The organism is Mesorhizobium sp. M1399 (genome assembly GCF_040317735.1).
Taxonomy (GTDB): domain Bacteria; phylum Pseudomonadota; class Alphaproteobacteria; order Rhizobiales; family Rhizobiaceae; genus Mesorhizobium.
Map to the genome: position 1 here is coordinate 1 of NZ_JAMYKZ010000006.1, position 111,290 is coordinate 111,290.

Annotated in this window: 111 protein-coding genes, 1 tRNA gene and 3 pseudogenes; 66 read left to right on the forward strand and 49 right to left on the reverse strand. The window is 62.6% G+C overall.

Translation table 11 applies throughout. The annotated features are described in order from the left end of the window. Positions 1-96: 96 nt before the first annotated feature. The 3 genes from hemF (at position 97) to NKH05_RS11500 (ending at position 1,999) form a co-directional block, all read left to right on the forward strand. Positions 97-1,011, forward strand: coding sequence for an oxygen-dependent coproporphyrinogen oxidase (gene hemF / locus NKH05_RS11490; RefSeq protein WP_353025409.1), 915 nt, complete (start codon positions 97-99; stop codon positions 1,009-1,011). Between the two features lie 258 nt (positions 1,012-1,269). Next, complete coding sequence (locus NKH05_RS11495; protein WP_023679489.1) at positions 1,270-1,530, forward strand: DUF1344 domain-containing protein; 261 nt, start codon at positions 1,270-1,272, stop codon at positions 1,528-1,530. 283 nt (positions 1,531-1,813) lie between these two features. Next, positions 1,814-1,999 (forward strand): DUF1059 domain-containing protein, encoded by a 186-nt coding sequence (locus NKH05_RS11500; RefSeq protein WP_023679490.1) that lies wholly within the window; start codon positions 1,814-1,816, stop codon positions 1,997-1,999. A 3-nt stretch (positions 2,000-2,002) separates the two neighbouring features. Here the strand turns inward: NKH05_RS11500 and NKH05_RS11505 are convergent, their stop codons facing one another. From NKH05_RS11505 to NKH05_RS11515, 3 genes are read right to left on the reverse strand one after another with little or no spacing between them, the layout of a single operon-like run. Further along, positions 2,003-3,271 carry a CCA tRNA nucleotidyltransferase gene (locus tag NKH05_RS11505; RefSeq protein ID WP_352963740.1) on the reverse strand — a complete coding sequence of 423 codons (1,269 nt, stop codon included), beginning with the start codon at positions 3,269-3,271 and terminating at the stop codon, positions 2,003-2,005. Beyond that, complete coding sequence (locus NKH05_RS11510; RefSeq protein ID WP_023719217.1) at positions 3,268-3,900, reverse strand: CoA pyrophosphatase; 633 nt, start codon at positions 3,898-3,900, stop codon at positions 3,268-3,270. Before NKH05_RS11510 ends, NKH05_RS11505 begins: the two co-directional genes overlap by 4 nt. 13 nt (positions 3,901-3,913) lie before the next feature. Continuing rightward, entirely contained in the window at positions 3,914-4,543 is a 630-nt protein-coding gene (locus NKH05_RS11515; protein WP_353025511.1) for a DUF1285 domain-containing protein, read from the reverse strand. Between the two features lie 145 nt (positions 4,544-4,688). On the opposite strand from NKH05_RS11515, the gene NKH05_RS11520 reads away from it, so the two are divergent. The 4 genes from NKH05_RS11520 to NKH05_RS11535 are packed head-to-tail and all read left to right on the forward strand — an operon-like array spanning position 4,689 to position 11,517. Then, positions 4,689-5,693 carry an AAA family ATPase gene (locus NKH05_RS11520; RefSeq protein WP_023719219.1) on the forward strand — a complete coding sequence of 335 codons (1,005 nt, stop codon included), beginning with the start codon at positions 4,689-4,691 and terminating at the stop codon, positions 5,691-5,693. Beyond that, entirely contained in the window at positions 5,693-6,607 is a 915-nt protein-coding gene (locus tag NKH05_RS11525; RefSeq protein ID WP_353025410.1) for a DUF58 domain-containing protein, read from the forward strand. The genes NKH05_RS11520 and NKH05_RS11525 overlap by 1 nt, the downstream gene beginning before the upstream one ends. Beyond that, positions 6,604-9,426 carry a DUF4159 domain-containing protein gene (locus NKH05_RS11530; RefSeq protein ID WP_353025411.1) on the forward strand — a complete coding sequence of 941 codons (2,823 nt, stop codon included), beginning with the start codon at positions 6,604-6,606 and terminating at the stop codon, positions 9,424-9,426. The genes NKH05_RS11525 and NKH05_RS11530 overlap by 4 nt, the downstream gene beginning before the upstream one ends. 3 nt (positions 9,427-9,429) lie before the next feature. After that, positions 9,430-11,517: a membrane protein gene (locus NKH05_RS11535; RefSeq protein ID WP_023719222.1), complete on the forward strand. Its 2,088-nt coding sequence runs from the start codon at positions 9,430-9,432 to the stop codon at positions 11,515-11,517. Between the two features lie 40 nt (positions 11,518-11,557). Here NKH05_RS11535 and clpS read toward each other — a convergent pair whose 3' ends face one another. The 3 genes from clpS to NKH05_RS11550 all read right to left on the reverse strand — a co-directional run bounded on the left by clpS (position 11,558) and on the right by NKH05_RS11550 (position 12,715). Continuing rightward, entirely contained in the window at positions 11,558-11,863 is a 306-nt protein-coding gene (gene clpS, locus NKH05_RS11540; protein WP_023719223.1) for an ATP-dependent Clp protease adapter ClpS, read from the reverse strand. Positions 11,864-12,118: 255 nt separating this feature from the next. Next, positions 12,119-12,334 (reverse strand): hypothetical protein, encoded by a 216-nt coding sequence (locus tag NKH05_RS11545; protein WP_023719224.1) that lies wholly within the window; start codon positions 12,332-12,334, stop codon positions 12,119-12,121. Between the two features lie 36 nt (positions 12,335-12,370). Further along, positions 12,371-12,715 carry a hypothetical protein gene (locus NKH05_RS11550; protein ID WP_023719225.1) on the reverse strand — a complete coding sequence of 115 codons (345 nt, stop codon included), beginning with the start codon at positions 12,713-12,715 and terminating at the stop codon, positions 12,371-12,373. A 237-nt stretch (positions 12,716-12,952) separates the two neighbouring features. On the opposite strand from NKH05_RS11550, the gene NKH05_RS11555 reads away from it, so the two are divergent. Both NKH05_RS11555 and NKH05_RS11560 read left to right on the forward strand, forming a co-directional pair. Then, positions 12,953-13,669 carry a response regulator gene (locus tag NKH05_RS11555; RefSeq protein WP_023719226.1) on the forward strand — a complete coding sequence of 239 codons (717 nt, stop codon included), beginning with the start codon at positions 12,953-12,955 and terminating at the stop codon, positions 13,667-13,669. Beyond that, positions 13,666-15,075, forward strand: coding sequence for an ATP-binding protein (locus NKH05_RS11560; protein WP_352496078.1), 1,410 nt, complete (start codon positions 13,666-13,668; stop codon positions 15,073-15,075). The genes NKH05_RS11555 and NKH05_RS11560 overlap by 4 nt, the downstream gene beginning before the upstream one ends. 235 nt (positions 15,076-15,310) lie before the next feature. Here NKH05_RS11560 and choV read toward each other — a convergent pair whose 3' ends face one another. The 4 genes from choV to NKH05_RS11580 form a co-directional block, all read right to left on the reverse strand. Further along, a complete protein-coding gene (gene choV / locus NKH05_RS11565; RefSeq protein ID WP_023719229.1) occupies positions 15,311-16,492 on the reverse strand; it encodes a choline ABC transporter ATP-binding protein in 1,182 nt (393 codons plus the stop codon). Continuing rightward, positions 16,489-17,343: a choline ABC transporter permease subunit gene (choW, locus tag NKH05_RS11570; RefSeq protein WP_023719230.1), complete on the reverse strand. Its 855-nt coding sequence runs from the start codon at positions 17,341-17,343 to the stop codon at positions 16,489-16,491. The genes choV and choW overlap by 4 nt, the downstream gene beginning before the upstream one ends. Before the next feature lie 117 nt (positions 17,344-17,460). Further along, the gene (locus tag NKH05_RS11575) at positions 17,461-18,396 is read right to left on the reverse strand and encodes a choline ABC transporter substrate-binding protein (RefSeq protein ID WP_023719231.1); all 936 of its coding nucleotides are present in this window, start codon (positions 18,394-18,396) and stop codon (positions 17,461-17,463) included. A 15-nt stretch (positions 18,397-18,411) separates the two neighbouring features. Continuing rightward, positions 18,412-18,540 (reverse strand): hypothetical protein, encoded by a 129-nt coding sequence (locus tag NKH05_RS11580; RefSeq protein WP_280940418.1) that lies wholly within the window; start codon positions 18,538-18,540, stop codon positions 18,412-18,414. Between the two features lie 93 nt (positions 18,541-18,633). Here NKH05_RS11580 and NKH05_RS11585 point away from each other — a divergent pair, with 93 nt between their 5' ends. The 9 genes from NKH05_RS11585 to NKH05_RS11625 all read left to right on the forward strand — a co-directional run bounded on the left by NKH05_RS11585 (position 18,634) and on the right by NKH05_RS11625 (position 29,263). Then, on the forward strand, positions 18,634-19,245 hold the full coding sequence (locus tag NKH05_RS11585; protein WP_352856582.1) for a thymidine kinase: 612 nt from the start codon (positions 18,634-18,636) through the stop codon (positions 19,243-19,245). A gap of 120 nt (positions 19,246-19,365) precedes the next feature. Further along, positions 19,366-19,755 (forward strand): c-type cytochrome, encoded by a 390-nt coding sequence (locus NKH05_RS11590; RefSeq protein ID WP_023719233.1) that lies wholly within the window; start codon positions 19,366-19,368, stop codon positions 19,753-19,755. Positions 19,756-19,967: 212 nt separating this feature from the next. Next, a complete protein-coding gene (locus tag NKH05_RS11595; protein WP_352494786.1) occupies positions 19,968-21,056 on the forward strand; it encodes a hypothetical protein in 1,089 nt (362 codons plus the stop codon). A gap of 35 nt (positions 21,057-21,091) precedes the next feature. Beyond that, a complete protein-coding gene (locus NKH05_RS11600) occupies positions 21,092-22,237 on the forward strand; it encodes a hypothetical protein (protein ID WP_023719235.1) in 1,146 nt (381 codons plus the stop codon). 24 nt (positions 22,238-22,261) lie between these two features. Next, positions 22,262-24,172 carry an AAA family ATPase gene (locus tag NKH05_RS11605; protein WP_353025413.1) on the forward strand — a complete coding sequence of 637 codons (1,911 nt, stop codon included), beginning with the start codon at positions 22,262-22,264 and terminating at the stop codon, positions 24,170-24,172. Between the two features lie 137 nt (positions 24,173-24,309). Beyond that, positions 24,310-24,726 carry an endonuclease domain-containing protein gene (locus tag NKH05_RS11610; RefSeq protein WP_353025414.1) on the forward strand — a complete coding sequence of 139 codons (417 nt, stop codon included), beginning with the start codon at positions 24,310-24,312 and terminating at the stop codon, positions 24,724-24,726. Between the two features lie 109 nt (positions 24,727-24,835). Then, positions 24,836-26,140: a DUF6638 family protein gene (locus NKH05_RS11615; RefSeq protein WP_023719238.1), complete on the forward strand. Its 1,305-nt coding sequence runs from the start codon at positions 24,836-24,838 to the stop codon at positions 26,138-26,140. Positions 26,141-26,155: 15 nt separating this feature from the next. Continuing rightward, on the forward strand, positions 26,156-27,280 hold the full coding sequence (locus NKH05_RS11620) for a DUF2333 family protein (RefSeq protein ID WP_023719239.1): 1,125 nt from the start codon (positions 26,156-26,158) through the stop codon (positions 27,278-27,280). Between the two features lie 303 nt (positions 27,281-27,583). Further along, positions 27,584-29,263 (forward strand): formate--tetrahydrofolate ligase, encoded by a 1,680-nt coding sequence (locus tag NKH05_RS11625; RefSeq protein WP_023719240.1) that lies wholly within the window; start codon positions 27,584-27,586, stop codon positions 29,261-29,263. Positions 29,264-29,334: 71 nt separating this feature from the next. Here the strand turns inward: NKH05_RS11625 and NKH05_RS11630 are convergent, their stop codons facing one another. After that, on the reverse strand, positions 29,335-29,982 hold the full coding sequence (locus tag NKH05_RS11630; protein ID WP_352482061.1) for a cysteine hydrolase family protein: 648 nt from the start codon (positions 29,980-29,982) through the stop codon (positions 29,335-29,337). Between the two features lie 128 nt (positions 29,983-30,110). Between NKH05_RS11630 and NKH05_RS11635 the strand changes: the two genes are divergently transcribed. Further along, positions 30,111-31,097, forward strand: a complete 987-nt coding sequence (locus NKH05_RS11635; RefSeq protein WP_353025417.1) for a helix-turn-helix domain-containing protein — start codon at positions 30,111-30,113, stop codon at positions 31,095-31,097. Positions 31,098-31,103: 6 nt separating this feature from the next. Here the strand turns inward: NKH05_RS11635 and NKH05_RS11640 are convergent, their stop codons facing one another. Next, on the reverse strand, positions 31,104-31,661 hold the full coding sequence (locus NKH05_RS11640) for a sugar O-acetyltransferase (protein WP_023719242.1): 558 nt from the start codon (positions 31,659-31,661) through the stop codon (positions 31,104-31,106). A 146-nt stretch (positions 31,662-31,807) separates the two neighbouring features. On the opposite strand from NKH05_RS11640, the gene NKH05_RS11645 reads away from it, so the two are divergent. The 3 genes from NKH05_RS11645 (at position 31,808) to NKH05_RS11655 (ending at position 34,832) form a co-directional block, all read left to right on the forward strand. Continuing rightward, positions 31,808-32,269: a DUF4126 domain-containing protein gene (locus NKH05_RS11645; protein WP_352482058.1), complete on the forward strand. Its 462-nt coding sequence runs from the start codon at positions 31,808-31,810 to the stop codon at positions 32,267-32,269. Further along, positions 32,266-33,642: an FAD-containing oxidoreductase gene (locus tag NKH05_RS11650; protein ID WP_352494781.1), complete on the forward strand. Its 1,377-nt coding sequence runs from the start codon at positions 32,266-32,268 to the stop codon at positions 33,640-33,642. The genes NKH05_RS11645 and NKH05_RS11650 overlap by 4 nt, the downstream gene beginning before the upstream one ends. Before the next feature lie 140 nt (positions 33,643-33,782). Continuing rightward, positions 33,783-34,832: a M14 family metallopeptidase gene (locus NKH05_RS11655; protein ID WP_353025420.1), complete on the forward strand. Its 1,050-nt coding sequence runs from the start codon at positions 33,783-33,785 to the stop codon at positions 34,830-34,832. A gap of 14 nt (positions 34,833-34,846) precedes the next feature. Here NKH05_RS11655 and NKH05_RS11660 read toward each other — a convergent pair whose 3' ends face one another. Next, positions 34,847-35,617, reverse strand: a complete 771-nt coding sequence (locus NKH05_RS11660; RefSeq protein ID WP_023719246.1) for an isocitrate lyase/PEP mutase family protein — start codon at positions 35,615-35,617, stop codon at positions 34,847-34,849. Between the two features lie 319 nt (positions 35,618-35,936). Between NKH05_RS11660 and NKH05_RS11665 the strand changes: the two genes are divergently transcribed. Then, positions 35,937-38,126 (forward strand): anthranilate synthase, encoded by a 2,190-nt coding sequence (locus NKH05_RS11665; RefSeq protein ID WP_352494779.1) that lies wholly within the window; start codon positions 35,937-35,939, stop codon positions 38,124-38,126. Positions 38,127-38,158: 32 nt separating this feature from the next. Beyond that, complete coding sequence (locus NKH05_RS11670) at positions 38,159-39,088, forward strand: cation diffusion facilitator family transporter (RefSeq protein WP_023719249.1); 930 nt, start codon at positions 38,159-38,161, stop codon at positions 39,086-39,088. Between the two features lie 218 nt (positions 39,089-39,306). Here NKH05_RS11670 and NKH05_RS11675 read toward each other — a convergent pair whose 3' ends face one another. Beyond that, positions 39,307-39,555, reverse strand: coding sequence for an antitoxin (locus tag NKH05_RS11675; RefSeq protein ID WP_023719250.1), 249 nt, complete (start codon positions 39,553-39,555; stop codon positions 39,307-39,309). A 24-nt stretch (positions 39,556-39,579) separates the two neighbouring features. Next, positions 39,580-40,680 (reverse strand): hypothetical protein, encoded by a 1,101-nt coding sequence (locus NKH05_RS11680; RefSeq protein ID WP_352919002.1) that lies wholly within the window; start codon positions 40,678-40,680, stop codon positions 39,580-39,582. 102 nt (positions 40,681-40,782) lie between these two features. Between NKH05_RS11680 and NKH05_RS11685 the strand changes: the two genes are divergently transcribed. From NKH05_RS11685 to NKH05_RS11700, 4 genes are all read left to right on the forward strand, one after another. After that, positions 40,783-41,235: a DsrE family protein gene (locus tag NKH05_RS11685; RefSeq protein ID WP_023719252.1), complete on the forward strand. Its 453-nt coding sequence runs from the start codon at positions 40,783-40,785 to the stop codon at positions 41,233-41,235. 72 nt (positions 41,236-41,307) lie between these two features. Continuing rightward, on the forward strand, positions 41,308-42,105 hold the full coding sequence (locus tag NKH05_RS11690; RefSeq protein ID WP_023719253.1) for an SDR family NAD(P)-dependent oxidoreductase: 798 nt from the start codon (positions 41,308-41,310) through the stop codon (positions 42,103-42,105). A 49-nt stretch (positions 42,106-42,154) separates the two neighbouring features. Beyond that, on the forward strand, positions 42,155-42,463 hold the full coding sequence (locus NKH05_RS11695; RefSeq protein ID WP_352494776.1) for a putative quinol monooxygenase: 309 nt from the start codon (positions 42,155-42,157) through the stop codon (positions 42,461-42,463). Between the two features lie 268 nt (positions 42,464-42,731). Further along, positions 42,732-43,820, forward strand: coding sequence for an AbrB family transcriptional regulator (locus tag NKH05_RS11700; RefSeq protein ID WP_023719255.1), 1,089 nt, complete (start codon positions 42,732-42,734; stop codon positions 43,818-43,820). A 19-nt stretch (positions 43,821-43,839) separates the two neighbouring features. Here NKH05_RS11700 and NKH05_RS11705 read toward each other — a convergent pair whose 3' ends face one another. After that, positions 43,840-44,154 (reverse strand): nuclear transport factor 2 family protein, encoded by a 315-nt coding sequence (locus NKH05_RS11705; RefSeq protein ID WP_353025423.1) that lies wholly within the window; start codon positions 44,152-44,154, stop codon positions 43,840-43,842. A 591-nt stretch (positions 44,155-44,745) separates the two neighbouring features. Here NKH05_RS11705 and leuA point away from each other — a divergent pair. The 4 genes from leuA to NKH05_RS11725 all read left to right on the forward strand — a co-directional run bounded on the left by leuA (position 44,746) and on the right by NKH05_RS11725 (position 50,094). Further along, positions 44,746-46,422: a 2-isopropylmalate synthase gene (gene leuA / locus NKH05_RS11710; RefSeq protein WP_352919018.1), complete on the forward strand. Its 1,677-nt coding sequence runs from the start codon at positions 44,746-44,748 to the stop codon at positions 46,420-46,422. A 142-nt stretch (positions 46,423-46,564) separates the two neighbouring features. Next, positions 46,565-48,355: a tetratricopeptide repeat protein gene (locus NKH05_RS11715; protein ID WP_352919000.1), complete on the forward strand. Its 1,791-nt coding sequence runs from the start codon at positions 46,565-46,567 to the stop codon at positions 48,353-48,355. A 185-nt stretch (positions 48,356-48,540) separates the two neighbouring features. After that, the gene (locus tag NKH05_RS11720; protein WP_352918998.1) at positions 48,541-49,344 is read left to right on the forward strand and encodes an alpha/beta fold hydrolase; all 804 of its coding nucleotides are present in this window, start codon (positions 48,541-48,543) and stop codon (positions 49,342-49,344) included. 132 nt (positions 49,345-49,476) lie between these two features. Then, positions 49,477-50,094 carry a hypothetical protein gene (locus NKH05_RS11725; protein WP_023719260.1) on the forward strand — a complete coding sequence of 206 codons (618 nt, stop codon included), beginning with the start codon at positions 49,477-49,479 and terminating at the stop codon, positions 50,092-50,094. A gap of 76 nt (positions 50,095-50,170) precedes the next feature. On the opposite strand, the gene NKH05_RS11730 is transcribed toward NKH05_RS11725, so the two are convergent. After that, complete coding sequence (locus NKH05_RS11730; RefSeq protein ID WP_353025514.1) at positions 50,171-51,115, reverse strand: metallophosphoesterase family protein; 945 nt, start codon at positions 51,113-51,115, stop codon at positions 50,171-50,173. A gap of 53 nt (positions 51,116-51,168) precedes the next feature. On the opposite strand from NKH05_RS11730, the gene NKH05_RS11735 reads away from it, so the two are divergent. Both NKH05_RS11735 and NKH05_RS11740 read left to right on the forward strand, forming a co-directional pair. Next, positions 51,169-51,666 (forward strand): NUDIX domain-containing protein, encoded by a 498-nt coding sequence (locus tag NKH05_RS11735; RefSeq protein WP_352642764.1) that lies wholly within the window; start codon positions 51,169-51,171, stop codon positions 51,664-51,666. 93 nt (positions 51,667-51,759) lie between these two features. Next, entirely contained in the window at positions 51,760-52,233 is a 474-nt protein-coding gene (locus tag NKH05_RS11740) for an ABZJ_00895 family protein (protein ID WP_352591686.1), read from the forward strand. A gap of 10 nt (positions 52,234-52,243) precedes the next feature. Here NKH05_RS11740 and NKH05_RS11745 read toward each other — a convergent pair whose 3' ends face one another. After that, complete coding sequence (locus NKH05_RS11745; RefSeq protein WP_353025425.1) at positions 52,244-53,233, reverse strand: glutathione S-transferase family protein; 990 nt, start codon at positions 53,231-53,233, stop codon at positions 52,244-52,246. Between the two features lie 272 nt (positions 53,234-53,505). Here NKH05_RS11745 and NKH05_RS11750 point away from each other — a divergent pair, with 272 nt between their 5' ends. From NKH05_RS11750 to NKH05_RS11765, 4 genes are all read left to right on the forward strand, one after another. Next, entirely contained in the window at positions 53,506-54,042 is a 537-nt protein-coding gene (locus NKH05_RS11750; protein WP_352482039.1) for a GNAT family N-acetyltransferase, read from the forward strand. Positions 54,043-54,105: 63 nt separating this feature from the next. Further along, positions 54,106-54,867: a 3-hydroxyacyl-CoA dehydrogenase gene (locus NKH05_RS11755; RefSeq protein WP_352642757.1), complete on the forward strand. Its 762-nt coding sequence runs from the start codon at positions 54,106-54,108 to the stop codon at positions 54,865-54,867. After that, entirely contained in the window at positions 54,839-55,645 is an 807-nt protein-coding gene (locus NKH05_RS11760) for a HugZ family pyridoxamine 5'-phosphate oxidase (RefSeq protein ID WP_198030492.1), read from the forward strand. Before NKH05_RS11755 ends, NKH05_RS11760 begins: the two co-directional genes overlap by 29 nt. A 173-nt stretch (positions 55,646-55,818) precedes the next feature. After that, the gene (locus NKH05_RS11765) at positions 55,819-56,157 is read left to right on the forward strand and encodes an ArsR/SmtB family transcription factor (RefSeq protein WP_023719268.1); all 339 of its coding nucleotides are present in this window, start codon (positions 55,819-55,821) and stop codon (positions 56,155-56,157) included. Between the two features lie 80 nt (positions 56,158-56,237). Here the strand turns inward: NKH05_RS11765 and NKH05_RS11770 are convergent, their stop codons facing one another. After that, entirely contained in the window at positions 56,238-57,242 is a 1,005-nt protein-coding gene (locus NKH05_RS11770) for a L,D-transpeptidase family protein (protein ID WP_352787793.1), read from the reverse strand. A 299-nt stretch (positions 57,243-57,541) separates the two neighbouring features. Here NKH05_RS11770 and NKH05_RS11775 point away from each other — a divergent pair, with 299 nt between their 5' ends. Next, positions 57,542-58,339 (forward strand): TrmH family RNA methyltransferase, encoded by a 798-nt coding sequence (locus tag NKH05_RS11775; protein WP_023719270.1) that lies wholly within the window; start codon positions 57,542-57,544, stop codon positions 58,337-58,339. 137 nt (positions 58,340-58,476) lie between these two features. Here NKH05_RS11775 and NKH05_RS11780 read toward each other — a convergent pair whose 3' ends face one another. Both NKH05_RS11780 and NKH05_RS11785 read right to left on the reverse strand, forming a co-directional pair. Then, positions 58,477-59,640 carry a coiled-coil domain-containing protein gene (locus NKH05_RS11780; protein ID WP_352482035.1) on the reverse strand — a complete coding sequence of 388 codons (1,164 nt, stop codon included), beginning with the start codon at positions 59,638-59,640 and terminating at the stop codon, positions 58,477-58,479. Positions 59,641-59,808: 168 nt separating this feature from the next. Then, positions 59,809-60,345, reverse strand: a complete 537-nt coding sequence (locus NKH05_RS11785; RefSeq protein ID WP_245278600.1) for a DUF1134 domain-containing protein — start codon at positions 60,343-60,345, stop codon at positions 59,809-59,811. A gap of 384 nt (positions 60,346-60,729) precedes the next feature. Here NKH05_RS11785 and chpT point away from each other — a divergent pair, with 384 nt between their 5' ends. Together chpT and NKH05_RS11795 are read left to right on the forward strand one after the other, a co-directional pair. Continuing rightward, positions 60,730-61,359: a histidine phosphotransferase ChpT gene (gene chpT / locus NKH05_RS11790; protein ID WP_023719273.1), complete on the forward strand. Its 630-nt coding sequence runs from the start codon at positions 60,730-60,732 to the stop codon at positions 61,357-61,359. A gap of 236 nt (positions 61,360-61,595) precedes the next feature. Further along, positions 61,596-61,964: a response regulator gene (locus tag NKH05_RS11795; protein ID WP_352817924.1), complete on the forward strand. Its 369-nt coding sequence runs from the start codon at positions 61,596-61,598 to the stop codon at positions 61,962-61,964. Positions 61,965-62,057: 93 nt separating this feature from the next. Here NKH05_RS11795 and ctrA read toward each other — a convergent pair whose 3' ends face one another. Beyond that, positions 62,058-62,753: a response regulator transcription factor CtrA gene (ctrA, locus tag NKH05_RS11800; RefSeq protein ID WP_006203583.1), complete on the reverse strand. Its 696-nt coding sequence runs from the start codon at positions 62,751-62,753 to the stop codon at positions 62,058-62,060. A gap of 450 nt (positions 62,754-63,203) precedes the next feature. Between ctrA and NKH05_RS11805 the strand changes: the two genes are divergently transcribed. Continuing rightward, complete coding sequence (locus NKH05_RS11805) at positions 63,204-63,581, forward strand: flagellar export protein FliJ (protein ID WP_023719275.1); 378 nt, start codon at positions 63,204-63,206, stop codon at positions 63,579-63,581. Between the two features lie 61 nt (positions 63,582-63,642). Here NKH05_RS11805 and NKH05_RS11810 read toward each other — a convergent pair whose 3' ends face one another. After that, positions 63,643-64,038: a winged helix-turn-helix transcriptional regulator gene (locus NKH05_RS11810; protein ID WP_352856596.1), complete on the reverse strand. Its 396-nt coding sequence runs from the start codon at positions 64,036-64,038 to the stop codon at positions 63,643-63,645. Positions 64,039-64,132: 94 nt separating this feature from the next. On the opposite strand from NKH05_RS11810, the gene NKH05_RS11815 reads away from it, so the two are divergent. Continuing rightward, positions 64,133-65,059, forward strand: coding sequence for an NADP-dependent oxidoreductase (locus tag NKH05_RS11815; protein WP_023719277.1), 927 nt, complete (start codon positions 64,133-64,135; stop codon positions 65,057-65,059). A 57-nt stretch (positions 65,060-65,116) separates the two neighbouring features. Here NKH05_RS11815 and sciP read toward each other — a convergent pair whose 3' ends face one another. Then, positions 65,117-65,392 carry a CtrA inhibitor SciP gene (sciP, locus tag NKH05_RS11820; protein WP_023679563.1) on the reverse strand — a complete coding sequence of 92 codons (276 nt, stop codon included), beginning with the start codon at positions 65,390-65,392 and terminating at the stop codon, positions 65,117-65,119. Between the two features lie 261 nt (positions 65,393-65,653). On the opposite strand from sciP, the gene mnmA reads away from it, so the two are divergent. Then, a complete protein-coding gene (gene mnmA / locus NKH05_RS11825) occupies positions 65,654-66,844 on the forward strand; it encodes a tRNA 2-thiouridine(34) synthase MnmA (protein WP_352965506.1) in 1,191 nt (396 codons plus the stop codon). 14 nt (positions 66,845-66,858) lie between these two features. On the opposite strand, the gene NKH05_RS11830 is transcribed toward mnmA, so the two are convergent. Further along, positions 66,859-67,818 carry a Gfo/Idh/MocA family protein gene (locus tag NKH05_RS11830; RefSeq protein ID WP_352482033.1) on the reverse strand — a complete coding sequence of 320 codons (960 nt, stop codon included), beginning with the start codon at positions 67,816-67,818 and terminating at the stop codon, positions 66,859-66,861. A gap of 236 nt (positions 67,819-68,054) precedes the next feature. Here NKH05_RS11830 and NKH05_RS11835 point away from each other — a divergent pair. Beyond that, a tRNA-Met gene (locus NKH05_RS11835) sits at positions 68,055-68,131 on the forward strand. Here the strand turns inward: NKH05_RS11835 and NKH05_RS11840 are convergent. Beyond that, a complete protein-coding gene (locus tag NKH05_RS11840; protein WP_352965515.1) occupies positions 68,088-69,722 on the reverse strand; it encodes a recombinase family protein in 1,635 nt (544 codons plus the stop codon). The two genes, NKH05_RS11835 and NKH05_RS11840, sit on opposite strands and share 44 nt — an antisense overlap. 347 nt (positions 69,723-70,069) lie before the next feature. On the opposite strand from NKH05_RS11840, the gene NKH05_RS11845 reads away from it, so the two are divergent. Then, positions 70,070-70,585 carry a hypothetical protein gene (locus NKH05_RS11845; RefSeq protein ID WP_352965509.1) on the forward strand — a complete coding sequence of 172 codons (516 nt, stop codon included), beginning with the start codon at positions 70,070-70,072 and terminating at the stop codon, positions 70,583-70,585. A gap of 399 nt (positions 70,586-70,984) precedes the next feature. Here the strand turns inward: NKH05_RS11845 and NKH05_RS11850 are convergent, their stop codons facing one another. Together NKH05_RS11850 and NKH05_RS11855 are read right to left on the reverse strand one after the other, a co-directional pair. Then, complete coding sequence (locus NKH05_RS11850) at positions 70,985-71,173, reverse strand: hypothetical protein (protein WP_352482032.1); 189 nt, start codon at positions 71,171-71,173, stop codon at positions 70,985-70,987. Between the two features lie 79 nt (positions 71,174-71,252). Further along, positions 71,253-71,417: a hypothetical protein gene (locus NKH05_RS11855; RefSeq protein WP_023719283.1), complete on the reverse strand. Its 165-nt coding sequence runs from the start codon at positions 71,415-71,417 to the stop codon at positions 71,253-71,255. A gap of 443 nt (positions 71,418-71,860) precedes the next feature. On the opposite strand from NKH05_RS11855, the gene NKH05_RS11860 reads away from it, so the two are divergent. The 4 genes from NKH05_RS11860 (at position 71,861) to NKH05_RS11875 (ending at position 77,309) form a co-directional block, all read left to right on the forward strand. Then, a complete protein-coding gene (locus NKH05_RS11860) occupies positions 71,861-72,352 on the forward strand; it encodes a DUF1194 domain-containing protein (protein ID WP_352642748.1) in 492 nt (163 codons plus the stop codon). Positions 72,353-72,676: 324 nt separating this feature from the next. Beyond that, positions 72,677-73,807 (forward strand): efflux RND transporter periplasmic adaptor subunit, encoded by a 1,131-nt coding sequence (locus tag NKH05_RS11865; protein WP_352482102.1) that lies wholly within the window; start codon positions 72,677-72,679, stop codon positions 73,805-73,807. Continuing rightward, the gene (locus NKH05_RS11870; protein ID WP_352591652.1) at positions 73,804-77,007 is read left to right on the forward strand and encodes an efflux RND transporter permease subunit; all 3,204 of its coding nucleotides are present in this window, start codon (positions 73,804-73,806) and stop codon (positions 77,005-77,007) included. The genes NKH05_RS11865 and NKH05_RS11870 overlap by 4 nt, the downstream gene beginning before the upstream one ends. Positions 77,008-77,150: 143 nt before the next feature. Further along, positions 77,151-77,309 carry a hypothetical protein gene (locus NKH05_RS11875; protein WP_352482029.1) on the forward strand — a complete coding sequence of 53 codons (159 nt, stop codon included), beginning with the start codon at positions 77,151-77,153 and terminating at the stop codon, positions 77,307-77,309. Positions 77,310-77,354: 45 nt separating this feature from the next. Here NKH05_RS11875 and NKH05_RS11880 read toward each other — a convergent pair whose 3' ends face one another. Both NKH05_RS11880 and NKH05_RS11885 read right to left on the reverse strand, forming a co-directional pair. Beyond that, entirely contained in the window at positions 77,355-77,816 is a 462-nt protein-coding gene (locus tag NKH05_RS11880; protein WP_023719289.1) for a hypothetical protein, read from the reverse strand. 61 nt (positions 77,817-77,877) lie between these two features. Beyond that, positions 77,878-78,051: pseudogene (locus tag NKH05_RS11885) on the reverse strand (recombinase zinc ribbon domain-containing protein); the annotation flags it as partial. 79 nt (positions 78,052-78,130) lie between these two features. Here NKH05_RS11885 and NKH05_RS11890 point away from each other — a divergent pair. Continuing rightward, positions 78,131-78,598, forward strand: a complete 468-nt coding sequence (locus NKH05_RS11890; protein WP_156948081.1) for a DUF995 domain-containing protein — start codon at positions 78,131-78,133, stop codon at positions 78,596-78,598. Between the two features lie 77 nt (positions 78,599-78,675). Here the strand turns inward: NKH05_RS11890 and NKH05_RS11895 are convergent, their stop codons facing one another. The 5 genes and pseudogenes from NKH05_RS11895 to NKH05_RS11910 form a co-directional block, all read right to left on the reverse strand. Beyond that, positions 78,676-78,969, reverse strand: a complete 294-nt coding sequence (locus tag NKH05_RS11895) for a hypothetical protein (protein WP_352482028.1) — start codon at positions 78,967-78,969, stop codon at positions 78,676-78,678. Then, positions 78,966-79,217, reverse strand: a complete 252-nt coding sequence (locus NKH05_RS11900) for a hypothetical protein (protein ID WP_352482027.1) — start codon at positions 79,215-79,217, stop codon at positions 78,966-78,968. Before NKH05_RS11900 ends, NKH05_RS11895 begins: the two co-directional genes overlap by 4 nt. 49 nt (positions 79,218-79,266) lie before the next feature. Next, positions 79,267-79,452: a hypothetical protein gene (locus tag NKH05_RS11905; RefSeq protein WP_023720306.1), complete on the reverse strand. Its 186-nt coding sequence runs from the start codon at positions 79,450-79,452 to the stop codon at positions 79,267-79,269. Positions 79,453-80,278: 826 nt separating this feature from the next. Beyond that, a pseudogene (locus NKH05_RS33115) lies at positions 80,279-80,392 on the reverse strand (transposase); the annotation flags it as partial. Positions 80,393-80,560: 168 nt separating this feature from the next. Then, on the reverse strand, positions 80,561-81,892 hold the full coding sequence (locus NKH05_RS11910; RefSeq protein WP_023720304.1) for a PQQ-dependent sugar dehydrogenase: 1,332 nt from the start codon (positions 81,890-81,892) through the stop codon (positions 80,561-80,563). Positions 81,893-82,293: 401 nt separating this feature from the next. Between NKH05_RS11910 and NKH05_RS11915 the strand changes: the two genes are divergently transcribed. Beyond that, complete coding sequence (locus tag NKH05_RS11915; protein WP_352515704.1) at positions 82,294-83,253, forward strand: DMT family transporter; 960 nt, start codon at positions 82,294-82,296, stop codon at positions 83,251-83,253. A 136-nt stretch (positions 83,254-83,389) separates the two neighbouring features. Here NKH05_RS11915 and NKH05_RS11920 read toward each other — a convergent pair whose 3' ends face one another. Genes NKH05_RS11920 through NKH05_RS11935 form a run of 4 tightly spaced genes read right to left on the reverse strand, consistent with a single transcriptional unit; the run spans position 83,390 to position 87,756 of the window. Beyond that, entirely contained in the window at positions 83,390-84,226 is an 837-nt protein-coding gene (locus NKH05_RS11920) for an N-acyl homoserine lactonase family protein (protein ID WP_023720302.1), read from the reverse strand. 10 nt (positions 84,227-84,236) lie between these two features. After that, entirely contained in the window at positions 84,237-85,232 is a 996-nt protein-coding gene (locus NKH05_RS11925) for an ABC transporter permease (protein ID WP_352482025.1), read from the reverse strand. Positions 85,233-85,255: 23 nt separating this feature from the next. Next, complete coding sequence (locus NKH05_RS11930) at positions 85,256-86,758, reverse strand: sugar ABC transporter ATP-binding protein (protein ID WP_023720300.1); 1,503 nt, start codon at positions 86,756-86,758, stop codon at positions 85,256-85,258. Between the two features lie 56 nt (positions 86,759-86,814). Next, positions 86,815-87,756 (reverse strand): sugar ABC transporter substrate-binding protein, encoded by a 942-nt coding sequence (locus tag NKH05_RS11935; protein WP_023720299.1) that lies wholly within the window; start codon positions 87,754-87,756, stop codon positions 86,815-86,817. A gap of 158 nt (positions 87,757-87,914) precedes the next feature. On the opposite strand from NKH05_RS11935, the gene NKH05_RS11940 reads away from it, so the two are divergent. Continuing rightward, positions 87,915-88,928 (forward strand): LacI family DNA-binding transcriptional regulator, encoded by a 1,014-nt coding sequence (locus NKH05_RS11940; protein ID WP_353025432.1) that lies wholly within the window; start codon positions 87,915-87,917, stop codon positions 88,926-88,928. Here the strand turns inward: NKH05_RS11940 and NKH05_RS11945 are convergent. Both NKH05_RS11945 and NKH05_RS11950 read right to left on the reverse strand, forming a co-directional pair. Further along, positions 88,871-89,179: an ROK family protein gene (locus tag NKH05_RS11945; protein ID WP_156948117.1), complete on the reverse strand. Its 309-nt coding sequence runs from the start codon at positions 89,177-89,179 to the stop codon at positions 88,871-88,873. The two genes, NKH05_RS11940 and NKH05_RS11945, sit on opposite strands and share 58 nt — an antisense overlap. Positions 89,180-89,197: 18 nt before the next feature. Next, a complete protein-coding gene (locus NKH05_RS11950; protein WP_023720297.1) occupies positions 89,198-89,551 on the reverse strand; it encodes a winged helix-turn-helix transcriptional regulator in 354 nt (117 codons plus the stop codon). Positions 89,552-89,671: 120 nt separating this feature from the next. Here NKH05_RS11950 and NKH05_RS11955 point away from each other — a divergent pair, with 120 nt between their 5' ends. Then, positions 89,672-91,108 (forward strand): MFS transporter, encoded by a 1,437-nt coding sequence (locus tag NKH05_RS11955; RefSeq protein WP_352494764.1) that lies wholly within the window; start codon positions 89,672-89,674, stop codon positions 91,106-91,108. A 353-nt stretch (positions 91,109-91,461) separates the two neighbouring features. Beyond that, on the forward strand, positions 91,462-91,794 hold the full coding sequence (locus NKH05_RS11960) for an antibiotic biosynthesis monooxygenase family protein (RefSeq protein ID WP_352856777.1): 333 nt from the start codon (positions 91,462-91,464) through the stop codon (positions 91,792-91,794). A gap of 214 nt (positions 91,795-92,008) precedes the next feature. Here the strand turns inward: NKH05_RS11960 and NKH05_RS11965 are convergent. Next, positions 92,009-92,887: pseudogene (locus tag NKH05_RS11965) on the reverse strand (NAD(P)-dependent oxidoreductase). A 139-nt stretch (positions 92,888-93,026) separates the two neighbouring features. Between NKH05_RS11965 and NKH05_RS11970 the strand changes: the two are divergent. Next, positions 93,027-93,947, forward strand: a complete 921-nt coding sequence (locus NKH05_RS11970; RefSeq protein WP_352858846.1) for a LysR substrate-binding domain-containing protein — start codon at positions 93,027-93,029, stop codon at positions 93,945-93,947. A 294-nt stretch (positions 93,948-94,241) separates the two neighbouring features. On the opposite strand, the gene NKH05_RS11975 is transcribed toward NKH05_RS11970, so the two are convergent. Further along, the gene (locus NKH05_RS11975) at positions 94,242-95,471 is read right to left on the reverse strand and encodes an ROK family transcriptional regulator (protein ID WP_353025434.1); all 1,230 of its coding nucleotides are present in this window, start codon (positions 95,469-95,471) and stop codon (positions 94,242-94,244) included. 110 nt (positions 95,472-95,581) lie between these two features. On the opposite strand from NKH05_RS11975, the gene NKH05_RS11980 reads away from it, so the two are divergent. The 9 genes from NKH05_RS11980 to NKH05_RS12020 all read left to right on the forward strand — a co-directional run bounded on the left by NKH05_RS11980 (position 95,582) and on the right by NKH05_RS12020 (position 104,292). Beyond that, a complete protein-coding gene (locus NKH05_RS11980) occupies positions 95,582-96,847 on the forward strand; it encodes an ABC transporter substrate-binding protein (protein ID WP_353025436.1) in 1,266 nt (421 codons plus the stop codon). 57 nt (positions 96,848-96,904) lie between these two features. Beyond that, the gene (locus NKH05_RS11985; RefSeq protein ID WP_352482018.1) at positions 96,905-97,843 is read left to right on the forward strand and encodes a carbohydrate ABC transporter permease; all 939 of its coding nucleotides are present in this window, start codon (positions 96,905-96,907) and stop codon (positions 97,841-97,843) included. Then, positions 97,836-98,768 carry a carbohydrate ABC transporter permease gene (locus NKH05_RS11990; RefSeq protein ID WP_352515696.1) on the forward strand — a complete coding sequence of 311 codons (933 nt, stop codon included), beginning with the start codon at positions 97,836-97,838 and terminating at the stop codon, positions 98,766-98,768. Before NKH05_RS11985 ends, NKH05_RS11990 begins: the two co-directional genes overlap by 8 nt. Before the next feature lie 10 nt (positions 98,769-98,778). Next, positions 98,779-99,876 (forward strand): ABC transporter ATP-binding protein, encoded by a 1,098-nt coding sequence (locus NKH05_RS11995; RefSeq protein ID WP_023720288.1) that lies wholly within the window; start codon positions 98,779-98,781, stop codon positions 99,874-99,876. Positions 99,877-99,880: 4 nt separating this feature from the next. Then, complete coding sequence (locus tag NKH05_RS12000; RefSeq protein WP_023720287.1) at positions 99,881-100,654, forward strand: SDR family NAD(P)-dependent oxidoreductase; 774 nt, start codon at positions 99,881-99,883, stop codon at positions 100,652-100,654. A 37-nt stretch (positions 100,655-100,691) separates the two neighbouring features. Next, positions 100,692-101,693, forward strand: coding sequence for a sugar phosphate isomerase/epimerase family protein (locus NKH05_RS12005; RefSeq protein WP_352640242.1), 1,002 nt, complete (start codon positions 100,692-100,694; stop codon positions 101,691-101,693). Next, positions 101,690-102,502: an SDR family NAD(P)-dependent oxidoreductase gene (locus NKH05_RS12010; RefSeq protein ID WP_023720285.1), complete on the forward strand. Its 813-nt coding sequence runs from the start codon at positions 101,690-101,692 to the stop codon at positions 102,500-102,502. Before NKH05_RS12005 ends, NKH05_RS12010 begins: the two co-directional genes overlap by 4 nt. A 223-nt stretch (positions 102,503-102,725) precedes the next feature. After that, positions 102,726-103,970 carry a flavin-containing monooxygenase gene (locus NKH05_RS12015; protein ID WP_353025438.1) on the forward strand — a complete coding sequence of 415 codons (1,245 nt, stop codon included), beginning with the start codon at positions 102,726-102,728 and terminating at the stop codon, positions 103,968-103,970. Continuing rightward, positions 103,942-104,292, forward strand: a complete 351-nt coding sequence (locus NKH05_RS12020; RefSeq protein WP_352965028.1) for a substrate-binding domain-containing protein — start codon at positions 103,942-103,944, stop codon at positions 104,290-104,292. Before NKH05_RS12015 ends, NKH05_RS12020 begins: the two co-directional genes overlap by 29 nt. Positions 104,293-104,438: 146 nt before the next feature. Here NKH05_RS12020 and NKH05_RS12025 read toward each other — a convergent pair whose 3' ends face one another. Further along, positions 104,439-104,879, reverse strand: coding sequence for a DUF2267 domain-containing protein (locus NKH05_RS12025; protein ID WP_023720283.1), 441 nt, complete (start codon positions 104,877-104,879; stop codon positions 104,439-104,441). Positions 104,880-105,392: 513 nt separating this feature from the next. On the opposite strand from NKH05_RS12025, the gene NKH05_RS12030 reads away from it, so the two are divergent. Next, on the forward strand, positions 105,393-105,764 hold the full coding sequence (locus NKH05_RS12030) for a VOC family protein (RefSeq protein WP_352494756.1): 372 nt from the start codon (positions 105,393-105,395) through the stop codon (positions 105,762-105,764). 76 nt (positions 105,765-105,840) lie between these two features. On the opposite strand, the gene NKH05_RS12035 is transcribed toward NKH05_RS12030, so the two are convergent. The 5 genes from NKH05_RS12035 to NKH05_RS12055 all read right to left on the reverse strand — a co-directional run bounded on the left by NKH05_RS12035 (position 105,841) and on the right by NKH05_RS12055 (position 111,262). Beyond that, on the reverse strand, positions 105,841-107,037 hold the full coding sequence (locus NKH05_RS12035; RefSeq protein ID WP_023720279.1) for a glycoside hydrolase family 172 protein: 1,197 nt from the start codon (positions 107,035-107,037) through the stop codon (positions 105,841-105,843). Between the two features lie 24 nt (positions 107,038-107,061). Further along, positions 107,062-107,904, reverse strand: a complete 843-nt coding sequence (locus tag NKH05_RS12040) for a carbohydrate ABC transporter permease (RefSeq protein ID WP_023720278.1) — start codon at positions 107,902-107,904, stop codon at positions 107,062-107,064. Then, complete coding sequence (locus NKH05_RS12045; protein WP_031194369.1) at positions 107,897-108,823, reverse strand: carbohydrate ABC transporter permease; 927 nt, start codon at positions 108,821-108,823, stop codon at positions 107,897-107,899. Before NKH05_RS12045 ends, NKH05_RS12040 begins: the two co-directional genes overlap by 8 nt. A gap of 28 nt (positions 108,824-108,851) precedes the next feature. Further along, positions 108,852-110,186 carry an ABC transporter substrate-binding protein gene (locus NKH05_RS12050; RefSeq protein WP_023720276.1) on the reverse strand — a complete coding sequence of 445 codons (1,335 nt, stop codon included), beginning with the start codon at positions 110,184-110,186 and terminating at the stop codon, positions 108,852-108,854. A 71-nt stretch (positions 110,187-110,257) separates the two neighbouring features. Then, positions 110,258-111,262, reverse strand: coding sequence for a LacI family DNA-binding transcriptional regulator (locus tag NKH05_RS12055; protein ID WP_023720275.1), 1,005 nt, complete (start codon positions 111,260-111,262; stop codon positions 110,258-110,260). Positions 111,263-111,290 lie beyond the last annotated feature (28 nt).

The following is a 111,290-nucleotide window of genomic DNA, read 5'->3' on the forward strand; positions in this document are numbered from 1 at the left end:
CCATTCACACTTGACCCTTGCACCTAAGAGATTAGGGATCGCGGCCGGAAAAGACGAGTCATTTGTCGGGGTACGCCCCGCAACCGGAGACAGGATTTGCAACGACCCGAGATACCGGCGGGGCTGCCAGCCGACATCGAACAGAAGAAGATGAAGGCACGGCTGTGGTTCGAGACGTTGCGCGAGCGCATCTGCGCCAGCTTCGAGCAGATCGAGCAGGACCTGCAGGGGCCGCAGGCCAGCTGGTCGCCCGGTCGCTTCGAAAAGACGCCGTGGCAACGCGATGCCGGCAAGGGCGGCGGCGGCATCATGTCGATGATGCACGGCCGCGTCTTCGAGAAGGTCGGCGTCCACACCTCGACCGTCCATGGCGAGTTCTCGCCCGAATTCAGGAAGCAGATGCCGGGCGCCGAAGAGGACCCGTCCTTCTGGGCGAGCGGCATTTCGCTGATCGCCCATCCGTGGAACCCCAACGTGCCGGCCGTGCATATGAACACGCGCATGGTCGTCACCTCGCGCCAGTGGTTCGGCGGCGGCGCCGACCTGACACCGGTGCTCGACCGCCGCCGCAGCCAGGACGACCCCGACACGATCGCCTTCCACAGGGCGATGCAATTTGCCTGCGAGAAGAACGCGGCGATCGCCGACTACGCGAAATTCAAGGCCTGGTGCGACGAGTACTTCTACCTGCCGCACCGCGACGAGCCACGCGGCACCGGCGGTATCTTCTTCGACTGGCTGCATTCGGGCGAGGACAAAGGCGGCTGGGACGCCGATTTCAACTTCGTCCAGGACGTTGGGCGATCTTTTCTCGTCGTCTACGGACATCTGGTGCGCGCCAACTTCAATGATAACTGGACCGATGGCGACCGTGACGAGCAGCTCATCCGTCGCGGCCGCTATGTCGAATTCAACTTGCTTCACGATCGCGGCACCATCTTCGGGCTGAAGACCGGCGGCAATGTCGCGTCGATCGTGTCCAGCCTGCCGCCTGAGGTGAAATGGCCGTAAAATCTCGGTGAGCGCAACGTGAGCCGCAATCGGGTCCAAATCCCCAGAATTTGACGGCGAATGTGGCGCAACGCGCACCAGAAAATATCTTTTTCGTCTAATATTCTATTGAAAAGATTGGGCTATTTGTCGCGTCGGGCCGGGAAACGCCGGCGGTTCTTTACTCCCGAGCGCCGCGACCCGACGTGACCGGACGGCCCATGATTGAATGGGGCACCTTTCCCAAGCGGGTGCCCGCATTTTCCAGGAGAGCATGCCATGCGCAAGCTTATTATGACCGCAGCCGCCGCTGCCGTTCTCGCCTCTGGTACCGCCGCATTCGCCGCGGTCAAGCACACCACCGGCACGATCAAAAGCTTTGATGGAACGGCGATGAGCCTAGTTCTGGACAACGGAGCCACCTTTACGTTGCCCCAGACCTTCAAGGATCCTGGCCTGAAGGTCGGCGAAAAGGTCCGCGTCACGTGGGATATGAGCGGCAAGGACAAAATTGCCGAGGCAGTCAAGATCGTGAAGTGATGGCCTGCCCGCTGGAGCAAGACAACGTCTTGCCTCGGAGGTAGCGTAAGAGGGCGGAGCAGCGATGCTCCGCCTTTTCGCAATCCGTGCCCTTGAGCACTGCGTGTCGGCTTGGACGCGCGGCGCTCTAAGGCAACCAAAACCGTTCGATCGTGTTATGCTAAGCTGGCCACCGTGTAACCCGGATACCGGACCCGGTTTCCGGATGCTGCGCAAGATCAAAGGTCTGGAGCTTCCGTGTCAGTGCGCTGCGGCGCTCCAAGGAGGAGATGAGGAGAAGCCGATGAAGGAATTCCATTGCGGGTCGCTCGTACCCGGCTGCGAGTGGCACACACGCGCCGAGGAGGAGGCAGAGGTCATGCGTCGTGCCGTCGAGCATCTGCGCGAGACGCATGGCGAGACGGTGATCCGCGAGACGATGATCGAGGCGATCCGCTCGCGCATCGAAAAGGTCCGCGACGCAGCGTGATGGTTAGGATTGGAGTGCCTCTGCGGCGCGCTTGAGCAGCGCGCCGCGATCAAGCGCAAAACCGGACTCGACCCATTCCTTTTCAAGATTCTTCAACGTTGCACCAAGCTTCGGCCCCGGTGAGGCGCCAAGTGTCGTCAGATCGGCGCCCTTGACCGGAAAAACAGGGCTTTGCCATTTTGCGGCGAAGGCAAGCAGGCGCGAGAAGCCGCCGGCTTCGAGCAGTGCGTCATTGTCTTCGACCGCGCGGGCTCGAGCGGAAGCGAGCGACAGCCGCAACCGATCGACAAAGCCTTGGCGGTCGCCAGAATAGAGCTTTTTCGCCAACTCTCCTTCGGTTGTTTTCGGATCGATGGCAGCTGTCATCGCCCAGTACCGCAGGCGGCTTGCCTCGCTCACGGAAAGCCTCAATCTCTCGGCAAGCGTTTTCATGCGCGCGGCATCCGGCGGCACGATGGCTTCCAGCCTGAGCAGCGGGTCCGGCGCCCAGGCCAGATCCTTCTCGGTCTTGGTCAGCCCGTGGATGGCATCAATGCCCCATTTCTCGCTTTCCGGCAAAACGCCGGTCAGAACGCCGGCCTGGCGCATCCACAGCAGCGCCCGCGACGGATCTGGCGCTGACAGCAATTTCTTCAACTCCCACCAGACGCGCTCGACCGAGAGCTGGTCGAGCCCCTGCTTCAGCCGGGCGCAAGCCTTCAACCCTTCGGCATCCGGCCTGCCGTCCCCATACCAGGCGAAAAAGCGGAAGAAACGCAGGATGCGCAGATAATCCTCGCGGATGCGCGCTTCCGGATCGCCGATGAAGCGCAGCCGCCGCGCTTCGATATCGGCGATACCGCCGACCAGATCGACGACAGTTCCGTCAGCTTCGGCGTAGAGTGCATTGATGGTGAAATCGCGCCGCTCCGCGTCGGCTTTCCAGTCGCGGCCGAACGACACTTTGGCGCGCCGGCCGTCGGTTTCGATATCGGCACGAAGCGTGGTGATTTCATAGGCCTTGCCGTGGGCGACCGCGGTGACGGTGCCATGCTCGATGCCGGTCGGCACCGTCTTGAAGCCTGCCGCCTCGGCGCGCCGGATGGTTTCCTCGGGCACTGTGGTGGTGGCGATGTCGATGTCGGCAACCGGCTGTCCGATAAGCGCATTGCGCACGGCACCGCCGGCGACACGCGCCTCCTCGCCACCGTCGGTCAGCGCGGCGAGGAGGCGCTGCAAGTGGCTTTCGTCGAGCCAGCCGGCCTTGCCCGCGATCGACACCGGATCGCTCACGAATAGAGCCTTTCATAAAGCGTTCGGATGATGCCCGCAGTAACGCCCCAGATGCGCTGGCCGCCATAGGGCATCTCGTAAAAGAACCATTCGAGGTCGTTCCACATGCGGCTGTCCCTGGTGTGGTTGGCGGGGTCCATCAGAAAGCCCAGCGGCACCTCGAAGACGGCATCGACTTCGTCGGAATTCAGCGTCAGGCTGAAACCGGGCCGCACAATCCCGAGCACCGGGGCGATGCGATAGCCGCTGCCGGAGACGTAGTCCGGCATGCGGCCGAGGATCTCGATATGATCCCCATCGAGACCGATCTCCTCGAACGTCTCGCGCAATGCCGCCGCTTCCGGGCTCACATCGGTTGGATCGATGGTTCCGCCGGGGAAAGCCACCTGCCCCGAATGGTTGCGCAGCTTTTCCGCCCGCCGGGTCAAAAGGACCGTGGCCTCGTGGCCATGGTCGACCACCGGGATCAGCACGGCGGCATCGCGCAGCGCCTTGGCCAGTTTCAGCCTGGGATGACCCGGATTGAAGCGGTGGTCGCCAAAATCGTCACCGGCATGCGCCTGCGGCTGCGCCACGACGCGCTGGCGAAACTCGGCGGCGGAAAATGGCACCGGCGTCACCTGATCCATCATAGGCGGTCCATCATGCGCTCAGCCGTTTCAGTTTCTCAGCCGGCATGATCGGATAGACCTCGCCTTTGGAACGGACGGCAAACATCGTCTTGCCGCCGATGTCGATCTCTTCGCCGTGCTCGACCAGCTCGTACATCACTGGCCGCGCCACCAGCGCTTCCAGCCGCCCGCGCACCAGCACATAGGGCTTCAGGCCACCTGTCTCGTCCTCGTCGACGAATCGCAGCGGATGCTCCGCCCCAGCCTCGACCACATCGCCGACATTGGTACGAAAGGTGATGATTTGCCCGTCGCCGGCGCCCGACACATCCATCTCGACGGCGATGAAGGGCGCGTCGGCGACGCGGATGCCGACCTTTTCCACCGGCGTCACCAGATAGGTCTTGCCGTCGTCGTCCTTGCGCAGCACCGAGGAGAAAAGCTGCACCAGCGGCATCCGGCCGATCGGCGTTCCCAGATAGAACCAGGTGCCGTCCTGCTTGATCTCCATGTCGAGATCGCCGCAAAATGCCGGATTCCAGCGTTCCACCGGCGCCGGCCCCTTGCCGGCGCGCGTCGCGCGCGAGACCAGCGCCTCTAGCCCACGCGTCTCGGTCGCGGCCGTCAGGCTCTCTTCACGATGCTCGGCGGCTTCTGTCATGGTCACGAAATAGTCACTGTTGTTCCGCTTGTCAGCCTAAGTCTGTGATTTAAGTTCTTTGCAGGCGCCATGCGAGGCCGAATCGCGGCATTCTGCGGCCCCCAAGGTGCCAAGCGGTATTTCCAACCAGAAGGATCGATGCTGCATGAGCGTTATGATCAAGGAAAGCCCGATCAGCGAAAAGGACATGGTGGCGCAGGCCGAGAAGGCGCTGGCTGACATTTCGAGGGTCCGCGACGGCGTCGGCCGGGTCATCTTCGGCCAGGAAAGCGTCGTCGAGCGCACGCTCGTCGCATTGCTGGCAGGCGGCCATGCACTGCTGGTCGGGGTGCCCGGCCTTGCCAAGACCAAGCTGGTCGAAACGCTGGGCATCGTGCTCGGCCTCGATTCGCGCCGCATCCAGTTCACGCCCGACCTGATGCCATCCGACATTCTCGGCTCAGAGGTGATGGAGCAGGATGAATTCGGCAAGCGTTCGTTCCGCTTCATTTCCGGACCGATCTTCGCGCAACTGCTGATGGCCGACGAGATCAACCGCGCCTCGCCGCGCACCCAGTCGGCGCTGCTGCAGTCGATGCAGGAATACCACGTCACCATTGCCGGCGTGCGCCATGACCTGCCGGCGCCGTTCCATGTTCTGGCGACGCAGAACCCGCTGGAGCAGGAGGGCACCTATCCGCTGCCCGAGGCTCAGCTCGACCGCTTCCTGATGCAGGTCGACATCCTTTACCCCGAGATCGAGGCGGAGCGCCGCATCCTGCTGGAAACCACCGGCATCGAGGATGCCAAGGCCGAAAACGTGCTGCAGCCGACGCGGCTGAAGGACATCCAGACGCTCATCCGCCGCATGCCGGTGCCTGAAAGCGTCGTCGAGGCGATCCTCAAGCTGGTGCGCTCGGCGCGTCCCGGCCAGGGCAACGCCGATACCGACAAGCACGTCGCCTGGGGCCCGGGCCCGCGCGCCAGTCAGGCGCTGACGCTGTGCGCCCGCGCCCGCGCCCTCTATGACGGCCGGCTGGCGCCGTCGGTCGACGATGTCCGCGCACTGGCCGAGCCGGTGCTGCAGCACCGCATGGCGCTGACCTTCGCCGCCCGCGCCGAGGGCACCACGGTACGCGACGTCGTGGCGAAGCTCGCGAAAGGGATTTGATGGCGCGCATCGGTGAAGCGCAGGCACCGACAGCGACGCGCGATGCGCTCGCCAGAGGCCGGTTGCGGGCTTCCCTGTTGCCGGACCTGCTGGTCGAGGCGCGCCGCATCGTCAACACGGTGATTGCCGGCTGGCATGGCCGTCGCAAGCGCGGCATCGGAGAGAATTTTTGGCAGTTCCGGCCCTATGTCGAAGGCGATTCCTCGCGCATCGACTGGCGCCGCTCGGCGCGCGACGACCACACCTATGTCCGCGACCGCGAATGGGAGGCCGCCCATACGGTGTGGCTGTGGGCCGACCCCTCGCCTTCCATGCTCTACAAATCGACCGGAGCCAGCGTTTCCAAGGAGTCGCGCGCTCTGGTGCTGGCGCTGGCCATGGCCGAGCTTTTGTCGCGCAGCGGCGAGCGCATTGCCTGGCCGGGCCTGACCGACCCGTTCACCGCCCGCAATGGCGCCGAGCGCATCGCGGCGCAACTGATGCACGCCGCCGACCTGCCGGCAAAGCCCGACCTGTCCGGCATCCGCCGCTTCTGCGACATCGTCATCGTCAGCGATTTCCTCGACCCGGTTGAGGACACCATAGCCTGGCTGGACGTGCTCGCCCGCCACGGCGTGCGCGCCCATCTGATCGAGGTCGCCGATCCGGCCGAGGAAAGCTTCCCCTATGCGGGGCGCACCGAATTCACCGATCCTGAGACCGGCGACAAGCTGACCGCCGGCCGCGCCGAAATGCTGGGCGAAGAATATCGCCTGCTTTATGCCGCCCGCCGCCAGGAACTGGCCGCGTGGTGCAAACGGCTTGGCTGGAGCTTTACCGTCAATCATACCGACCGCCTTGCCTCCGAGGCGCTGGTGCGCATCCACATGGCGATGACCGCCGAGGGCGCCTTTGCCGGGAGGGCTCGCGCATGAGTTGGCTGCCGCTCTCCTTCGGGGCGCCGATGGTGCTGTGGGGCCTGCTGGCGCTGCCGGTGATCTGGTGGCTTCTGCGGCTGACCCCGCCCAGGCCGCAAACCGAGGTGTTTCCGCCGCTCAGGATTCTCGCCCGCGTGCTGAGGCGCGAAGAAACGCCGCAGCAGAGCCCGTGGTGGCTGACGTTGCTCAGGCTGCTGATGGCCGCGCTTATCGTGGCAGCACTTGCCGAGCCCGTCTTCAACCCGCGCGAAAAGCTGCCGGCCGAGGGCGCTGCCCTGGCGCTGGTGATCGACAATGACTGGGCAAGTGCCGCCGACTGGGGTAAGCGCGTCGCCACCGCCGAGCGGCTGATCGCCGATGCCAATTCGAACGGTGTGCCGGTGCTCATCGCTTTCACCGCCGAGAAGCCGAATGCCGAGATCGGTCCCTTCGATGCCGCTGCCGCGCTCAACCGGCTGCGCGCGGCAAAGCCGCGCCCGATCCCGACCGACCGCCCCGCCGTCTATGCCCGCGTCGCATCAGCCCTGGAGTCGCTGCCGGGCACCAGCGTTGCCGTGCTCGCCGATGGCCTGGCGGCGCAAGGCGACGAAGCCGCCTTCAACACGCTGTTGTCGAAGAACGCAGCACGCGTCGTCTGGGCCGTCTCCGACCGACTGTCGCTGACCGGCCTGACCGGCGCCGATAACCAGGTCGACGGCTTCGCCCTGACCGCCATCCGCGCACCGGGCGATCCGGCACCTGCACAGGTGACGGCCGGCGCCTTCGACGACAAGGGCCGCCGCATCGCCGACGCGACGCTGACCTTTGCCCCGGGCATAACCACCGCCACCGCCACGATGGCGGTGCCGTTCGAACTCCGCAACGACTTCGCCTACATCGCGCTCGATGGCGAACGCCAGGCCGGTGCCGTCCGCGTGCTCGATGAGAGCTCGAAACGCCGCCGCGTCGGGCTGCTGTCGCAGGCCGAGGCCGACCAGGCGCAACCGCTGCTGTCGCCGCTCTACTACATCCGCCGCGCCCTGCAGCCCTTCGCCGATCTCGTCGAGCCGTCCAGCGTCGATCTCGCCGATGCCATCCCGCAACTGCTCGATCAGAAACCGGCGATGATCGTCATGGCCGATGTCGGCACCATTCCGGAACAGGCCCGGGAAAGGCTGGTCGACTGGGTCGACAAGGGCGGCACGCTGGTGCGTTTTGCCGGTTCGCGGCTCGCCGCTGCCGGCAATGACGACGACCTGCTGCCGGTCCGGCTCCGCACAGGCGAGCGCTCGCTGGGCGGCGCGCTGTCATGGACGGCGCCGCAGCCGGTCACCGAATTCCCGAAAACCGGCCCCTTCGCCGACCTCGCGCCGCCCACCGAGGTCACCGTCACCAGGCAGGTGCTGGCCGAACCGACGCCCGATATCGTCGAGCGCACCTGGGCCACCCTTGCCGACGGTACGCCGCTGGTGACCGGGATGAAGAAGGACAAGGGTACGCTCGTGCTGTTCCACGTCACCCCCGAGGCGACATGGTCCAACCTGCCGATCTCCGGCAGCTTCGTCGAGATGCTGCGGCGCATCGTGCAACTGTCGCGCAACCAGGGAGCGGCGGTCGCCAATGCCGAAGCCGCCGCCACGTCGCTGGCACCTTATCGCATGATCGCCGCCGACGGCACGCTGGTGCCGCCGACGCCGGACGCCAGGCCGCTGGTGCCCGGCGCCGGCCCGCTGCCGGTGACGCTGGAAAACCCGCCCGGCCTCTACGGCTCCGAGACGGGGGTATTCGCTCACAATCTGCTCGGTGGCGACAGCGCATTCACGCCGCTGGCCCGGCCTGAGATCACCGTGCCGGTCACCACCGTCCAGTATGCCTTCGACGAGCAGCGCAACCTCAAAGGTCCGCTTGTCACGGCCACCCTGGTGCTGATGGTGCTCGACACGCTTGCCGTATTCTGGATGGGCGGCCTGTTGTCGCGCCGGCCGCGCCGTCCCGGTGCTGCGGCGACGGCAGCCATCCTGCTGATTGCGCTCGGCGCCTTGATTGGCCACGCGGACGTCGCGCGTGCCGACGACGCCAAACCGGGAGATACGGAGGCGATCGGGGACATTTCAAAGACCCGGATCGCCTATGTGCTGACCGGCGAGCCGGGTGTCGACTCGATCAGCCGCGCCGGGCTCGAAGGCCTGACCCGCTTTCTCATCGAAAAAACCGCGCTCGAACCCGGAGCACCGGCCGGCGTCGACATCTCGAAGGACGAACTGTCCTTCTACCCGCTGATCTACTGGCCGATCGATCCCGCCGCCCCGATGCCGAGCGAGGCCGCCATCGCCCGTATCGACGCCTATATGCAGCAGGGCGGAACGGTCTTGTTCGACACCCGCGACCAGTTCGCCAACGGCATTGGTGCGGATTCGACCAGCCCCGCAACGGAGCGGCTGCGCGACATCCTCGGCAACCTCAACGTGCCACCGCTGGAACCGGTGCCTTCGGACCACGTGCTGACCAAATCCTTCTACATCCTTCCAGAGTTTCCCGGCCGCTTTGCCGGCAGCCCGCTTTGGGTCGAGGCATCGCTCGAAGCCAGCAACACCGAGCACCGCCCGGTGCGCACCGGCGACGGCGTTTCCCCGATCATGATCACCGCCAATGATTTCGCCGGCGCCTGGGCGGTCGACGAGAATGGCGACCCGCTATTGCCGACCGTGCCGTCGGATCCGATGCAGCGCATCTATGCGCTGCGCGCCGGCGTCAACATCATGATGTACATGCTGACCGGCAACTACAAATCCGACCAGGTGCACGTCCCGGTGCTGCTCGAACGGCTGGGGCAATAGACCATGAATTGGTCGCTCGCCTTCGAACCGCTCATCACTTGGCCGCTGCTCGCCGTGGTTCTGTTGCCGCTGCTGCTGCTGGCGCTGGTCGGCCTTTGGTTTCGCCAGCGCGGCGCGATCTTCCGCCTGGCAGCCCTGATTGCGCTGGCTGCGGCGTTGCTCAATCCGGTATTCCTCGACGAAGAGCGCGAGCCGCTGAAAAGTATCGTCGCCGTCGTCGTCGATCGCAGCCAGAGCCAGGATATAGGCGACCGCACCAAGCAGACCGACGCGGCCTTGGCCGGGCTTCAGCAGCGTCTCGGCCGCTTCAAGCAGTTCGACGTCCGTGTCGTCGAAGCCGGCAAGTCCGAAGCCGCCGACGAGCGCACCGAGACGCGGTTGTTTTCCTCGCTCGAAAATGCTTTCCGAGACGTGCCGCCGTCGCGCATTGGCGGCGCCATCATGATCACCGACGGCGAGGTGCATGACGCGCCGCTTGGCGCACCCGACTTCAATGCCCCTCTGCATGCGCTGATTACCGGCAACGACCATGAAAAGGACCGTCGCATCCGCTTCGAGAATGCGCCGCGCTTCGGCCTCGTCGGCAAGCCGCTCGACATGACCTATCGCGTCATCGCCACCAACAACGAAACCGGCCCGGTCGATGTCCGCGTATCGGTCAACGGCGAGCAGGTATCGGTCGAGCACGCCAACATCGGCCAGGCGATGCCGCTGCAGGTGACCATTCCCAGCGCCGGGCGCAACATCGTCGAACTCGCCATCGACCACGAACCGGGCGAACTCACCGATACCAACAACCGCGCCATCGCGCTGATCGACGGCATCCGCGAAAATCTGCGCGTGCTGCTCGTGTCCGGCGAACCACATGCCGGCGAGCGCACCTGGCGCAATTTGCTGAAATCCGACGCTTCGGTCGACCTCGTGCACTTCACCATCCTGCGCCCACCGGAAAAGCAGGACGGCACGCCGATCAACGAGTTGTCGCTGATCGCCTTCCCGACACGCGAGCTGTTCGTCGAGAAGATCAAGGATTTCGACCTGATCATCTTCGACCGCTATCAGCACCGCGACGTGCTGCCGATCCTCTATTACGACTACATTTCCGAATATGTCGAAAAAGGCGGCGCGCTGCTAATCGCGGCAGGCCCCGAATATGCCGGCGAAAGCTCGATCGCCCGCACGCCGCTGATGTCGGCGCTGCCGGCAATGCCGACCGGCGAGGTCATCGACAAGGCCTTCTACCCACGTCTCACCGATACCGGCCAGCGCCATCCGGTCACGCGCGGGCTCGACGGCTCCGCAACCGAGCCGCCGCACTGGAGCCGCTGGTTCCGCACCATCGGCGTCGAGAACCCCGAGGGCGAGGTGGTGATGAAGGGCGCCGACAACCGGCCGCTGCTGCTGCTCGACCGCAAGGGCGAAGGCCGCGTCGGCATGCTTTTGTCCGATCAGGGCTGGCTATGGGCGCGCGGCTTCGAGGGCGGCGGCCCGCATGTCCAGCTCTACCGACGCATCGCCCACTGGCTGATGAAGGAGCCCGAACTCGAGGAGGAGCGGCTGACCGCCGACGGCCGCGGCATGGTGCTTGAAATTCGCCGCCAGACGATGAGCGACGACCCCGGCCCGGCGCAGGTCATCACGCCGTCCGGCAAGGCACTGATCGTCAGGCTCGAGAAATCCGAGCCAGGCGTCTTCCTCGGCAGCGTCGAGACCAGCGAAATCGGTCTCTATCAGGTCGGCAATGGCGACCTGACGGCATTGGCCCATGTCGGGCCTGTCAACGCGCCGGAATTCACCGACGTCGTCTCCACCGAGAACCGGCTGAAACCGCCGGCTGAGGCAACCGGCGGCAGCGTTCGCCGGCTGGCGCCGGCCTCGGCGATTGGCAATCTCACCAGCACTGTCACGCTGCCCTCCATCGTCCCGGTTCGTGCCTCGGGCGCTGCCTCCGGCAACGACTGGATCGGCCTGCGCACCACCGACGACAGCGTGCTCAAGGCCGTCTCGCGCGTGCCGCTGTTCGGCGGCTTCCTCGGCCTCGGCCTGCTGCTTCTGGCGATGGGCTCGATGTGGTACCGCGAAGGACGGTAGTTCCCTTCTCTCTCCCTGCAAACGGGGCGAGGGAGGAGCTCTATTCCTCCGGCTCCGTCGTGAACATCAGCGGGTAGCCCTTAGCCTTGCCGGCATCGGTTGCCCGCGCCGCCTTGGTCTCGGCGACATCCCTGGTGAAGACGGCGACGACACAGACGCCGCGCCGGTGAGCGGTGATCATAACCCTATGTGCCTGGTCTTCACTGAGCTTGAACTCGGCCTTGAGCACCGTCACGACGAATTCGCGCGGCGTGAAGTCGTCATTGACCAGGATGACCTTGTAGAGCTTCGGCCGTTCGACCTTCGGCTTCGTGCTGGTACGGGGTTTTGTCGTGATTTCAGGCATTGGACCGGCAATTGCGTACGACAGCTTTGCGGTCATTTTGACATGGGCAAAAGCGGTCGTCCATTCAACCGCGCGCGATCGGCTTCCCGGCGAGCGCAGTTCACAAATCCATGCCTATGTGGGAACTGCCGTTTGGCGTTCAACCGGCGGTGTGGGCCGGGACCGGCCGTACTGTCTGCACGCCAACAAAAGATGACCGCTCCAGGCAAATCGCAACTGGAGCGGTCTTCTCATACGGCAGAAGATGTCGCTTGATCAGGCCTTCGGAGCTGCCTTGACCGCGTGCTTCTTGTGCTTCTTGACGGTCTTCTTGGCAGCGACCTTCTTCACGGCCTTGGCCGGCGCAGCGGTCGTCGTTGTCGTCGCAGCCGGGGTGGTGGTCGCGGCATTGGCGCTGCTGGCGCCGAGAACCGGCATCGAGAGGGCCAGCGCGATGGCGAGACCGAGGGCGGAGAGGAGGGACTTTTTCATGGCTTCACTTCCTTTTTGTGCAGATCGGATTGAGTGTCACTGAACGGGATCGATCGGTGTCACTCCAAGCAGCTTCAAAGCGTTCGCGAGCATCCGGATTCCCTGTGCCTGTTTCTTGTTGGCGCAGAACCGGTTTCCCTTTCTTTGAAGTGCTTTCGCCGCGGTGACCTGCGTTGCCGCGGCATGGGTTTCGAGGGCTTCGTCAAACTGGCGGTTCAGATCGATGCAACGCTCGCTGCGGGTGGTCGCCACCTTTGCATCGGCCGCCTTTGAATTGGCCGCCTTTGCATCGGCCAGCTTTGCATCGGCATGTTCGACCGCAGCCGTGACGAGCGAAATGGAAAGCAACGCACCCATCAGACTGATCGAGAACCTTTGCATTGGTCTGTCCGTAATCCCGTAACGCGTGTCGCAGCCGATGACCTGACCGCCACGGCACCACTTATGCCTTTGTTTTTTTTCGGCAGTTTTTCCGGATTGTAGAATTTTGTTTCTGGATTGTTTCTGGGCGGCCCGGATCGAGCTGCCGATCTCCACTGGCCAACTTATGGCCTGAATTCTATCGTCTGGCTGACGGCCGAAGCACCGCTTGGGCGATCCACAAATGACAGGTTTCCTGTGAAATCCGACCCCCACATACTGATCGTCGACGACGACAAGGGCATTCGCGACCTGCTTCAGGAATTTTTCCAGAAGCGAGGGCTGCATACATCGGTCGCCGCCGACGGCACCGAGATGGAGACCGTGCTGCGCCGCGCCCAGGTCGACCTGATCGTTCTGGACGTCATGCTGCCCGGCAAGAGCGGCCTGGAGCTCTGCCGCGAGTTGCGCGCCAATTATTCGACACCGATCATCATGCTGACCGCGGTCACCGAGACCACCGACCGCGTCGTCGGCCTGGAGATGGGCGCCGACGACTACGTGCCGAAACCCTTCGATCCGCGCGAGCTGCTCGCACGCATTCGTGCCGTCTTGAGGCGTAATGGCACCGCCGAACCGCGACGTGCCGCTTCGCGGCAGATCTACCATTTCGCCGGCTGGACGATGGACTGTTCGCGCCGCCGGTTGATGGCGCCCGGCGACGTCAGGATCGAGCTAACGATGGCCGAATTCAATCTCCTGCAGACCTTCGTCAAGAGCGCGCAACGCGTACTGAGCCGCGAGCAGCTCATCGAGCTGTCCGGCGGCGACAGCGGCTACAGCTTCGACCGCAGCGTCGACATTCTGGTCAGCCGGCTGCGGCGCAAGATGGAGGACGACCCGAAAACGCCGAAGCTGATCCTGACGGTGCGCAGCGGCGGCTATCAGTTCCTGCCTGAGACGACCTCCGAATGAGACGCATTCTGCCGCAAACGCTGCCGGCCTGGGTGCTGCTCATCGTCATCGCCGGCCTGCTGATCAGCCAGATCGCGACCCTCTACATCGTTTCGCGCGACCGTGCCGCCGCCAATGAAGTCGTCGATCTCTACCGGCTCAACGACCGCGCCTTCTCGCTGGTACAGCTGATGCATGATGCTACGCCGGAACAGCGCAAGGCGACGGCCTCCGGCCTGTTCAACGCCACTTACGCGCTCACCGTCTCCGGCACGCCCGCCGTCACTTCGTCGATAGCCGGCGACGACGAGCTGGCCGAATTGGAGGACATATTGGTCGGTCGGCTATCGAAGTTCGGCATCACCGACGCGCGGGTCCGCCGCGACCCGGCAACGCACGAAGCCGACGCTCCCGGTGGGACGGTCGCCGGTCCCGATGTTGGCCAGGTCGAGCGCGACCTGCTGGTGCTGGCCGCCGATTTCGCCCAGAGCGACAAGCTGACCGCTTCGCTTCGCTTTGCCGACGGCCAATGGCTGAACTTCACCGAACCGAACACGCCGGCCGGGCCGATACTGAGCTTCGATAGCCTGCCGCTCTATGCCTTGATCGCCGGGCTGGTGGTGGCTTCCTCGATCTGGTCGCTGCGCCGGCTGACGGCGCCCTACCGGATGATGGAGACCGCGGTGAAGCGGATCGGCGAGGACCTGAAGAGCCCGCCGATCGCCGAGAGCGGCAGCCGCGAGGTGCGTACCGCGGCGAAGGCGGTCAATGCCATGCAGGCAAGGCTGCGCGCCTATGTCGAGGACCGCGAGCACCTCGCTGCGGCGCTCGCGCACGACCTGCGCACGCCACTGACCAGGATGCGGCTGCGCCTCGAACTGCTCAGGAATTCGACCATTCGCGCCGCACTGGGGCACGACCTCGCCGACATCGAAGGCATTGCCAGCTCGGTCATCGACTTCGCCACTTTCGAGGTGACCGAGGAGAAGAGCGAGAGGATCGATTTCTGGTCGCTCGTCGAATCGGTCGCCGACGGCTACAAAGAGGTTTCGTTCGACAATGACGATGCGCGCTCGCGCGGCCTGATCTGCATAGCGCGCCCAGTCGCGCTCCGGCGCTGCGTCACCAATCTCGTCCAGAACGCGGTGACCTATGGCAAGAAGGCGCATCTCAACCTGCGCCAATCGGACAGGATCATCGCGCTGGCGATCCGCGACGAGGGGCCGGGCATACCGCAGGCCGAGCTCGACGCCGTGTTCGGCTCGTTCGTACGCCTGGACCAGTCGCGCAACCGCCAGACCGGCGGCCTCGGCCTCGGCCTGACCATAGCCCGCAATATCGCCCGCGGCGCCGGCGGCGAAGTCAGCCTGTCCAACCATCCCGATGGCGGCCTGTTGACGGAGCTGCGCCTGCCGCTGGCGGTTTAGCTTGCGGTATCGGGCTAAGCTGGCGTTCCTTCGCGCCCCCCTCTGTCCTGCCGGACATCTCCCCCACAGGTGGGAGATTGGCTGTCGTCGCCGATTTCGCCAACTACAAACGTTGGAGTGTGAGAGCCGTCTGCGAAACCGCCGATCTCCCCCAAGTGGGGGAGATGTCCGGCAGGACAGAGGGGGGCGCGACAGAACTCGGCGTTGGTCTTGGTTCTCTCCCCAAGGAGAAAAACTACCGCCGCAACACCGCGCTCAGCACATCCCTGACGCCGATGGCGCCGACGAAGCGCGATTGGTCGTCGAATAGCGCCACGGGTGCTGTCTGTGAGCGATGCATGGCCAGCATCACCGTCTTCAGCGAGGTGCCGGGATTGGCCCAGAACACCTGCGCCGTCTCCTCCGGCTGAGCCTCGACGTCGGCGCAGGAGACCCACACCGCCGGCTTGCCGTCGCGCTCGGCCGCCGCCACCAGCCCATGCTCGTCGATCTTGAAGCGCGTCGTCTTGCGGCGGTCGAGCCACACCCAGCCGTTTTCGCCATGTTCGAGGTCGCGGCGGTCGCGCATGACGTTCCAGGCGGTCAGCACCGAGAGCGGGTTCACATTGGCGATGAAGTCGCGGACATAGTCGTTGGCAGGCCGCAGCACGATGTCTTCCGGCGCGCCGGTCTGCACGATGCGCCCGCCCTCCATGATGGTGATGTGGGTGCCGATCTTCAGCGCCTCCTCGAGGTCGTGGCTGACGAAGATGATGGTCTTCTTCAGTTCGGCCTGAAGCTGCAGCAGCTCGTCCTGCAGCTTGGTCCGGATCAGCGGATCGAGCGCCGAGAACGGCTCGTCCATCAGCAGGATCGGCGCCTCGGTGGCGAAGGCGCGCGCCAGGCCGACGCGCTGCTGCATGCCGCCGGAAAGCTCATGCGCGTATTTCTTCGACCACTGGTCGAGATGAACCAGCTTCAGCTGTTTGCTCACCCGCTCCTTGCGCTCGGCTTCCGGTACGCCGGCGAGCTCGAGGCCAAGGCCGACATTTTCCTCCACTGTGCGCCAAGGCAGCAGGCCGAACTGCTGGAACACCATTGCCACCTGCTTTTGCCGCAACCGCCGAAGCGTCGCCTCGTCGCAGGTGACGACGTCGACCGTACCATCGCCGTCCTTGACCAGAACCTGGCCGCGCGAGACGACGTTCAGCCGGTTGACGGCCCTGAGCAGCGTCGACTTGCCGGAGCCGGACAGGCCCATCAGCACCGAAATCTCACCCTCGTGCACGGTGAGGCTGGCACCGGCACAGCCCAGCACGTTACCGGTCTGTTCGAGGATCTCGGCACGGGTGGCGCCGCTGTCGATCAGCGCCAGCGAACCGGCCTGGTCGGCGCCAAAGACGATGTCGACATTCCTGAAATCGACGGCGACGGTCATTTCTTGCCTCCCACGCCGATGCGCGTCATTCGATCAAGCACGATGGCGAGCACGACGATGGCCAGACCTGCCTCAAGCCCGAGGTCGATCCGGCGCGACCCGAGCGCCCGGTTGATCTCTGTGCCGAGGCCGCCGGCGCCGATCAGGGCGGCGAACACCACCATCGACAGCGACAACATGATCGATTGGGTCAGCCCAGCCATGATGGTCGGCAGTGCCGAAGGCAGCTCGACCTTCCACAGCAGCTGGCGCTTGGTGGCGCCGAACGCTTCGCCCGCCTCGACGATCGATTTCGGCACCGAGGTGACGCCGAGATGGGTGAGCCGAACCGAGGTCGGGATGACGAAGATGATGGTGACGATCAGGCCGGGCGCGTTGCCGAGGCCGAACAGGGTCAGCACCGGGATCAGGTAGACGAAGGTCGGCAGCGTCTGCATCAGGTCGAGCACCGGCAGCATGACGCGATAGATCTTCGGCTTGTGCGCGGCCCAGATGCCGAGCGGCACGCCAATGGCCATCGAGACGGCGGCGGCGGCAACGACCAGCACCAGCGTCTCCACTGTCTGCTTCCACAGGTTCTGGTTGAGGATGAACAGCAACCCGATGAACACCGCCAAAGCAAGGCCTTTCGAACGCTGCAGGAAATAGGCGAGCAAAGCGATCAGGGCGATCAGCAGAACCGGCGGCAGCAACAGCAACCCGTCGACGATGCCATCGAGCAGGAAGTTGAGGCTGTTGGAGAAAGCCCTGAAGACGGTGTCGAAATTGTCGGTGAGAAAGCCGAAAAACGCCTTCCCCCACGCGCCAATGGGGATCTTGTAGCTGACCAGGAATTTGGAGATCGGATCCATCTAGCCCCTCTTCTGCCGGCGCCGTCCTTTGCCGGACGGTCATCTTGTCACAGGATATGAAAAAGGGCAGCCATTTCTACCGTGGCTGCCCCTCGTCTTGTCGTGCAAGCGGTCAGGTCAGCTTCCGAGCGCTGTTTTCACCGCTGCCGCCGCGTCGCCGCCGTCGAAGGTGGTGACGCCGGCGATCCAGGGAGCAACCGCGTCCGGGTGCTTCTTCAGCCAGTCGGTCGCGACCGTATTGGCGTCGCCACCCTTCAGGATCGCGTCCATCATCTCGCCTTCCATGTCCAGGTTGAACTTCAGGTTGGTGATGAACTTGCCGGCATTCGGGCACTCGGTCGTATAGCCCTTGCGCACGATCGTATGCACGGTGGCGGCGCCGAAGCCAGTGTCGCCCATGCCGTCGAGATAGGTGATCTTCATGGCGCCCATCACCGGATGCGGCGTCCAGCCGAGGAAAGCGATCCATTCATTGTTTTTGATCGACTGCTCGGCCTGGGTGAGCATGCCGGCTTCGGAGGATTCGACCAGCTCGAAGCCTTCGAGATTGTCGGCCGGGTTCTTGATCATGTCGAGGATGATGCGGTTGCCGTCATTGCCGGCCTCGATGCCGTAGATCTTGCCGTCGAACTTGTCCTTGAACTTGCCGAGATCTGTCAGCGTTTTGACGCCGGCGTCGGCGACATAGGTCGGCACGACGATGCCGTAGCCGGCACCGCTCAAATTCTCGCTCACGGTCTCGATCGAGCCTTCTGCGGTGTAGTCCTTGATGTCGTTGGTCATCGACGGCATCCAGTTGCCGAGGAAGACATCGAGGTCCTTGTTCTTCAGCGACGCCATCGTCACCGGCACCGAAAGCTGGATTACCTGCGGCTCGTAGCCGAGCGCGGTGAGCAGCACCGAGGCTATGCCGGTTGTCGCCTGGATGTCGGTCCAGCCGACATCGGACATGCGCACCGTCTTGCAGCTTTCCGGATCGCCGGCGAAGGCCGCAGTCGTGGATAGAAAAGCCGCCAGGCCGAGACCGGCGACGAATGAATTCATGCGCGACATCAAAATTCTCCCATTTCAGTTCTCGGTGAAGCGAAGTGGCGGTTTTATCTCCACCTTTGTTCCGTCAGCCAAACACCATTCTGCTGCGGTTTCAAGCACTAAGGCAACCACGATCAACGGCGCAGGCTGGTCGATCAACGACACGCCCCCCGCTTTCCGGATGGAAGTCGTCTTTTCCCGGTGGAATGTAGGCGCTCCCCCTCCCCGCTTTGTTGCAACTCGGCTTAAAAGGACGGCATGGCCAAGCTGTACTTCCACTATGCAACGATGAATGCCGGCAAGACGACGATGTTGTTGCAGGCCTCGTATAATTACCGCGAGCGCGGCATGACGACGATGCTGTTCATCGCCGGCCACTATCGCAAGGGCGATACCGGGCTGATCTCGTCGCGTATCGGCCTGGAGACGGAAGCCGAGATGTTCCGCGACGGCGACGACCTATTCGCCCGGGTCGCCGAGCATCATGACCACGCCACGGTCCATTGTGTCTTTATCGATGAGGCGCAGTTCCTCGAAGAGGAGCAGGTCTGGCAACTCGCCCGCATCGCCGACCGGCTGAACATCCCGGTCATGTGCTACGGCCTGCGCACCGATTTCCAAGGCAAGCTGTTTTCCGGCTCGCGCGCCCTGCTGGCGATCGCCGACGACCTGCGCGAGGTGCGCACCATCTGCCGCTGCGGCCGCAAGGCGGCGATGGTGGTGCGCCTCGGCGCCGACGGCAAGGTGGCCAAACAGGGCGAACAAGTGGCGATCGGCAAGGACGTCTATGTCTCGCTCTGCCGCCGCCATTGGGAAGAGGAAATGGGCCGCGCCGCCCCAGACGATTTCATCGGCTTCACCAAAGCCTAAACCAGCGCTATTGCTTTCATCCGACCTCCCGGCTGACATTCGTTCCGCAATCGCGCCATTGCGGCCTTTGTTGAGCGTGCTGCCTATTTTGATCCACTGCCAGAGCCGTCGGGAGTTCCCATGCTTCGAGTAATTTCGTCTGCAACTGCTTTCCTCATTGCCGGCATCGTTGCCGCGCATGCCGACGGCGATGCTGCTCTCGGCAAGAAGGTCTTCAACAGATGCATGGTCTGTCACGAGGCAACGAGCGACCGCGACAAGGTCGGCCCGCATCTGCTTGGTGTCGTCGGCCGCACCGCCGGCACCGCGGACAGTTATCTCAGCCGTTACTCGCAGGCGATGAAGGATGCCGGCGCCGCCGGTTTGGTCTGGGACGAAGCAAACCTTGCCGAATACCTGCGCGCGCCCCGGCAGAAGGTCCCCGGCAACAAAATGGCCTTCTCCGGCCTGACCAGCGACGAGGACATCGCCAACGTCATCGCCTACCTCAAAGCCGATCCCAAGCCTTGAGCGTCGCTCCCGAGCAAAAATCCAGCCGAGGTCGAAGCGGTGCCTGACCGGCCGGCAGTTACAGCGTAATCATGGCTTGATTATCCTGCAGTCGCCTCCTGAAATTCTTTGTTTTCCTGTAATCCCATGTCTTCCGTCTTTCATTCGCCAAACCCGGCACATATATTCGCGGCGGTTTGCGAAACGAAACCGATGCCGAAGCGGAGGCCCCAATGGCGACATTGCAGAATTTCGATGCCGAGATTGCCAAGACCAAGCAGGTCGTGCAGGACATGCGCACCAAGATTGAGCAGTCCGGTGCCGTGCTCGACACGCTCGCCACCGCCGACAAGAAGATCGGCGATGCCAATTTCGACATCGAGAATGCCCGCATCGAGGATGTGCTGAAGCAGCAGAAGGTGATGGAAGGCAATATCGCCGACCTGATCATCGGCCTCGAGGACGCTACCAACGTCTTCGGCGCCGAATTCGAGAGCATGAAGAACTACACCGGCTGGGAAAGTTTCGTCGGCGTCTTCTCCAGCCAGCGCAAGCAGCGCATGCGCACCGACCGCGTCCGCAACATGTCGCTGGCCGGCAATTTGCAGGAACTGCTGGCGAAGTCCGACACCATCGTCGGCATCCTCAAGGCGCAGAAGCAGGTTCTCGACACGCGCTACAAAACCTCCGAGGCCAGCCTGTCGCAGGTGATCGAGCGCCGCAAGACCACGATGTCCAATCTCGAGACCGTGCAGAAGCGCATCGAGGAGCTCAACCCGATGCTGCTCGACATCGAGAACAAGATCGCCGCCTCGACCAGCCAGAAGGGGCGCACGCAGCTTGAAGGCGAGCGTTCGAAACTGGCCACGGAATACAACGAGAAGCAGGCCAAGGAGCAAGAATTGCTGGCCGAAAGCCAGACGCTGGAGCGCTACACCTCGATGTTCCAGACCTTCGTCGATTCGCTCAACAACCAGATCGCGGCGCAATCGACGCTGATCAACAAGCTGACCATCGATACCGAGCAGCGCATCGTGCTGTACAAGGCGCTGGAAGATTCGCTGAAGACCGCCGCCCAACAGGATGTCGCCCACAAGATCAACACGCTGGGCAGCCAGGTCGACAACACCGCCGAAGAGACCATGGCCGGCATTGGTGCTGCCTCGCAGAAGCACATTGGCGATCTGCTTGAAATGCACGAGAAGAACATGGTCGCCACCGCCGACATCCAGCGCCGCAAGAAGCTCGCCGACGATGCCTTCGCCCGCCGCTTCGACGACGTGATGAAGAAGCACAATTCGGCAAATTACGTGCAGTCGTAATTGCTGCACGTGCACTGCTCCCAAGGGCTGGCAGCATGACCCCCGAAAACGAAGCGGCGGCGCGCTATTTCTCGGCGATCGCGGCGGCACTTGGCGGCCTCGAAGTGTTCATGCGCGACGATCGCTCGCCGCTCTACCGGCACGGCATCGTCGCCAAGATCGTCGCCGAATATATTGCGCGGCTCGACAAGTCGTTCTCATGCTGGCGCAACCGGCTGGGCTTCACCGAGACGTTCCGCATCTCGCGCGCCGAAAGCGGTTTTCCGGTCTTTCAGAACCTGCTCGAGCTGGAAAACGACCGCCTCCAGGCCGATGCGCGCCTCGCCAACCTCCCGCTGGCCGGCGAGCTGCGCGAGGAAATGGCGGACTTCATCCTGCGCCACAAGGAATTTCCCGAAGCGCTGCAGAAATCGATGGCCGAGCGGCTCTACCTCGAAGACGTCAAGAGCGAGACCACCTTTGGCCCGTTCACGCTGGCCCAGACGGCCAAGGTTTCGGTCAATCCGAAGACGTTGCGGCCCTATTATCTGGTCCACTGGGCCTGCTTCGATGGCAGCGCCAACCTGCCGCTGGTCTATATGGTGACGGTCGAGGATTCCTCGGATGACATGATCCGGCAACTGGTCGACTCCGGCGGCAAGCTTAATGAGAGGGTCGACATTCCGCTGCCGGTCGACGGCCTGCTCAATCCCGAGCTCGCCCACCGTTTCGACGATTTCACCGAGAAGAATTCCGCCTACACGCTGTCGCCGGCGACCATCGCGGTCAACCTCGACAAGGATTTCGAACCGCTGCATCCCAAGCAGTTGCGTCGCGTCGTGCTCGGCCCGTTCTATTCTGCAGGGATTACCGACAACAATTCGACGGTAAGCGAAGTGCTGGCCAAGGTGCGCAAGCCGGAAAACGCCTGGCTGCTGACCTGGACCATCCAGGAGGTCTTTTCCAAGGCCGAGAAGCCAGGCCGCAAGGGGCTGTTCTCGAGCGAAAAGACGACGCAGGAATTCTTCATCAATACCGACGATCTCGAGGCCGCGCGCCAGGGCGTGTCGAGCTATGAGAACCATGCGCTGATCCCGCACGAGGCCTATCAGGCGCTCTATGCCGCCGGCGAGGCGCAGAAGATCTTTTCGGGCTACAAGGTCCACATCCTGTCCAAAGGGCAGGTCATCAGCGACGTCTGACCGTCAAATCGCGGAGCATCTTCCATGGACACCGGCCTGACCACCATCCCGGAAGCGGCAATTGAAAAGCACCGCGCCACTGCGCAAAGTTTCATCACCCGCATCGTCGTGCTGGAAGACCCATCGCGCGAGTCCGGCACAGCGCTTGCCGGCACCAACCGCCGCTTCGTCTCGACCGTCTCGGTCGGCTCGGTTCGCCGCACGCGCGAGGTCGAGCTCGCCAAAACCGTCGCCGCCGTCCATCCCGACGACCAATTGCTGACCATACCGCAGCACATGCTGTTGTTTCGCGCTCGGCGCGGGGCGGCAATAGCGCTAGCCATATCGGATGTCTTCGCCGAAGGCTCGGACCTCGAAAGCCTGCAGGCGAAAAACGCCCGCGCGCCGCTCGAAGGCGACGAAGCTGCCACCTTCAAGAAGCTGCTGTCGGCCTCTGCCTACATCTCCGCCTTCAGCCTCGCCTCCTATTTGTTCCAGCTGATCGACAGCGACGGCGAGGCGCCGAACGACACGCCCGAGCCGGACTTTCTGTTCGACACCCCGCAGGATGCGGTGAAGTCGATCGTGGCCGGGCTCGACAGGGCGATAGCAGGTTCGAAGGACGACGCCGACCTGATGACCCGCGCCCGCGCCTTTGCCCGCGTAGCCATCGACGGGCTGTTGGCGCGAAAGGGCCGCTTCGACGGCATCGGCCCGTTCGAGAACGCCCATATCCGCATCGACGTCGACGATTTTACCCTCGATGGTTTCGACGTCGCCCCTGGCAAGCGGGCAAAACCGCTGGTGATGACCTTCAAGAAACCGGAAGAGGTCGTCGGCAACCACATCGCCAAGTACCAGTCGGTAAAGCTCGCCAAGATGCTGATGGCGTACGACTTCGAGCGCGAGCTGAACCCATTCGTCGAGCTTGGCGGCTTCCTGTTCACGTTTATCGGCGACGGCGCGCCCGGCACCGGCAAGACGACGCTGATCCAGATGATCGCCGGCCTTCTCAACGGCTACTGCCAAGTCGCCGGCTATCCCTTCGCCTACGAAAATTTCGGCGTCGACCAGATCTCCTCCTACCAGGGCAAGTCCGGCCAGAACTGCCGCCAGTTCATCAACAATGTGCTGAACCCGCGCGTCATCGGCTTCGGCACCATCGACGATATCGACCAGGTCGCCGCACGCCGCTCAGACGACCGCGCCTCGGCCGGCCAGCAGGAAATCACCGGTGTGCTGATGGACGCTTTTGCCGGTGCGGCAACCGTGGTGCGCGGCAATTGCTCGTTCGGCATGTTTTCCAACTATCCCGAAAACGTTGACGACGCATTGCGCCAGCGCGCCGGCGCACGCTGGCTGGTCGACGGTCCGCAGACCCGCGACGACTACATCGACATCTTCGTCCTGCTCGCGGGCAAGAACCACAAGATCCCGCTCGGCGACCACAAGCTCTATGCCGCTCAGGAAATCCAGCGCGCGGTGATGGAGGCTTACGAGGAGCATGAGAAGCCGCAGGAAGACGGGCTGATGAAGGTCTATGAGCGCTACATGAAGGACAACGGCGCGCCGAAGTCGATGGCCGATATCGGCACCTATCTGCACTTGATCAAGGATGCCGAGCCGCGTTTCACCGGACGCGCCATCAAGAACGTCACCGACGCGATCAAGATGCGCGCCATGGACATCGAATTGCCCGACGAGTGGTTCGAGAAGCCGGAAGCCTTCATGCACAAAAGCTACGACGACAAGAAGGCGATGATCGAGGAACTGCGAGGGCCGTTCTCGATGGACATGGTCATGCAGGAGATCAACCGCTATGCGGATTCCGAATTCCGCTATTCCGACAAGGCCGACGATGCGGCGGTGAGCAAGATGATCCGCGACACCCGTCTGCGGGAGCGTGCCGTCCGCGAGATCGAGGAGTTGAAGAAGAAGGGAATGTGGAATGCGTGATCTTCCTTCTCACCGGATAGCACTGTTTCCGGTGCGATGCATAAGCTCCCACAGCAACGCTGAAAGACGTGGCTCAAACGCTGACGCCCCCCTCTCCCCGTTCTTCACGGGGAGAGGGTAAGGGTGAGGGGCAGCGCATGCGTGGGCCAGAAATACACACAACCAAGCGCGCAAGGCGCCTGCGTCAATCCGACAACGATGCAGAAACCGCGCTCTGGCTGGAGTCGCGCGACCGCAGACTGAACGGCCATAAATTCGTACGGCAGTTGCCGATAGGCTCTTACTTCGTCGATTTCGCCTGCAGAGACTGCCAGCTCGTCGTCGAAGTCGATGGCAGTCAGCATGTCGGCAGCCAATATGATCGAATCCGAGATCGCTTCATCGTCTCCGATGGCTGGTCTATCCTTCGCTTTTGGAACGTAGACGTATTGAAGGAGCGGGAAGCAGTCCTTGAAACAGTGGTGGCTGCGATCGAAGGGCGCCTCGAACGCCATATCGAAACGCGTGATCTTCGATTTGTCGCCGCCAAAGGCTATGGAGAGACATGTCCTTGACCGTTTGCGCTGCCCCTCACCCTTACCCTCTCCCCGTGAAGAACGGGGAGAGGAGGGCGTCAGCGTTGGAGCTCGGTCATCCAGCGCAAGATCCGTTGGGACTACGCGCATGAGTCCCGCCAAGAAACCCGACCTGCTACGCGACAACGAGCTGATCTACGGCCGGCTGCTGACGGTCGACGAGCCGCATCTGATCCAGCGCTACAACAAGGCGATGGTCGCCTTCGGGCTGAAGCCGACCAAGCTGAAAAGCTTCGAGATCGACCGTACCGGCTTTTCGCCGCAGGTCGCCGAGGAATGCGGCGACTACAGCTACCTCGATCCGAACGAGGTCAACCGCCGCTTCATCATCCTGACGCCGTCGCAGATCGACCTGCCGGTGGTGCACACGGCTTTCTCCAACACCTCGCTGCTGATGTACGAGTTCATGTCGAAGAACCAGCGCGCCATCGATGCGCTGACAATCAAGGACGTCATCTACGGCGAGATCGAGGATTCAGTCCCCAAGGTCGACGACATCGAGGATCTGCTGTCGATCAATCAGGTCGAGTTCAAGGTGCTGTCGGCCGAGGACGTGCTGGGCAAGGCCGCCGAGCTCGGCAAGCTGGTCGACCGGCTGAAGCAGGAACCGGATGCCTGGCGCGACAATGCCATGCTTGCACACATGGTCGAGCTGGCGAAGGTCTGCGGCGACATCCGCGAGAATGCGCTGGTACCGGACCAGGTGATCTTCCGCCACAACGCCTATTGGACCAGCCATTTCGGCGGGCTCTATGTGTTCGTCGATCCGGACGTGACGACGGTGATCAGCGACCCGGCAGCGCCCGGCTTCCGCCGCTCGCGGCCGTGGCAGGTGAGCTATCTCTCGATCCATGACGCCGACAAGGTGTTCAAGTTCCTCGCTTCGACCGGCCGCATCGAGCTGCCTCGCGCCTCATGGATCGAAACCTCCGGCTATCTCGAGCATCGCGCCGAAATGGTGGTGCGCGCCCTGATCCGCGACGCCGAGCCCGACCGCAATCTGACCGACGTCGATAAGGTCTGGCTGCAGACCTGGATCCACGGCCACGCCGATCTGATCACCAGGGACGGCAATTTTCCCTTCCTCAACGCCGCCAAGCGCGAGATCGCCCAACTTGGCCATCTCAAGATAGAGGATGTGTTCCCGCAGCAGCGCTTCCTGGTGATCCGCGCCAAGCCGGACCATCAAGACGCCTGGCTGACCAACCAGCTGATCTCGGACTTCGTGCCGCAGGACTTCGTCTCGCGTTACGTCTTCAACAAGCCGGGCTTCTACAGGGATTATGACGGCTTCAGCGACGCTTGGCGATCGCATGTTGTGGACGTTCTGAAAACCACATATTTGAAGGACAAGGTGGCGTTTCGCACACGCCTCTACGGCTTGACTGACTGAGGGGGTGACATCGCCATGCTTGATCCGATCGTGAATTTCTTCACCCGGATTTTCCAGTGGATTGGCCGCGGCATCGGCTTGCTCATCGGCGCGATCCTGTGGCCGTTCCTGTGGGCGGGGCGCTGGTACACGCAACGCGGCTGGATCCTGAAGGCGGTGCTCGGCCTGGCTGTCGTCGTGCTGATCGGCCTCTACATTAATTTCTTCTACGCCACCCAGTGGTGGAACAATTTCGACCCGAATTACGTCGACAAATACACGTTCGAAAAGCGCAACAGCTCCGCCGGTGAACAGGTCTCTGCAGGCGCCGGCACCGACACGGCCAAGACCTGCGGAAATTCAGCCATTGCCCAGGTTGCGGCCGACCTGACCGACTTCAACGTCAACCAGAATGCCTGGGTGTCGTCGATGATCCTCTACAAGCTCGGCCTGTTCGGCATCGACTGGGACCACACGCCGTTCATGGACAACAAGGCTTCGTTCCAGCGCGGCATCAACCAGGCGGTGCGGCGCACGGCGACCGAGCTTGCCGACAATCTCGGCCGCGTCCGCACCACCTCGCAGATCGACGCCGACCTGCAGGACGCCCGCGGCAATCTGCAGTTCGATGAGGAAACCTGGTACTTCGGCTTGAACCCGTTTGGTCCCAAGACGCCGACGCCGAGCTATTATCGCGACGCGGTGCGCAAGCTGCGTTCCTTCAACGCCCGTCTGGCAGCCTGCCAGGCCACGTTCGATGCCCGCGCCGACAATCTCAAGCAGTATATCGACCGCATCTCGTCCGACATCGGCTCGACCTCGGCGATCCTCAAGGAGCGTGCCGAAAACCACAACAATGGCTGGTTCGACACCCGTGCCGACGACCGCTTCTGGTTCGCCTATGGCCAGCTTTATGCCTATTACGGGCTGATGAAGGGCGCGCAGGCCGACTTCGAGGACGTCATCAAGGAAAAGCACCTGCAGAACCTGTGGGATACGATGGACGCGCAATTCGTCTCGGCGCTGCGCATCCAGCCCTTCATCATCGCCAATGGCCGCGAGGACGGCTGGCTGTTGCCGACACATCTGACGACGATGGGGTTTTACATACTCAGGGTCCGCTCGAACATGGTCGAGATCAGCAACGTGCTGACGCAGTAGCGGATTGTTCCGCGCAGCCGGCGCTGGTGAATTTGCGCCGTTGCTTCTGTCGCTTTTCGCGTATTACGCGGCTGTTTTGAGACGGCGGAACCGCGCCTGCTCTGGCTTCTATACGGCGCGGCGACCGGCGCGAAAAAAGAACCTGTAGCAGGGCAGCCGACCGCAGAGGCACTTTCTTCGTAGGAAACATAGTTGCATGAAAGTTGACGCCGCGGCAGCGACAGGGGTAGAACATGCCCGCGCCTGCAGTGCCGGGCTTGCGACCACAGTAATCGAATCCGTTCAATTCAGAGGGAAGCCGTCATGGCCGAAGTGAAGTCCGACATCGAGATCGCGCGCGGCGCCAGGAAGAAGCAGATCCAGGAGATCGGCCAGAAGATCGGCATTCCGAGCGAACATCTTCTGCCCTACGGCCACGACAAGGCGAAGATCTCGGCCGAGTTCATCAAGTCGGTGAAGGGCAACAAGGACGGCAAGCTGATCCTCGTCACCGCCATCAACCCGACACCGGCCGGCGAAGGCAAGACGACGACGACGGTGGGCTTGGGCGATGGCCTCAACCGCATCGGCAAGAAGGCCATCGTCTGCATCCGCGAGGCTTCGCTCGGACCGAATTTCGGCGTCAAGGGCGGTGCCGCCGGTGGCGGCTACGCGCAGGTCGTGCCTATGGAGGACATGAACCTCCACTTCACGGGCGATTTCCATGCCATCACCACCGCCCATAATCTGCTGTCGGCGCTGATCGACAACCATATCTATTGGGGCAACGAGCTCGGCATCGACACCCGCCGTGTCGTCTGGCGCCGCGTCATGGACATGAACGACCGGTCGCTGCGCGAGATCATCTGTTCGCTCGGCGGCGTCGCCAACGGTTTCCCGCGCGAGGGCGGTTTCGACATCACAGTCGCCTCGGAAGTCATGGCCATCCTGTGCCTGTCGACCGACCTGAAGGACCTCGAAAAGCGCCTCGGCGACATCATCGTTGCCTATCGCCGCGACAAGTCGGCCGTCTATGCACGCGACCTCAAGGCCGACGGCGCGATGGCCGTACTCTTGAAGGACGCCATGCAGCCCAATCTCGTGCAGACGCTGGAGAACAACCCGGCTTTCGTCCATGGCGGCCCCTTCGCCAACATCGCGCATGGCTGCAACTCCGTCGTTGCCACCACGACGGCGCTGAAGCTTGCCGATTACGTCGTCACCGAAGCCGGTTTCGGCGCCGATCTCGGTGCCGAAAAGTTCTTCGACATCAAATGCCGCAAGGCCGGCCTGAGGCCGGCAGCGGCGGTCATCGTCGCCACGGTTCGCGCCATGAAGATGAATGGCGGCGTCAAGAAGGAGGAACTCGGCAAGGAGAACGTCGAGGCGGTCAAGAAGGGATGTGCGAATCTCGGCCGCCACATCGAGAACATCCGCCAGTTCGGTGTGCCGGCCGTGGTCGCCATCAACCATTTCTACTCCGACACCGAGGCAGAGATCCAGGCGATGAAGGATTATGTCGCCTCGATGGGCGAAGAGGCGATCCTGTGCAAGCACTGGGCTCAGGGATCGGCCGGCATCGAGGAACTGGCCAAAAGAGTCGTGGCGTTGGCCGAATCCGGCGCGTCGCAATTTGCCCCGCTCTATCCCGACGCCATGCCGCTGTTCGAGAAGATCAACACCATCGTCCAGCGCATCTATCGCGGTTCCGAAGCGATCGCCGACAAATCGGTGCGCGACCAGCTCCACGCCTGGGAGCACGCCGGCTACGGTCATTTGCCGGTCTGCATGGCCAAGACGCAATATTCCTTCTCCACCGATCCGAATCTGCGCGGCGCGCCGACCGGCCACACCGTGCCGGTGCGCGAGGTCAGGCTGTCTGCCGGCGCCGGCTTCGTCGTCATCATCTGCGGCGAGGTGATGACCATGCCCGGTCTGCCCAAAGCGCCATCCTCGGAAAAGATCTTCCTGAACGAAATGGGCCAGATCGAGGGCCTGTTCTAAGGATATCAACGCTCGAACGGCAAAGGGCGCCGCAACGCTGCGGCGCCCCTCTGCCTGCTCGCAATAGTCTCCTACGCCGCGCTTCGCGCCAGCGCGCGCTGGTTGGAGGCATAGGGTGTGTCGTGCTGGGGTACCACGCCGGTCTTCAGGCAATCGATCCATTCGGCGGTTTTGAGAACGGCCGCGAAGCGCGACTGCAATACGATCGTCACGACGCGATGGATTTCCTCGCCCGAAGCGTAGCCGGCGCTGTTGGCGTAGGGCAACGACCCCGTCGCGTCCGACAGGAACTCGACCTCAAAACCCATATGCACGGCATGGATGACCGTGGACAGATCGCAATTATGCGTCATGTAGCCGATGACCGTGATCGTATCGATAGAGTTGGCGCGCAGCCACTCCTCTAAATCCGTGCCGGTGAAGGCGCTGGGCAAGTTCTTTTCGATGTAGTGGTCGCGGTTTCGCCTGGCGATTTCCGGGTGCAACTCGGCGCCATGGCTGCCCTTGGCGAAGACCGATGAGGTTTCCGGTGCCAACTGCTTGATGACCACCACCTTGACGCCTGCCTCGGTGGCCGCGTCCATCGCTCGCGCCACATTGACGACGCTCTCGCGGAACGGCGGATGCTGGATGGCGAGGTTGCCGCCGTCATAGTCGTTCTGAACATCGATGACGATGAGGGCGCGGCGTGGAGCTTTGCCTTTGGCTGGGTCCGACATGGGGTTTTCCTTTCCCGTTTGGCATTGATGGGTGGACGATAAGCGCGGCGCCGGATCGCAAAAAGTGTCCCGATTGACATTGTTCGAAAGAATTGGGACAATCGGTGTCACCCTTTGCTGGAGCTCCCATGGCCGATCCTGTCGTTGCCGCCATCGCCTTCGATGGCATCAGCCCGTTTCATCTCTCCGTGCCGTGTCTCGTGTTCGGCGCGGATCGCACGACGCTCGGCCTGCCGCGCTTCGACTTCCGGGTCTGCGCGATTGAGAACGGGCCGATCCGCACTGATGCCGGGCTGACCATCAGCGTCCCGCACGGGCTTTCAGCGCTCGATGATGCCGACATCGTCATCGTGCCGAGTTGGAACGATCTCGGGATCTCACCGCCGACGACACTGATCGAGGCGTTGCTTGGCGCGCACGAGCGCGGCGCGCTGATTGTCGGACTGTGCTTGGGAACGTTCGCTGTCGCGGCGACCGGATTGCTTTCGGGGCGGCGAGCCGCGACGCACTGGGCCTACGCGGATCAGCTGCAGGAACTCTATCCCGACATTCTCGTCGAACCAGAAGTGCTCTACATCGACGATGGCGATGTCGTGACATCCGCCGGCGTAGCCGCCGGGCTTGACTGCTGCCTGCACGTCGTACGGGCTCGTTACGGCGCGGAGGCAGCGCTTCGCCTTGCCCGGCAGATCGTGCTTTCTCCGCATCGGCAGGGCGGGCAGGCGCAATTCATCGAACGTCCCATCGCCAGGACCGGCAATGCGGACCGCTTCACCCAGGCTCTCGAAACGGTGCGCAAAACCCTGAGTGATCCGCACAGTCTGGACAGCGTTGCCGGTCTCGCCGGCCTCACTCGCCGGACGTTCACGCGCCGTTTCCAGAAAACGATCGGCACCAGTTTCGGCGACTGGCTGACCGACCAGCGTGTGCAACTGGCGCAGCGGCTGCTGGAAGCAACGGAAAAATCGATGGATACGGTTGCCTTCGAGGCCGGCTTCGGCAGCGCCACCTCGCTGCGCCAGCATTTCGCAGCGCGGCTCAGAACCTCGCCCGTGCAATACCGGCGCGAATTCTCGAGGAGTGTCGATTTGGATAGACGCGGCGCTTCACGCTGATCCGGCTCACCCGCTCCTGATTACCCGTGCCGGATTGCCGACCACCGTGGTGTTCGCCGCCACGTCGCGCGTCACCACGGCACCGGCGCCGACGATGGCGCCATCACCGATCCTGACCCCGCCGAGGATGATGGCACTGCCGCCGATCCAGACATTGTCGCCGATCTCGACCGGCCTGGCGATCTCCAGCCCTGCCCGCCGCCCGGCAGCCTGCTTGTGGTGCTCGGCGCAATAGATCTGCACATTCGGGCCGAGCAGCGTTCCCTTGCCGATGCGGACTTGCGCCGTATCGAGAATGGTGCAGCCGGCATTGAGGAAGACGCGGTCGCCGAGAAAGATGTTGAAGCCATAAGCGCAGTGGGACGGCGCTTCGATCCGGGCGCCCTCGCCTGCAGCGCCGAGCAGCGCCCGCAAGGCAGGCCCGATATCGCCGCGCTGTCGTGGTGGCAGGCTGTTGTGCTCGAACACCGCGTCGCGTGCCGTGATCCGCAGCGCCTCCAGTTCCGGGTCGAGGCAGCAATACCACTCGCCCGCCGCCATTTTCGTGCGTTCGCTCCCCGTCATGGTCGCAACTCCAGTCTCAATCTTTGCCAAGCACAACTGGTGAAAATACGGAAGCGCCGGCGGCGACACCACCTCTGGTCAAATACCGGACCTATGGTAGCTTGCTCTCTCGGACCTGTCCCAAGCCGGCCATCGAGGGATCAATCATGCTGTACATTCTTGCACTCCTGATTGGCATCGTTGCCGGGCTTCGCGCCATGACTGCGCCCGCCGCGGTCGCCTGGGGCGCCTGGCTAGGCTGGTTGCCGGTCACCGGCACCTGGGCGAGTTTCATGGGTCACTGGATCGCCGTCGGCATCTTCACCATCCTGGCCATCGCCGAACTGGTCACCGACCAGCTGCCATCAGCGCCGAGCCGCAAGGTGCCGCAGCAATTCGGCACGCGCATCGTCTTGGGCGCTTTCACCGGCGCGGTGATCGGCGCCACCGGCGGCGCCACCATCGGCGGCCTGATCGCCGGCGCCGTCGGCGCGGTGATCGGCACGTTGGGCGGCGCCGAGGCGCGTAAACGCCTGGCCACCGCCTTCGGCAAGGACCCGCCCGCCGCCTTCATCGAGGACGCGGTGGCGATCGTCGGCGGGCTTCTGATCGTGGCGGCGGTGGCATGACGGCAAAGACATTCGACGCCATCATCGTCGGTGCCGGGCAGGCCGGCCCACCGCTCGCCGGCCGGCTGAATGCGGCCGGCATGAGCGTGGCGCTGATCGAGCGAAAGCTGGTCGGCGGCACTTGCGTCAATACCGGCTGCACGCCGACCAAAACGATGGTGGCAAGCGCCTATGCCGCGCATCTCGCCCGCTGCGCCGCGGACTACGGTGTGACGCTCTCCGGTCCCATCGGCGTCAACTACAAGGCGATCAAGGCGCGCAAGGACAAAGTCTCGAACGATGCCCGCGGCAATCTCGAAGACTGGATTGCCGGCATGGACAAATGCACGCTCTATCGCGGCCATGCGCGCTTCGTGACCGCCAATACGGTGCGCGTCGGCGACGATCTGCTGAGCGCCGAAAAGATCTTCCTCAACACCGGCGGCCGCGCCTCGGTGCCCGACCTGCCCGGCATCGACGGCATTTCTTACCTGACCAATTCGTCGATGATGGATCTCGACGTGCTGCCGCGCCATCTCATCGTCGTCGGCGGCAGCTATGTCTCGCTCGAATTCGCGCAGATGTTCCGCCGCTTCGGTTCCGAAGTCACGGTCATCGAAAAGAGCCCGCGCCTGATCGGCCGCGAGGACGATGACGTCTCGGACGCCATTTTGTCGATCCTCGAAAACGAAGCCATTGCCGTCCATCTCGGCGCCGACGATATCCGCTTCGCCAGGCGAGGCAACGAAATCGCCGTGACCTTCTCGCCAGGCAAGGCGGCTGCGGTCGGCTCGCATGTGCTGCTGGCCCTGGGCCGCACGCCAAACACCGACGATCTCGGCCTCGACAAAGCCGGCGTCGAGGTCGACAAACGCGGCTTCATCGTCGTCGACGACCAGCTGCGCACCAGCGTGCCCGGCATCTGGGCGATGGGCGACTGCAACGGCAAGGGCGCCTTCACCCACACCTCGTACAATGACTACGAGATTGTCGCCGCCAACCTGCTCGACAACGATCCGCGCAAGGTCAGCGACCGCATCGAGGCCTATGCGCTCTATATCGACCCACCACTCGGCCGCTGCGGCATGACCGAAGCCGCGGTAAGGAAATCCGGCCGCCGCGCCCTTGTCGGCCAGCGGCCAATGACCCGCGTCAGCCGTGCCGTCGAAAAAGGTGAGACGCAAGGCTTCATGAAGATCCTGGTCGATGCCGACACCAAGGAAATCCTCGGCTGTTCGGTGCTCGGCCCGGGTGGCGACGAGGCAGTGCACTGCGTGCTCGATCTGATGTATGCCAAGGCGCCAGTCAGTACGCTGGCGCGCGCGGTGCACATCCACCCGAACGTCTCGGAGCTTCTGCCGACCATCGCCCAGGAATTGAAGCCGCTGGCATAGGCCGGGCGCAGGCGTTATCTCGCGATCCTTTGAGCGCCAGGCCCGGATAGAGCCGTGCGCCCATAGCGCGAAAAGCTGGACCAATCGACAGTGTATTGGCGAAAGGGCATGTGTTCGGTCTCGTTTCCTGGAGACAGTCCATGCAGAAATCCATCGAACGCATCGCCGGCGACAGCGAGGGCGTTTCCTACGAATTCCCCGTCTTCCGCTTCACCGGAACGGACAAGACAGCGCCTTCGGCCTATCTGCAGGCGGCACTTCATGCCGGCGAATTGCCGGGCGTCGTTGCCATCGATGCGCTGATGCCGATGCTCAGCAGGGCGGAAGCCGAAGGCCGCATCAGCGGCAATATGACCATCGTGCCCTGGGCCAATCCGATCGGCCGCGCGCAATATCTCTATGGCGACCATCAGGGCCGCTTCCATCTGGGGACGCGCACCAATTTCAATCGCGGCTTTCCGCGGCTCGCCGCGCCCGACCTCACGCTCCTGCCGGCGCACGGCACGGTCGATCAGCGGCTGAAGACGCGGCTGCTGCAGCTCTCCATCGGCCACGACATCGTGCTCGACCTGCACTGCGACGATGAAGGCCTCGCCTACCTCTACGTCCACACCAGCCTGTGGCCGGCCATGGCGGATTGTGCGGCGGCTATGGGCGTCGATGCGGTGATGCTGTGGCACGAAGATCCCGACGGCACCTTCGAAGGCGCCTCGATCATGCCGTATCAGAACGTTCCCGCCGACGTCGCGCGCCTCGATCGGCGCGTCGCCACCACCGTCGAATATCGCGGCATACTCGACGTCGACGGCGCCCTCGCCGGCGCCGACGCCGAAGGGCTCTACCGGCTGCTGGTGGCGCGCGGCGTCATCCGGGATCAGGCGCTGCCCGCGTCTGGCAGCTTCGGAGGACTCGTCGCGCCGATCGAAAATATCGAGATGATGCCGGCGCCCCGTTCGGGCGCGATCCTCTACCACGTGAAGCCGAGCGACCGCGTCACCCAGGGTGCGCGCCTTGCCACCATCGTCCACGCGCCGGGTGAGCCCGACGGCCGCACGGAAGTGTTGGCGCCCCAGGCCGGCCTCATCCTGACACGCCGCTCGCGCCGCATAATTCGCGCCGGCGAGGACCTCTTGAAGCTGGTCGGCGACAGGAAGAGTGCCGATGCAAGGTCGGGGACGCTGGAGGACTGACGCAACCCGCCAGGCTACCCCGAAATCGCCTGTCGCGCCTTGGACTCCAGCCATTCGGCCATCTGCCGGTAAGGCACCGGACCATGGCTCACGCGGGCGACGCCGAGTTCGGCAAGCCTCTGGCGCGGCGGCACATGCGCCAGTGCAATGATGTTGACCGGCAATGCCGTTGCCTGGCAGAGCGCCTCGATCAGGCCTTCATCGGCAAGCCCCGGCGCAAAGAAGCCATGCGCTCCGGCCCTTTCGTAGGCGTGCGCCCGCTCGATCGCCTGATCGAGGAGAGCCTTGTCGTGCGCATCCGGTTTCGCCTTCAGGAAAATGTCGGTTCGGGCGTTAATGAAGGCCGGAATACCCGAGGTCTTCACGGCCGCCGCGGCGGCTTCGATCCGCCTCACCTGTATGGCGATGTCGTGCAGCCCACTGCCGCCGACAATCTGATCCTCGAAATTAAAGCCGACGGCTCCAGCCTGCACGGCGAGCCCCACGCTGCGGGCGACAACCTCCGGAGCGACCCCGTAACCGCCCTCGAGGTCCATGGTTACCGGCAGATCCACCGCCGCAACGATGCGTTTGATGTTTTCGAGCGCCAGTTCCAACGGGATTTTCTCGCCATCGGCGAATCCGAAAGCGGCCGCGACCGGCCAGCTTCCGGTGGCGATGGCCTTGGCCCCTGCTTGCGCGATGATCTTGGCGGAGCCTGGGTCCCAGGCATTGTAGAGGACAATCGGGTTGCCCTTGACATGGAGGGAATGGAACGTCCGTGCGCGGTCGATCTGCTCGGTCATCGATGTTTTCCCGTCTTCCTGCTGTTTGATGCAGAGTCTAGGCAGGACTGCCGGTCTTGGCCATGTGCCATGGGTTGCGAAAGCAGCAGCCACCCCACAGACTTTCAAAACTGTTGCGCATACCGCTTTTCGCGGCTATGGATTTCGCCATGAATATGCGTTCGATCAAGACCATTTGGTGGTGGGCTCGCTGACAGCGGCCTGTTCGAACGCGTTCGCGTGACAATAGAAGGTGGCCGCAGCGGAATGTCCGGGCGGCCATTTGTTTTTTCAAGCCATTCCCGGGTCCGTTGCCCCAAAGACGCTGATGGAGACGGCAATGACGACGAAAATTCTGGAGAATGGCGCCGAGCGCTTCGTCACCGCGGGTGGCGTGGCGATTACCCGCCAGCGCCATGACCGGCCATATGAGGGCGCGATCGACGGCTATGTCGATGGCCTGAATTCGCGCCGCGGCGCCGTGTTTTCCTCGAATTACGAATATCCCGGCCGTTATACGCGCTGGGATACCGCCATCATCGATCCGCCGCTGGTGATCTCGGCACGCGGCCGCGCCATGCGCATCGAGGCGCTGAACCGCCGTGGCGAGGTGCTTTTGCCGGTGATCGGTACGGTGCTTGCCGGCCTTGACGATGTCACGATCGCCGAGACGTCGAACAAACTCATCCGCCTCGAGGTCGCCAAGCCCGGCCGTGTCTTCACCGAAGAGGAACGCAGCCGCGTTCCCTCCGTGTTCACCGTGCTGCGCGCCATCACTGCTTTGTTCAAGACCGAGGAAGACGCCAATCTCGGCCTCTATGGCGCCTTCGGCTACGACCTCGCCTTCCAGTTCGATCCGGTCGACTACAAGCTCGAGCGCAAGCCAAGCCAGCGCGATCTCGTGCTGTTCCTGCCCGACGAGATCCTCGTCGTCGACCACTATTCCACCAAGGCCTGGACCGACCGCTACGACTATTCCGGCGACGGCTTTTCGACCGAAGGCCTGCCGCGCGACGAAATCGTCGAGCCGTTCAGGACCGCCGACCGGATCCCGCCGCGCGGCGACCACGAGCCCGGCGAATATGCCAAGCTGGTGCGCAAGGCGATGAAGAGCTTTGAGCGCGGCGACCTGTTCGAAGTGGTGCCGGGGCAGATGTTCTACGAACGCTGCGAAACCCAGCCCTCCGAGATTTCCCGCAAGCTGAAGAGCATCAATCCCTCGCCCTATTCCTTCTTCATCAATCTCGGCGAGGGCGAATATCTGATCGGCGCCTCGCCGGAAATGTTCGTTCGCGTCAACGGCCGCCGCGTCGAGACCTGCCCGATCTCCGGCACTATCAAGCGCGGCGACGATGCCATTTCCGATAGCGAGCAGATCCTCAAGCTGCTCAATTCCAAGAAGGACGAGTCCGAACTCACCATGTGCTCGGATGTCGACCGCAACGACAAGTCGAGGGTCTGCGAGCCGGGCTCGGTGCGCGTCATCGGCCGTCGCCAGATCGAGATGTATTCGCGCCTGATCCACACCGTCGACCACATTGAGGGACGGCTGCGCGAAGGCATGGACGCCTTCGACGCCTTCCTGTCGCATGCCTGGGCCGTCACCGTCACCGGCGCGCCGAAATTATGGGCCATGCGCTTCATCGAGCAGAACGAGAAGAGCCCGCGCGCCTGGTATGGCGGGGCGATCGGCATGGTCAATTTCAACGGTGACATGAACACCGGCCTGACGCTTCGCACCATCCGCATCAAGGACGGCATTGCCGAGGTGCGCGCCGGCGCCACGCTGCTCTTCGACAGCATACCCGAAGAAGAAGAAGCCGAAACCGAACTGAAGGCATCCGCCATGATCTCCGCCATCCGCGACGCCAAGTCAGGCAATGCCGCCAGCACCGAACGCAGCACCGCGCGGGTCGGCGATGGCGTCAACATCCTGCTGGTCGACCACGAGGACTCCTTCGTCCATACGCTGGCCAACTATTTCCGCCAGACCGGCGCCAATGTCTCGACGGTGCGCACGCCGGTGCCGGACGAGGTCTTCGACCGGCTGAAGCCAAACCTGGTCGTGCTGTCGCCCGGCCCCGGCACGCCGAAGGACTTCGACTGCGCCGCCACCATCAAGCGAGCCCGTGCGCGCGACCTGCCGATCTTCGGCGTCTGCCTCGGGCTGCAGGCGCTGGCCGAGGCCTATGGCGGCGAGCTGCGGCAATTGCACATCCCGATGCATGGCAAGCCGTCGCGCATCCGCGTGTCGAAGCCGGGCATCATCTTCTCCGGCCTGCCCAAGGAGGTGACGGTCGGCCGCTATCATTCTATCTTCGCCGATCCGGTGCGGCTGCCCGATGGTTTTGTCGTTACCGCCGAGACCGAGGACGGCATCATCATGGCCTTCGAGCACCGCAAGGAGCCGATCGCCGCTGTGCAGTTCCACCCGGAATCGATCATGACGCTCGGCCACAATGCCGGCATGCGCATCATCGAGAACATCGTCGCGCACCTGCCGCGCAAGGCCAAGGAAAAGGCCGCTTAATTCGAGGGCTCAGTGTTGGGATTTCTTCCCCAGTGACCGCGGCAGAAATCAAAGCAGCCGCCAGGCAGAAGGTCGCCAGCCTCGCTTTCTGGTCGATCGTCGTCGCCTTCGTCGTGCTCGGCCTCAAGCTGGTGGCCTGGTACGTCACCGGTTCGGTTGCGCTTTATTCGGACGCGCTGGAATCGATCGTCAACGTCATTGCCTCGGCCGCCGCCTATTGGGCGATCCAGGTCAGCTACAAGCCAGCCGACCAGGACCATCCGTTCGGCCACCACAAGGCCGAGTATTTCTCGGCCGTCCTGGAAGGCGTGCTGATCGTGCTTGCCGCCCTGCTCATCCTCAACGAGGTCTGGTGGTCGTGGCAGCATCCGGCCCCGCTCGAACAGCCATGGACCGGCCTTGCCGTCAACGGCGTCGCAACCGTCATCAACGCCGTCTGGGCCTTGACGCTGATCCGCACCGGACGGAGTGAAAAATCACCGGCGCTGGTTGCCGACGGCAGGCATATCATGACCGACGTAGCGACCTCGGTCGGTGTGTTCATTGGCCTGGTCGGCGCCGTGCTGACCGGCTGGCAGGTTCTCGATCCGGCTCTTGCGGTGATCGTGGCGCTGAACATCCTGTGGCAGGGCTGGCACGTCATCGGCTCGTCGATGAACGGGCTGATGGACCGCGCCGTCGACACCCAGGAACATATCCGTATCCGCGACATCATCTCTGCCAATTGCAAGGGCGCGCTCGAGGTCCACGACCTGAAGACGCGCATCGCCGGCCGCGCCACCTTCATCGAGTTCCATCTGGTCGTCGACGCCGACATGTCGGTCGGCGCCAGCCACGTCATCTGCGACCGCATCGAGGACGCGCTGCGGGCAGAGATTCCTTCGGTTCGCGTCATCATCCATGTCGAGCCCGACGACGAAGCGAAACTGCCCAAGGGCACGACGGCCGTGCCGTTCGCGTGAAGCAATTCGCGCAGAAAAATCGCTCAGTCGTGATCCTTCGCGCCCCCCTCTGTCCTGCCGGACATCTCCCCCACAAGTGGGGAGATTGGCCGTCACCGCGGCTTTTGCCAATAGCCATAGTCGCAGGAGTGAGTGACGCGAGGAAGCTGCCGATCTCCCCCCAAGTGGGGGAGATGTCCGGCAGGACAGAGGGGGGGCGCGAAGGATCGCTGTAGCCCTCATTCCGAGCCGCTGCGCGCCATGGATTCGAGGATCTGATCCGACGGACTTTCCAGAGCCGCCTCCGCGAAATCGTCATCAAGCGGACCGATCACTCTGTCCAGCCAAGCCCAATCCTGCGCAAGAGGCTCGATAATGACGCTCTGGCCGTGGCGGCTGATGAAAACCTCTTTGGTGTCGAAACGGTACTCCTTTGGCAAGCGCACCGCCTGCGAGCGGCCGGACCAAAACACCCTTGTCTTGCGCATGGCATCCACCTCCTCGTCACATGATCAAGGCCCGCAGGCGGCCTGCGGCATCGGCTCCAGCCGGTAGACCTTGTCGTCGGAGCTGGTGTCGCCTTCCGCCGCCTTCGAGCACAGATCGACGATCGGCAGGCCGCTGTTTGGGTTGGCCAGCATCATCGTGCCGTTGGCGCCGCGGCGGAGGAAAATCTCCTTTTGCGCGATATCGCAGGAGACACCACCCGTCTTCGCGCTCGCCGCGCAGCGCCACTGGTCGCCCTCGCCCTGGCAGTTATAGACCTGCGTGACCTTGGCCGATTTCTGCCGCGTGGTAACCGAAACGGCGATGTCTGCGCCGCTCGGCCAATTGGCGAGGTCGCCGCCCTTGGCGAAGGATGCCAGCTCGACCGGTCCGCGGAAAACCCGGATCGTCTGGGTCAGCTGATCGGGATGCGAGCCGAGATGCGCGGCATCATAGTCACGCCCGTAGCAGAAGGCCTGGTCCGGCTTCAGCCGCTCGCGCAATGGCGGGCCAAGTGCCGGATCGATCGGGTCGATGCGGGCGAACTCCGCCTTGCAGGTCGCGGCCGGCATCGGATCGAGCCTGAAGCCGTTGTCGTCCTTGCCCAGCGCCTGCCGTTCGTACTCCGCCTTGCCGAGCTCGTCTTCCGATCCGGCGTCGAGATAGAGGTCGGGCTGCACGTCCGAGACGATCAGCCGGCCCTTGTCGTCGACCTTCAGCGAAGCCATGGTGCGATCGCAGTCCATGCCGCAGCGGATCGGGCCGGTCTTGCCGTCCTCCGACTCATGACTGCACCAGCCGCCGAGCCATTCCGGCGCCTCGGCGCCGCGTACCGTCGTCGCCATGAAGCCATTGTAGGAGGAATCGATGCCGGTGCTTGGCTCCTCGTTTGGCCGGCTGACCGGATCGCGGCCGTAATAGAAGAAGATGCGCGCCACCTTCTGGTGCGGATGCGACTTGAGATGCGCGGCGTCGTAGACGCGGCCGAAACAGGCGTCCTTGCCGTCGGGGCTGAGCTCGGTGAGTTTGAGCGTGTCGTCGGCGAAAGCAGTGCCGGCGACGGCGGCAAGCAAGGCAACCCCAAGCCCGGCGCCCACAATGGTCCCCATTATGGTCCTCGACGTCATGCTACCCCTCCATTGCCCCGACAAGACGTGGCTTCAATTTATGCTAGGATCGAGGCCGAGGCCACGCAATTTGCGCGGGCCGGCTAAATGGGAGATGAAGCCATGCGACGCCGCGATATTTTCCGCGTCGGTCTTGCCGGGGCCGCCGGGCTTTTCGGGCTGCGCCCCACCAAGGCGGCAGCCATTGAAGTCAAGCCCGTCGAAGAGGAAAGGCAAAAGGTCGCCTATCACCTCAGCGATCTCGACAAGGTCAATTTCGTGCTCGGCAACATCAAGAACCACTTCGAAGGTACCGACGGCAAGGTCGACATCGCGCTTGTCGTGCACGGCCCAGCACTTGCTGCCTTCAAGTCGAAGGGCATATCCGCCGCCATTTCCGGGCGTTTCGCCGGCCTTGTCCAGGACGGGCTCAGCCCGCACGCCTGCGCCAATACCATGCACGGCATGGATATCGGCCTGGCCGACCTGCTCGACGGCTTCCATGCAGCCGACAGAGGCGGTGTCGTCAAGCTCGCCGAATTGCAGCGCCAGGGCTACGCCTATCTCAGGCCATAGGCTTTTACGGACTTGAACGCGAGGACTGCGAGGGCCTACGAAGAGCAGGCCGAGTCCCCCGGAGGAATAGACGTGCCAGCCACCACCACCCTTGTCAGCCCCTCTCTGGTCATCCCCGACCTTGCCGGAAAGGCGGTGCTGGTCACCGGCGCGTCGACCGGCATCGGCGCGGCGCTTGCACTTGCCTATGCCGCGCAGAAATGTCGCGTCGCACTGCACTACAATTCGAGCCGGGTGGCTGCCGAAAACTTGGCGGCGACCATTCGCAACGGTGGCGGCGACGTGTTCCTGACCCAGGGCGATTTCTCGATCCCCGCCGATGTCGAGCGCGTCGTCGAGGACAGTGCGCAACATTTCGGCCGGCTCGACGGCCTCGTCAACAATGCCGGCGGCATGCTCGGCCGCGTGCCCTATGCCGAGCAGACCGAGGCGCATTACGACGCGGTGATGGACCTCAACGCGCGTTCCGTGCTGACAGCTTCGCGCAAGGCGATCCCATGGCTGAAGCGGCAGGGCGGCTTCATCGTCAACACCTCCTCGATCGCCGCGCGCAACGGCGCCGGTGGCGGCGCCGGCCTTTACGGCTCCGCCAAGGCCTTCGTCTCCAACGTCACGCGCGGCATGGCCAAGGAGCTGATCGGTTTCAACATCCGCGTCAACGCGGTGGCGCCCGGCACGATCGCGACACCTTTCCACGAGCGCTACTCGACCGACGACCAGATGAAAGGCATGATCGCCACCATCCCGCAGGGCCGCGCCGGCACCGCCGAGGACTGCGTTGGCGCCTATCTGTTCCTCTCCTCCGATCTGTTGAGCGGCTACATCACCGGCCAGGTGATCGAGGTGAATGGCGGCCAGTTGATGCCGTAGACGGCGAACTGCATACTCCTGGTTGCGTAATCTCAACGGAGCAAAGCGAATGTACGGACTGATCGGCAAGATGCGGGCGACGCGCGGCCAGCGCGACGCGGTCATGGAGGTCCTGCTCGCCAGCACCGGCGCCATGCCCGGCTGCCTGAACTATATCATCGCCACCGACCCGGCCGACGCCGACGCGATCTGGGTGACCGAAGTGTGGACCGACGCCGAAAGCCACAAGGCTTCGCTGCAGCTGCCCGAAGTCCAGGCGGCAATCGCCAAGGCACGGCCGATCATCGCCGGCTTCGAGTTCCAGGTGGAAACGCGTCCGGTTGGTGGGTTTGGGTTGCCGGCGGTGAAGGCGGGATAGAGGAGAGGCCGGCGGGACAGCGCCCCCCTCTGGCCTGCCGGCCATCTCCCCCTCAAGTGGGGAGATTGGCAGCTTCGCCGACAGCTCTCTTTTTGGAGATTGGCGAAGGCCGACGTGACATCCAATCTCCCCACTAGAGGGGGAGATGTCCGGCAGGACAGAGGGGGGCGCGAAGGATCGCTACGGATGGCTGGTGCCATTACCACCCAAGCCCTTTTCCCCCGCAAAAAGGTTCGCATTTTTTCGCGACCGGTCTAAGAGCCGATCTATGGATTCTTCCCCGAACCCGCCGGCCATCGAGCATCTGGCGCGGATCCACAAGGGCTGGCAGTGGCCGGTCCTGGTGGTGGTCTCGGTGCTGTTTGCCGGCGCGCTGGAACTCGCCGCCCTTCCCGCCGCGCTCTTGATCGGACCGATGCTGGCGGCCATCGCTGCCGGCACCAACGGCGCCACGGTGCGCGTGCCGCGGGTTCTGTTCGGCTCCGCCCAGGCGGTCGTCGGCTGCCTGGTCGCCAGTTCCATCTCGGCCGATATCTTTCCCGTCTTCTACAAGGAATGGCCGCTGTTCCTCGGCGTCGTGATGGCGACGGTCGCGGCATCCAGCCTGCTTGGCTGGCTGATCAGCCGCTGGCGCATCCTGCCCGGCACCACCGCCGTCTGGGGCTCGTCGCCGGGCGCCGCCACCGCCATGGTGCTGATGGCCGGTGCCTTCGGGGCCGACCAGCGCCTCGTCGCCTTCATGCTCTATCTGCGCGTCATCTGCGTCTCGATGACGGCAGCCCTGGTGGCCAAGCTTTGGGTCGACACCTCAGGCATCGAGGTGCCGGCCATCGTCTGGTTCCCGCCGGTCGATCCGCAAGGCTTGGCCGCGACGTTCGGCGTGGCGCTGGTCGGCGGCCTCGCGGGAAAGCTTTTCCGGCTGCCGTCGCCGTTTTTCCTCGGCACCTTCATTTTCGGCACCGTGATCCATCTCGGGCTCGGCGTGACCATGCAGCTGCCGCCCTGGCTGCTCGCCTTGAGCTATACGATAATCGGCTGGAGCATCGGCCTGAATTTCACCAGGGCCATCTTGCGCCACGCGGCCCGCGCGCTGCCGCAGATCGTCGGCTCGATCATTGCCCTGATCGTCTTTTGCGGCGGCCTCGCCTTCCTGATCAGCCGCCTGCTCGGCATCGATCCGCTGACCGCCTATCTGGCGACCAGCCCCGGCGGCATGGACAGCGTCGCTATCATCGCCGCCGCCGCGCAGCATGTCGACATCTCCTTCGTCATGGCGCTGCAATCGGCACGCTTCCTGATTGTGCTTCTGGTCGGCCCAAGCGTGGCGCGGCTGGTGGCGAGAAGCCTTCGGGAGTAAAGACCAGCCGGGCAGCGCGTCAGCTGATCACCAGGCTGGAGATGCGCTCGCCGTCCAGGGTGAACGCCATGTCGCCCTCGCCGTTGAAGCCGTTGCCTGTGACGGCAATGCGCACGTGATAGCTCTCGCCCGCCGGAGCAACGCGAACGATGCGGAGCCTGGATTGCACGCCGATATTGTCCGACTGGTTCCAGCGCGCAATCTGCTCGCGGCCCTTGAACGACCGGCCCCAGTCGCTCAGGAAGGCGTCGGGCGTGAAACTGTCCAGGAAGGCTTCGCTATCGCCGGCATTGGTGGCTTCGACAAAGCGGCGGATCGGATCGGGTGCGGTCATGTTTCCTCCTGGGAGGTGCCGGAAATAAAAAACCCGCCTCGACGGCGGGTCCTCGGCGCCAATCAGCACCATAGCCAGATTAGTAGCATAGCTGCCGGCACAAAGCAAGAACAAAGTTGCCCCACCCTCAACTTTGAATGTTGGCGAAAACCAAGGCGACATCCAATCTCCCCCTTGCGGGGGGAGATCGGCAGCTTCTGCGACGGCGAGGCTCCCACTTGCCTCGCTTTGCCCGCTCCTGTATGAAATCCGCCATGAGCCCGCGCGCCACCTCTTTTGCGTCCCGCCCGACCGGCATTGCCGGCCAGACCGTTCGCGCGCTTGCCTCCACCCTGCTGCTTCTCGGCCTTATCGGCGATCGCCGGGTTCGCTGAAGGAGCGCCCGGCGGTCGAATTGCCGCTCACGCGCACGCTCCTTGGCCAGTCACAAATTGGCACGTCACATCAAGCGAACGAAATTCTGGTAAAGGCGCCGCTCGCCACCAATCCGCCTGAAGCTGGATCCGCGAGCCGCCGGGAGAAACGACGATGAACGCACGAGAAGATATCCGCCTGAATGTAGAGGAAATCAGCAAGCCTGCGGTAAAGGGCATGCCGGACGCCGCCCGCAAATACCAGCCCTATCCGACCGTCGGCCTTGCCGATCGCACCTGGCCTTCGAGAGTGATCGACAAGGCGCCGATCTGGTGCTCGGTCGACCTGCGCGACGGCAACCAGGCGCTGATCGATCCGATGGGCCAGGAACGCAAGGCGCGCATGTTCGCCCTGCTGCTCGACATGGGCTTCAAGGAGATCGAGATCGGCTTCCCGTCGGCCTCGCAGACCGACTTCGATTTCGCCCGCTGGTGCATCGAACAAGGCAACGTGCCCGCCGACGTCTCGCTGCAGGTGCTGGTGCAGTGCCGGCCGGAACTGATCACCCGCACTTTCGAGGCGCTCAAGGGTGCCACCAACCCGATCGTCCATTTCTACAACTCGACCAGCGAGCTGCAGCGCCGCGTCGTCTTCGAGAAGGACGTCGCCGGCATCAAGCGCATCGCCACCGATGCGGCCAAGATGATCACCGACATGGCGGCGAAGGCCGGCGGCGGCTACCGTTTCGAATATTCGCCGGAGAGCTTTACCGGCACCGAGCTCGACGTGGCGCTGGAGATCTGCAACGCCGTCACCGAGATCGTCACGCCGACGGCTGAAAACAAGCTGATCATCAACCTGCCCTCCACGGTCGAGATGTCGACGCCCAACATCTATGCCGACCGCATCGAATGGATGTGCCGCAATCTCGACAACCGCGAGAACCTGTTGATCTCGCTGCATCCGCACAATGACCGCGGCACCGGCATCGCCACCACCGAGCTCGGCCTGATGGCGGGCGCCGACCGCGTCGAAGGCACGTTGTTCGGCAATGGCGAGCGCACCGGCAATGTCGACATCGTCACGCTGGCGCTCAACATGTACACGCAAGGCGTCGATCCCGGGCTCGACTGCTCCGACATCAACCGCATGAAGGACGTCTACGAATACTCCAACCAGCTGAAGATCCCCGAGCGCCATCCCTATGTTGGCGAGCTCGTCTACACCGCCTTTTCCGGCTCGCACCAGGACGCCATCAACAAGGGCATGAAGGCGCTGCGCAAGGCCAACACGCCGCACTGGGAGGTGCCCTACCTGCCGATCGACCCGGCCGATGTCGGCCGCAGCTACGAAGCCATCATCCGCATCAACTCGCAGTCCGGCAAGGGCGGTATCGCCTATGTGCTGCATGCGGATTACGGCCTCAACCTGCCGCGCAACCTGCAGATCGAGTTCAGCCAGGCTATCCAGGCGATCACCGACGCCGAAGGCAAGGAGGTGCCGGCCAAGCGCATCTACGAGCGCTTTCTCGACACCTATGTCGACCAGCCCGGCGCGCGGCTGAAGTTCCTCGACCACCACACCTACCCCGACACCGAGGTCAAGGGCCGGCGCGTGGTCGAAGCGGTGATCCTCGACGGGGGCAAGGAGGTGACCATATCCGGCACCGGTACTGGCCCGATCGACGGCTTCGTCGATGCGCTGTCGCGCCATGTCGGGGTGCCGATGTCGGTGCTCGATTATTCCGAGCATTCCATGCAGCGCGGCTCGAATGCCTCGGCCATTTCCTATGTCGAGATGGAACATCCGGGCGGCAAGCTGTTCGGCGCCGGCATCAACACCAATATCGTCGCCGCCTCGCTCGAAGCCGTGGTTTCGGCCGCCAACCGCATCGTCGGCCGGAAGGGCGGCTAGCCGAAACTGCCAGGCCCGCGCCATCAGCCACCGGATATTTATCCGGTGGGTACGCTATCGCACCATAAGCACATGCTTGTAAGGCGGCGCCAGCGCTATATGATCGTACCTCAACCTGTGCCGAATTCGAAGGGATCGACACTTGCAGCATACCACGCCTGCCGCCCCCGCAGTGCGCGAAACGTTGGAGCGATTGCTGGCCAGCGAAACGTTCGGACGATCCGAGCGCGCGCGCAAGCTGCTCCGCTACCTGGTCGAGCGCGAGCAGGCAGGCGAAGCCGACCGGCTCAAGGGCTTCTCCATAGCGATGGACGTTTTTGGCAAGGACGGCGATTTCGATCCGTCGACCGATGCGGTGGTGCGGGTGCAGGCCGGCAGGCTGCGCGAGCTTCTACAGCAGTACTTCGCCAACGAGGGCGTTGCCGAACCGGTCCGCATCGCCATTCCGCGCGGCGGCTATGTTCCATCCTACGAACTCAATGCCATTCGCTTGCCGGCGGAGGCCGAGGCAGAGAGCAAGCCGCAGCCGGCGACAGAGGACGCGGCGACGAGCGCCCCGCCCGGATCCTCGGAGGATGCCCGCAACCGGGCACATCCGGCTGCATTGCTGAGCGTTCCAGCGCTCAGCCCCGCTGCACCGTCGCTGCAGCGCCATTTGCAGTTCTTCTGGCTGGCGATCGCGCTGGTCATCCTCATGCTGGGTGTGCTGATCCTTCGCCAGGGCAGCGTGGTGTTGCTGACCGGCGGCGACACGGCGGTCGAGACCGCGGTGGCGACCGGCAGCATAGCGGCGCCTCCGGTTGAAACCCTCCCCCAGGTTTACATTGCCATCAAGGCCGACAGCGACGTGGCTCGCCGTGTCGCTGCATCACTGCGCGCCGGCCTTAGCGGCTTCGATACCATCAACTTCATCGGTCGTGATGCCGACAGCCCGCCCGATCCACTTACCGACGCCGCCAGCTTCGTGTTCGATGTCCTGCCCGGGCCGCGCAGCGGCGACACTATGCTCGAGCTGCAGAGCGTGGCGACCGGCCGCGTGCTGCTGTCACGCAACCTGACCGCCGGCGACAGCGCAAACACCGCTATCGAGGACCAAATCTCCGGCATTTTGAGCTCGGCTCTTCCCGCCTCGGGCACGATCTACAATTACATCGAGCAGAGCGGCATCCAGACCGGGCTGACGGCGTGTCTGGTGCTCAACGGCAAATATTATCTCGACCAGAACGCGCAGACGCACGAAGCCGCCTACCGCTGCCTCGAAGATCTTGCCAACCGGGAGGCGAAGTCATCGCTCGTCTATTCGGAACTCGCGTCCTTGCATCTGGAGGCGGTCACCGACCATTATCCCTACCCCGCCGACGCGACGATGGAAAAGGCGATGATGTTTGCCCATCGCGCCATTCAGATGGGCCCCACCAGCCCCTATGCGCACCGCGCCCTTGGTTATCTCAACTCGCGCATCGGCAATTCCGAGGAATCGATCCGCTGGATGCGCAAGGCCTACGAACTCAATCCCTACGATCTCGCAATGGCCGCCGCCTATGGCTACGGGCTCGTTTTCGCCGGCAGGTACAGCGAGGGCACCCCGATCCTTGCTCACGCGGTGGATATCGCCAGCGCCCATCCGACATGGTGGGATTACGGGCTGTTCGCAGGAGAGTTCATGATGGGCGACATGAACAAGGCGACGCTTGCCAGCGACGGCTTGCGAACGACGGAAATGAAATCGCATTATCTGGCGGCGCGGCTGATCGGTGCCAACACTGCCGGCCGCGAAAAGCTGGCAAGCAGGCTGCTGCAGGAACTGACCACCAAATTCCCGAAATTCGCAGCCGATCCGCGTGCAACGTTCGTCGAGCGAAGATATCCCGCCGATCTGACCAACCGGCTGGTAGAGGCCCTGCGCGCCGCCGGGCTTGGCGGTGCCAGCTGACGTCTTCCGGCGCGTGCACGACGTCAGCTGATCGCGAAAATTTTACTGGCCATCCGCACGGCCAAAGCGCAATTCAGACACGATTGAACCGGCCCAAACCCATCGCGGCATAAAGACCAATCGCGGCACAAAGACTGATCCCCCCGGCATCCGGACTGATCCCGGCACAAACCCATTAAGTTTGCATGACCCGATCCCTTTACGCTGCCGAACGGGGCACCGGCCCGACGACGATTGTCTTCCTGCATGGCTTCGGTGGCTGCCACGACGACTGGCGCGATGTGGTCGCGCCTCTGGCTCCGGGCGCGCGGACCTTGGCCTATGATCTGCCGGGTCATGGCTTGTCGTTCGATTTTCCGGGCGGCGGTCCGGCCAGGATCGCAGCCAGTGCCGTCCTTGCGGACCTTTCCGCACGCGGGATAAAGCGGGCCCATCTCGTCGGCCATTCGATGGGCGGCGCCGTGGCCGCCCTGATGGCATTGAGCGAGCCCGAAAGAATGGCCTCGCTGACGCTGCTGGCACCGGGCGGTCTTGGTCCTGAGATCAATGGCCCGCTGCTGCGCCGCTACGCCGCCGCTGCCGGCACCGACGAAATCCGCGCCTGCCTTGCCGCCATGTCGGGACCGCAAAGCCAGCCCCCGCAGCACCGGGTCGATCTCCTCAACGAGATGCGCCAGCGTCCCGGCCAGTTGGGGACACTTGTCGAGCTCGCAGCCGCAATGACCAGGGATGATCGGCAAGGTGTCATCCCGAGCGAACGGCTTGAAACGCTGAACATGCCGGTGATGGTGGTTTGGGGGACGGACGACGCGGTGCTGCCTGTCAGCCAAGCGGACGGCCTGCCGAAGCGTTTTCATCTGCACCACGTGCTGGAAGCCGGCCATATGCTGGTCGAGGAAGCGCCCGGCCTGATCGCCGCGGCCATCCGTCGCAATATGCGACGCCGCAGCAGGCGGCTTCGTCCGGGATTCGCCGCTGCGGCGAGCTAATCGGTCTTCGCACAGGCACGGCGGCGGCGCTGGTGCTGCTCCAGCGAACCCTTGCCCACCCATCGATCTCGCAAGTGCATTTTGCCGGCGGCTGTGTTAATTCGGTGTTAACCAACCCGCGAGGCAACGCCGATGAAGGATGCAGGCGAGAACATCACCCAGATCGATCAGTCGCGAAAACTGTCCGATGCCATTCGCGACGTCAAGAACGCCTTCGCCGACCGCGACGACGTCGTCGTTGACATGCGCGAAGCGCATCGCATGCGGCTCGATTTGCTTGCCGCCGAACTCGCCCCGGTGTTCGGCGACGTACCCACCGACATGGACAGTTTCGACTTCGCCGTCTCGTCCGGCCTGCAGCCAAGGCTGTGGATCGACGCCGTCAGCCATGTCGCCATGGGACGCGACCGCCGCACCTACCGCTTTCTCAAGGACACGCGCATCGGCCGCGTCGTGCTCGCCGAGTCGACCGAGATGAAGGTCGTTGCCGATCAGGTGACGCGCTATGTCGCCGAGCGCGTCGTCGAACGCCAAAGGATGATGGAAGGCGGCATCGAGCAGGCCGTCGCCGGCCTGAAACGCGCCCTAGTGGTGGAAGCCGAGCCGCCGCTGCATGTCCCTGCGCGCAGCAACGGCTGGTCGGCCTTCTTCTCGGGCCTGGGCCTGATCGCCGCCGGCGCCCTGGTCGGCCTGGCGATTTCGCTCGTGCTGTTCTGGGACCGCATTGTCGCAATGAAAATCAGCTTTTAGAGCCGTTCAGCGTTTCACGGAAACGCTGAACCGCTCTATCTCTTTGGTTTGACGCAATTCCGGACGGAAAACCGTTTCACACTTTTCCCGGAATTACTCTGGCCATCGACGCCTCGGCTTCGACGCCAAGCTCCAGTGTCTGCAGGTCGCTGGGCGGCAATGCCGGCCCGGTCAAGCCGCGGCGCGTCAGCTTGATCCGCCAATTGTCCTTTTCACCGTCGATGTCGAGCAGATTGTATTGCGCCGGCGCATGCGAACTGCCAGGGGCCTGCCCGGCGGCGGCGACCCCGACCACCGGGATTTTGGCCTTGCGGGCGCCGATGAAGAAGAGCGACGGCACATGCGAATGGCCGTGCAGCACAAGCTCGGCGCCGTGCCGGTGAAGAACCTTGTGGAAGCGCGAGATGCCAAACAGCCGCTTGTTCTGCGAAACGGCGCCGCGCACCGGCGGGTGGTGGATCATGATCACCCGGAACAGGCCGCGCTTGCCTGTGGCGTCGAGCATGTCGCGCAGCCTTTCCGCCTGGCCTTCCAGAAAGAAGCCGTTGGCCATGAACGGAGCCGTGGCGCGCGCCGTGGAGACGCCGATCAGCGCAGCATCGCCGCGCACGCGCAGATAGGGAAAGGTGTTGCGGTCGACCGGCGTATTGACGCCGTCGCCCGTCATCCATGCTGCCCAGGACCGGCAGGTCTTGTCGAAGGCGCCCGGCACATAGGCATCATGATTTCCCGGCACGACCGACACGTCATTGGGCGAGCCCAGCGTCTCCAGCCAGTGCTTGGCCATCTCGATCTCTCCGTCGAGCGCCAGATTGACCAGGTCGCCGGTGATGGCGAGATGGTCCGGCCCGCTGGCCTTCATGTCGGCGACGATCGTGTCGATGACGGCGTCGTGCATGTGGCGGCGGCGGTTACGCTGCCAATTGACGTAACCGACCACGCGCTTGGAGGCGAGATCGCGATAGGTTACATCGGGAAGCGGCCCCAGGTGGACATCGGAAATATGCGCGAGCCTGAACATCTTTTCTTCATAGGCGAGGCGCGCGCGGCTTTCCACTCACGGTTTCGCGGACGATGACGCCGGATCCGGAGCAAGCCCTGCGCCAGACCGGCTGGCCGGGCTTCAGGGCAAGGCTGTTTCACCTGTACTTCGTACTGCGGCGGCCGATGACGCTCGGCGTGCGCGGGTTGATCCACGACCGCCCTTCCAATTCCGTCTTCCTCATCCGCCACACCTATGTCCCTGGCTGGCACCTGCCCGGCGGTGGCGTCGAGTTGGGCGAGACGATGATCGAGGCGCTGACGCGCGAAGTCTTCGAGGAAGGCAACATCGCGCTGACCGGACCGCCGGTGCTGAAATCGCTGCATTTCAACCGCCGCGCCAGCCGCCGCGATCATGTCGGCCTTTATCTGGTCGAGGAGTTCGACCAGCCAGCACCCAAGCTGCCCGACCGCGAGATCGCCGAAGCCGGCTTCTTTCCGCTCGACCGCTTGCCGGAAGGCACGACACCGGCGACGCTGCGGCGGATTGCCGAAGTTTTTGAGGGGAATTCGGCATCGCCTTACTGGTAGATCATCTCTCCAACAGCTTTGGCTGCTTCGCTTTAGGCCGGCAACATCCATTGTTCTCCGAGAGAAATATATATATTAGGCGATAAGAGAAAAATGAAACATAGCCAAAACGACAGGTTTAGAATCGTACTATATATCTCACTTTACACGGTAATTACTGTGACAACAATTCTTGCTACAGCCTTAATTTCGACAATGGTCCTTGGGATAGATCCATCCAGGTTGGAAAAAAGTGGAAGAGGCATCCAGTTCGCAATACAACTTTTTGCGGCATTCGTGACATATTTCGTTTTTATAAAGCGACATGCTCGGCTTTTTACTCGCACTGAATTCTGGAAAATGGTCGGTTTCTCAAGCCTGATAGAAATGGGTTTGGGAATGGCCGTGCTTCTGCTGTCGGGATCGTTTCGCGCAATCCCGCTCCAGATGTCGGTCCAGATCGTCATGATCGGCGGCATCGTGGCGTTCCTGGCAACGTCGCTCGGCTACTCCAATCGATTTGGAAATACCACATTGAAAGCTGATCTCGTCAGAAGGGCAAAGATGGACTCAGAAACCTTCCGCTAGGGCGCCGGTCTCACGCCGCCTTCCTGAACCTGTTGCGGTCGTGCAGCGCGCCATGGTCGAGCTCAGGCCCGACCGGCACGATGCGTGTCGGGTTGATGATCTCGTGGCTGCCGTAATAGTGCGACTTGATGTGGTGCAAATTCACCGTGCCGGCGACGCCCGGCACCTGGTAGAGGTCGCGCAGATAATTCGACAGGTTCGGATAGTCGGCGATGCGGCGCAGATTGCACTTGAAATGGCCGACATAGACCGGGTCGAAGCGGACCAGTGTCGTGAACAGCCGCCAATCCGCCTCGGTGATGCGGCCGCCGGCGAGATAGCGCTGCCTTGACAGACGGTCCTCCAGCATGTCGAGCGTGGAGAACAATTCGCCGAACGCCTCCTCGTAGGCTGGCTGCGTGGTGGCGAAGCCGGCACGATAAACGCCGTTGTTGACCGCGGGATAGACCAGCGCATTGACCGCATCGATCTCGCCGCGCAGCGGTTGCGGATAGAAATCGAGCTTGGCATCGCCCCATTCGTCGAAGGCCGAATTGAGCATGCGGATAATCTCGGAGGATTCGTTGGAAACGATGGTCTGCTCGCGTTTGTCCCACAGCACGGGAACGGTGACCCGGCCCGAATAGCCGGGATCGGCCCTGGTGTAGATCTGGTGCAGGAAATCGAGGCCGTAGAGCGTGTCGCCGGTCGCGCCGTCCTCGGCCAGGAACGTCCAGCCGTCGGCGCCCATGAAATGATGGACGACCGAGACGGAAATCACGTCCTCGAGTTTTTTGAGCACGCGAAAGATCAGCGTCCGATGCGCCCACGGGCAGGCGAGCGAGACATAGAGGTGATAGCGGCCGGGCTCGGCCTTGAAGCCACGTTTTCGCCCTTCGGCCGGGAAGCCGTGGCGGGTCACCCAGTCGCGCCACTGCGACTGCGCCCGCACGAATTTGCCGCCGCTCTCCCCGGTATCGTACCAGCGGTCCTGCCATTGGCCTTCGACTAGCAATCCCATGAAATGTCCTTTCGCGTTCCTGCCTGATGTAGGGCATGAAATGGACCTGCCGAAATCGCCAGCGCTGAACAGATCGTCAACAGCTGCGTCGTCGAGCGCAACCGGCCGATTGCGGCGGCTGAAAATTGGTGCTAGCGGACAATCCGCATGTTCGACTTTGCCCTGATCCGGTTCGACCGACGACGAAAGAGCGCCCGCGCTTGATGAAGCGCTGACTGGCGAACGCTGCCGCTTGCAGCAAACCTTTCCTCGCATACCGGAACGCAAAGACCATGAGCCTTGCCGACGTGAAATACCTGCCGGAAACTCCGGCGCATGATCCTGAAATCGAAGCCATCAATGACGAAGCCTTCGGGCCGGGCCGTTTCGTGCTTGCTGCCTACAGGATCCGCCAAGGTGGCCCGCATGAACGGGCTTTGTCCTTCGTGGCCGTCGACGGCGCAACCGTCGTCGCCTCGGTACGGATGACACGCATCGCCGCGGGCGCCGGCCGCGCGCTGATGCTAGGGCCGCTCGCCGTGCAGCCGGCCTTCAAGAACCTCGGCATCGGCCGCCGGCTGGTGGCAATCGCGCTCGAAGCCGCTGCCAAAGCCGGCGCGCCGGCCGTGATGCTGGTCGGCGACGAACCCTATTACGGTCCGCTCGGTTTCAAGAGGCTGCCGCGTGGGCAGATCTCGATGCCGCGTCCGGTCGACCTCGACCGGCTTTTGGCGCACGAGATCGTGCCGGGCGCAGTGGCAAGGCTGGTGGGCGAGGTTTGCCACGCCGACCAGGCGAGGATTGGCGAGCACATCGCGGCGATGGCGTGACCATGCCGGCGCTGTCGCACGGTGGCTTGGCAGAATAGTCTGGGCTCGGAGGAGGACGTCGAGATGAACCCGAACGGCCAGATTGCGATCGTCACCGGTGGCGGCTCCGGCCTTGGCGAGGCGACGGCGCGCGCTCTTGCCGCCGGCGGCGCCAGGGTTGCCGTCCTCGATCTCGGCATCGAGCGGGCGGCCAAGGTGGCGGCCGACATCGGCGGCATTGCCGTCCGATGCGATGTGAGCGACGCGGAAAGCGGTGCCGCTGCTGTCGCGGAAGTGGCTGAGACGCTCGGCGAGCCGCGCATCCTGGTCAATTGCGCCGGCATCGTTATCGGCATGAAGACGATCGGCAAGGACGGACCACATCCGCTCGACCAATACCGCAAGGTGATCGAGGTCAATCTGATCGGCACCTTCAACATGATCCGCCTGGTTGCCGACCGGACCGCGAAGCTCGAGCCGCTGCAGGGCGGCGAGCGCGGCGTCATCGTCAACACCGCATCGGTCGCCGCCTATGACGGCCAGATCGGCCAGGCGGCCTATTCGGCATCCAAAAGCGGCGTCGTCGGCATGACGCTGCCGGTGGCGCGCGATCTCGCCCGCTCCGGCATTCGCGTCTGCACCATCGCGCCCGGCATCTTCAGGACGCCGATGATGGCCGGCATGCCGCAGGAGGTGCAGGATTCGCTCGGTGCGGCAGTGCCCTTCCCTTCCCGTTTGGGCGAGCCTTCGGAATATGCCGCACTTGCCTTGCACATCATCGAGAACCAGATGCTCAACGGCGAGACCATTCGCCTCGATGGCGCCATCCGCATGGCGCCGAAGTAAACGCGACGGTGGTGCTTTGGACGAACCCAGGAAAGACGTGATCCGCGCGACCGACGCCGAGGCGATCAGGCTGGCAAAGACGCTGATCCGCAGCGCCCGTTTCGGCGCGCTGGCAGTGCTCGAGCCAGGAACCGGTTCGCCGCTGGCCAGCAGGGTCGGTGTCGCCACCGACATCGACGGCACGCCATTGATCCTGGTGTCGATGCTGTCCGCCCATACCGGCGCTATCCTTGCCGACCCGCGCTGCTCGCTGCTCGTCGGCGAACCCGGCAAGGGCGATCCGCTGGCGCATCCGCGATTGACGCTCGTCTGCCGCGCCGTACGGCTCGAACGCGGATCGAACGAACACGCCCGCGCCGAGCGGCGCTACCTCAACCGCAATCCCAAGGCGAAGCTCTATGCCGGGCTCGGCGACTTCTCGATCTTCCGGCTCGAACCGGAGCGCGCCAGCCTGAACGGCGGCTTCGGCAAGGCCTATCTGCTCGAACGCGCCGATCTGGTCGCGACGGGAGCAATCGTTGAAGAGCTTGCCGCCGGCGAGCAATCGGCACTCGACCACATGAACGCCGACCATCTCGATGCGATTGCCCTCTACGCAAGTCATTTCGGCGGGGCCGAGCGCGACGGCTGGATCGTCACCGGCTTCGACGCCGACGGGATGGATCTCGTATCCGGCGACAATGTCTGCCGGGTCTTTTTTCCCAATCCGCTGCAGGCGGCACGCGACCTCAGGCCTGTCCTGGTCGACATGGCAAAGGCTGCCCGATCGGCAAATTGATCACAGCCGCACAGTTAATCGGCTTGCATGGAAAGCAAGCCTTGAGATTTGAGCGAAATGTTCTACCTTTGCGAGTGACGCTGAATCGCTGGCGTGCATCTATAGGGAAAGTCTATGGAATCCGACGCTATTGCCCCCATAGCGGCGGATGAGCAGGAAGGCATGGGGGATCTATGGTCTCGAACAAGCTAGTCGCCAACGCCGGAGCCGCGGCCGCGTTTCTGACGCTGATGGGCAACGAAAAACGTTTGTTGATCATGAGCTATCTGGCCGAGGGCGAAATGTCGGTCGGCGCCATAGCCGAGAAAGTGTCGCTCAGCCAATCCGCTTTGTCGCAGCATCTGGCCAAGCTCAGGGCTTCCGACCTTGTCGAGACCCGTCGCGACCGGCAAATGATCTATTATTCCTGCAAATCCGGCGCGGTACGCGAACTGCTGCACATGCTGGACGGCATTTTCGGCGAAGGTGAACTGTCGCAGATGGCTCACCGGCTGCGTCGCGCCGGGACCTGATTGGCCGGGGCGGCCGGAGCGGAGGATGCCCCGCCAAGTCCGTTTGGCCGGCAAGTCCGCTTTGCTGCCAAGTCCGCCTGCTACTCAGCGCGCTCGTCGGCGGCCTGCGCAATCTCGTCCTTGAACTCGACCTTCGTGCCCGGCTGCACCATGGAAGCAAGGTCTTCGGCATCCCAATTGGTCAACCGGATGCAGCCATGCGAAAAGGTCGTGCCGATCTTGCCCGGTTCGGGCGTACCGTGGATGCCGTAGCTTTCGATGGAGAGATCGATCCAGACCAATCCCACGGGATTGTTCGGCCCGGCAGCGATGGTGAAGGGCCGCTTGGTCTTGACCCCCTTGAAAGCGAAGTCCGGATCGTAGTGATAGGTAGGGTTGTGCACCACGCGCTTGACCTCTGCCGTGCCGCTTGGCGCCGGTTTCTCATCGCTCCCAATCGAGGCGGGGTAGACCGCCAGCCATTTGCCGGCACGGTCGAGCACACGCACCAGGCGAGCGCCCTTGTCGATCTCGACGGCGGCAACCCCGGCGGCAGGGTCGCCCCTGCCGACATCAGGCACCACCAACGTCCTGCCTGGTTTCCTGAGACTGGTGCCAGGACTAAGCATTCTCAACAATTGTTCGCTGATATGGAAGCGCTCGGCCAACTTCTCCACCGCATTGCGGTAACCGAGCCGCCGCAAGCGGGCCATCCTCTCCAAGCGGGCCGGAATACGCTTGGTGAAAGGTCCGCGCACGTCCTTGCGCATCACCTCATAGGTCACCAGCACCGGCCTGGCGGAGGTTGCGATGAGTTTGCTCCAGGTCTGTGGATCGAGCTTGCCGTCGGGCGGAAGTCCGTTTGCCGCCTGAAACGCGGCGACGGCCTTGGCGAAGTTCTGGGAAAGACGACCGTCGATCAGGCCCGGCGAGAAGCGGGCGCGATCCAGAAGGATCTGCGCCTTCAGCAGCATCGGATCGACACCCTTCGGTTCGCCGATAGTGAATTGGGCCTGATTGACGGTGGCTGGATCGAGCTTGGCTGCGCGAGCCACGCCGCATGCGAGGGCAAGCGTGGCGGCGAAGACGAGGAGGAGCCTGATCATCGATGTCCTCCCAGGACTGCAGCAGGAGCCCGCTTCTATGACGCGGCATGGCCCTGTGTGGTTCCTTCGCCCGATCGAAATTCTGAATTGAAGCGGCTTGGCCGAAGGGCCGTGCCGCGGAATCAAGTATTTCTCGTCGCCAGGGGGCCTCGGCCCGGCGTCCAGTGATTGGGCTTGACCGTTCGAACGGCGTGCATCCATTTGGACGCTGAGATACGGTCCGAGCTTCGGATCCGGCATCATGCCTTCCGAAACCGAATCCCGATTCGCGGCCGATGCCATGGTCGGCCGAGGAAGCCATGAATCCGATCCGCATAGACGACCCGCAGGATCCCCGCGTCGCCGCCTATCTCGACATCCGGGAGCGAGATCTTGCCGGCCGGCAAGGCCGTTTCGTCGCCGAAGGCAAGGTGGTGCTCGACACGCTGCTCGCCGCCCGGCGCTTCGAGGCAGAATCGGTGCTGGTACTCGAAAACCGGCTGGCCGGCCTCGATGACGTCCTCCGCAAGGCGCCTGCCGGGCTCCCGATCTATGTCGCATCCAGCGAAATCATGGACAGGATCGCCGGATTCCACATGCATCGCGGCATATTGGCGATCGGCCGCAAAGGTGCGGCCATCTCCGCTGAGGCCTTGCTCGGCGCGCTGCCCGCCCGCGCGCTGATCGTTGTGCTGGTCGGCATCGCCAATCATGACAATATGGGCTCGATCTTCCGCAATGCCGCCGCCTTTGGCGCGGATGCCGTGCTTCTCGATCCGACCTGCTGCGATCCGCTGTACCGCAAGGCAATCCGCGTCTCGGTGGGCGCCGCCTTGAAAGTCCCCTTCGCCTCCTTTGCCGACGCCGCCGGCTGCATCGCCATACTCGACCAGCAAGGCTTCAGCCAATTCGCGTTGTCGCCGCACGGGCAAATCGACATTCGCGATGCCAAGAGAAACGAGCGGCTGGCTCTCTATCTCGGCACCGAGGGCGAAGGCCTGCCGGAAAGCCTGCTTGCTCGCCTGCAGACGCTGCGGATCGGTATGGCGCAGGATTTCGACAGCCTGAATGTCGCAGCGGCGTCAGCCATCGCACTTCATCATTTTTCCGGGGCCTGATGCATGTCGCGCAAAAGTGTGCAGCGGTTTTGCGGTAACGACATGCATCAAAACAAGAACATAAAGCGCGTCGCATGAGGCCGGTCGAACACGACGCGCTTTAGAGCCGGGCGTCTCGCTCTTGCGCTTGCGGCGTCTCAGTTGGTCGATGCGGCCTTCTGCAGCGCCCGCACGCGATCGGCAAGGCTGCGTCCGCCGCTCTCCGGCCGCGCATCCTCAGGCGCTGCAAGCGCCTGGGCGATCGGCGAATCCGGGCCGTCGAGCTTGGCCGTCAAGGCGACGACTTGCGCTGCCAGATCGTTCATCTCTTCGCGCAATGCCGCGCTGGCGCTGCCGGTATCGTCTCCGGCGTGTGATTTCGATGTTTCGACGGCAGCAAGATCTGTCTTCAGCCTCCTGTTCTCGCGTGCCAGCGATGTCAGCCTGGCCTCCAGCCGCTCGCGGTCGGCATCGAGCTTGGCGCTTGCCTTTTCGATGTCGCCGTTGGCGGTCGCATTGACCTGGCTTCCTGGCATGCCGGCAAGGGCCGCCGCAGGCGGGCTTTCAGCGCCTTTCGCCCTTTCGCGAAGGCGCACCAGTTCCTTTTCGCGGCGCTCCAGCCTGTCCTCGCGATCGGCCAACGTGGCGAGCAGGCGTTCGACCTTCTTTTCCAAGTCGCCGGTTCTTTTCTTCTCGGCCTTCAGCGCGTCCCGCAAAACCTTGCTTTCGGCTGTCAATTCCTGGCTGCGCCTGTCCGCCTCCTTGCGCTGGCCGCGCAGCAGCGAAATGTCGCTTGCCAGCTTCTGCAGCTCGGATTCGCGCGCCACCAGCTCGATCTGCCGGCTGCTGGACGAAAAACTGGCGTCGTCATACATGTGCTCCAGTTTTCGCAGTTCGAGCCCGCGCTTTTCGAGCGCGCGCTCGGTCTCCGCAAGCCTCTCCGACAGCTGCTGCAGCTGCTCATCGCGCTTGCGAAGCTCCTCGCTCCTGGTTGTGAGGTCGGCGACGACCCGGTTCTTGTCCTGCCGCTCGGCCGCCAATTCCTTCAGGGCTTCGCGGTCGCGGCCGATCTCGACCAGCTGTTCGGCGGCTTTCTCGCGCAATGACTTGATGGTCATTTCGAGCCGGCGCGCCGAAACGGCGAACTCGGCGCGGACGCGATCCTTGTCCGCCTGGATCTCGGCCAGCGTCAGCGGCATCGAACCCTCGACGCGCCTGCGCGTCAGCGCCACCGCCCGCCGCCAGACGGCCGGGGCAATCATCAGCGCCAGAAAGCCCGCGCAGAGAAAGCCGAGGACAAAGAACAGGATCGACTGGACCAAGATGACTATCCGTTATGCATGGCCGGCCGTTATGGGCGGCAGGCAATGGTCAAAGTTCGACTTTGCCATCTTCGCATGACGGAAATCCGGCGCCGCGGCAAGGGTCTGCCGCGGCAAAGCTCAGACCGTGGGATCACAGGGCCAACCGCAGTGGCGCCATCGTGCAGGTCAGAACGGATTCCAGGTCGCGCGTTGGGTGAGCTTGAGGTAGCCGAGATTGACGCCAAGACGGGCGCCGACGCCGGTACGGATCGGCACGAGCAGCACATTGTTGTTCTTCAGCACGTTGAAACCGACGCCGGCGATGACATAGGCAGAGCCGGCGACGCCGCCAAAGCGGTTATAGAGGCTGCTCACATCGTCGAGATTGTAGACCAGCATCATCACGCGCGAGCCCTCGCCGCCGAAATCCCAGCCGAGCGACGGGCCTTGCCAGAACACTTTGTGATCGCCGGCATTCTTGGTGTAGAGCGTGCCTTCGCCATAGGTCAGGCCACCGATCAGAGCCCCGGACCCCTCTTCGCCGAGCAGATAGCCGTTCGGCAGGCCATAGGTGGCGAAAATCTTCTCGACGACCGTGGCCAGCCCACCCGATGTCGCGCCGAAGAATTTATGACCGGAATCAACGATCTCCTGGGCGGTGTACTCTTGCGCCCGCGCGGCCGATGTCGAAAAGGCGACAAGGCCGATGAGCGCGATCGTCATTGAGATGACACGGAAAAAAGTCCGGTCGTAGAATCGGGAAACCATGCTTCCAATCTCCGTCAGGGAGCACTTTCGCCGACGCCTCGCACCCGTACGGCTCTTTGGCGGCCGTTAAGGATGACTGTTAGGGGCAAACTATGCCGTAATCCTTTTTCAACCATTAAACTCTCACATGAACATGGCGGTTCGAAGGCTGTTTTCGCATGCCCGCGCAGCACCCAGGCTGCGTGAACACACCATTTTCGGCAATGATAATTTTGGATTTGTTGCTGCACGCACAAGCGCTGTGTATTCACAATGCTTGGGAGAGAGGGTGATTCGTGTGGACAGGCGTGATCATGATCGCCCGGTCATTTGTTGTGAAATTTGCAGGGATTTTTGCCGATGGCCGAGCTTTTCACCCTTTCCGCACCCGACCTGGCAGCGCTGCTGTGCAGCCGGGTCTGCCACGACATCATTTCGCCGGTCGGCGCCATAAACAACGGGCTTGAGCTGCTCGACGAAGGCGGCGCCGACGAAGACGCCATGAAGCTGATCCGCCAAAGCGCCAAAAACGCCTCCGCCCGCCTGCAATTCGCCCGCATCGCCTTCGGCGCCGCCGGTTCGGCCGGCATGCTGATCGACACCGGGGACGCCGAGGCCGTGGCCATCGCCTTCCTGAAGAACGAGAAGCCGGAACTGGTCTGGAACGGAACCCGCGCCCTGTTGCCCAAGAACAAGGTCAAGCTGCTGCTCAATCTCATTCTCGTCGCCAACGCCGCCATTCCGCGCGGCGGCAGGCTGGTGGTCACGCTGGAGAACCTCGAGACCGAGCCGCGCTTTGCGCTCGCGGCGAGCGGCCCGATGCTGCGCGTGCCGCCCAAATTCCTGGAATTGCATTCCGGCCACAGACCGGAAGAGCCGATCGACGCGCATTCGGTGCAACCCTATTACACGCTGCTTTTGGCCCGCGAAGCCAACATGACGATATCGATCCATGCGACCGCCGACGAGATCGTCCTTTCCGTAGCCTGAAGTTCTCCAAAAGAGCGCGAAGTATTTCTCCAGGTCATATTTGCGGCACTGTCTTAACATCTGCGAGACGGGCTTGCGGATTGATTGGATGAAGCATTGCGAAAGAAGATTTCGCTTACAACACCTTCAGGAAAATTTTACCTAACGGCTTTTCGGCTTCTTTACCAGATCGGCCTATGTTCCCCGGCAGATGCCACGACGCTGCCGGTTCGCCGCATGGCAAAGAGGGTCCGGGAATGAAACGCTGCATGTTCGTCGACAATTCGAGCGTCATCAGGAAGGTTGCAAAGCGTATCCTGGGCGGCTCCGGCATGATGGTGATCGAAGCCGCCAGCGGCCATGAGGCGATCGAGATGTGCAGTGCCGACATGCCGGACATCATCGTCGTCGACGGCGCCTTGCCGGACATGCAGGCGCAGGACCTCATCCGCCGCGTGCGCTCCATGGAAAGCCCGGTATTGCCGCAAGTTCTGATTTCGCTGGTCGAGGTCGACGTCGGGGCGATCATGCGGGCAAAACGCGCCGGCGCCCAGGGTTACCTGCTGAAGCCGTTCAACCGGCCGCAATTGCTCGAGTGCTTCCGCGCCTTGAAGATTGCCGCCTGACCAGGGGTCGTTCCATTCCGATGAAATCGGGATGAAGCTCTATCTTATTGTTTTACTGCGTTCTTTTCCGAAAACCGGCATCCACTTTCGGGATCAGGCGCTGACGCGGATATCTTCCGGCTCACGCAGCACATAGCCGCGGCCCCAGACGGTCTCGATGTAATTCTGCCCGCCCGATGCGGCGTCGAGCTTCTTGCGCAGCTTGCAGATGAAGACGTCGATGATCTTCAGTTCCGGTTCGTCCATGCCGCCATAGAGATGGTTGAGGAACATCTCCTTGGTCAGCGTGGTGCCCTTGCGCAGCGAGAGCAGCTCCAGCATCTGATATTCCTTGCCGGTCAGATGCACGCGCTGGCCACCGACTTCAACGGTCTTGGCATCGAGATTGACCACCAGGTCGCCGGTGGTGATGACCGACTGGGCATGGCCCTTGGAACGCCGCACGATGGCATGGATGCGAGCGACCAGTTCGTCCTTGTGGAAGGGCTTGGTCATGTAATCGTCGGCGCCGAAGCCAAGGCCGCGCACCTTGTCCTCGATACCGGCCATGCCGGAGAGGATGAGGATCGGCGTCTTCACCTTGGACAGGCGAAGTGTCCTCAAAACTTCATAACCCGACATGTCGGGGAGATTGAGATCGAGGAGAATGATGTCGTAATCGTAAAGCTTGCCTAGATCGACACCCTCTTCACCAAGGTCGGTCGTATAGACATTGAAACTTTCCGATTTCAGCATCAGCTCGATGCTTTGTGCGGTTGCACTGTCGTCTTCTATCAGCAGAACGCGCATTTCATTCCCCTTTTCTGCTGCCGGACCATTTCACGACCCGTCCAGGACCGGAGCAGTGATTGCCTGAGCAGAGGCTGCCATCGAATGGTTAATAAAACCTAATTCCCCGTCCATGACGGTATCAGATTTTTTAACCCCTTTCTACACCTTGTTGAATCCAATAATGAATCACAGACCCAAACCATTAATGCGGCACATTAATAAGCCAGACTAAGTGACTCTTCGGACTCATTGGCCGGGTTTCGCGACGAGTAGCAGAATTTTTACCCGCCCTTAAGTCCTGAGCCGTATGATTAACAATGCCCGTAAACGAATGGTTACCGCCGGCAAAAAACTTTAGGAGTTTGTTTCCCATAGTTCCGGGAAAGCCGGTGGAAACGGGTGAAGCCTGGGCCTTGCCGGGTGAATTGGACGATATGTGCAGGTGTGCGTTTCCGGGAGTGCCGAATCATGAAGTCACGTGAAAACCTCGTTCGGCTGAAGCAATTTCAGGTGAGCGAGAAGCGGCGGCAGCTGCTGCAGCTCGACATGATGATCGCCGAGTTCGAGCGCATGGCCGTCGAGCTGGAACTTCAGATCGCGGCCGAAGAGAAGAAGGCCGGCATCACCGACATCAATCATTTTGCCTATCCGACCTTCGCCAAGGCGGCACGCCTGCGCCGCGACAACCTCAGAAATTCGCAAAGCGACCTCGCCCAGCAGCGAAATGTCGCCGAATCATTGCTTAGCGAAGCCGAAGCGGAGCTTTCCAAGGCCGAGATGCTCGAATCGCGCGACACCAAGGCGCGTGACACGGAAGCCGGCGGCCGCAGCGCCATGATCGGCTGAAAACAAGGCTTTAACGCGCGCCGCACTTGAGCGCTATTGCTGCGCACCGAACGGTGCCGCCTCAGGCACCCAGATCTTCTTGCTGTTCCGCCGCCCGCGCGCGGGCGTTCTTGATGTCGGGCACATGCTGCTCCGACCAGGCCCTGATCTGATTGAGCAGTCCTGCCAGGTTCTGGCCAAGTTCGGTCAGCTCGTATTCGACCCGCGGGGGAATGACCGGGAACACCTCGCGCCGCACCAGGCCGTCGCGTTCCAGGATACGCAGCGTCTGCGTCAGCATTTTCGGGGTGATGCCTTCGAGCTTGCGCGCCAATTCGCCGTTGCGGAGCCGGCCCCGGCGCAACGCACAAATCACCAGGTGGACCCATTTGCTGGCGAGCGTCTCGAGCACCGCGTGCGAGGGGCACGTCCGTCGGAACGCGTCATAACCGGAAGGGAAACAATCTTCGCTATCCATGAGGTGCGTATATATCAAAAAGGTACATACTAGACAAGAGAATATTACTATCCAAATGATAGTGGCATATCAAACCAGCAGGAGAGAGCCTCCCATGCGTGCCATTATCCAGAATTCCTTCGGCGCACCCAACGTCCTCGTCATTGCCGATCGTCCCGCGCCATCACCCGAGGCCGGCGAAGTGCTGGTCCGCATCGAGGCGGCCGGCATCAATCCGGTCGACGGCGCAGTGCGCGGCGGCCACTATCCGCTGCTTGGCGAGCCGCCCTTCATCCTTGGTTGGGACGTTTCGGGAACTGTCGAGGCGCTGGGCTCCGGCCTGTCCGGCCTTAAGGTCGGCGATGCCGTCTTTGGCATGTCGCGCTTTCCCAAACAGGCGGCAGCTTACGCCGAACTCGCCACTGTCCCGGCTGATGAGCTTGCGCCGAAACCTGAAGGCATAGACCACGCCCAAGCCGCCGCGCTGCCGCTGGCCGGCCTGACGGCCTGGCAAGGCCTTGTCCGCCATGGCCGGCTCAATCCTGGCCAGCGCGTGCTGATCCACGCCGGAGCCGGCGGCGTCGGCCATCTGGCGGTGCAGATCGCCAAGGCGCGCGGTGCTTACGTCGTCGCGACCGCCAGCCCGGAAAAGCTCGATTTCGTCCGCTCGCTCGGCGCCGACGAGGTGATCGACTACACAGAGGATGATTTCACCGGAAAGGCTCGCGACATCGATCTCGTTCTGGAGCCGTTCGGCGGCGAGCATGCGGAGCAATCGCTAAAAGTGCTCAAGGCCGGCGGTGTTCTGGTGTCGCTGCTCGATGTCAGCGATGCCACCAAGGCAAAGGCCAGGACGCAAGGCATCCGCGTCGAGCGCATGTCCGTGGTGCCCGACCGTGCCGCTCTGGTGGAACTCGGCAAATTGATCGACGCGAAAAAGCTGGCCGTCCACGTGGCAAAGGCGTTTCCGCTCGAACAGGCCGGTGCCGCCCATGCCTTTCTCGCCACCAGGCCGATCGGCAAGGTGGTGCTGACGGTCTGAAATCCCAGATCGTCGCTCCGGCAAACTTTAAGGGCGCGGATCAGCGCCCTTATCGGACTAATGCCGGTATTGCTGGATGCGCGTGGTGCGCAGCCCGGCAAGGCCGTATTCGTCGATCGACGCCTGCCAGGACAGGAATTCCTCGGTGGTGAGCTTGTAGCGCTGGCACGCCTCTTCCAGGCTCAAAAGCCCGCCACGCACCGCCGCCACCACTTCCGCCTTGCGCCGGATAACCCAGCGACGTGTGTTCGTCGGCGGCAGATCGGCGATGGTAAGTGGGCTGCCGTCAGGCCCGATAACGTATTTGACTCGCGGTCTAATTAGATCGGTCATCGTACTCTCTACAAAAAACTCAAAGACCCAATCCCCACCACATTACCGCCACAGCTTTAAAATTTGGCTAAGCAGACCCTAATGGATAGGTAAGGATCATGAACGCCGCGTTAGTCTTTTCATCGGCATTTGAGATATCTGCCGGCAAGCGCGTTGAACCCGGCTGGAAAAAATGAGCCGGCCTGCAAAGCTGGCGCGGCCGGGACGCTTGACCTATATTCCGGCCATTGGCATTGAAACGCCGCGCAGAACGAAAGAACCATGAACAGCCTCGATCTTCCCGGACGCCCCGAAAACACCCGCGTCGTCGTCGCCATGTCGGGCGGTGTCGATTCGTCGGTCGTTGCCGGTCTCGTGAAGCACGAGGGCTACGACGTCGTCGGCGTCACGCTGCAGCTTTACGACCACGGCGCGGCAACGCACCGGGCCGGCTCTTGCTGCGCCGGCCAGGACATCGACGATGCCCGCCGCGTCTCCGAGACGCTCGCCATCCCGCATTACGTGCTCGATTACGAGGAGCGCTTCCGCAAGGCGGTGATCGACCCGTTCGCCGAGAGCTATGTCGCGGGCGAGACGCCGATCCCTTGCGTCTCCTGCAATCAGACGGTGAAATTCGCCGATCTTCTGGCGACCGCCAAGGAACTTGGCGCCGACGCGCTGGCCACCGGTCACTATATCCGTTCCGGCGCCAATGGCGCCCATCGCGCGCTTTACCGGCCGGTCGACGCCGACCGCGACCAGAGCTACTTCCTGTTCGCCACCACCCAGGCGCAGATCGACTATCTGCGTTTTCCGCTCGGCGGCCTGTCGAAGCTTGAGGTTCGCGCCATCGCCGGGGAGATGGGACTGACAGTCGCCGCCAAGCAGGACAGCCAGGACATCTGCTTCGTGCCGCAGGGCAAATATTCCGACATCATCGCCAAGCTGAAGCCGGCTGCCGCCAATCCGGGCGATATCGTCCATATAGACGGGCGCGTGCTTGGCCGCCACGAGGGCATTTTGCGCTATACCGTCGGTCAGCGCCGTGGCATCGGCATCGCCTCCGGTGAGCCGCTCTACGTCGTCCATCTCGACGCCGACCGGGCCCGCGTCGTCGTCGGCCCGCGCGAGGCGCTGGAAACCCACAAGATCTTCTTGCGCAATATGAACTGGCTGGGCGATGGCCCGCTAACCGATATCCCGGCGGCCGGGCTTGAGCTTTTCGCCAAGGTGCGCTCGACGCGGCCGCCGCGCCCGGCGGTGCTGCATCACCGCGCCGGCGTCACTTCGGTGGAGCTGGTCGACGGCGAGTCCGGCATCGCCCCCGGTCAGGCCTGCGTGCTCTATTCCGACGACGGCAACGAGGCGCGCGTGTTCGGCGGCGGCTTCATCGAGCGCTCCGAGCGCGGCGCCGAAGCCGAGGCGATGCTGACGCGGCTTGCCGTCCAGCCGGCGCGGGTTCCCGCCGAATAGACGGCGTTTTTCGCTTAGGGCCTGGTGTGGGCGACGGTGCCGGCGGTCAGGATGCGCAGCACGCGGATGGCTTCCTCGCCGCTGGTGCGCGGTTCGGCCCGCGTCTCGATGCAGTGGATGAAATGCTCCAGCTCGCGCGTCAGCGGCATGCCCTCGCCGACCGCCACATAGGACGGCTCGTTGGCGGTGAACGCCCATTGGCCGCTGTCCTGCCACACCGCGTGGCGGTAGACGGCAAGCTTGCGCTCCCACGGCTCGACATCGTCGAACACCGCCATCGCCTTGGTGCCGACCACGGTCAGCCGCCGTTCGCGGTAAGGGTTGAGCCGCGAGGCGAACAGATGGCCGCGCAGGCCGTTGGGAAAGCGCATGTGCAGATGCGCAAAGTCGCTGAGATTGTCGAGAAGGGCAGCGCCTTCGCCGCGCACCTCGACCGGCTCGGTGCCGGTGATGGCCAGGATCATCGACAGATCGTGCGGCGCCAGATCCCACAACGCATCGTTTTCGGTGTGGAACTTGCCGAGGCCGAGCCGATGCGAATGGATGTAGCGGACCTCGCCGAGCTCGCCATTGTCGATCAGCGCCTTCAGCGTCTCGAATGCGGGATGGAAGCGCAGCACATGGCCGACCATGAAGACACGGCCATTGTCGGCGGCAGCCTGCACCGAGCGCTCGGCGTCGGGCACCGTCAGCGCGATCGGCTTCTCCACCAGCACGTCCTTGCCGCCGAGCACGGCGCGCACCGCCATGTCGGCATGGAACTGCGGCGGCAGCGCCATGACGATGGCGTCGACATCGTCGCGGGCAAACAGCGCCTCCGGCTCGATCGCCAGGCAATCCTGCTCGCTGGCAAAACCTTCCGCACGCGCAGGGTTGACGTCCGAAACCGCGTGCAGCGCGCCGAGCGCCTTGAGGGTGCGGATGTGGTTGCTGCCCCAGTATCCGCAACCGAGGACTGCAATGCGCGGTTTCATCAATTTCTGACCATGGCTTTCGTGGGCGAGACATAGCGACGTGCCTCGCCGAACTCAACCCCGGCCTGTGCGCCCAAATGTCTGCCCGGCAAAGCTTTAGGCGCCAGCAATATGCCGGCGCGGCAGCCACTTCGATGCTTGACAGGCTTGGCCTCGCAACCTTATATCCGCGCGACCTTGGCGAACGCGCCGATATGCCTGCCGATTTAAGCTGGATTTCGGGCCTTCGCCGCCCTGGCGGGGTAGCTCAGTTGGTTAGAGCACGGGAATCATAATCCTGGGGTCGGGGGTTCAAGTCCCTCTCCCGCTACCATCGCTCCCCCCCGAACGGAGACGCGGTGGCTCAGGCCCTGGTCGACCATGTTGGACAGATATCCATCGATCAGGATCGACGGCTGCTCACCCGCCTTTGGCGGGTAGACCGTCACTGTGGTCACGACGTCGCGGACGATCTTCTTGGCCTCTTCAGAGACGAAACCGTTGTCGCCGATCGCCGCGGCGAGCGCTTCGAGATCTCTGATATAGCGGGTGACCAGCGCCGGCTTCAGCGTAACGACCTTGGGCGGCTGCGGCGTCACCGCGAGCTCGCCCTCGAGGCGCTGGCGCTCAGCGCGCAGCTCGGGCAGGCGCTGCTCGGCCTCGGCTTCGGAGATCATACCTTTGACGTAGGCGTTCAGCACCCGGTCATATTCGCGCTTGGCAGCGTCAAGCCGTTGCGCTGCCTTTTCGCGCGAGGCGCCCTGCCCCGAATAGAGCTTTTGATGCTCATCATTGTAGGCGGCGACATAGTGGTCGATCAGCGCCTTGTCGTTCAGCCTGGCGCGCAAACCGTCCAGCACCGTCGCCTCGATATGATCGACGGCATAGGGCCGCGTGTTGGTGCACGAGCGCGATTCCTTGGCGCGCGTGCAGACGATGCGGGTCAGCCGTCCCATCTTGTCCTTCACCGACATGCCCGAGCCGCAGGCGCCACAGCGAAGCAGACCTGAAAGCAGCCGCGTGTTCTTGCGCTGCGGCGTCTCGCAACGATTGCGCGGCTTGCGGTTGTTGACCGCGGCGAACAGCTCGGCCGGCACGATGCGCAGATGCTCGGCGGCATGCTCCTGCCACTCGGACTTCGGATTGACGCGCGACTGGCGCCGGCCGCTATCCGGATCCTTGACCATGTGGACACGGTTCCAGACGATGCGGCCGTCATAGATGGCATTCTGCAGAATGCCGTAGCCTCGCTTTGGGTTGCCGTTGATAGTCCCACCCGACCAGTAGCGACCGCGCGGCGGGGCAATGTTGTCATCGTTCAACCCGCCGGCGATGTCGCGCGGCGTTCGGCCGGCCGCATACTCCTCGAAGATGCGCAGCACGATCGCCGCTTCTTCCGGCAAGATCGACAGTTCGCCAAGCTTTCCCGGCACCGGCGCATAGCCATAGGCCTTGCCGCCGGCGCTGCGGCCGTCGCGCACCACGCCGGCCATGCCGCGCCGCACCTTCTGCGCAAGATCCTGTAGATATAGCGCGCCGACCAGGCCGCGGATGCCGATCTGCACGATGTCTGCCCGGCCGTCATGCACGGCGCGGATTTCGATGCCGAGATGGGTGAGCCGCTTGTAGATGCCGGCGAGGTCTTCCTGGTCGCGCGACAGGCGGTCAAGCGCCTCGACGATGGGGACGTCGAACAGGCCGTCGCGCGCGGCGTCCATCATCGACAGCACGCCGTCGCGGCCCATGATCGAGGCGCCGGAGCGGGCGCGGTCGTGAAAGACGGTAGCGACGGTCAGCTGCTGCTTGGCGGCATAGTCCGAGCAGAGCGCTACCTGGTCCTCAATCGACCTGTCGGTCTGCAGGTCGCTTGAATAGCGGGCATAGAGTGCCGCTCGTTTCATGGGTGTTCTCCTGGCGGCGCTCATAAGCGTCGCGCGCCGCCTGACGCGCAAGGGCCTCGACGAGGCGCGCCAGCGCCGCGGGCAGCGAGGAACCGCCGCCACAAGAGACGAGGAACCGCCGCCACAAGAGACGAGGCGGCCTTCGAGGTCGAGCGCGAGTTCACGTGCTTCATCGCCGAGACTAATAAGTACCGGTGCTGATGCCGCGACGGTTTTACAATCCCGCCGTAACCCGTTGATATCATACAAGCGACTTTCCGCCTGTTTTACAGGCAAGTCCTTGGAATCGGGTCGAAAGGGCTAGCTTCCCAAGCTGAACGCCTATCTGCCCTCAGTTTGAATTGGAAACTCGATTCTGCTATGAACCGGCAATGACCAAGACCTACTGGAAGACCATTGCAAAGCGCGCCTGGCGGGAAAGTCTCGCATCGGTCAGATGGAACAATTGGGAGCGCATTCTAGTTACTCTGGCTCCGCTTTTCGCTGTGTTTTTTGCCACTTGGTATTTCCTTGGCGATATGTCCGGAGCGCTAGTAAAGCTTGTGGCGGCCGTAGGTATGACAACGGTGCTGGCGGCGATTTTCTTTGTGTCGAAACTTCTTACTGTGCCCGCGAAACTGCAGGCCGAAGTTGAAGAGAGATTGAGCGCGACGACGAAGGCCGTTGATAAGGATGCTGCTCAAAAGGACCTAATCGCCAATCGCGTTGAAATCGTCCGGCAATTTGCCGGACTGTACGTCCTAAGCCACGACGGCATAACTTCTCGTATGATGGCAGGACTAGAGCTTCCTCCTGCCAAGTGGCTAAACACAGAATTGACTAATGCAGGCCACAACTGGCGAGTTCGCAACATCTCCGGCTCCAATTTTGAGATGGTCGAAGATTGATTGCCGCTAACACTGGCCTCGGTCTTTGATAGACCATGGCCTGGGGGTTCTGGTTTCAACTTTTGTCCATTTTCGTGCGAATTCGGCCTCACGAACAATCGAAACTGTCGTTGATCAGAATGGCCTTTTCACTGGCCTGTCACGCCGGCATTCTAACCGCCCCGCTCTGACACAGCCTAGTGCGGGCTAAACGGACAACCTATCAATGAGGCGAACAATCACTTCGTCGTCTACTTTCTTCTTCCGGGCTCCTAACGGTAATGATTCAAAATGTGTCGCCGCCCGTCTGCGGCCCGCCGTTTCGCCCGAAATCAGGGAACGATATCGGCCCCCATGTATTAGAAATCAATGGACACTATGGAACCCCACGGCCACGGGATGGCGGCCGATATTTTGACGTCAGAAGTTGCCAACGCCAGGCAGCGCATTCACCGGACCGAGCTCGCGCTTCAACGCACTGAAGAAATGCTGGCCGAGAATCTCGCGATGTGCAGAAGAATACAGGCCGCGCAACGGCGCGTGGTAGAGGCGAGATCGCGGCTGACGAAGATCGATCCCTGCAGCGCTGACAGAGTTCGCACGGGTCACGCAGCGGTCCCTCCGGGCTGACTGCCACGACAGGACTGCCTGATCATCTCGACTTGGACCGCAGACCAGAACGCGCTTTCTAGTTGCCTGACTTTTCTGCCGAGCGATAGGCGTTGACGAGCCGCTCGACACGTTCCCGCGTCACGGTCTTCCACTGGTCGGAAGGTTTGTCTTTGCCTTTTGCGGGCAGGTCTGCCGACTGAACCAGGTCCGGAGATTGAGCAGGTCGACTGAGCAGCATCATCGGACGATCTCGTCCCGGCCTTCCGGCCAGCCCTTTGCGAGCGTAAGGTCGGACATCGGAACGAAAGTCGGCTCCGCGAATTCTACTGCGAGATAATTGGAATCGTCGCCCATGAGGCTCGCGACCCTCCACCTTGAAACTGCGAGATACGGCGACGTATTTCGCGCAGCAAGGCTCGCGCAGCTGAGGCGGGAAATGGTGAGGCATATCCAGCGCACAGACGCCTCGGCTCAAAAAGTCGAGCAAGCGCTGGCTAGGTTGGCCGAAGCAAACGCACCCATGGACCGGCTCGCGCGGCATCAGTAGGGCCACGCTCATGTCCGCCTCCGCATCGGCACGATGTTGAGACGGCCGCGCACATAACTGATTTGCTCGAGACCTGATCGACATGGTTGGCACCGATCGTGCATCGCTGCTGCAAGAAGCCAGGATTCTGAAGGCGCATGGAGGTCTTACTTCCTGACCGAGTCCTGCCAGCCGAATGGTATTGGAACATTCGGGGGGGAAGCAGCAAAACGGGCTCTCGCTACCATAAACGTAATTTAGACCCGCCCCTTGGCGGGTTTTTCATTTCCGTCGCCGAGTTGGGTGCGCGCGGTTTCGCGGCTGACGCCGCGTGCAATTGCCGCCGCAGCATCCTCCCGTTTGACCAACCGGATGGACGCGCCGAGATGATGTCCTTCATTCCACGCTTCGCTGGTCGGAGAAAACCCGAACGGGCACGAGGCGTGCTATTCGCTGTGGCGGTGAGCCTGACAACGTCGCTGTCGGCCACGGCGGAGCAGGTTTCCTCGGTGGATCTCGAACTGGTTCTTTGTGTCGATGTATCGTCTTCAACGAGCGAGACGGAACAACGGCTGCAGCGGGAGGGATATGTCAACGCACTGCTCGATGCCGAAGTGTTGCAGTCCATTAGAATCCGGCCGGCGTGGTAATGCCCATATCGGTCTCCTTCGACCAATATGAATCATAGGCCGTCCATCAAAGGAATCCTGAATCCCTTAATTCGCGACTGACTTTTAGCCCGGTGGCGGGGCAGCCACAGGGTGGACATTTCAGCCCACATGGAAAATGATCATGTTGCCATGCACAACACTGCAGTGCTCTGATCTCGACGAGAAGCCTGAGCGTAGAAGCGGATCAACCGACCTCCGGTCCAGCGAGCGAGGACGCAAATGGACACCCCAGAGAATGGGCAATTGCATCGCGACGCGGGCGGGCGACCCCGTCGATCGGCCGGCTGGCTTGCCCGCGCCGCCATGTCGACGGCATTCCTGCTCGGCATGGCTTTCAGCAGCACTGCGTTTGCGCAGGACCAGCAGCTTCCCGCGGTGACGGCGGCCAAGCCGGTGGTCCGTGAAATCGTCGAGGACGACGAGTTCGTCGGGCGCTTCGAAGCCGTCGACCAGGTCGCCATCCGTTCGCGCGTCAGCGGCTATCTGGACAAGGTCAGCTTCCAGGACGGCGCACTGGTCAACAAGGGCGACCTGCTCTTCACCATCGACCAGCGTCCGTACCAGGCGGCTTATGATGCCGCCAAATCGCAAGTGGACGTCGCCAAGAGTCTGCTCGAATTCTCCAAGATGCAGCTGGATCGCGCCGACGAACTCGCCAAGACCGGCAATATCTCAACCGCGACGGTCGACGACCGCCGGCGGGAATACCTTTCGGCGCAGGCGCAGATGCAGGGCGCGACGGCTGCGCTGACGACGGCCAGCCTGAACATGGAATTCACCGAGATCAAGGCGCCCTTGTCCGGCCGCATCGACCGCCGGCTGGTGTCGGTCGGCAACCTCGTGCAGCCGGATTCTACCTTGCTGACGACCATCGTTACGCGCGATCCGATCGACTTCTATTTCGACGTCGATGAGCGCCTGTATTTCAGCTACGCCCGCGACGCGAAGGAGCGTGGCGGCAGCATGCAGGAAGGCGCCGGCGGGCTCGAGGTGGTGGTTCGCGTCGCCGACCGCGCGGAGGCGGTATTCAAAGGCAAGCTCGATTTTGCCGAGAACCGGATCGACAACGCGACCGGCACCATGCGGGTGCGTGCAAGTTTTCCCAACGCCGACGGCATTCTCCAGCCAGGCATGTTTGGGCGCATCAACGTGCCGGGGTCGCTGCCGCATAGCGGCGTGCTGGTGCCCGACAAGGCGATCGGCGCCGATCAGGATCGCCGCATCGTGTTCCTGGTGGATGAGGCCGGGATGGTGTCGGCCAAGCCTGTGCGCACCGGCCCGCTTCTCGACGGCTACCGGGTGATCCGCGCGGGCCTGACCGGCGACGAGACGATCATCGTCAACGGGCTGATGCACGCCAGGCCCGGCACCAAGGTGAAGGTCGAGATGGTGACGTTGCCGCCCAAGGCCGAGACCGCCGAGTTGCAGCAATGAGGTTCGCACATTTCTTCGTCGACCGTCCGATCTTCGCATCGGTCGTTTCGATCGTCCTGCTGATCCTCGGCGGGATTGCTTATACCCAGCTCCCGGTCGCGCAATATCCCGAGATCGCGCCGCCGACCATCGTCGTTCGCGCGCAGTATCCGGGCGCCGACGCCGAGACGGTCGCAGCGACGGTGGCAACGCCGATCGAGCAGGAGATCAACGGCGTCGAGGGCATGCTCTACATGTCGTCCTATTCATCGGGCGACGGGGCGATGGCGCTGACCATCACCTTCAAGCTGGGCACCGATCTCGACCAGGCGCAGGTGCTGGTGCAGAACCGCGTGTCGGTCGCCGAGCCGCGCCTGCCCGAAGAAGTCCGCCGCCTCGGCATCACCACCACCAAGACCTCGCCCGACCTGATGATGGTCGTGCACATGCTGTCGCCCGACAATACCTACGACCAGCTCTACGTCTCGAACTACGCCCGCTCGCGGGTGCGCGACATACTGCTCAGACTCGACGGCGTCGGCGACCTCATCATCTTCGGCGAACGCGAATATTCGCTGCGCATCTGGCTCGATCCGGAAAAACTGTCCGCCCTGGGGATGACCTCGGGCGATGTGGTGCAGGCGCTGCGCGACCAGAACGTCCAGGTGTCGGGTGGCTCGATCGGCGCGCCGCCGACCAGCACCGGCACGGCGTTCCAGTACACGGTCACCACGCAAGGCCGCTTCAACGACGCACGCGACTTCCGATACGTGATCGTCAAATCGACCGACGACGGCCGTCTGATCTCGCTGCAGGACGTGGCGCGCATCGAGCTCGGCGCCAAGGATTACGTCACCAACTCCTATCTCAACGGCAAACCGGCCGTGGCGCTCGCCATCTTCCAGCGGCCGAGCACCAATGCGCTCGCCGCAGCCGCGGAGATCCAGGACAAGATGAAGGAGCTTTCCCGCGACTTCCCGAAGGGGTTGAGCTACGACATCGTCTACAATCCGACCGAGTTCGTCGCCGAGTCGATCCAGGAGGTATACAAGACAATCCTCGAGGCGATGCTGCTGGTCATCATCGTCATCATCGTCTTCCTGCAATCGTGGCGCATGGCGATCGTGCCGATCGTGGCGATCCCCGTGTCGCTGATCGGCACGCTGGCGGTGCTTTACGCCGCCGGCTTCTCGCTCAACATGCTGACGCTGTTCGGCCTCGTTCTGGCGATCGGCATCGTCGTCGACGATGCGATCGTCGTGGTCGAGAACGTCGAGCGCAATATCGCCAGAGGGCTGGCGCCCAATCCGGCGTCGCACCTGACCATGGACGAAGTCGGAACGGCGGTCATCGCGATCTCGCTGGTGCTGATAGCCGTGTTCGTACCGACAGCCTTCATCCCCGGCATTTCTGGGCAGTTCTACCTGCAGTTTGCGATCACCATCGCGGTGTCGACGGCGATCTCGGCATTCAATTCGCTGACGCTTTCGCCGGCGCTGGCGGCACTGCTGTTCAAGCCGCATCACGCTGCGGCGGCGCCGCCGCGCTTTTTCCTGGCGCGGTTCGGACGGGCGCTCGCCGACGGCTTCAATCGCGGCTTCGACAGGGTCGCCCACTGGTATTCGAGCATCATCCGCGTGCTAGTCGGGTCGTGGATAACGATCGCCGCCATGCTGACCGTTTTCGCGGCCCTCATCTACGCCACGGTCTACATGGTGCAGGCGGTGCCGCGCGGTTTCATTCCGTCGCTCGACCAGGGCTATGCGATCGTCGTCGTCCAGTTGCCGGACGGCGCCTCGCTGTCGAGGACCGATGCGGTCATCCAGCAGGCGTCGCAGATCATCCAGAAAACGCCAGGCGTCGACTACGCAGTCGCCTTCGCCGGCTTCTCCGGCGCGACCTTCACCAACGCCAGCAACGCGGGCGTGATCTTCGCCAGGTTCAAGCCGTTTGACGAGCGACTGAAAGCCGGCCAGTCGGCGACCCAGGTCATCGGCAATCTGTTCGGCAGCCTGCAAAGCATCAAGGAAGCCTTCATTATCGCACTGCCGCCGCCGCCGATCCGCGGCGTCGGCAATGCCGGCGGCTTCAAGCTGCAGATCCAGGAGCGCAACAGCGCCGACATGCGGCAGATCCTGGCGCTTGCCAACGAAATCGCCGGCATGGCCAACAAGACGCCGGGGCTGACGGGCGTGTTCACCACGTTCTCCGCGTCGAGCCCGCAATTCTTCCTGGCGATCGATCGCGACAAGGCGCGCATCCTGAACGTGCCGATCCCCAACATCTTCGAGACGCTGTCGATCAATTTGGGCACCGCCTACGTCAACGACTTCAACGCTTTCGGGCGCGTCTACCAGGTGCGGGCGCAGGCCGACCAGGCGTTCCGCCTCGATCGCGCCGACATCTTGAAACTGAAGGTGCGCTCGGCGACCGGCGCGCTGGTTCCGCTCGGCACGTTGATCGAGATCCGCGACGTCACCGGCCCGGCGCTGGTCCAGCGCTACAACATGTACGTCTCGGTGCCGCTGCAGGGCAACGCCGCGCCCGGCGTTTCCACGGGCGACGCGCTGGCATTGATGGAAGGGATCACGGCAAAGACGCTGCCGGCCGGTACCTCCTATGAATGGACCGAGCTCGCCTATCAGGAGCGCAACACCGGCAATGCCGCTGTCTATATCTTCGGACTGTCGGTGCTGTTCGTGTTCCTGGCGCTGGCGGCGCAATATGAAAGCTGGGTGCTGCCGTTCGCGATTGTGCTGGTGGTGCCGCTCGGCGTGCTCGCGGCGTTGCTCGGCGTGTCTTTCCGAGGGCTGGACAACAACATCCTCGTGCAGATCGGCCTCATCGTGCTGATAGGGCTTGCCGCCAAGAACGCGATCCTGATCGTCGAATTCGCGCGCCAGGCGCAGGAACGCGGCCTGTCGGCCGCCGAGGCTGCCGTCGAAGCCTGCCGGCTCAGGCTGCGGCCGATCCTGATGACCGCTTTCTCGTTCATCCTGGGCGTCGTGCCGCTGATGATCGCAACGGGCCCGGGCGCAGAAATGCGCCAGTCGCTGGGCACCGCGGTGTTCTCCGGCATGCTCGGCGTCACCTTCGTCGGCCTGTTCCTGACGCCGGTGTTCTACGTCACGCTCAGGTCGCTGTTTTCACGGCGCAAGCCCCGTGCCGAGGCCGAGCCTTCGGGGCCGGCAGAGGCGCCATCGGAGACGGCCGCCGAGTAGGGTTACGAATTCGCCGCGTCGGGCGCGGCTTATCACTCCAGAAAATCGGCGGCGCGGTAACGGCCACGATCTGCGCGACAACCGCGACCTCTGGAGTCCTCGCTTGCGATGTCTGCTTTCAGGACGCGGCGAAGCTGATCTCTATGACCGAAATCAGGCGCGAAGCTGCCTTTCAACACCGGACCAAAGCGCTGGATTTTGATTCGTTTAAGATATCTGGCACGACCGAAGAGATTAGACTGCTGACCCCCGAATTTGATTCCCAGCAGACGGCTCTACTCAACCGCAGTAACGAAGCCTGAACTGGTAGATTATAGGGTCTGGGGAAAGGCGGTAGCGCTCTCCCGCTACCATCGCTCCCCCCGAACGGAGACGAGGTGGCCAAGGCCTTGGTCGACCATGTTTGACAGGTATCCATCAATCAGGATCGACGGCTGCTCGCCTGCCTTCGGCGGGTAGACTGTCACGGTCGACACGACGTCGCGGACGATCTTCTTGGCTTCTTCCGAGACGAAGCCATTCTCTCCGATCGCGGCGGCGAGCGCTTCCAGATCGCGGATGTAGCGGGCGACAAGCGCCGGCTTCAGCGTCACGACCTTCGGCGGCTGCGGCAGCACGGCGAGCTCGGCCTCGAGGTGCTGGCGCTCCTCGCGTAGCACTGGCAAGCGCTGCTCGGCTTCGGCTTCCGAAATCATGCCTTTGACATAGGCGTTCAGCACGCGGTCGTATTCGCGCCTGGCGGCGTCGAGCCGCTGGGCGGCCTTTTCGCGAGGCGCCCTGCCCCGAATAGAGCTTTTGATGCTCGTCATTGTAGGCAGCGACATAGTGGTCGATCAGCGCCTTGTCGTTCAACCTGGCGCGCAACCCGTCGATGACCGTCGCTTCGATATGATCGAGCGCATAGGGCCTGACATTGGTGCATGAGCGCGATTCCTTGGCGCGCGTGCACATGATGCGCGTCAGGCGACCCATCCTGTCCTTGACCGACATGCCCGACCCGCAGGCGCCGCAGCGCAGCGGGGTGTGCCAGCGCAAGTGCCTCACGTCGGCGATTTCCTGCCTCGATTCTCCTCTGAGGAAATGCTAAATTAGTCATTGCTTGGGCAAAGAGAGGGAGGTCTTTATGCGTGCATTTGCAATTTTTCTGTTAGGCGGCGCTTTGACTAGTTTTGTGTGTGCGTCCGCATGGGCCGGCAAGCTGCCGAAGGACGCGGTCGAATTAACCGCAGCCGAGGTCAAGGCGATATATTCAGGCAAGACCGGTATTTATGACGTCTCTAGCATTTACTATGCATCTGACGGCACAACCAAAGGAATCTTTGGCAAACCTAAGGTAACGGCAACTTTTAAGGGCACTTGGAGCGTAAGTGGCAATGAGATGTGCGCCAAGAATAAGCCAAAGGGTGATCCAAAAATCTACAGGGACTGCAACAAATTTTGGCGTTCTGGAAAAAGGATATATGACCTTTGGTCTGTCCACTATGATGGATCAAAGCCGGATCTAAAGAGCGGGTATGTTACCACTACCGTTAAGAAGCTTAAGGACGGAGATTTAGTGGCGAAAAAATACGCTGCTGCAGGCGGGGAGTGACAAAAGCGACAGGAACACGCAAGGAAAAAGCCCGCCACCGTGAGGCGGCGGCTTAGCAGTTCCGTCTGGGTGCCGGTTCAGTGGCGCCCAGCGGGCCCTTCAAGGAACTCCATGAAGTTTTCCACCGCTCTGTCCGCTGGCGTTGACCGGGAGTTGCAAGCACTGAGAATGGCGGCGGCGATTTTCAGCATATCGGTGCGACTTCCAACAATCTTTGATACCACGGCATTTTCTGTGCCGCCGTCATAAGTCGAGCGCTGCAGGACATGCAGCGTCAGCCTGAGATTGTCGCCCATAAATTGGAGTGGGCCGGCACCAGTGACGAACGTGTCAGAGACGCAGAACGGTTCGACGGTCGGGACGGCGCTCATGATGCCGCCTTTCTGGCCTTGGCGTCGGCCATCGCGTTGTCGATACACGCTCCAGCCGCTTCGTTCAGACGTTCGGCGAGGTCGCGGGCGATCATGGCCAGCGCGCTTATTTGGTCCGCCAAAGCGACCCTCTTCCCGTCGCGCTCGAACTCCTGTTCCATGGTCTGGCCATAGAGCACTTCGAGCAAGTGGTGCAGGTTCCCAGTATCGAATTGCAGGTCGTCGAGGTCATCTGAAGGCGCGGTCATGAGGCGGCGCCCCCGAGGGTTTCGTAGTAGGCGTTCTTAACCTTCCGCGTCATCTGCTCTGCAATGGTGGCAATGAAGAAAAGGCGCTCCCCCTCGCTTGGGTCAGAACGAAATTCCCGTCAGGTACTGTGGAAAAGACCTCCAGCATGGTCAGCAAGACGTCGGCCACGTTGTCCGCGTCACAGATCAGCGGCTCCAGATCGGCGAAGGTCATCTTCTCCTTGGCGGCGCTCATTTTGGGCAGAATCTGAACTTGGAGTTGGCCAGCAGTTCTGTAGCCGAAAGTGGAGTTGCGGCTCCGTGGCTCGGAAGGTCAGAGCCAGACCTTCAAGCGCCCCGCGAGCATCGGCATGAACTATGCCCCGAACCGGACTTATCCCAAAAGTCCGAAATGCCTGCTCTCGAGCCAAATCTGGCGATCCGCTTCCTGGCACAAGTGTGCGGCAGTCGACCCGTTGCGTCATTCGATCCTGTACGCAACGCCGGATCAAAGCGCTCTCCTCTGCAGTTGTTGTTTGGGATCCCGGGCTCGTGCCTTGTTGCCGAAACGGATTCCGGCGTAGGGCGAGGCCCCCGCAAAGCCGACGTTGACGTCGCGGCAGACGTTCGTCGTCTGCGGGTCAGACTTTTCGTTTCGGGAACTGCGCGATTGCGCCAACTTCGGACGTTCAGCTTCCCTACTGCTACGGCAGGTGTAATCCTGGTTAGAAGCCTCAGCGCACCGTTCACGTCGAGAGGTGAGCGCATCAGCCTAGCGACTGGACCCTTGGCTAGGAACTCTCCGTCGTTCACATGTCGAGACCAGAGAAAGACGATGAACTCCGCAGACTAAATCGCAGACTAATTTCTCTCTCTAGTCTGCGATGTCCTTCTAAGTCATTGAAATGTTGGCGCGCCCGGAGAGATTCGAACTCCTGACCCCAGATTCGTAGTTTGCAGCTACGCCGCATGCCGGCGAAAATGGAAGACGCGTCTTCGATAGTGGGTATTGCGATGTAGCGGTCTCCCGCTACCAAATTCAGATATTTGTCCAGCCCGGAGACATGGGTAACAGTTTGTACCTAAGACATGGGTGACAATCTCGTGCCGAACGGATTGCCGATGGTCTGCAACGTCCTCTGTTCCAGGTCGAGATATCCCACATCATAGTGCATGAAGCTGACGAGCCAAATGCCTCCGGCCAAAAGCCAAAAGTGTTACCCATGTATCCGGTACAAAATGTCACCTATGTCTCGGGTCGCTCAGCCTGCCATATGCATCGAGATCGTAGCCGAATGCAGCCATATCGGGCGTGGCGCTGTAGCCGAAGGCTGGTGAGGTCGGAATCAGAAAGGCACCTGCGCTCAACGGCCATTCGCCCGGCGGACCCGCCAGATGACGTTACCGACGTCGTCGGCGACGAGCAGTGCGCCAGTCTGATCGATAGCAACGCCGACCGGACGGCCCATCGCCTCGCCATTACGCCCGATGAAGCCAGTGAGCACATCTTTCGGAGGACCGCTCGGTTTGCCGCCATGGAACGGCACGAAGATCACCTTGTAGCCGCTGTGCACGCTTCTATTCCACGAGCCGTGCTGGCCGACGAAGGCGCCGTTGCCGTAGGTCGGACCGAGCCGGGCGCCTTTGGAGAAGGTCAGTCCCAGCGAGGCGGTATGAGAGCCCAGGGCGTAATCGGGCTTGACCGCCGTCGCCACGAGATCGGGGCGCTGCGGCTTAGCGCGTTCGTCGACGTTCTGTCCGTAGTAGCTGTATGGCCAGCCGTAGAAAGCGCCGTCACGAACCGAGGTCATGTAATCCGGCACGAGATCGTCGCCGATCTCGTCACGCTCGTTCACGGCGACCCAAAGCTCGCCAGTTTCAGGATTCCAGGAGAGCCCGTTCGGGTTGCGCAGGCCCGAGGCGAAGACCCGCGTGCGGCGGGTCGACCGATCCACTTCAAGGACAGTGGCGCGGTTCTTCTCCGCGGCTATGCCGTTTTCTCCAACGTTGCTGTTGGAACCAACGGTGACATAGAGCTTGCGTCCATCCGGACTTGCGATCACGTCCTTGGTCCAATGATGGTTGAGGTCCCCGGCCGGCAAGTCGATGATCTTTTCCGGCGACGTGCTGACTCGGGTCTGGCCATTGGAGTAGAGGAAAGCGACGAGCGCGTCGGTGTTCGCGACAAAGAGCTTGCCTTTGGACAGCGTCATGCCGAAGGGCGAATTGAGGCCTTCCGCGAACGTCGTGCCCACATCCGCAATGCCGTCGCCATCGGTGTCGCGCAGCAGCGTGATGCGATTGGCGCTTTTGGTCGCGGCGCCAGCCCGCTTCATAGCCAGGTCCATGAAGACCTTTCTAAGACTGAAGCCTTCGTCATGCTTGGCAGGGGCATTGGTTTCAGCAACCAGAACGTCGCCGTTCGGAAGCACATGCAGCCAGCGCGGATGGTCGAGGCCGGTGGCGAAGGCGTTCACTGTCAGCCCCTTCGCCGGGGTCGGCATACCTCCTTTCTGCCAGCCTTTCGCCTCGGCGATGTTAACAGTCGGGATCAGCGTCGGTCTTGGTTTCGGTAAAGTGGGGTTGGGGCCATAGCCGGTTATTGCCCCGGTTTTTTGCGCCGGGATGCCGGCGCAGCTTGCCATGACGGCGCCCAACACCGCTACGAGTACGCTCCCTCGGAAGCCGGCATGCATCGGACGTCCTCCGCATGGATATGTGTCGCGCTCTTTGTGCAAACGGAAGTCAGTGGCTTATTCTTCCAATTGCTTCGAAAAAAACAGCGGCGCTCGGATCCGAGGGCCAGGAATTCGCGACAGATCTGCTCTCGGCAGAAATATGGCGCGAGAAGATTGTGGCAACCGCGCGAATATCTGTCGCGCAATATGAATCTCAGATTCGTATCGCGCGAAATCGATACGGCTTGCGCTTTTCGGTATCGAGTTGCTCATGGGCCAACATGCGTTCGAATGGAACGAGACCGTGAACGGCGGGACCCACAATGACCCACCGATTGCACCAGCCGGTGAACCAGCTGTTGTTGCTGCTTAGCAAGACGCTGCAAATCTGCTAAAGTCTGCGATGGGAGGAGACGGATATCCAATCACTGCCGATAGCACAGCCAAATGTAGCTAAGGCGACACCCGGCGCATCACTTCCGCTCGCCTATTCCCTCGCGACGCTCTGCTGGCTCCTGTCCGCCGGCGTCTATATTGCCGCCAAGTGGGTTGCCCCCGAGATGCCGCCTTGGGCGCTCTGCTTCTGGCGGCTGACGCTCGCCTGCGCGATCCTGCTGCCTATCGTCCATCGTCATCACGGGGCGATGCTCGTGCTGATCCAATCCCGGGTGATCGAGGTGCTGGCCATCGGCGCCATCGGGCTGACCTTGTGTCAGGGCATGATCTACACGGGCCTCAACTACACCAACGCGACAACCGCCGGCATCATCATGGCGCTGTCGCCGATCATGACCATGGTGCTTGCCCGCTTCGTGCTTGGCGAGCCCCTCGGTGTCTGGAAAGCGCTTGGAGCGCTGGTCGCTCTGGCTGGGATGGTGGTGATCGTGGCGCGCGGCGACCTTGCCGCGCTGATGCAGCTACGGTTCAATCCCGGCGAGTTGTGGATCGTCGGCAGCGCGCTTTGCTGGGGCCTCTACACCGTGCTGCTGCGTCGCGCGAAATTCGGCATTGAGCTTCTGCCGATGGTGGTCCTGCTGCTGGGAGCCGGCGCGCTGGCCGCACTGCCTCTCTATCTCTGGGAACTGTTTTCCGGGGATCGTTCGGCGCTGCATGCGAACGGCCTTCTGGCCCTCGCCTATGTTGCCGGCCCGGGCGGCGCTCTGATGTACTATCTCTACAACCGCAGCGTCGAGACGCTTGGCGCCGGGCGCGCCAGCATGCTGCTCTATCTGCAGACCGCCTTCGTCGCCGTGCTCGCTTATCTGTTCCTTGGCGAAAGCTTGCACGACTACGATCTCGCCGGCGCCGCCTTCATCGTCGCCGGCCTGCTGCTCGCCACCGCGATCAAGCCGAGGCAGCGCACGGTGCGTGTAGCTTAGCGAACCTCAGCACCGTCGCTTCGGCCAGCAATTCGTAAGTCTTTGACAGTCCTTTCGGCCGGAGCGGCCCATGAGAGCTGCGTCACCGGTCGAGCTCCGTACGAAGAGGCTGCCGCGAAGGCCGCCTTCGATTTTCCTATCCGGCCCTGACGATCCGGAACCCTTCGACTTCCGCAATGACCGGCAGACCCTTCCATCGCTCTATGTCGTGCAGGACGATCAGTTGCCCAAGATCGCCGCCGATCGCGGTGTTGATGCGGTCGATGGTCTTCAGCTGCTCCCAAACACTGCCGACGGCATTGTTCAGCGGCGCATAGACGCCGTCGTGCTTGTGTCCGGTGATCTGGCGCTTCGAATAGACACAGTCGCCGGAGACGACCAGTTTGCCCCGCGCGGACTGGACGATGACGAATTGCTGTCCGATCGTGTGGCCGCTTCCCAGCCGTACATGGATGCCCGGCAGCACGTCGTCCTTGTCGCCATCGATCAGCGAAACGCGGTGTTCGACCGATGCATCAAGGGCGGCGCGCAACGTGTCGGGATCGATGATGGCGGTGAGATAACCGAACCGCGGCGGCAATGCGATCGCCTCATACCAGGACAGCAATTCGCTTTTCTGGATATAGAGATTTGCATTCGGGAACTCGGCGATCGATCCCATGTGATCGAAATGCGCATGGGTCACAAAAATGTCGGTGATCGCGCCGGCTGCAATGCCAAGCTCGGCCAGCATGCGAACCGGCGAAATCCAGTGGGGAATGTCGAACTTCAGCGAGAAGGCTGTGCTCGTTTCCTGAATGAAGCCGGTGTCGACCAGCACGTTGCGGTCGCCATGGCGTAGCAGGACAAAGGAGAAGGGCAGATCGACCTTGCCATCGTCATACATGCCTGCGACGAGATCCACCCAGGGCTGCTGCTTCGATCGGGCGAATTCGACGACGTAAACCTCCCAATGCGTGTTTTCGCTTGTCATGCTTTCTCCTTCAGCGTTCCGCCAGCGAGCGGCCCAGGCTCGCCATGCCCACGGCAATGATCAGGATGGCGCCCTGCAACACATATTGCGAGAAGGTCGGGGCGCCGAAAATGTTGAGGCCGTTGAAGCCGAAGGCGATGATGAGAGCGCCGACCAATGTGCCGAGCACATGGAATTCCCCGTCACGCAGCGTCGCCGAACCAAGGAACACAGCCGCGAATGCGGTGAGCAAGTAGGAGTCCGCGGCGCTGGCCGTGCCGCTGCCGAGACGCGAGGCAAGCAGTATTCCGGTCAGCGCCGCGCACATTCCCGAAATGACGAAACCGAGGATCTTGATACGATCGACATTCACGCCGGCAAGGCGGGCAGCCACCGCATTGCCGCCCACGGCCTGGATCTCCTGGCCGAGCGGCGTTCGCTCGACCAGCACCCAAAGCCCGCCGAGAACGAGGATCATGACGATGATGTTGTTGGGAATGCCGAACAGCCAGCGGCCAAGGGAAAGCTGGAGAAATGCCTCCGGCACGCCCGCCACAATGGGAACGCCGGCGGAATAGGCGAAGGCCAGGCCTGTAAGGATCGTTCCGACGCCCAGCGTCGCAATGACGGAATTGACCTTGATCTTGGTGACGATGAAGCCGTTGACCAGACCGATCACCGCGCCCAGCGCGATGACGATGACCACCGCAAGCGGGATTGGCAGCTTGTCGTGGACGACGAAGCCGGTGATCAGAATGCCGTGCAGGCTGGCGGCAAAGCCTATGGAGAGATCGAGTTCGCCAACGACAACGGCCAGTGTCAGCCCGCCGGCAATGATCATGGCCAGCGAAGCCTGGTTCAGCACATTGGTGAAATTGCCCACGGTTGGAAAGGCGGCGGGCGACAGGATCGAAAACGTGACGATCATCGCCAGAAGCCCAATGATCGTCCCATAGCGGGCAAAGATACCGAGCGCCGCCTTGGTTCCGGGCGACAGACGCCGGGCGCTTATCGCAACATCGCTCATCAGGGATGGTCCTCCATCAGTGCTTAGGGTTCGACATAGCTTGCCTCGACGATTGCCTTCCGCGACATGGCTAGGCCGGTCAGCTCGCGAACGATGCGGCCTTCCGCCATCACCAGAACGCGATCGCACAGCTCAGGCAACTCGTCCGGTTCCGACGAAATCACCAGAACCGCCATTCCTGCCTCGGCTTGCTGGCGGATCAGTCGGTGGATCTCGGTGCGCGCTCCGATATCGACGCCTCGCGTCGGCTCGTCGAGGATCAGCACCTTCGGTATGCGTTGGAGCCAGCGGCCGATCGCCACCTTCTGCTGATTGCCGCCGCTGAGACGGCCGACCGGCGTGCTCGCGTTCCGCGCCTTTATCGACAGGGCGCGGATCATCTCGCCGGCCATAGACGTGCGGGCGCGGCGGTTCATCAGCGGCAGGTAGCGACCGAAAGCGACCCTGTCGAGATTGGCGATGCTCAGATTGAAGGCGATACTCTTGGACAGGAAGAGCGCTTCCGCCCGGCGCTCCTCCGGGACCAGCCCAAGCCCCACCTGGACGGCCGCCGCGGGGGAAGAGGGCGTATAGGGCCGGCCCATCAGCGCCATCTCGCCGCTGTCCGGCCGGTCCGCCCCGAAAAGCAGCCGCGCGAGCTCCGTTCGTCCGGCGCCGACAAGGCCGCCGATGCCCAACACTTCGCCGGCGTGAAGCTCAAGGCTGACGCCGCGGACTTTCGGCACCCGCGTCAGGTTCTTCGCTTCCAGCACGACACCGCCGCGTGCCCTTGCGGTGGCCGTCCTTTGAGTGTCGCGAATTGCACCGCCGACGATCGCCTCGACCAGCGCGGGGCGGTGGAGCGCGTCTCCGGCGAGTTCGGCGACGGAGCGGCCATCGCGGAAGACCGACACGCGCGTGCACAGGTTCAGGATCTCGTCCAGCCGGTGCGAGATGTAGAGCACCGACACCCCTGACGCGGAAAGATCGCGGACAATCGCAAACAGCCGTTCCGCTTCACCTGCGGCAAGCGATGCGGTCGGTTCGTCCATGACGATCAGGCGCGCCTTGCGCACCAGGGCGCGGCAAATGTTGATCAGCCATATCTCGGCCGTCGAAAGTCCCTTCACGCTGGCGTTGAGCGGCGCCGATATGCCGACGCGACCGGCGATCGGCGCAACGTCACGCGCGATTGCACGCCAATCGGTCAGCCCGAAGCGCGTTTTCTTCGGGACGCCCAGCATGATGTTCTGCAGCACGGTCATGCCCGGCACGAACGCAAGCTCCTGATGGATGAAGCTCATGCCGAGTTCGGTCGCCCGCTGCGGCGTGCCAATCTCCTGGCGGCGGCCGTCGAGCTCGATACGACCGGCGTCGGGGTGGTTCAGTCCGGCGAGGATGCGGATGAAGGTCGACTTGCCTGCACCGTTGGCGCCGACAAGGCCATGGATTTCACCCGGCGCAATATCGAGCGATACGCCCTTCAGCGCTTGGGTGCCGCCGAAGGCCTTTGCGATATCGCGTGCGACCAGCAATGGGACCGTCATTTCAGCGCCGCCCGGCTGCGGCGCACCTCTTGTGAACGCCGCCGCCAAACCAAGTCCTACTTTATGGCTTCCGGATGGTCCTTGAGGAAGGCGTCGACGGTTTCCTTGGTCACCAGCACCGCCGGAACCTCGGCTGCCTTGGCTTGCCATGCGCCGCCTGCGTCCTTGATGTCCTTCAACATCTTGACCATGTTGTAGCCCTCGGTGAAGCTGTCCTGCCAGGCCGTGGCGGTCATGAAGCCATTCTTGATGTTCTCCAGCGCCTGGGCATTGCCGTTGATGCCGTAGACGAGAACGTCGTCGCGCCCCTGGGCGCGCAACGAGCCGATAGCGCCAATCGCCGGGTCGTCCCAGCATCCCCAGATCGCCAGGTTTTCCTTGCCGGCCGGATGCGACGCCAGCCACGCATTGGCGTACTGGGCGCCGTCCTCGAAATAGCCGGGAATACGCACCTCGTTCTTGGTGACGGTGATCTCGGGGTGTTTGGCGACGATCTCGTCCATGACGACTTCGCGGTTCCGGCAGACTTCGCCGGTCCGGTAGGTGAGCGCCAGTATCGAGCCCTTGCCGTCCATCTTCTTGACCATCAGATCCACGACCGGAATCGCCATCGGGCCGCCCGAGCCGTTGGTTGCGGCAACGGTCGAGCCGAGCCCGCCGCCCCAGGTCACCACAGGTATTCCAGCGTCGCCTGCGGCGGCCAGACCGGCGCCGATCGACGAATAGGGAAACACCATGTCGATGATCGCATCCGCCTTGAGCTGCGCGAAATTCTGGATCGCCGCGTTCGCCTGGTCGGCGCTGCCGGCGGCATCCACGACGTTGGTCTTCCAGCCAAGCTCGTCGGCGGCCTTCGTCGCGCCCTGGATGTAGCGGACATTGTTGGCCTCGGTGGCGCTTATCGACACAACGCCAAGAAGCGGCTTGTCCTGCGCGGCAGCGCTGGCCGTCGCCAGCGAGAGCGCTCCTGCGGCAATAATGCAAGCTAGATTTTTCATGGTGTTCCTCCCTTCGCCTAGTCTGCCGTCAGAGCCCCTTGATAGCAAACCGTTTCGCTAACGTCCTGCAAAACGCAGTCCAATGCAAGCATGAATCCGCTGGACACAGGGATAAATCTGAACCAAAGTTCAGCGAAACGATTAGCTATCGGGGCAAAATGGCCACCATCAAAGACGTCGCCAGAACGGCAGGCGTATCGACTGCGACGGTTTCGGCCGTCATGAACGATACGACCTTTGTCAGTCCCGAGCTGAGGGCTCGCGTCGTCACCGCCATTCGCGAGCTGCGCTATGAACCGTCGCTGGCCGCCCGCAATCTGCGTCGCAACCGCAGCCAGCTGATCGCCCTTGCGGTGGCCGATCTCTCGAACCCGTTTTACGCACGCATCGTCTGGTCGGCCGAGGCAGCGGTCGCGGCATGGGGTTATTCACTCGTTCTCTTCAACAGCGATGAAAAGCCCGACACCGAACGGCGCATCCTGTCGCGGATTCGCACCCTCGGTTGCGACGGAATGGTTCTGGTTCCGGTGGGCGCCGCAAATCAATATCAGCCGCATGAGTTCGAAGGCATCGCGACCGTTCTTCTAGGTCGACCGATCGAAGGCAACAGCGCCGATACGGTGAGCATAGACAATCGGGCAGCCGGCAGGCAGGCGGTCGACTACCTGCTCGATCTTGGGCATCGCCGCATAGGTTCGGTCACCGGGCCGATGCAACTGTCGACCAGCAAGGGCAGGCTTGACGGCATGATCGACGCGATGGCCGCGCGGGGATTAACTCCGCAGCCTGGCCATGTCAGGTCCGGCGAATTTCGCGAGGAGGCCGCCTATTCGGTGGCCCGCGACATGATGGGTTCGCCCGACCGTCCCACGGCGATCTATGTCGCGAACGGCGTCATGGCGATCGGCGTGATGCGCGCCATTGCCGATCTCGGCTTGCGCTGTCCGCAAGACGTCTCGGTCGCCTCTACCGACACCGTCGCAGGCGCCGGAGGCCTGAAGCCGCGACTGACGAGAACGGAACATCCCATTGCCGACATGACCAACGAAGCGCTGCGCCTGCTCGTCGACCGCATCGAGGAAAGAGTGTCGGAGCCCGTGCGCAACATCGTTTTTCAGCCGGCACTGATCGTTGGCGAGAGCTGCGCGCCGCTGCGTAAGGATATCGGGTGACGGACCCGCAATGGTGCGGAACAACGAGCCTCAGAGCACCGCTGAAGCGAAGCCGGATCATCGAAGCCGGCCGTGCTGGACAATGGCCCGCCGACGCCCAGATCGACCTTGAGGAGCACGAAGTCGTCTTGGCCGACGGCCGCACCCCACATCAACTCCGCAATGGCCGAGCAGTTGCTCTCATTTTCGGCGAAGATCGGCTGTTCGAGGGTCGGCCCAAACAAGGTCGGAACGATACTCGCGCACAGCACACCGCCGCACCTAAGGCGCTACGCCTTGACCAGCGACATTGGTCGATCCCGTGTCAGTCGATCCGAATGCTTGAGACCCCAGTGCGCAAGCGGAGCAAGAGCGTCGTCCAGCTCCAGACCTAGGTCAGTCAACGAGTATGCGACGCGAGGCGGAACCTCCCCAAAATCGTGTCGGTCAAGGAGTCCGTCCGCCACCATCTCTCGCAAATGCTGGATGAGCATCTTCTCGCTCATGTCGGGAATAAGGCGACGCAACTCGCCAAACCGCCGCGGCTGCTTCCGGCAAAGCCAGAGGATCGTGCCTTTCCACTTGCCGCTGATCACAAGGAATGCCGGCCCCAGGCCGCAGGCTTCAGGTAAGTTCGTTGCCATCACATCGCTCCGATAGGGTACCTACAAAATAGTAGGTACTTGCCAAACCGGCGGTAAGTCAATCACCTTGCGCCTCCCTCGTGGCGTTATCGCGCCGCAGGCAAGCAAAAGGACTTTCCCATGGATATCCCATCCAAGAATTTTTCCGCCGCACCCGATCCACGACGCTGGATTGCATTGGCGGTACTTTGCGTAGCCTTCTTTATGGTTTGCCTTGACGGACAGATCGTCCTCCTCGCCTTACCCTCGATCGAGGCACAACTCGGTTTCACCCCATCCGCGGTGCAGTGGGTGATGAGCGCCTACATGCTGGCTCTGGGCGGGCTTCTTCTTCTCGGGGGTCGAGTATCGGATCTGTTGGGTCGGCGGCGCCTGTTTATGGCGAGCACAGCTGCTTTCCTTGTCGCCTCGCTGGCGTGCGGGCTTTCCGGCAATCCAGGATTTCTCATCGGTGCCCGGGTTGTTCAAGGAATTGCCGCTGCCGTATTGACCCCCAGCGCCCTATCGATCCTCATGACCACCTTCGAGGGAAATGAACGGAATCGAGCCCTGGGGCTATGGTCCGCGATGGGAGCCGGCGGGGCCACCGCCGCGCTGCTGGTGGGTGGACCGCTTGCCGATTGGCTCGGTTGGCGCTGGGTGTTCTTCATTAATGTCCCCATCTGCGCCATGATCCTGGGGCTCAGCCCGTTCACGCTGCGCGAGAGCCGTGCTATCGGCAGCCGCGGTGGCTTCGATCTCGGCGGCGCCGTGACGATTACCGCGGCGCTCGTGGCATTCGTACTGGCGATCACCGAGGTTCCCAGCGTTGGCTGGGCCCATCCGCAAACCCTGGGCCTGTTGGGTGCAACGCTCGGACTGCTCGGCGCATTCGTGTTGATCGAAAGGCGGGTGAATAACCCGCTTGTTCCCCTTGCCATCTTTCGGTCTCGCTCATTTGTCGGCGGGAACCTGACCATGCTCTTCGCCGGGGCGCTCGTATTCGGCATGGCACTTTTGGTGTCGCTTTATGCCCAGAAGGTCCTGGGTTACTCGCCGCTTGTCGTTGGCCTTGGCACGATGATCTATGCAATCCTGTCGATCGTCTCCTCAACACTGACGGGTAAATGGATCGGCCGGGCCGGGGCGCGTGCGATTGCCGTGATCGCCATGCTCTTGATGGGCGCTGGGTGCGCACTCTTCACCTTCATTGTTCCCGAAGGCACCTACCTCGCGCATCTGCTTCCGGGCTTGATCGCCTTCGGGCCTGGTATCGGAATGGCTGCCGTTGCCGGTTCCGTTGCAGCTCTCTCGAAGGTCAAGGAAGCCGACGCAGGCCTCGCGTCCGGGATAAACAGCGCGATGTTCCAGATTGGCGCTGCTCTGGGGGTAGCTATCACCGCCACCGTCGCTGTCTCGATGACGGGGACGTCGGATACCCCCGCAGCACTGACCGCAGGGTATGCGGCGGGCTTTTGGGCCTGTGTGATCATCGCCGCCACCGGTGCAACGCTTGCGCTGCTCCTTCTTTCGCGGGACAGAACGCCGGCCCCTGCGCCGGTGCACGTCGGGGTATGAGGAATTGGGGAGCCGCCGTCGCGGCTCCCCTACCAGATGCGCAAACGCGAGGCGGCACAGCCTGCGACGGGCCATATGGGTTGCATCATACAAGTCAATATGTAGGCTGTGCCGATGCTTAGACGCGTCTACGAAACCAGAACTGCTCAGCAGCGCGCGCCCCGGCCCGATCGAGTTCCGCGACGCCTTGGGCCGACAGCGAATCGAGTTGTAGTTGCCCCGCGTCGACGACGATACGCTGGCTGACGTCGCCGACGTGGTTGCCCAGCCTGGCTCAGCGCGGCCAGAGTTGTGCATTAGATATTTGAGGTCCACATGCCGCTGCTTGGCGGCAACGCATCGAGGAGAGCAAGATGGTTATTCGTCAATGGCGCGCTCGCGCCGCGGCGTCCAATCCGCACGGTTATCCCAACCACTTCAGAACCAGTGTCCTTCCGGCATTGCTCCAGACGGCCGGATTTCTCGGAGCGCAGTTGAGCGTGCGCAAAGTTGATGCCGAAATCGAATTTCAGGTGCAGACCCGGTGGCAATCGATGGAGGCCCTCGGCAGATTTGCCGGGTCAGATGTCGAAAAGGCGGTCGTCGAACCGGGCGCTGTCGCCGAGCTGCTCTCCTTCGATCCGCGTGTATGCCACTACGACGTCATTGAGGACGCAGGGAAGTCGTCCGGATCAAGCGGAGCCTGACCGAGTGTTCCAGCCATCATCCCGTGCAAAACTCGAATTCCAGCCGACCGCCGGGAGTGTATCCCGCATCGCCGCGCGAGGAGAGGATGACGAACCGCTTGCCGGCGGGCAGCGAACCCCGAAGCTGGGTTCATTTTGGACGCTGGTGCACCGCCTCCCCGGGAGGCCGAGAATGTCGGCAGCGGCGAGGGATATGGCGCCATCCACGACGGCTTCACCCGCCTTTCCCGCTCTTTCGCCGGATCAGCTCGAAAACACCTGAAATATCCTCATCTCCGAATCCGCCTCCCACCCGTTTGCGGAACAGGTCCAGCATGGGGTCGAGCAGATCGGTGGCGACGCCCTGCTCCCGGGTAGCTGTGAGGATGTTGTCCAGTGAGGCGGCCTGCATCCCGAGGTTCGACACCACATTCACGCCATGCCTGCCGCTGTCGATCTTCTACGCATATCCCGGCAGCTCGCCCATCATCGCGGTCATCCATGGGCCAAGGAGCTTGAGGAAAGCGCCCGCGCCAATGCCTTCGGAATCTACGAGCGCGGTAGCGTGGAAGAAGCCGGCGAAAAGGCCATACATGCCGCTAAGAAGGGCCAAGTCGTGCAGCGATGCCAGCCCGGCATCCCCGCCGAGATAGTTCGCGGCGCCAAGCGCCTCGAGCGTTCGGGCGTGCGCATCGAAGGCCGCTTTGGAGCCGCTGTAGAGGATAAGCGCATGTTCGCCGCCGATCATCGGAGGCGTCGCCATGATGCCGCCGTCGAGATAGGCGGCGCCCAGCTTGGCAATCCGCTCGGCCGTGGCGCGCGCCTGTGCCGGCGTGCCGTTGGTCAGATTGACCAGCGAACGCCCGGAGAGCGCCGATGCCGCATCATCGATCACCGAATCCGACGCGGCATAGTCCAGCACGCACATCACGGTGACGTCGCTTGCGGCGGTCGCGTCGGCGGCGGACTTCACCTCGCGCGCGCCTTTGGCAAGCAGTGATGCGGCCTTGCCGGGCGTGCGGTTCCAGACCGTGACCGTGTGGCCCTGCGAAAGAAATCGGGCGGTCAGCGCCTGCCCCATAGCCCCGAGGCCGAGGATCGAGATATTGGCCATGTACGTGCGTCCTTCTACGTTCCGAATTGCAGCCCCGCCCCACGGCGGCGGCTACAAAGAGATGCAATATTGGACGCAGAAGCAGTAGTGGGTTATCTGTAGACCTATCGTCCACATTTAGGAACGATGAGAGCTCCGGATGCTGAATCTCAACGACCTCCTCGTTTTCGTTCAAGTAGTTGATCATGGCGGCTTCGCTGCGGCGGGGCGTGCCCTGGGCATCCCCAAGTCCACTCTCAGCAAGCGGCTCTCCGAGCTGGAAAAGGCGATTGGCGTGCGTCTGGTCCAGCGGACCTCGCGCAGCTTCACCGTGACCGAGATCGGCCGAGATTTTCATCGTCATGCCGCCGCCATGCTGATCGAAGCGGAGGCGGCCGAGCATGTGATCAAGGGTCGCCTTGCGGAACCGAGCGGAACGGTGCGGATCACGGCATCGCTGCCGATCGCCCAGTTCCGTCTAGCGCCGATCCTCCCGCGTCTCGCAGCGAGCTATCCGAAGGTCCGCATCATGCTCGACGTCTCCGACAGGTTCGTGGACATCGTGCAGGAAGGTTTCGACATCGCCATCCGCAACCACTTCGCCCCGTTGCCGGATACCGAACTCGTGCAACGTCGCATCGATTACGACCCCGCCTGGCTCGTCGCCTCGCTCGACTATATTCGGAAGAACGGCATGCCTTCTCGACCCGAGGAAGCGAACGGGCTCGATGGGATTATGGCATCGTCGTCGGAGAGGGTCTGGACGCTTCACGATGGGCAAGGCGTCGTTGCGGAGGTCACGCCATCTCCGCGCTATATCGCCAACGAAACCGTCTCCTTGCGGGAAGCCGCGAGGGCCGGGCTCGGCGTGGCTTGCCTGGCGGGCAGCTTCTGTGCGCCGCTGATCGAGTCCGGCGCGCTTGTCCGCATCTTACCGGACTGGACAGCGCGTGGCGTGGCGACGACTCTGCTGATGCCGCATCGTCGCGGGCAGCTCCCCTCCGTTAGGGTCGTTGCCGACCATCTGATCGCTGAACTCTCGCAACGGCCACAAGGTGCAGACCCAATCAATGCAGACTGATAGTCCTTGGGCGGGTACGTTGGAATCCTGGGCCGATCGCTGGGGCGTCGTGGGCGCCGAAGTGTGATGTCCGCTTACGTGCGACCAGACCCCAAATGTCGCAAAATGAGGGCCGAGCCGTCATCGCCTCAAAGGATTCGAACTCAATCAGTCGCCGCCCCTGCTAGGCTGGCGTGCTCTGGCCGGCGCGTGCGCCGTAGGCGGCGGCAAATGGCGGTGTTTGGTGCACCCGAAGGGATTCGAACCCATGACCTCTGCCTTCGTACGGCAAGGTTTACCTGGAACGTAGCCATATCATCGCAGTCGGCTGTTGTGGCGCAGCACGAGGCCGACCGCGCCGAGCAATGCATCGTTCTCCGTGTGCTTGCCAACGATTATCCGCGTGCGCAGCGCGGGCGCCACATCGCGGGACTTGATGAGCGTGTGGCGTTCATATGACGCGATCAGTGGCGCCAGGAGAATGTCGCCCGCCAAGGCCATGCGGCCGCCGATGATAATGAGCGGCGGATTGAGCACCGAACCGATCAAGCCGAGCCCACGTCCGGCGAACTCGGCGGTGTCCTCGATCATCCGCAGCGCCCTTACGTCGCCCTGCTCGGCCATCATGATCACGTCGTCCATCGTGACCGGCCGCCGCACGATGCGCGAAATCTGCTCGAGCGGCCGGGCAAAGCTGGCATAGAGCTCCAGGCATCCGCGATTGCCGCACCGGCAAAGGTCACCGCTGGGATCGATGCTGATATGCCCGAATTCGCCGGCGCCGCCGGCGATGCCGCTCACCAGCCGGCCATGCTGGACAATGGCCCCGCCGACGCCCAGATCGACCTTGAAGAGCACGAAGTCGTCTTGGCCGACGGCCGCACCCCACATCAACTCCGCAATGGCCGAGCAGTTGCTCTCATTATCGGCGAAGATCGGCTGTTCGAGGGTCGGCCCAAACACATCGCGGATGTTGACCCCGGCCCAGGTCGGAACGATACTCGCGCGCAGCACCACTCCTTCGCGGCTGACTGGGCCCGAGACGGAGACCCCAACCCCCAGGAGCCCCGCCATCGGCAGACCGTTCTCTTCATAGCATCGGGCAATTACTGACTTGGCGAGCTGCGCCGCCTGCTGCGGCTGGTAGTCCAGGCCCATGGGGATAGTTTGTTCGACAATGAAAGAATGCGAGACGTCGGCGACGACGCATCGCATTTCGTCGAGGCCCAGATGGATGCCGACGCAGGTGCCCGCAGCGGGATTAAGCGTCAATGCCGTGGCAGGCCTGCCGATACCCCTGGCCGCGTCATGATGGGCCGAGGATTCGATCACCATCCCCGATTTTCTCAAGCCATTGAGCGCGGTTGAAACCGTCGACCGCGCCAAACCGGTAATGCGGGTAATTTGCGACGCAGAAAGGACGCCGCGCTCACGCAGGCATCGGACGATCAGGCTCTCCGGCGACGCGGACGGCCTGTCGATCAGCCAATTTCTAAGCGAAGGTTTGTTCATGATGAGCACAAAGGACGTTGACTGATAGCCCAAATATGTCATCTTGGAAAGAACGGAGATTACTGCATCTCACCGGCCACGACCTCAAATCGCGGGCCACAAGCGGTCGATACGAACCGTGCATCACATATGGGAGTGAAACGATGAAATATCTGAGGACGGCCTTTGCGGCCGCTACCGCCTTCACCTTGCTTACCGGAGCAGCACTCGCGGAGCCCAAGACCAACCTCTTGCACCAATGGGCGACCGGATCGGACGCCCAGGCTATCGCCAAGCTCGGCGAGATGTTTACCGCCAAGGGTGGCACCTGGCAGCAGACCTCCATCGCCGGCCATACAGCCAACACATTGGCCAAACTGCGTGCCGATGTGATCGCCGGCAACGCACCTCCCGCTGTACAGCTCAAAGGCCCCGAGATCGCCGAATGGAACGAGACGGGCATGACAGCTAATCTCGACGACCTGGCGAAGGCGGAAAATTGGAAGAAGGTCGTCGCTCCCGAATTGCTGCCGGTGATGAAGCCGACGGGGAATTGGGTGGCGGCGCCGATGAACATCCACCGCATCAACTGGCTGTGGGCATCGCCAAAGGTCATGAAGGATGCGGGCGTCACCGAGATGCCGAAGACATGGGCGGAATTCAACGCCGCCTGCGACAAGATCGTGGCCAGCGGCAAGATCTGCATTTCGCACTCGACCGCCGACTGGACCGACTCGACCGTTTTCGAAGTTGTCGTGTACGGTCAGAACCTCGATCTGTACAAGAAGGCTTTCGTCGAGGGCGACGTCGAGGCGATGCGCAGCGACGGCATGGTCAAGGCCTTCGAGCAGTTCCGCACCATGACCTCGAAGTACATGGATCCCGGCATGAACGGACGCGACTGGGATACCATGTCGCATCTGGTCGGCCGCGGCGAGGCCGCCTTCCACATCATGGGCGACTGGACGATCGGCCTGCTGACGGCTGGCGGCTTCAAGGAGGGCGCCGACTATGTCTGTGCCCAGGCGCCGACCGATTGGGGCAAGCCCGGCTTCATCCTGAATTCAGACTCGGTCGTGTTCTTCAAGCAGAAGGACCCGGACTACATCGAGGGACAGAAGCTGCTTGCCAGCATCATCCTGTCACCCGAGTTCCAGACCATTTTCAATCAGACCAAAGGCTCCATCCCGGCCCGCCTCGACGTCGATCTTTCGAACGGCTTCAATCCCTGCCAGCAACTCTCGCAAAAGGATCTGCAAGCCTCGATCGCCGCCGGCACGCTCGTCCGTTCCATGGCGCACAACATGACGGTGCCGCAAAAAGTCCGCGGCGCAATCATGGATACAATCACCGAGTTTGTGGCGACGCCGGATATGAGTGCGCAGGACGCGGCCAATGCCATGGCGGATGCGGCCGAAGCGCAGAAGTGAAGCTGCCGATGATGGCCGGGGGCGAAGCGCCCGGCCTGACTTCGCCGGAGCAGCCCGATGTCCACCCATGACCTGATTGTACCGGCCGCAGCCGCCACGACCCGTCCGTGGCGCGAGCGCCTTGGCACGATGGTGCCCATTCTGGTGCTGGCGCCGTCGATAGCGGCGAGCTTCGTCTATGTTTTCGTCTTCACGCTCTGGACGCTCTACATCTCGCTGTCCAATTCGTCGTTGTTGCCGACCTATGGGTTCGTCGGCCTCGACAATTACGCTTCGCTCTGGGCAAACCGGCGCTGGAACATCGCCTATACGAATCTCTTCCTGTTCAGCGGCTTCTATATCGTTGGCTCGATGGCGGTTGGCCTGCTGCTCGCGATCGCGATCGACCAGCGCGTCCGCGGCGAGGCGGTTTGGCGCACTATCTTCCTCTATCCGTTGGCGGTGTCCTTTATCGTCACCGGTACGGTGTGGAGCTGGCTCTATAACCCTGTCGACGGTATCCAGGCCTTCGTTCGCGGGCTTGGCTGGACCGACTTCAGCTTCGCCCTGACGGCCAACCGCAACACGGCGATCTATGCGGTGATCATAACCGGTATCTGGCAGTCGTCCGGCTTCGCGATGGCACTTTTCCTGGCCGGTCTGCGGTCGGTCGATCCGGATCTCGTCAAAGCCGCGCAAATCGACGGCGCGTCGGTTTTCCGGACCTATCGCAGGGTCATCCTGCCCACCATCGCCCCGATATTCCTGGCGGTGGCGGTCATTCAGATACAATTCGCCATCAAGACCTTCGACCTGGTGGCGGCGTTGACGCGGGGTGGGCCAGGCGTGTCCACCACCTTCCCCGCCATCTATGTCTACGACCTGATGTTCCAGCGCGGGCAAATCGGCGAGGGTGCCGCCGCGGCGATGATGATGCTCGCGGCAGTCGCGGTGGTGCTGGTGCCGTACTCGTTGTGGATCGTCTGGCGCCGGCGGGCGGAGGGCCGCAATGGCTGAAATTGCCCCCAATGCCAGCTTTGACCCGGCCCGCCCCAATCCGACCGGCTTTGATCCGGAAGCTGCCGCAGCCACGCGCCGGCATTTCTGGAGCCGCTTCCTTGTCTATGCCGTGCTGGCGCTTTTCGCGATGGTCTATCTCGTGCCGTTGCTGGTGGTGATCTTCAACTCATTGCGCGAGCAGTCGGAGATTGCCCGCAACGGCCTCATCTCCGTACCTCGCAGCTTCCGGTTCGATGCGTGGGCGCAGGCCTGGGGATCCTACTGTGTCAGCGGTACCTGCGAGGGCATGAAGCGCAATTTCTTCAACTCGCTGGCGATGACGATCCCCGCCACAATCATCTCGACCATTCTCGGCGCCATGAACGGCTACATCCTCTCCAAATGGCGCTTCAGGGGTTCCGAACTGACCTTCAATCTGATGCTGCTCGGCGTATTCATGCCCGGCCAGATTTCGCTGATGCCGTGGGCGTTCCTGCTCGGCAAGCTCGGCCTGACCAATTCCACATATGGGCTGGTGTTGATCCACGTCGTCCAGGGCATCTCGTTCACCACCCTGTTCTGCCGCAATTTCTACGTCAGCATACCGGACGACCTTATCAAGGCGGCGCGCATTGACGGCGCCGGCTTCTGGCGAATCTTCCGCAAGATCATCCTGCCCCTGTCGCCGCCCATTCTGATTGTCACCGTCATCTGGCAGTTCACCGGCATCTGGAACGAGTATCTGTTCGGCGTCGTCTTCACGTCGGGCCAGCAGCAGCCGATTACGGCGGCGTTGGTCGCGCTCACGGCCGGCGGCACGACCGCACGTGCTTACGATGTGATGAGCGCAGCCGTGCTGATCGGCGCGTTGCCACCGCTGCTGATCTATCTGTTCGGTGGCAAATACTTCGTGCGCGGCCTCACGCAGGGCGCCATCAAATGAGGCGTCGCCCATGTCCGCGTTGATGATCCGCAACCTTCACAAGAGCTACGGCTCGCTCGAGATTCTTTCCGGCATCAATCTCGAGGCTAAGACCGGAGAATTCGTCGCGCTTGTCGGTCCGTCGGGTTGCGGCAAGTCAACCTTGCTCGCCATGATTGCCGGCCTGGAAACCGTCACGTCGGGAGAGATTTGGATCGGCGACCGGCTGGTGAACTCGGTGCAACCCAAGGACCGCGACATTGCGATGGTGTTCCAGTCATACGCCCTCTATCCCACGATGACGGTGCGCCAGAACATCACCTTCGGCATGGAAAGCCGCGGCGTGCCCAAAGCGGTGCAAGCGGAAGCTGTCCAGCGCGTTGCCGCACTCCTGCAGATCGAACAGCTGCTTAAACGCAAGCCTGGCCAGCTCTCGGGCGGCCAGCGGCAGCGCGTTGCGATGGGGCGTGCCCTCGTCCGCGACCCGAAGCTGTTTTTGTTCGACGAGCCCCTGTCCAATCTCGACGCCAAGCTGCGCGTCGACATGCGTACCGAAATCAAGAAGCTCCACCATCGCGTCGGCAAGACCACGGTGTATGTCACCCACGATCAGGTCGAGGCGATGACGCTTGCATCCCGCATTGCGGTGATGAACCAGGGCTCGGTACAGCAGTTCGACACGCCGAAGCGGATCTACGACCGGCCGACAAACATGTTCGTTGCCGGTTTCATGGGATCGCCGGCGATGAATTTCATCCCGGCGCGGCTTACCGGCTCGACCAGCATCTCGGTACGCGCCGCTGACGGCAGCGACGCCAGCCTTGCCCTTGCTGCGCCGATGCCCGCCGGTGCGCCAAAGGACGTCGTGCTCGGTATCCGGCCGGAACACATCTACCGTTTCACGACCGACCTGAAGTCCCGCAAACCTGCTGTGGCGTCCATGCAGGCGCCGGTCGAGCTGGTCGAGCCGACCGGGGCCGAGACGCTTGCCGTGCTCAGGCTGGGTGACCTGGAGATCACCGGCCGCTTCGAGCCGGACGACGCTCCCGTCATGGGCGAGACGATAACGCTGGGCATCGATATGTCGCGCGCCTGCCTGTTCGATCCAACAACCAAGGCGCTTCTGTAATTTGATGTCCGTACAATTCGCAACCTATCCGAGCTTGGCCGATCGGGTCGTGCTGATCTCCGGCGGCGCCTCCGGCATCGGCGCCGATATGGTCCGCGCCTTCGCCTCGAATGGCGCCCGGGTAGCCTTTCTCGATGTGCAGGACGAACCAGCGGAGGCGTTGCTGCGCGAGCTCGGCGGTGCCGCCGGGCGGGCTCCCTTATATCTCCATTGCGACGTGACCGACGTCGATGCGTTAAAGGCGTCGGTAGAAGGCGTGCGCGCGCGGCTTGGTCCGGTCGCCGTCCTGGTGAATAACGCTGCCAATGATCAGCGCCATCCCATCGACGCAGTGACGGCCGAATATTGGGACCGCAGCTTCGACATCAATCTCCGGCATCACTTCTTCGCCGCTCAAGCTGTGCATCCGCATATGCAGGAACTCGGCTTCGGCTCGATCATAAACTTCTCCTCCATTGCCTGGCGTTTCGGAGCGGACCAGATGGTGGCCTACGCCACCGCCAAAGGGGCTGTGGTGGCGCTGACGCGTGCGTTGGCGCGGTCGTTCGGACCCGACAACATCCGCGTCAATGCAGTCGAACCCGGCGCCGTCATGACCGAGCGGCAGCGCGAGCTGTGGTTCAAGACGCAGGAGGCAGTCGACCAGACGGTGCAGCGGCAATTGATCCGTCGCGTCCTCCTGGGCGAGGAGATTGCACGGACCGTGCTCTTCCTGGCAGCGGATGACAGCCGCATGATCACGAAGCAGTCCATCACCGTCGATGCCGGCCTGCGCTAGTGACCCCTCTCCGCCCTCCATTGGAACCGCCAAGCTGATGCTTCGTCTCGGCCTCAACCCCTACGGACTGACCTACTATCTCGGACTGCAGGGCCGTGGCACGCCGCGGCACAATCCGGACGGCGTGGGACTCGAAGGCTTCATCGCGCTGGCGCAGGAACTGGGCGCACGCACGCTCGAGATCTACGAACCCTGGTTGACCGACTTGCCGGATGCCGAAATCGTCGCGCTGCGCAAGCGTATGAGTGCGCTCGATATTGTCCCCGTGGTGAGCGGCGGGCTGCTGGTGGCAGGTCCGCTGGACAACGCATTTCGGGCTGCGCGCCTGCTCGAGGCGACGACGATCCGTATCGCACTGACGCCTGTCCTGTGCGGCGACCGCAACGCCTGGGGCCGGAAATGGAGTGAGTTCAATACGACGATCCGCGCTGCGTTGACAGATTGGGGACCGCGTGCGGCGGCCGAGGGCCGGGTACTCGGCATCGAGAACCATCAGGACTTCGGCAGCGACGAACTGGTCGCGTTCTGCGAGCTCGGCGGACCGGGCGTCGGCATCACCTACGACACCGGCAACACTTTTCCTGTCGGCGAGGCGCCGCTTGCCTTCACGCAGCGGATCGCACCCTATGTCCGCCACGTTCACCTCAAGGACTATCGCGTGCAGTTCACGGATGAGGGCTACCGTCTGGTCCGCTGCGCGATCGGCGACGGCGCCGTGCCTTTTGGCGAACTGGCAGCCATCCTTGGCGAGCACCACGACACGCTGACGGCGGTGCTCGAACCGGGCGCGCTGGAGGCCCGTCACGTTCGCTGTCTCACGGACGACTGGTGGAACGGATATGCGCCGAAGACCGCACGCGAGTTCGCGGCCTGCCTGAGTGCTGCGCGCGCGAACCGTCTTGCGGACGACGCCGACTACCGCACGCCATGGGAGCGCGACGATGACGGCGCGCTCGTTTCGTATGAGCTCGACATGATCCGCCGCAGCGCCGCCAATATGAAGAAGTTCGGTTTCATTGCAATGGAGAGATCAGCATGACCACCCGAGACCTCAGCGGCCTGACCGCCTTCGTCACCGGCTCGGGACGCGGCCTCGGCCGCGTGATGGCCGACCGCTTGGCCGAACTTGGCGCAAACGTCGCGGTCCACGACCTCGATTGGGCCCGGCCATCTCAATATGGTGAATTCGCGGACCTCGGCGACTCTGCCCGGGGCTTGGAGAAGCATGGGACACGGGTGACCGCGGTCACCGGCAATATAGGCGACAAGCAAGCTGTCGCCGAAATGAAGAGGAAGATCGAGGCGGACCTCGGCGACGTGCACATTCTGGTCAACTGCGCCGGCGGCGACATCGGCGCCAAGGGCGTAAAGCCCAGTCCCAACAACGCACTCGACATCGACTACGACGACATCAAGGTTCTAACCGAGAACAATCTCATCGGCACGATGTTGGTTTGCCAGGCGTTCGTTCCGCCGATGGTCAAGCGGGGCTCGGGCTCGGTGATCAACATCGCCTCGGCGGCAGCGCATATCGGCTGCTCACCCGAGGTGGTCTACTCAACGCTTAAGGCGGCCGTCGTCCATTATACGCGCTGCCTCGCCAAGGAATTGATCGACGATGGCGTACGCGTCAATGCGGTAAGCCCTGGCGCCACCAAGACGGCACGGTTCCAGGCGAGTCGCGTGGTCGATCCGCAGCGCATGGATTCGAGCAAGAAATCGCTGAACCGGTATGCGGAGCCTGAAGAGATCGCCGAAGCGGTGGCCTTCCTCGCCGGTCCGCGCGCGCGCTTCATCAACGGGCAGGTAATCCGTGTCGATGGCGGTTTCACAATCTTTCCAGGTTAAGCCGCAACCATTGCCGGTTTCGGATGAGTATTTGATCGTGCCGTGACCCGATAAAACTGTTATCGTGCCCTCGCGTCGGGGGCGAAACCATGCAGATCGAGGGGATGGGTTCGGGCAGCATCGGCCGCTGTTTGGCGGTTGTCCGTTGGCAGAGGCGTTACGCTGATGGCGCCAGTGCCGCCTCACAGCGCTGCAACGGCGCTAGCCTCCGGATCCGCGGCAAATGACGGATAATGCCAACGTCCTTGATGCAGTAGTAGTCGGGGCCGGCTGGGCCGGTCTGGGCGTCAGCTATTCGCTGGCTCGGCAAGGCTTGCGCCATGCCGTATTGGAGCGCGGCCGCATCGGAGAGACCTGGCGCACCCAGCGGTGGGATTCCTTCCGGATGAATACGCCCAACGTGCAGACCGTCATGCCCGGCGACTGCTATGACGGTTCGGATCCGTTCGGTGCCCTGACGCGCAACCAGTTCGTCGCCCTGCTTGAGGATTTCGCCAGGCGAAACGAATTGCCGGTCGAACCGGACACTGTGGTGACCGAGCTCGCCGGCGGGCACGAGAATGGCGGCTATCGGCTGATCACCTCGCGCGGAACACTTTTGGCACGCAACGTGGTGATCGCCAGCGGCAACTTGAATTGTCCGGTGCGCCCAGTTTGGGCCGCTGCGTTGCCGCCGGGCCTGCGCCAGATCGATGCTTCTGATTATCGCAGCGCCGCTGATCTCCCGGCTGGAGCGGTGCTGGTGGTCGGAAGCGGCCAGTCCGGTGCCCAGATCGCGGAAGAACTGGCGGAAGCAGGCCGAACAGTCTTCCTTGCCACCAGCCGGGTCGGGCGGCTCTCGCGGCACTACAGAGGTCGCGACATCATGCTCTGGCTCGTCGAAAGCGGATTTCTCGACGTGCGTCGAGACGAGATCATTCGACTTGCGGGGCGCATTCCACCTCGTGGTCTGCTTGGGGTAGAACACACGATAAGCCTGCAAGGGCTCGGCGCCCAAGGTGTCGTGCTGCTGGGGCGGTTCGCAGGCGTCGAAGATGACGGCCGTCTGTCATTCGCCGACGATCTCGAAGAGCATGTTCGTTTTGCGGATGAGGCCGCCGCCAACGTCAAACGCTATATCGACGAATACATCAGCCGCTCCGGAATCGATGCCCCCGTTTCGGAACCCGACCCAGCGGAGACTGTCGCAGCGCAGCTGCCGAATCCGGCTGTCCGTTCTCTTGATGCTGCCGAGTCCGGCATCACGACCGTGGTGTGGTGCACCGGATTCAAGGGCGATTTCAGTTGGGTGAGGCTTTCCGGTCTGCTCGACCCGGAAGGACAGCCTGTTCACGAGGATGGCGTGGCCGCCCTGCCAGGCATCTACTTCGCCGGGTTGGATTTCGCCTCCACGCGCAAATCAGGCATAATATTGGCGATTGCCGAGGAGGCCCATCGCCTTGCGGAACACATCGTGCGGCGTTCGTGACGACCTGGACACCGTCGGCAGGTTTCTAAACCCCCAAGCGGTGAACGGAAGCCGTCACGCCGCCTATCACAGCTTCCTGCAAGCACGCGGCCTTCCGCTGCGAGATGACCTTGTGATCGGCGGTGCAGAGGCGCGCAAGGCTGCGTTTGCCAATGTCACGGCGCTGGCCGCCCGCATGGACCGGCCGACCGCGCTTTTCGTCGAATCCGATCTTGCCGCCGTGACCGCCCTGCACGCATTCGAGGAGGCCGGGCTCTCCGTGCCGGGCGACATAGCGGTCATCGGGTGTGGCAATATCGACGAGGGCGTCATACGGCATTGACGACGATCGGTCCTGAAACGGCCCACTACGACCATTTTGCCGATCATCTGATCTCATTGATTTCGGCAACACCGGGCGCAATACCTACCCTTTTCAGCGTTTCGTGGCAGTTGGTCCGTCGCACGTCCGCATGAGCAGGATCGCCGCTATTTGACGCCTACGCTTTCAGGCCAGAGCGCCTGGATTTCCTTTGGCAGCGCATCTCGCACCTTTGCCGACTGGCCAAGGTCGATATGCCGTGCAAGCACGCGAAATACCGAGCGTACTGCATCCTCGGGATCGACAGGACGGGTCGATTTCAATTCATCGGCGATGTGTTGCAGGAACTCCTCGAGCGAGCGTGTCTTGTCGGGCATGTCGGCGGGCCGATAGCGATCATAGTAGGCGCCGCGCACGAGCAGCGGCAGTTCGGCTCCCAATTTGGCCGCCAGTCCGATCTGTAGCCTGTCCCGCAGGGTTCGCAGAACGGCGCCCAATGTGTGCCAGGCGACGTGGCGATCTGGACCAAGATCCGCCATGATCTCGTCGAGCCAGATGTTTGTTAGTTGCAGCGTTTTGTCAAAAACGTCCAAGCCGGTTGTGCTCATCGTCGCCTCCTCGAAAGGTTCTGCGGGCGAAACGGCGACCGGAGACAATTGTTTCGTGGTCCTGTGAAAATAGCCTGGCAAAGCGATGGAAGCCGGTTTAGGTCGGAGAGCCTCTTTGCGTCAGGTCTGCTCTTGGCGCTTCGGCTTCGCTGCCGACGAGCTTCGCCAGCTTCGGTGAGCGCCGTCTCGAGGCGCGCAGCTCTTCGAACGTCAACGGCGCGCGCAACCTTCCCATGGTCGTATCCGGCCATCTGCGTTCCGATCATGAAAGCCGTCTCTGCTGATCCGAAATGCGTCTTTGTCCCCCTAACTGGGCTTGCGCTCATCGGTTCCGAACGCCTCGCCGTCTAGGCCGGCAATGAGACCAGTCCTCACGTTGCCCGAACCGGATATCTCTTGCCGGACATCTCTTGACTGAATGAGCGGCCCGCGCCGACAATGGCATTGGGAAGATGGCGGATGTCGTCCACGGTGTTCGGCACCACTTGCCGATCAAGCTGCGAAAGGCCTGTCATGGATTGGAAGCTGGAACTGGTCCCGGTCCCCGTATCGGATGTCGATAGAGCAATCGCCTTTTATGTCGGCAAGGTCGGCTTTCATCTCGATCACGACCACACCGTAAGCGACGAGATACGTTTCGTGCAATTGACGCCGCCCGGTTCGGCCTGTTCGATTGCCATGGGCAAGGGCCTCGTCGACAGCCCCCCGGGATCCATAAGAGGCCTGCAACTGGTCGTGCCCGATATTGATGAGGCACACCGGCACCTGGCAGCTCAAGGTATCGTGGTCAGCGATATCAAGGATTTTCCCTGGGGCAGATTTGTCTTCTTTGAGGATCCCGACGGCAACACCTGGTCTGTCCAGCAACTTCCACCTCGCAGCTGAGGCGGCGCGCTACGGCAGGGTCGCGCCCCGACGCAGATAGCGCGGGATGCACGCTTCAACTCGAACGCATCCCGGCCTAACGCCTCTTCTCGTCGAAGGCGGCGTTCCAATTGTGATAAGGCGCGCGAAAGGTGGGGATGCGGTTCTCGACATCGGCAAGCTCTTCGAACGGCTTGTGCGGTTCCGCCTGATACCAGAAAGCGACCGACGAGATGTCGTCAGAGCGGCGATTGGCGTGACCGTGCTCGATGGTCACCCGGATGCGTTTGTGAAAGATGACCGGGTCTTCTATGTGCCAGCGATAGAGCGTAACCGGCTCGGTCCAGTTCGGCCCGCCGGCGGCGATGATGCCGTGATAGGACGCACTGTAGTCCTGTGTCGGGCACCATGCCGTATTGAAATAATCTTCCGTGCCGGTGCCGTGCAGCGTCGGCGGCCATGCGTCGTTGGCGCCGGGGCTGGTCTCGCCACGATCGCCGACCAGTTCGGCCTTCGGGCCGATACGCGGATCGGGCTTGCGCACCGCATCCGGCACGGAAATGCCCGGCTCGCCATCGACGAAGATCATGTCGTCGCCCTCGCCATACCAGTCCCATAGAGGGGAACGGCGCCGCGAATAGACCGAATAGAGCAGGCCGACATAGTGGCCGTGACCCTCCGCCTCCAGGATGGTGTAGTTGCCGTTCCCGTCGGTATTTTCCCCGCCAAACAGGACCTGCTCGTTGGCCAGCCCCGTCTCGTCGATGCCATCGGGTCGCTGCTGCCTGTATTGGGCGTGGAAGCGGCCCAGGCCTTCCTCGAGTTCCTCATGCAGTTCGAGATCGACATAGTAATAGAAAAGCAGGTCGTCCTCAGCTTCATTGGTGACGGTGAAGCGCATATGGCTGGCAAACGGCATCGGAAAATAGCAGTTGAAGGCCTTGCCATCCTCTGGACTTGCCTGCACCGGCAGGCTGGCAAAATTGCGGGTGCGGGCATGGCCCATGCCGAAGAAATCGCCGATCGGTGTTTCGATGCTCGGATGTTCTTCACCATCCCAATAGGCGCGCAATACGATCTTGCGCAGGAAGTCCTCGCTCTTGCAGGCGAGCGTCGCCCAGATATGCGTGATGATGCCGGCACCATAATGCTCGGCAATCACCAGCGTCTGGCCAGGTTCAATATGCAGCCGGTCGTCATTGCCGCCGGTGCGGTCGTAGCTTGAGAACCGGCGGGTTTTGGCATCGCGCAATTTGGCGAGCCCGCGAAGCGGCGACAGGCCGGCATTATCCATGTGTTTCTCCTCTTGCTTCAGCGGTTATTTCAGGCCGCTTGTCTTGATGGATTCCATGATCTGGCGCTGGAAGATCACGAAGAGGACCAGCATCGGCACGGCGACGATGGTCGAGGCGGCCATGACATAATTCCAGGCGGCGGCGTACTGGCTCTTGAAGTTTGCGATGGCAACCTGCACCACCCAGAGGTTGAGGTCCGATGTGATCGTCAACGGCCACAGGAAAGCGTTCCAGTTGGCGAGAAAGAACAGGATCGCCAACGCCGACAGGATCGGCCGGCTGAGCGGCAGGATGATGCTCCAATAGATGCGCCAATAGCTGGCGCCATCCATGATCGCCGCTTCTTCCAGCTCCCTCGGCAGCGACAGGTAGTATTGCCTGAGCAGGAAGATGCCGAATGCGTTGAAGATCGCCGGAATGATCAGCCCGGCATAGCTGTCCAGCATGTGCAGCGTCCGCGTCAAAATGAACAGCGGCACGATGATCACCGGTAGCGACACCAGGAACGTCGAGAACATGGCGAGGAACAGGATGTCGCGGCCCGGAAAACGCAGCCGTGCGAGCGAATAGCCGGCCATCGAATGGAAGAACAGCGCAGCGACGGTCACCGTCGCCGACACGAAGAACGAGTTGAAAAGGTAGCGCAGGAACGGCACCTCGGTCAGCACATAGAGGAAATTGCCGAGCGTCGGCTGTTCCGGAATGAGGCTCGGCGTGAAGACGTCGCTCGCCGGCTTGAGCGAGATGACCAGCATCCAGACAAGCGGGAACACCGTCATCAGGCCAAGCGCCGCGGTCGCCAGCATCCAGGCAAGCCTCGCCGCTCGTATCTGCGAACGCGTGGAAGGAGTTCGGCTGTCAGTCATGCTCGAAACGTCCGCCGCGCGTCAGCAGGAAGAAGAACACCGTGACCAGCATCAGCGCCAGCACCAGCAGCGATGCCATTGCCGATGCATAGCCGAAGGCGCCGAACTGGAACGCCTGCTTGTAGATGTAGATGATCAGCACCGAGGTCGAATTGACGGGCCCGCCCTTGGTCATCACATAGATCAGGTCGAAGACCTGGCCGCCGGCGACAGCCGCGACCAGCGAGACCAGGAGGACGAAGAAGCTGGTCGGTTTGAGCAAGGGCAAGGTAATGTACCAAAAGCTTGTCACCGGCCCGGCGCCGTCGATCTTTGCGGCCTCGTAATACTCTGCCGGGATGTCCTGGAGCCCGCCGAGGAAGATCAGCATGTAAAAGCCCATCAGGAACCAGACGCTGACCAGCACCAGCGTGAACAGCGCCAGATTTGGATCGCCGAGCAGCGAAATTCCGCTGAGGCCGACGAGCGGCGCCAGCCGGCTGACGATGCCGACCTTCTCGACCAGCATGAGTTGCCAGACGAGCGCCACGACGACCAGGCTGACCATCTGCGGCGCAAAGAACATCGAGCGCATGACCGCGTTGAAGCGGTTGGTCTTCTGCACCAGAAGCGCCAGCCCCAGCCCGGCGGCGTAGAGCGCCGGCACCAGCATGACGGCATAGGCCACGGTCACCTTCACCGACGACCAGAACAGCGGATCGCTCCACATGCGCCGATAATTGCCGAGCCCGACGAATCTATAGCCGCCGAAGCCGTTGACCTCGAAAAACCCGACGGCGAGCGACAGCAGCATCGGCACGCCGACGAACACCAGCAGTCCGAGCGCATCGGGCAGGACGAACAGCCATGCGGCGTAGCGTTCCCTTTGCTTGGCGGTAAGGCCGCGAGCGGATTTGGCGCCCGCGGCCGGCGATTTCATCTCGTCTGCGTGCATGCTGGAAGGGGACCTAAAGGATCGGCGCGCCGGAATAGGAAGCGAGGAACGCGTCGAGTTGCTGACTGGCTGCCGTCGCGGCCTGCTGGGCATCGACCCCGCCAAGCTGTGCCGACTGGATGGCATCCGAGATGATCTTGTAGGCTTCAGGCGGAACCCGCGGTTCGGCACGCGTTCCCGGGTGGATTTCCTTGGCGAAGGTGCCGAACTTACCCGTGCTGAAGACATCGGCGCCGGCCTTCAGTGCGCTGTTGCGCGGCGGCATGTCGCTTTTGGCGACCGTGCACCAGTTGACGACCCGGTCGATCGATCCCTGATCCATCGAGGCCAGCGCCCAGGCGCAGAACTGGGCGGAAGCATCCGGGTTCTTGCCCCCGGCATTGGCGACGAAGGCCCAGCCACCGCCGACGGTGACATATTTGCCATTGGCAGGTGTCGGCAATTTGAAGATGCCGTAGGGCACGTCCTTGGCGTTGTTGTCCATCGCCGAAATGCCCCAGATGCCGCAGCTCTGCATGGCGCACAGCCCTGCCCCGAGATTGGCGACGATGTCGAAGCCGCCGCCGACCACCTGACGCGGCGCCACACCGGTATTGATAGCATCCTGCCAGAGTTTAAGCGCCTGGACCGTGGCCGCCGAATCGAAGGCGCTCTTGCCGTCCTTACCCTGGAATTCGCCGCCGCCCTGCCACAGAAACGGATACCAGGTGAAGTTCTGGTAATAGCCAGGCGTCGTTTCGAACAGCACGCCATAACGGTTGGGCGTCGTCAGCTTCTTGGCAACCGCCAACAACTCGTCCCAGGTCTTCGGCACGTCGTTTTCGTTGAGCTTTGCTTCCTCGAACGCTTTGACCGAATAATAGAAGGCCATCGGCTCGACCTCCATCGGCACGCCGTAGATCTTGCCGTCGACCATGCGGTTGGCGATGACGCTTTCCGGGAAATCGGCTTTCGCGGCATCCTCGATATGCGGCGTCAGGTCGGCCAGTACGCCGCCATTGTAATAACGCAGGAAATCGCCGGGGCTGATGAGGAAGATGTCGGGGCCCTCGCCCGACGCGAAGGCCGTCGCCAGCTTGGAGCCGGAGATGTATTCGCTGTTGACGACATATTCGAGCTCGACCTTCTGGTCGTGGCCGTCGTTCCAGTCGGCCACCAGCTTTTCGAACCACTGGACCTGTGGCTTCACGTCTCCGCCCGGCGCATAGAACTGCCAGAATTTCAGCGGCGCTTCCTGAGCGCGCAAGGCCATCCTATTGATGAACGGGAAGCCTGTAAGGCCGGCGGCGGCGAAAGTGGCGCCGCCCTGGATCAGCCGACGGCGGTTGAGGGTCGTTTTGTCAGTCATCATTTCCTCCCTGGGTGTTGTTCGGTCGAACGTTGGCGAAGGACCTCCGTTCCCTCTGCCGGCATTTGACGTCATGCGCTGTCGGATGGGCTCAACGCGCATGGGATCACTTCGGTGCGCGGCGCGCCCTCGACTTTGCCGCCCAGGCGCTCGAGCAGCATTTCCGTGGCGCGCTTGGCGAGCATTGTCGGGCTGTTGCCGACACGGGTCAGCTTCGGCCTGACATATTCCAGCTGAGGCAGGTCATCGAAGACCGCGATGGCGATATCCTGAGGGATATTAATCGCATGGTCGTAGAATTCAGTCAGCGCACCGGAGGCCATCAGATAATTGGCGAAGAACATCGCCGACGGCAGGTTTCCGCCGTGCTTGTCCAGGAGCCAAGCGACCGCCTCCCGTCCTGACGGGGCAAGATAGCTTCCCTCGAACCGAAGATCGGCGGCGATTGGCACGCCATTGTCGGCAAGCCCTTTCTCGAAGCCCGCGGCACGCGCCATCGCCTCCTTGAAAAAGGATGGCCCGGTGACATGGGCGACGCGGCGATGGCCCCTCTTCGCCAGATACTCGCCCATCAGATAGCCGCCGCCGAAATCGTCCAGCTGGACGCTGTCGACGGCTTGATTGGGGAGATTGCCGATGAAGACGGCGGGCAGATCGAGGTTGAGCAGCTCGCTGTGCATGCCGTGCAGCGCGAAGTCGGCAACGATGACGCCGTCGACCCGCTTGCGCCCGATCTGGCGCAAATACTCGCGGCCGTGATCCTGTGAATGTCCGCCCGGTACGTCGGTGTTGAAGATCAGCATGTCGAGGCCGACCACTTCGAGCGTCGACTGCGCCGTCTTCACCAGCTCCGGGTAGAACGGGTTGCGGATGTCGGGGATCAGCATCGCGATGATGTTGGTGCGGCCGGTGCGCAGGCTCTGCGCCTGCGGGTTAGGCGTATAACCGAGTTCGTCGATCGCCGCTTGTACGCGCTCACGCAGCGGTTTCGATACCCGGTCCGCATGGTTGATGACATGCGACACTGTCGTGCGCGACACGCCCGCTCGCGTGGCAACTTTGGAAATCGTGCTCATAGTGACAGGTTATGAGCACATGAATGCA

Bases quoted from the DNA above. Each gene is read 5' to 3' on its own strand.
- NKH05_RS11665 (WP_352494779.1), top strand. From the start codon at position 35,937: ATGACGACGAAAATTCTGGAGAATGGCGCCGAGCGCTTCGTCACCGCG.
- NKH05_RS11940 (WP_353025432.1), top strand. From the start codon at position 87,915: ATGGCCACCATCAAAGACGTCGCCAGAACGGCAGGCGTATCGACTGCG.
- NKH05_RS11960 (WP_352856777.1), top strand. From the start codon at position 91,462: ATGGTTATTCGTCAATGGCGCGCTCGCGCCGCGGCGTCCAATCCGCAC.
- NKH05_RS11560 (WP_352496078.1), top strand. From the start codon at position 13,666: ATGAGACGCATTCTGCCGCAAACGCTGCCGGCCTGGGTGCTGCTCATC.
- NKH05_RS11680 (WP_352919002.1), bottom strand. From the start codon at position 40,680: ATGACGTCGAGGACCATAATGGGGACCATTGTGGGCGCCGGGCTTGGG.
- NKH05_RS11660 (WP_023719246.1), bottom strand. From the start codon at position 35,617: ATGACCGAGCAGATCGACCGCGCACGGACGTTCCATTCCCTCCATGTC.
- NKH05_RS11675 (WP_023719250.1), bottom strand. From the start codon at position 39,555: ATGCGCAAGACAAGGGTGTTTTGGTCCGGCCGCTCGCAGGCGGTGCGC.
- NKH05_RS11990 (WP_352515696.1), top strand. From the start codon at position 97,836: ATGGCTGAAATTGCCCCCAATGCCAGCTTTGACCCGGCCCGCCCCAAT.
- NKH05_RS11520 (WP_023719219.1), top strand. From the start codon at position 4,689: ATGAGCGTTATGATCAAGGAAAGCCCGATCAGCGAAAAGGACATGGTG.
- mnmA (WP_352965506.1), top strand. From the start codon at position 65,654: ATGAACAGCCTCGATCTTCCCGGACGCCCCGAAAACACCCGCGTCGTC.
- NKH05_RS11875 (WP_352482029.1), top strand. From the start codon at position 77,151: ATGACCGAAATCAGGCGCGAAGCTGCCTTTCAACACCGGACCAAAGCG.
- NKH05_RS11930 (WP_023720300.1), bottom strand. From the start codon at position 86,758: ATGACGGTCCCATTGCTGGTCGCACGCGATATCGCAAAGGCCTTCGGC.
- NKH05_RS11695 (WP_352494776.1), top strand. From the start codon at position 42,155: ATGTACGGACTGATCGGCAAGATGCGGGCGACGCGCGGCCAGCGCGAC.
- NKH05_RS11785 (WP_245278600.1), bottom strand. From the start codon at position 60,345: ATGACGATCGCGCTCATCGGCCTTGTCGCCTTTTCGACATCGGCCGCG.
- NKH05_RS11605 (WP_353025413.1), top strand. From the start codon at position 22,262: ATGGACACCGGCCTGACCACCATCCCGGAAGCGGCAATTGAAAAGCAC.
- NKH05_RS11510 (WP_023719217.1), bottom strand. From the start codon at position 3,900: ATGGATCAGGTGACGCCGGTGCCATTTTCCGCCGCCGAGTTTCGCCAG.
- NKH05_RS11685 (WP_023719252.1), top strand. From the start codon at position 40,783: ATGCGACGCCGCGATATTTTCCGCGTCGGTCTTGCCGGGGCCGCCGGG.
- NKH05_RS12000 (WP_023720287.1), top strand. From the start codon at position 99,881: ATGTCCGTACAATTCGCAACCTATCCGAGCTTGGCCGATCGGGTCGTG.
- NKH05_RS11635 (WP_353025417.1), top strand. From the start codon at position 30,111: ATGGCCGATCCTGTCGTTGCCGCCATCGCCTTCGATGGCATCAGCCCG.
- NKH05_RS11750 (WP_352482039.1), top strand. From the start codon at position 53,506: ATGAGCCTTGCCGACGTGAAATACCTGCCGGAAACTCCGGCGCATGAT.
- NKH05_RS12055 (WP_023720275.1), bottom strand. From the start codon at position 111,262: ATGAGCACGATTTCCAAAGTTGCCACGCGAGCGGGCGTGTCGCGCACG.
- NKH05_RS12050 (WP_023720276.1), bottom strand. From the start codon at position 110,186: ATGACTGACAAAACGACCCTCAACCGCCGTCGGCTGATCCAGGGCGGC.
- NKH05_RS11720 (WP_352918998.1), top strand. From the start codon at position 48,541: ATGACCCGATCCCTTTACGCTGCCGAACGGGGCACCGGCCCGACGACG.
- NKH05_RS11745 (WP_353025425.1), bottom strand. From the start codon at position 53,233: ATGGGATTGCTAGTCGAAGGCCAATGGCAGGACCGCTGGTACGATACC.
- NKH05_RS11775 (WP_023719270.1), top strand. From the start codon at position 57,542: ATGAATCCGATCCGCATAGACGACCCGCAGGATCCCCGCGTCGCCGCC.
- NKH05_RS11530 (WP_353025411.1), top strand. From the start codon at position 6,604: ATGAGTTGGCTGCCGCTCTCCTTCGGGGCGCCGATGGTGCTGTGGGGC.
- NKH05_RS11700 (WP_023719255.1), top strand. From the start codon at position 42,732: ATGGATTCTTCCCCGAACCCGCCGGCCATCGAGCATCTGGCGCGGATC.
- NKH05_RS12010 (WP_023720285.1), top strand. From the start codon at position 101,690: ATGACCACCCGAGACCTCAGCGGCCTGACCGCCTTCGTCACCGGCTCG.
- NKH05_RS11495 (WP_023679489.1), top strand. From the start codon at position 1,270: ATGCGCAAGCTTATTATGACCGCAGCCGCCGCTGCCGTTCTCGCCTCT.
- NKH05_RS11970 (WP_352858846.1), top strand. From the start codon at position 93,027: ATGCTGAATCTCAACGACCTCCTCGTTTTCGTTCAAGTAGTTGATCAT.
- NKH05_RS11645 (WP_352482058.1), top strand. From the start codon at position 31,808: ATGCTGTACATTCTTGCACTCCTGATTGGCATCGTTGCCGGGCTTCGC.
- NKH05_RS11895 (WP_352482028.1), bottom strand. From the start codon at position 78,969: ATGAGCGCCGTCCCGACCGTCGAACCGTTCTGCGTCTCTGACACGTTC.
- NKH05_RS11600 (WP_023719235.1), top strand. From the start codon at position 21,092: ATGACCCCCGAAAACGAAGCGGCGGCGCGCTATTTCTCGGCGATCGCG.
- NKH05_RS11880 (WP_023719289.1), bottom strand. From the start codon at position 77,816: ATGACGAGCATCAAAAGCTCTATTCGGGGCAGGGCGCCTCGCGAAAAG.
- NKH05_RS12040 (WP_023720278.1), bottom strand. From the start codon at position 107,904: ATGACTGACAGCCGAACTCCTTCCACGCGTTCGCAGATACGAGCGGCG.
- NKH05_RS11910 (WP_023720304.1), bottom strand. From the start codon at position 81,892: ATGCATGCCGGCTTCCGAGGGAGCGTACTCGTAGCGGTGTTGGGCGCC.
- NKH05_RS11595 (WP_352494786.1), top strand. From the start codon at position 19,968: ATGGCGACATTGCAGAATTTCGATGCCGAGATTGCCAAGACCAAGCAG.
- NKH05_RS11620 (WP_023719239.1), top strand. From the start codon at position 26,156: ATGCTTGATCCGATCGTGAATTTCTTCACCCGGATTTTCCAGTGGATT.
- NKH05_RS11730 (WP_353025514.1), bottom strand. From the start codon at position 51,115: ATGTTCAGGCTCGCGCATATTTCCGATGTCCACCTGGGGCCGCTTCCC.
- chpT (WP_023719273.1), top strand. From the start codon at position 60,730: ATGGCCGAGCTTTTCACCCTTTCCGCACCCGACCTGGCAGCGCTGCTG.
- NKH05_RS11740 (WP_352591686.1), top strand. From the start codon at position 51,760: ATGAAACATAGCCAAAACGACAGGTTTAGAATCGTACTATATATCTCA.
- NKH05_RS11640 (WP_023719242.1), bottom strand. From the start codon at position 31,661: ATGACGGGGAGCGAACGCACGAAAATGGCGGCGGGCGAGTGGTATTGC.
- NKH05_RS11980 (WP_353025436.1), top strand. From the start codon at position 95,582: ATGAAATATCTGAGGACGGCCTTTGCGGCCGCTACCGCCTTCACCTTG.
- NKH05_RS11890 (WP_156948081.1), top strand. From the start codon at position 78,131: ATGCGTGCATTTGCAATTTTTCTGTTAGGCGGCGCTTTGACTAGTTTT.
- NKH05_RS11900 (WP_352482027.1), bottom strand. From the start codon at position 79,217: ATGACCGCGCCTTCAGATGACCTCGACGACCTGCAATTCGATACTGGG.
- NKH05_RS11575 (WP_023719231.1), bottom strand. From the start codon at position 18,396: ATGTCGCGCATGAATTCATTCGTCGCCGGTCTCGGCCTGGCGGCTTTT.
- NKH05_RS11515 (WP_353025511.1), bottom strand. From the start codon at position 4,543: ATGACAGAAGCCGCCGAGCATCGTGAAGAGAGCCTGACGGCCGCGACC.
- NKH05_RS11920 (WP_023720302.1), bottom strand. From the start codon at position 84,226: ATGACAAGCGAAAACACGCATTGGGAGGTTTACGTCGTCGAATTCGCC.
- NKH05_RS11725 (WP_023719260.1), top strand. From the start codon at position 49,477: ATGAAGGATGCAGGCGAGAACATCACCCAGATCGATCAGTCGCGAAAA.
- NKH05_RS11630 (WP_352482061.1), bottom strand. From the start codon at position 29,982: ATGTCGGACCCAGCCAAAGGCAAAGCTCCACGCCGCGCCCTCATCGTC.
- NKH05_RS11755 (WP_352642757.1), top strand. From the start codon at position 54,106: ATGAACCCGAACGGCCAGATTGCGATCGTCACCGGTGGCGGCTCCGGC.
- clpS (WP_023719223.1), bottom strand. From the start codon at position 11,863: ATGCCTGAAATCACGACAAAACCCCGTACCAGCACGAAGCCGAAGGTC.
- NKH05_RS11815 (WP_023719277.1), top strand. From the start codon at position 64,133: ATGCGTGCCATTATCCAGAATTCCTTCGGCGCACCCAACGTCCTCGTC.
- NKH05_RS12035 (WP_023720279.1), bottom strand. From the start codon at position 107,037: ATGGATAATGCCGGCCTGTCGCCGCTTCGCGGGCTCGCCAAATTGCGC.
- NKH05_RS11840 (WP_352965515.1), bottom strand. From the start codon at position 69,722: ATGAGCGCCGCCAGGAGAACACCCATGAAACGAGCGGCACTCTATGCC.
- NKH05_RS11795 (WP_352817924.1), top strand. From the start codon at position 61,596: ATGAAACGCTGCATGTTCGTCGACAATTCGAGCGTCATCAGGAAGGTT.
- NKH05_RS11860 (WP_352642748.1), top strand. From the start codon at position 71,861: ATGGAGGTCTTACTTCCTGACCGAGTCCTGCCAGCCGAATGGTATTGG.
- NKH05_RS11625 (WP_023719240.1), top strand. From the start codon at position 27,584: ATGGCCGAAGTGAAGTCCGACATCGAGATCGCGCGCGGCGCCAGGAAG.
- choW (WP_023719230.1), bottom strand. From the start codon at position 17,343: ATGGATCCGATCTCCAAATTCCTGGTCAGCTACAAGATCCCCATTGGC.
- NKH05_RS11955 (WP_352494764.1), top strand. From the start codon at position 89,672: ATGGATATCCCATCCAAGAATTTTTCCGCCGCACCCGATCCACGACGC.
- NKH05_RS11845 (WP_352965509.1), top strand. From the start codon at position 70,070: ATGACCAAGACCTACTGGAAGACCATTGCAAAGCGCGCCTGGCGGGAA.
- NKH05_RS11770 (WP_352787793.1), bottom strand. From the start codon at position 57,242: ATGATCAGGCTCCTCCTCGTCTTCGCCGCCACGCTTGCCCTCGCATGC.
- NKH05_RS11950 (WP_023720297.1), bottom strand. From the start codon at position 89,551: ATGGCAACGAACTTACCTGAAGCCTGCGGCCTGGGGCCGGCATTCCTT.
- NKH05_RS11925 (WP_352482025.1), bottom strand. From the start codon at position 85,232: ATGAGCGATGTTGCGATAAGCGCCCGGCGTCTGTCGCCCGGAACCAAG.
- NKH05_RS11535 (WP_023719222.1), top strand. From the start codon at position 9,430: ATGAATTGGTCGCTCGCCTTCGAACCGCTCATCACTTGGCCGCTGCTC.
- NKH05_RS11650 (WP_352494781.1), top strand. From the start codon at position 32,266: ATGACGGCAAAGACATTCGACGCCATCATCGTCGGTGCCGGGCAGGCC.
- NKH05_RS11765 (WP_023719268.1), top strand. From the start codon at position 55,819: ATGGTCTCGAACAAGCTAGTCGCCAACGCCGGAGCCGCGGCCGCGTTT.
- NKH05_RS11705 (WP_353025423.1), bottom strand. From the start codon at position 44,154: ATGACCGCACCCGATCCGATCCGCCGCTTTGTCGAAGCCACCAATGCC.
- NKH05_RS11760 (WP_198030492.1), top strand. From the start codon at position 54,839: ATGGCGCCATCCGCATGGCGCCGAAGTAAACGCGACGGTGGTGCTTTG.
- NKH05_RS11810 (WP_352856596.1), bottom strand. From the start codon at position 64,038: ATGGATAGCGAAGATTGTTTCCCTTCCGGTTATGACGCGTTCCGACGG.
- NKH05_RS11590 (WP_023719233.1), top strand. From the start codon at position 19,366: ATGCTTCGAGTAATTTCGTCTGCAACTGCTTTCCTCATTGCCGGCATC.
- NKH05_RS11550 (WP_023719225.1), bottom strand. From the start codon at position 12,715: ATGCAAAGGTTCTCGATCAGTCTGATGGGTGCGTTGCTTTCCATTTCG.
- NKH05_RS12030 (WP_352494756.1), top strand. From the start codon at position 105,393: ATGGATTGGAAGCTGGAACTGGTCCCGGTCCCCGTATCGGATGTCGAT.
- NKH05_RS12025 (WP_023720283.1), bottom strand. From the start codon at position 104,879: ATGAGCACAACCGGCTTGGACGTTTTTGACAAAACGCTGCAACTAACA.
- NKH05_RS11525 (WP_353025410.1), top strand. From the start codon at position 5,693: ATGGCGCGCATCGGTGAAGCGCAGGCACCGACAGCGACGCGCGATGCG.
- NKH05_RS11615 (WP_023719238.1), top strand. From the start codon at position 24,836: ATGAGTCCCGCCAAGAAACCCGACCTGCTACGCGACAACGAGCTGATC.
- NKH05_RS12045 (WP_031194369.1), bottom strand. From the start codon at position 108,823: ATGAAATCGCCGGCCGCGGGCGCCAAATCCGCTCGCGGCCTTACCGCC.
- NKH05_RS11610 (WP_353025414.1), top strand. From the start codon at position 24,310: ATGCGTGGGCCAGAAATACACACAACCAAGCGCGCAAGGCGCCTGCGT.
- choV (WP_023719229.1), bottom strand. From the start codon at position 16,492: ATGACCGTCGCCGTCGATTTCAGGAATGTCGACATCGTCTTTGGCGCC.
- NKH05_RS11655 (WP_353025420.1), top strand. From the start codon at position 33,783: ATGCAGAAATCCATCGAACGCATCGCCGGCGACAGCGAGGGCGTTTCC.
- NKH05_RS12005 (WP_352640242.1), top strand. From the start codon at position 100,692: ATGCTTCGTCTCGGCCTCAACCCCTACGGACTGACCTACTATCTCGGA.
- NKH05_RS11870 (WP_352591652.1), top strand. From the start codon at position 73,804: ATGAGGTTCGCACATTTCTTCGTCGACCGTCCGATCTTCGCATCGGTC.
- NKH05_RS11830 (WP_352482033.1), bottom strand. From the start codon at position 67,818: ATGAAACCGCGCATTGCAGTCCTCGGTTGCGGATACTGGGGCAGCAAC.
- NKH05_RS11985 (WP_352482018.1), top strand. From the start codon at position 96,905: ATGTCCACCCATGACCTGATTGTACCGGCCGCAGCCGCCACGACCCGT.
- NKH05_RS11735 (WP_352642764.1), top strand. From the start codon at position 51,169: ATGACGCCGGATCCGGAGCAAGCCCTGCGCCAGACCGGCTGGCCGGGC.
- NKH05_RS11585 (WP_352856582.1), top strand. From the start codon at position 18,634: ATGGCCAAGCTGTACTTCCACTATGCAACGATGAATGCCGGCAAGACG.
- NKH05_RS11935 (WP_023720299.1), bottom strand. From the start codon at position 87,756: ATGAAAAATCTAGCTTGCATTATTGCCGCAGGAGCGCTCTCGCTGGCG.
- NKH05_RS11905 (WP_023720306.1), bottom strand. From the start codon at position 79,452: ATGAGCGCCGCCAAGGAGAAGATGACCTTCGCCGATCTGGAGCCGCTG.
- leuA (WP_352919018.1), top strand. From the start codon at position 44,746: ATGCCGGACGCCGCCCGCAAATACCAGCCCTATCCGACCGTCGGCCTT.
- sciP (WP_023679563.1), bottom strand. From the start codon at position 65,392: ATGACCGATCTAATTAGACCGCGAGTCAAATACGTTATCGGGCCTGAC.
- ctrA (WP_006203583.1), bottom strand. From the start codon at position 62,753: ATGCGCGTTCTGCTGATAGAAGACGACAGTGCAACCGCACAAAGCATC.
- NKH05_RS11995 (WP_023720288.1), top strand. From the start codon at position 98,779: ATGTCCGCGTTGATGATCCGCAACCTTCACAAGAGCTACGGCTCGCTC.
- NKH05_RS11545 (WP_023719224.1), bottom strand. From the start codon at position 12,334: ATGAAAAAGTCCCTCCTCTCCGCCCTCGGTCTCGCCATCGCGCTGGCC.
- NKH05_RS12015 (WP_353025438.1), top strand. From the start codon at position 102,726: ATGACGGATAATGCCAACGTCCTTGATGCAGTAGTAGTCGGGGCCGGC.
- NKH05_RS11805 (WP_023719275.1), top strand. From the start codon at position 63,204: ATGAAGTCACGTGAAAACCTCGTTCGGCTGAAGCAATTTCAGGTGAGC.
- NKH05_RS11865 (WP_352482102.1), top strand. From the start codon at position 72,677: ATGTCGACGGCATTCCTGCTCGGCATGGCTTTCAGCAGCACTGCGTTT.
- NKH05_RS11855 (WP_023719283.1), bottom strand. From the start codon at position 71,417: ATGATGCTGCTCAGTCGACCTGCTCAATCTCCGGACCTGGTTCAGTCG.
- NKH05_RS11500 (WP_023679490.1), top strand. From the start codon at position 1,814: ATGAAGGAATTCCATTGCGGGTCGCTCGTACCCGGCTGCGAGTGGCAC.